Source organism: Flavisolibacter tropicus (genome assembly GCF_001644645.1).
In the GTDB taxonomy this organism is placed as follows: Bacteria; Bacteroidota; Bacteroidia; order Chitinophagales; family Chitinophagaceae; genus Flavisolibacter; species Flavisolibacter tropicus.
The window spans coordinates 2076173-2191515 of sequence record NZ_CP011390.1; the positions used below are offsets into that span (position 1 = coordinate 2076173).

The 115343-nt window shown below is 39.7% G+C and carries 87 protein-coding genes (2 of these 87 running past the window's edge); 41 read left to right on the top strand and 46 right to left on the bottom strand.

Features of this window, described 5'->3' with window-relative positions:
• Together SY85_RS08735 and SY85_RS08740 are read left to right on the top strand one after the other, a co-directional pair.
• Positions 1-936: the 3' portion of a DNA polymerase III subunit gamma/tau gene (locus tag SY85_RS08735; protein ID WP_066403627.1), read on the top strand. Its footprint begins 885 nt before the window's first position; 936 of the gene's 1821 nt are visible here — the last part of the coding sequence; the start codon falls outside the window, past its left edge; its stop codon occupies positions 934-936.
• Positions 937-1247: 311 nt separating this feature from the next.
• Positions 1248-2894: a pyruvate dehydrogenase complex dihydrolipoamide acetyltransferase gene (locus tag SY85_RS08740; RefSeq protein ID WP_066403629.1), complete on the top strand. Its 1647-nt coding sequence runs from the start codon at positions 1248-1250 to the stop codon at positions 2892-2894.
• Positions 2895-2984: 90 nt separating this feature from the next.
• Here SY85_RS08740 and SY85_RS08745 read toward each other — a convergent pair whose 3' ends face one another.
• The 4 genes from SY85_RS08745 to SY85_RS08755 all read right to left on the bottom strand — a co-directional run bounded on the left by SY85_RS08745 (position 2985) and on the right by SY85_RS08755 (position 7495).
• Positions 2985-4556 carry a M1 family metallopeptidase gene (locus tag SY85_RS08745; protein WP_066403631.1) on the bottom strand — a complete coding sequence of 524 codons (1572 nt, stop codon included), beginning with the start codon at positions 4554-4556 and terminating at the stop codon, positions 2985-2987.
• Positions 4557-4615: 59 nt separating this feature from the next.
• The gene (locus SY85_RS25925; RefSeq protein ID WP_226999050.1) at positions 4616-5140 is read right to left on the bottom strand and encodes a MutS-related protein; all 525 of its coding nucleotides are present in this window, start codon (positions 5138-5140) and stop codon (positions 4616-4618) included.
• On the bottom strand, positions 5119-5931 hold the full coding sequence (locus tag SY85_RS25930) for a hypothetical protein (protein ID WP_226999051.1): 813 nt from the start codon (positions 5929-5931) through the stop codon (positions 5119-5121). Before SY85_RS25930 ends, SY85_RS25925 begins: the two co-directional genes overlap by 22 nt.
• A 223-nt stretch (positions 5932-6154) precedes the next feature.
• Positions 6155-7495 carry a dihydroorotase gene (locus tag SY85_RS08755; RefSeq protein WP_066403632.1) on the bottom strand — a complete coding sequence of 447 codons (1341 nt, stop codon included), beginning with the start codon at positions 7493-7495 and terminating at the stop codon, positions 6155-6157.
• A gap of 24 nt (positions 7496-7519) precedes the next feature.
• Between SY85_RS08755 and SY85_RS08760 the strand changes: the two genes are divergently transcribed.
• Positions 7520-9199, top strand: a complete 1680-nt coding sequence (locus SY85_RS08760) for a hypothetical protein (protein ID WP_066403635.1) — start codon at positions 7520-7522, stop codon at positions 9197-9199.
• Positions 9200-9246: 47 nt separating this feature from the next.
• On the top strand, positions 9247-9717 hold the full coding sequence (locus SY85_RS08765) for a hypothetical protein (RefSeq protein ID WP_066403637.1): 471 nt from the start codon (positions 9247-9249) through the stop codon (positions 9715-9717).
• A 33-nt stretch (positions 9718-9750) separates the two neighbouring features.
• On the opposite strand, the gene porT is transcribed toward SY85_RS08765, so the two are convergent.
• From porT to SY85_RS08815, 10 genes are all read right to left on the bottom strand, one after another.
• On the bottom strand, positions 9751-10479 hold the full coding sequence (porT, locus tag SY85_RS08770) for a type IX secretion/gliding motility protein PorT/SprT (RefSeq protein ID WP_226999052.1): 729 nt from the start codon (positions 10477-10479) through the stop codon (positions 9751-9753).
• Positions 10480-10737: 258 nt separating this feature from the next.
• On the bottom strand, positions 10738-11484 hold the full coding sequence (gene ubiE / locus SY85_RS08775; RefSeq protein ID WP_066403639.1) for a bifunctional demethylmenaquinone methyltransferase/2-methoxy-6-polyprenyl-1,4-benzoquinol methylase UbiE: 747 nt from the start codon (positions 11482-11484) through the stop codon (positions 10738-10740).
• An 89-nt stretch (positions 11485-11573) separates the two neighbouring features.
• The gene (locus tag SY85_RS08780) at positions 11574-12230 is read right to left on the bottom strand and encodes a 3-oxoacid CoA-transferase subunit B (RefSeq protein ID WP_066403642.1); all 657 of its coding nucleotides are present in this window, start codon (positions 12228-12230) and stop codon (positions 11574-11576) included.
• Positions 12231-12260: 30 nt separating this feature from the next.
• The gene (locus SY85_RS08785; protein WP_066403644.1) at positions 12261-12962 is read right to left on the bottom strand and encodes a CoA transferase subunit A; all 702 of its coding nucleotides are present in this window, start codon (positions 12960-12962) and stop codon (positions 12261-12263) included.
• 59 nt (positions 12963-13021) lie between these two features.
• On the bottom strand, positions 13022-13363 hold the full coding sequence (locus SY85_RS08790) for a DUF4296 domain-containing protein (protein WP_066403645.1): 342 nt from the start codon (positions 13361-13363) through the stop codon (positions 13022-13024).
• Positions 13360-14274, bottom strand: a complete 915-nt coding sequence (gene porD / locus SY85_RS08795; RefSeq protein ID WP_066403647.1) for a type IX secretion system protein PorD — start codon at positions 14272-14274, stop codon at positions 13360-13362. Before porD ends, SY85_RS08790 begins: the two co-directional genes overlap by 4 nt.
• Entirely contained in the window at positions 14274-15461 is a 1188-nt protein-coding gene (gene coaBC, locus SY85_RS08800; RefSeq protein ID WP_066403649.1) for a bifunctional phosphopantothenoylcysteine decarboxylase/phosphopantothenate--cysteine ligase CoaBC, read from the bottom strand. Before coaBC ends, porD begins: the two co-directional genes overlap by 1 nt.
• Positions 15462-15537: 76 nt before the next feature.
• Positions 15538-15879 (bottom strand): DNA-directed RNA polymerase subunit omega, encoded by a 342-nt coding sequence (locus SY85_RS08805; protein WP_066403651.1) that lies wholly within the window; start codon positions 15877-15879, stop codon positions 15538-15540.
• A complete protein-coding gene (locus SY85_RS08810) occupies positions 15854-16666 on the bottom strand; it encodes an outer membrane protein assembly factor BamD (RefSeq protein ID WP_066403653.1) in 813 nt (270 codons plus the stop codon). The genes SY85_RS08805 and SY85_RS08810 overlap by 26 nt, the downstream gene beginning before the upstream one ends.
• 134 nt (positions 16667-16800) lie before the next feature.
• On the bottom strand, positions 16801-18456 hold the full coding sequence (locus SY85_RS08815) for an OmpA family protein (protein WP_066403654.1): 1656 nt from the start codon (positions 18454-18456) through the stop codon (positions 16801-16803).
• Positions 18457-18566: 110 nt separating this feature from the next.
• Here SY85_RS08815 and SY85_RS08820 point away from each other — a divergent pair, with 110 nt between their 5' ends.
• Together SY85_RS08820 and recJ are read left to right on the top strand one after the other, a co-directional pair.
• Positions 18567-19607 carry a polyprenyl synthetase family protein gene (locus tag SY85_RS08820; protein WP_226999053.1) on the top strand — a complete coding sequence of 347 codons (1041 nt, stop codon included), beginning with the start codon at positions 18567-18569 and terminating at the stop codon, positions 19605-19607.
• Positions 19608-19624: 17 nt separating this feature from the next.
• Complete coding sequence (gene recJ, locus SY85_RS08825) at positions 19625-21331, top strand: single-stranded-DNA-specific exonuclease RecJ (RefSeq protein ID WP_066403659.1); 1707 nt, start codon at positions 19625-19627, stop codon at positions 21329-21331.
• A 128-nt stretch (positions 21332-21459) separates the two neighbouring features.
• Here the strand turns inward: recJ and rplI are convergent, their stop codons facing one another.
• From rplI to rpsF, 3 genes are all read right to left on the bottom strand, one after another.
• Complete coding sequence (gene rplI / locus SY85_RS08830; RefSeq protein ID WP_066403661.1) at positions 21460-21906, bottom strand: 50S ribosomal protein L9; 447 nt, start codon at positions 21904-21906, stop codon at positions 21460-21462.
• 71 nt (positions 21907-21977) lie between these two features.
• Entirely contained in the window at positions 21978-22244 is a 267-nt protein-coding gene (gene rpsR, locus SY85_RS08835) for a 30S ribosomal protein S18 (RefSeq protein WP_066403663.1), read from the bottom strand.
• The gene (gene rpsF / locus SY85_RS08840; RefSeq protein ID WP_066403665.1) at positions 22237-22602 is read right to left on the bottom strand and encodes a 30S ribosomal protein S6; all 366 of its coding nucleotides are present in this window, start codon (positions 22600-22602) and stop codon (positions 22237-22239) included. The genes rpsR and rpsF overlap by 8 nt, the downstream gene beginning before the upstream one ends.
• An 835-nt stretch (positions 22603-23437) precedes the next feature.
• Between rpsF and SY85_RS08845 the strand changes: the two genes are divergently transcribed.
• The 5 genes from SY85_RS08845 (at position 23438) to SY85_RS08865 (ending at position 30171) form a co-directional block, all read left to right on the top strand.
• Positions 23438-24844 (top strand): cadherin-like domain-containing protein, encoded by a 1407-nt coding sequence (locus SY85_RS08845; RefSeq protein WP_066403668.1) that lies wholly within the window; start codon positions 23438-23440, stop codon positions 24842-24844.
• 438 nt (positions 24845-25282) lie between these two features.
• The gene (locus tag SY85_RS08850) at positions 25283-26692 is read left to right on the top strand and encodes an Ig-like domain-containing protein (RefSeq protein ID WP_066403670.1); all 1410 of its coding nucleotides are present in this window, start codon (positions 25283-25285) and stop codon (positions 26690-26692) included.
• A gap of 432 nt (positions 26693-27124) precedes the next feature.
• Positions 27125-28522 (top strand): Ig-like domain-containing protein, encoded by a 1398-nt coding sequence (locus SY85_RS08855; protein ID WP_066403671.1) that lies wholly within the window; start codon positions 27125-27127, stop codon positions 28520-28522.
• A 196-nt stretch (positions 28523-28718) separates the two neighbouring features.
• On the top strand, positions 28719-29123 hold the full coding sequence (locus tag SY85_RS08860) for an RNA recognition motif domain-containing protein (protein WP_066403673.1): 405 nt from the start codon (positions 28719-28721) through the stop codon (positions 29121-29123).
• Positions 29124-29415: 292 nt separating this feature from the next.
• Positions 29416-30171: a rhomboid family intramembrane serine protease gene (locus SY85_RS08865; RefSeq protein ID WP_066403676.1), complete on the top strand. Its 756-nt coding sequence runs from the start codon at positions 29416-29418 to the stop codon at positions 30169-30171.
• Here SY85_RS08865 and SY85_RS08870 read toward each other — a convergent pair.
• Both SY85_RS08870 and SY85_RS08875 read right to left on the bottom strand, forming a co-directional pair.
• Positions 30146-30931, bottom strand: coding sequence for a diacylglycerol/lipid kinase family protein (locus SY85_RS08870; RefSeq protein WP_158512954.1), 786 nt, complete (start codon positions 30929-30931; stop codon positions 30146-30148). The genes SY85_RS08865 and SY85_RS08870 overlap by 26 nt on opposite strands.
• 129 nt (positions 30932-31060) lie before the next feature.
• On the bottom strand, positions 31061-36469 hold the full coding sequence (locus SY85_RS08875; protein ID WP_066403680.1) for an alpha-2-macroglobulin family protein: 5409 nt from the start codon (positions 36467-36469) through the stop codon (positions 31061-31063).
• A gap of 136 nt (positions 36470-36605) precedes the next feature.
• On the opposite strand from SY85_RS08875, the gene pbpC reads away from it, so the two are divergent.
• Entirely contained in the window at positions 36606-38930 is a 2325-nt protein-coding gene (pbpC, locus tag SY85_RS08880) for a penicillin-binding protein 1C (RefSeq protein WP_226999054.1), read from the top strand.
• A 590-nt stretch (positions 38931-39520) separates the two neighbouring features.
• Here pbpC and SY85_RS08885 read toward each other — a convergent pair.
• Positions 39521-40243, bottom strand: a complete 723-nt coding sequence (locus SY85_RS08885; RefSeq protein ID WP_066403682.1) for a head GIN domain-containing protein — start codon at positions 40241-40243, stop codon at positions 39521-39523.
• A gap of 194 nt (positions 40244-40437) precedes the next feature.
• On the opposite strand from SY85_RS08885, the gene guaA reads away from it, so the two are divergent.
• The 7 genes from guaA to SY85_RS08920 all read left to right on the top strand — a co-directional run bounded on the left by guaA (position 40438) and on the right by SY85_RS08920 (position 50408).
• Complete coding sequence (gene guaA, locus SY85_RS08890; RefSeq protein ID WP_066403684.1) at positions 40438-41973, top strand: glutamine-hydrolyzing GMP synthase; 1536 nt, start codon at positions 40438-40440, stop codon at positions 41971-41973.
• Between the two features lie 48 nt (positions 41974-42021).
• A complete protein-coding gene (locus SY85_RS08895; protein WP_066403687.1) occupies positions 42022-43182 on the top strand; it encodes an ABC transporter substrate-binding protein in 1161 nt (386 codons plus the stop codon).
• A 229-nt stretch (positions 43183-43411) separates the two neighbouring features.
• Entirely contained in the window at positions 43412-44431 is a 1020-nt protein-coding gene (locus SY85_RS08900; protein ID WP_066403688.1) for a ligase-associated DNA damage response exonuclease, read from the top strand.
• Positions 44432-44479: 48 nt separating this feature from the next.
• Positions 44480-46156: an ATP-dependent DNA ligase gene (locus SY85_RS08905; RefSeq protein WP_082886342.1), complete on the top strand. Its 1677-nt coding sequence runs from the start codon at positions 44480-44482 to the stop codon at positions 46154-46156.
• Complete coding sequence (locus SY85_RS08910; protein WP_066403690.1) at positions 46153-48741, top strand: ligase-associated DNA damage response DEXH box helicase; 2589 nt, start codon at positions 46153-46155, stop codon at positions 48739-48741. The genes SY85_RS08905 and SY85_RS08910 overlap by 4 nt, the downstream gene beginning before the upstream one ends.
• 97 nt (positions 48742-48838) lie before the next feature.
• A complete protein-coding gene (pdeM, locus tag SY85_RS08915) occupies positions 48839-49486 on the top strand; it encodes a ligase-associated DNA damage response endonuclease PdeM (protein ID WP_066409521.1) in 648 nt (215 codons plus the stop codon).
• Positions 49487-49493: 7 nt separating this feature from the next.
• A complete protein-coding gene (locus tag SY85_RS08920; protein WP_066403694.1) occupies positions 49494-50408 on the top strand; it encodes a histone deacetylase family protein in 915 nt (304 codons plus the stop codon).
• On the opposite strand, the gene SY85_RS08925 is transcribed toward SY85_RS08920, so the two are convergent.
• Both SY85_RS08925 and SY85_RS08930 read right to left on the bottom strand, forming a co-directional pair.
• Entirely contained in the window at positions 50405-52918 is a 2514-nt protein-coding gene (locus SY85_RS08925) for a DUF5916 domain-containing protein (protein WP_082886343.1), read from the bottom strand. The genes SY85_RS08920 and SY85_RS08925 overlap by 4 nt on opposite strands.
• Before the next feature lie 78 nt (positions 52919-52996).
• A complete protein-coding gene (locus SY85_RS08930) occupies positions 52997-53746 on the bottom strand; it encodes an XRE family transcriptional regulator (RefSeq protein ID WP_066403704.1) in 750 nt (249 codons plus the stop codon).
• A 112-nt stretch (positions 53747-53858) separates the two neighbouring features.
• Between SY85_RS08930 and surE the strand changes: the two genes are divergently transcribed.
• The 3 genes from surE (at position 53859) to lpxB (ending at position 56129) form a co-directional block, all read left to right on the top strand.
• Positions 53859-54650, top strand: coding sequence for a 5'/3'-nucleotidase SurE (surE, locus tag SY85_RS08935; protein ID WP_066403707.1), 792 nt, complete (start codon positions 53859-53861; stop codon positions 54648-54650).
• Entirely contained in the window at positions 54613-54927 is a 315-nt protein-coding gene (locus SY85_RS08940) for a hypothetical protein (protein ID WP_066403708.1), read from the top strand. Before surE ends, SY85_RS08940 begins: the two co-directional genes overlap by 38 nt.
• An 86-nt stretch (positions 54928-55013) precedes the next feature.
• Positions 55014-56129 carry a lipid-A-disaccharide synthase gene (gene lpxB / locus SY85_RS08945; protein WP_066403710.1) on the top strand — a complete coding sequence of 372 codons (1116 nt, stop codon included), beginning with the start codon at positions 55014-55016 and terminating at the stop codon, positions 56127-56129.
• Here the strand turns inward: lpxB and SY85_RS26165 are convergent.
• The 3 genes from SY85_RS26165 to SY85_RS08955 all read right to left on the bottom strand — a co-directional run bounded on the left by SY85_RS26165 (position 56119) and on the right by SY85_RS08955 (position 57558).
• Positions 56119-56286: a DUF6728 family protein gene (locus tag SY85_RS26165; protein ID WP_335583201.1), complete on the bottom strand. Its 168-nt coding sequence runs from the start codon at positions 56284-56286 to the stop codon at positions 56119-56121. The genes lpxB and SY85_RS26165 overlap by 11 nt on opposite strands.
• Before the next feature lie 52 nt (positions 56287-56338).
• Positions 56339-56542, bottom strand: coding sequence for a hypothetical protein (locus SY85_RS08950; RefSeq protein ID WP_148661141.1), 204 nt, complete (start codon positions 56540-56542; stop codon positions 56339-56341).
• A 161-nt stretch (positions 56543-56703) separates the two neighbouring features.
• Positions 56704-57558 (bottom strand): FRG domain-containing protein, encoded by an 855-nt coding sequence (locus SY85_RS08955; protein ID WP_066403713.1) that lies wholly within the window; start codon positions 57556-57558, stop codon positions 56704-56706.
• 541 nt (positions 57559-58099) lie between these two features.
• Between SY85_RS08955 and SY85_RS08960 the strand changes: the two genes are divergently transcribed.
• From SY85_RS08960 to SY85_RS08975, 4 genes are all read left to right on the top strand, one after another.
• Positions 58100-59161, top strand: a complete 1062-nt coding sequence (locus tag SY85_RS08960) for a sensor histidine kinase (protein WP_066403715.1) — start codon at positions 58100-58102, stop codon at positions 59159-59161.
• A gap of 163 nt (positions 59162-59324) precedes the next feature.
• A complete protein-coding gene (locus SY85_RS08965) occupies positions 59325-60257 on the top strand; it encodes a sensor histidine kinase (RefSeq protein ID WP_066403718.1) in 933 nt (310 codons plus the stop codon).
• Between the two features lie 11 nt (positions 60258-60268).
• Positions 60269-61048 carry a LytR/AlgR family response regulator transcription factor gene (locus tag SY85_RS08970; protein ID WP_066403720.1) on the top strand — a complete coding sequence of 260 codons (780 nt, stop codon included), beginning with the start codon at positions 60269-60271 and terminating at the stop codon, positions 61046-61048.
• Positions 61049-61437: 389 nt separating this feature from the next.
• Entirely contained in the window at positions 61438-61959 is a 522-nt protein-coding gene (locus tag SY85_RS08975) for a hypothetical protein (RefSeq protein ID WP_066403722.1), read from the top strand.
• 304 nt (positions 61960-62263) lie between these two features.
• On the opposite strand, the gene SY85_RS08980 is transcribed toward SY85_RS08975, so the two are convergent.
• Genes SY85_RS08980 through SY85_RS08995 form a run of 4 tightly spaced genes read right to left on the bottom strand, consistent with a single transcriptional unit; the run spans position 62264 to position 65568 of the window.
• Complete coding sequence (locus tag SY85_RS08980; RefSeq protein ID WP_066403723.1) at positions 62264-62926, bottom strand: outer membrane beta-barrel protein; 663 nt, start codon at positions 62924-62926, stop codon at positions 62264-62266.
• Positions 62927-62936: 10 nt separating this feature from the next.
• On the bottom strand, positions 62937-64037 hold the full coding sequence (locus SY85_RS08985) for a M14 family metallopeptidase (protein ID WP_066403725.1): 1101 nt from the start codon (positions 64035-64037) through the stop codon (positions 62937-62939).
• A 10-nt stretch (positions 64038-64047) separates the two neighbouring features.
• Entirely contained in the window at positions 64048-64230 is a 183-nt protein-coding gene (locus SY85_RS08990) for a hypothetical protein (protein WP_066403727.1), read from the bottom strand.
• Positions 64231-64254: 24 nt separating this feature from the next.
• Positions 64255-65568: an OmpA family protein gene (locus SY85_RS08995; protein WP_066403730.1), complete on the bottom strand. Its 1314-nt coding sequence runs from the start codon at positions 65566-65568 to the stop codon at positions 64255-64257.
• 314 nt (positions 65569-65882) lie between these two features.
• On the opposite strand from SY85_RS08995, the gene SY85_RS09000 reads away from it, so the two are divergent.
• Positions 65883-66221, top strand: coding sequence for a hypothetical protein (locus SY85_RS09000; RefSeq protein WP_066403732.1), 339 nt, complete (start codon positions 65883-65885; stop codon positions 66219-66221).
• A gap of 10 nt (positions 66222-66231) precedes the next feature.
• On the opposite strand, the gene SY85_RS09005 is transcribed toward SY85_RS09000, so the two are convergent.
• From SY85_RS09005 to SY85_RS09025, 5 genes are all read right to left on the bottom strand, one after another.
• Complete coding sequence (locus SY85_RS09005) at positions 66232-66654, bottom strand: response regulator (RefSeq protein WP_071890965.1); 423 nt, start codon at positions 66652-66654, stop codon at positions 66232-66234.
• 431 nt (positions 66655-67085) lie between these two features.
• Positions 67086-68513 (bottom strand): PAS domain-containing sensor histidine kinase, encoded by a 1428-nt coding sequence (locus SY85_RS09010; RefSeq protein WP_066403739.1) that lies wholly within the window; start codon positions 68511-68513, stop codon positions 67086-67088.
• A 209-nt stretch (positions 68514-68722) separates the two neighbouring features.
• Positions 68723-70852 (bottom strand): PAS domain-containing sensor histidine kinase, encoded by a 2130-nt coding sequence (locus tag SY85_RS09015; protein ID WP_066403741.1) that lies wholly within the window; start codon positions 70850-70852, stop codon positions 68723-68725.
• A gap of 247 nt (positions 70853-71099) precedes the next feature.
• Positions 71100-72407 carry a BamA/TamA family outer membrane protein gene (locus SY85_RS09020; protein ID WP_082886345.1) on the bottom strand — a complete coding sequence of 436 codons (1308 nt, stop codon included), beginning with the start codon at positions 72405-72407 and terminating at the stop codon, positions 71100-71102.
• Between the two features lie 669 nt (positions 72408-73076).
• Positions 73077-75665, bottom strand: coding sequence for a mechanosensitive ion channel domain-containing protein (locus tag SY85_RS09025; RefSeq protein ID WP_066403742.1), 2589 nt, complete (start codon positions 75663-75665; stop codon positions 73077-73079).
• Positions 75666-76030: 365 nt separating this feature from the next.
• On the opposite strand from SY85_RS09025, the gene SY85_RS09030 reads away from it, so the two are divergent.
• The 6 genes from SY85_RS09030 (at position 76031) to SY85_RS09055 (ending at position 88171) form a co-directional block, all read left to right on the top strand.
• Positions 76031-76864 (top strand): hypothetical protein, encoded by an 834-nt coding sequence (locus tag SY85_RS09030; protein ID WP_066403743.1) that lies wholly within the window; start codon positions 76031-76033, stop codon positions 76862-76864.
• Between the two features lie 732 nt (positions 76865-77596).
• Positions 77597-78817 (top strand): SIR2 family protein, encoded by a 1221-nt coding sequence (locus SY85_RS09035; RefSeq protein ID WP_066403744.1) that lies wholly within the window; start codon positions 77597-77599, stop codon positions 78815-78817.
• The gene (locus SY85_RS09040; RefSeq protein ID WP_066403749.1) at positions 78817-82170 is read left to right on the top strand and encodes an nSTAND1 domain-containing NTPase; all 3354 of its coding nucleotides are present in this window, start codon (positions 78817-78819) and stop codon (positions 82168-82170) included. Before SY85_RS09035 ends, SY85_RS09040 begins: the two co-directional genes overlap by 1 nt.
• A 7-nt stretch (positions 82171-82177) precedes the next feature.
• The gene (locus SY85_RS09045) at positions 82178-83044 is read left to right on the top strand and encodes a CHAT domain-containing protein (protein ID WP_082886347.1); all 867 of its coding nucleotides are present in this window, start codon (positions 82178-82180) and stop codon (positions 83042-83044) included.
• 74 nt (positions 83045-83118) lie between these two features.
• Positions 83119-87309, top strand: a complete 4191-nt coding sequence (locus tag SY85_RS09050; RefSeq protein ID WP_066403753.1) for a caspase family protein — start codon at positions 83119-83121, stop codon at positions 87307-87309.
• 85 nt (positions 87310-87394) lie between these two features.
• A complete protein-coding gene (locus SY85_RS09055) occupies positions 87395-88171 on the top strand; it encodes a hypothetical protein (protein WP_066403756.1) in 777 nt (258 codons plus the stop codon).
• Between the two features lie 1483 nt (positions 88172-89654).
• Here SY85_RS09055 and SY85_RS09060 read toward each other — a convergent pair.
• The 4 genes from SY85_RS09060 to SY85_RS09075 are packed head-to-tail and all read right to left on the bottom strand — an operon-like array spanning position 89655 to position 95688.
• Positions 89655-92783: an AAA family ATPase gene (locus SY85_RS09060; protein WP_066403757.1), complete on the bottom strand. Its 3129-nt coding sequence runs from the start codon at positions 92781-92783 to the stop codon at positions 89655-89657.
• Positions 92780-93328 (bottom strand): ABC-three component system middle component 1, encoded by a 549-nt coding sequence (locus SY85_RS09065; protein WP_066403758.1) that lies wholly within the window; start codon positions 93326-93328, stop codon positions 92780-92782. The genes SY85_RS09060 and SY85_RS09065 overlap by 4 nt, the downstream gene beginning before the upstream one ends.
• Positions 93303-94616, bottom strand: a complete 1314-nt coding sequence (locus tag SY85_RS09070) for an ABC-three component system protein (RefSeq protein ID WP_066403762.1) — start codon at positions 94614-94616, stop codon at positions 93303-93305. Before SY85_RS09070 ends, SY85_RS09065 begins: the two co-directional genes overlap by 26 nt.
• A complete protein-coding gene (locus SY85_RS09075; protein ID WP_066403764.1) occupies positions 94609-95688 on the bottom strand; it encodes a ComEC/Rec2 family competence protein in 1080 nt (359 codons plus the stop codon). Before SY85_RS09075 ends, SY85_RS09070 begins: the two co-directional genes overlap by 8 nt.
• Before the next feature lie 1083 nt (positions 95689-96771).
• Between SY85_RS09075 and SY85_RS09080 the strand changes: the two genes are divergently transcribed.
• The 8 genes from SY85_RS09080 (at position 96772) to SY85_RS09110 (ending at position 106676) form a co-directional block, all read left to right on the top strand.
• The gene (locus SY85_RS09080) at positions 96772-97821 is read left to right on the top strand and encodes an XRE family transcriptional regulator (protein ID WP_066403766.1); all 1050 of its coding nucleotides are present in this window, start codon (positions 96772-96774) and stop codon (positions 97819-97821) included.
• 505 nt (positions 97822-98326) lie between these two features.
• Positions 98327-98680 carry a YegP family protein gene (locus SY85_RS09085; protein ID WP_066403768.1) on the top strand — a complete coding sequence of 118 codons (354 nt, stop codon included), beginning with the start codon at positions 98327-98329 and terminating at the stop codon, positions 98678-98680.
• A gap of 20 nt (positions 98681-98700) precedes the next feature.
• Positions 98701-98844 carry a multidrug transporter gene (locus SY85_RS25790; protein WP_193408753.1) on the top strand — a complete coding sequence of 48 codons (144 nt, stop codon included), beginning with the start codon at positions 98701-98703 and terminating at the stop codon, positions 98842-98844.
• A gap of 315 nt (positions 98845-99159) precedes the next feature.
• Positions 99160-100329 (top strand): hypothetical protein, encoded by a 1170-nt coding sequence (locus SY85_RS09090; RefSeq protein WP_148661142.1) that lies wholly within the window; start codon positions 99160-99162, stop codon positions 100327-100329.
• Positions 100316-100894, top strand: a complete 579-nt coding sequence (locus SY85_RS09095) for a condensin complex protein MksE (RefSeq protein WP_082886348.1) — start codon at positions 100316-100318, stop codon at positions 100892-100894. Before SY85_RS09090 ends, SY85_RS09095 begins: the two co-directional genes overlap by 14 nt.
• Positions 100863-104558: an ATP-binding protein gene (locus SY85_RS09100; RefSeq protein ID WP_066403775.1), complete on the top strand. Its 3696-nt coding sequence runs from the start codon at positions 100863-100865 to the stop codon at positions 104556-104558. Before SY85_RS09095 ends, SY85_RS09100 begins: the two co-directional genes overlap by 32 nt.
• Positions 104559-105431, top strand: a complete 873-nt coding sequence (locus tag SY85_RS09105) for a DUF7281 domain-containing protein (RefSeq protein WP_066403777.1) — start codon at positions 104559-104561, stop codon at positions 105429-105431.
• A gap of 123 nt (positions 105432-105554) precedes the next feature.
• On the top strand, positions 105555-106676 hold the full coding sequence (locus SY85_RS09110; protein ID WP_066403779.1) for a hypothetical protein: 1122 nt from the start codon (positions 105555-105557) through the stop codon (positions 106674-106676).
• A 69-nt stretch (positions 106677-106745) separates the two neighbouring features.
• Here SY85_RS09110 and SY85_RS25935 read toward each other — a convergent pair whose 3' ends face one another.
• The 8 genes from SY85_RS25935 to SY85_RS09150 form a co-directional block, all read right to left on the bottom strand.
• Entirely contained in the window at positions 106746-106940 is a 195-nt protein-coding gene (locus SY85_RS25935) for a hypothetical protein (protein WP_226999055.1), read from the bottom strand.
• 279 nt (positions 106941-107219) lie between these two features.
• Complete coding sequence (locus SY85_RS09120) at positions 107220-108305, bottom strand: hypothetical protein (RefSeq protein WP_066403783.1); 1086 nt, start codon at positions 108303-108305, stop codon at positions 107220-107222.
• A 337-nt stretch (positions 108306-108642) separates the two neighbouring features.
• Positions 108643-109242 carry a hypothetical protein gene (locus tag SY85_RS09125; RefSeq protein WP_066403784.1) on the bottom strand — a complete coding sequence of 200 codons (600 nt, stop codon included), beginning with the start codon at positions 109240-109242 and terminating at the stop codon, positions 108643-108645.
• Between the two features lie 23 nt (positions 109243-109265).
• Positions 109266-110363 (bottom strand): Pnap_2097 family protein, encoded by a 1098-nt coding sequence (locus SY85_RS09130; RefSeq protein ID WP_066403786.1) that lies wholly within the window; start codon positions 110361-110363, stop codon positions 109266-109268.
• The gene (locus tag SY85_RS09135) at positions 110363-111079 is read right to left on the bottom strand and encodes a dual OB domain-containing protein (RefSeq protein ID WP_066403788.1); all 717 of its coding nucleotides are present in this window, start codon (positions 111077-111079) and stop codon (positions 110363-110365) included. Before SY85_RS09135 ends, SY85_RS09130 begins: the two co-directional genes overlap by 1 nt.
• 4 nt (positions 111080-111083) lie before the next feature.
• Positions 111084-111527: a DUF488 domain-containing protein gene (locus SY85_RS09140; RefSeq protein ID WP_066403789.1), complete on the bottom strand. Its 444-nt coding sequence runs from the start codon at positions 111525-111527 to the stop codon at positions 111084-111086.
• On the bottom strand, positions 111520-112155 hold the full coding sequence (locus tag SY85_RS09145) for a DUF488 domain-containing protein (RefSeq protein WP_066403792.1): 636 nt from the start codon (positions 112153-112155) through the stop codon (positions 111520-111522). Before SY85_RS09145 ends, SY85_RS09140 begins: the two co-directional genes overlap by 8 nt.
• 76 nt (positions 112156-112231) lie before the next feature.
• A protein-coding gene (locus SY85_RS09150) for an AAA domain-containing protein (protein WP_066403794.1) crosses the window boundary here: on the bottom strand, positions 112232-115343 show its final stretch. The gene runs 3818 nt beyond the window's last position; the window shows 3112 of its 6930 coding nt (coding positions 3819-6930); the start codon falls outside the window, past its right edge; its stop codon occupies positions 112232-112234.

The following is a 115343-nucleotide window of genomic DNA, read 5'->3' on the forward strand; positions in this document are numbered from 1 at the left end:
ATTTCAAAAGATGAGCGTGTAGCCGTATTACTGGAAGTAGTAGACAGCTTTAAGAAACGCTATATTGAAACTGCTAAACGAACTGAAGCCGGCTTCCTGGTAAGCGCCTTAAATATCTTAAATGAAGCAGAGATCGGTTTCCGTGCTGCCCGCAATAAGCGCCTGCATGTAGAACTGGCTCTCATTAAATTATGTTATCTAGGCCAGGCGTTACAACTAACAGCAACTGATAGTGGTGTTGAGGCCTCAAAAGTAGCCGGTAAACCCAGAACGCTTGCGTTTAAAAGCATTGCACCAATTGCTGTTAAGCCAGCAACCAGCCAACAAATAACAACTACCCCTCCTCCCACCCCAAAAACAGAAGCTAAGGCGGTTGTAGAATCGGCGCCTAAGTTGGTAATAGAGGAGCCCAAAGCCCCTAAACCAACAGCGCCACCTGCACCTAAACCGGCAGTAGCTACAGCACCACCTCCTCAAAAAGCGAATGGTAAGATCTCTTCGCTAGATGCCATTCGTCAGCAGATCAGCGCTGCTAATGCTAATAAGGTGATAGAAGATAACCCGTTAGAAATTGAAAGTCTGAAGGAAGGATGGGCTAAGTTCATTCAAGTGCTGAAAGACACAAAAAACTCGGCATGGCAAAGTTTTGCATTGGCTGAATTGATCATTAAAGACTTCAAAACCTTTGAGGCCACAGCCAGTAACAATATCAACCAACGTTTCCTGGAATTTGAGCGCGGTAATGCCTGTGAGTTTTTACAGAAAGAACTATGCAATCGTCAGTTGCAGTTCAATATTGTATTGGTAGAAGCCCCAAAGGATGAAGTACCTATGGATCTACCGCTTACAGCCAAAGAACAATACCTGCGCTTGATTGAACAGTTCCCACTCGTGCTTGAGCTAAGAGACCGCCTTCGCCTGGAATTGGACTATTAGTCTTAACCGGGATTTGGGGAGATTAGTGGATTAAGTAGAAAACAAAGATCTTAGAAGCCCTTGCTAGTCAAGGGCTTTTTTATTGTTTATTGCCCAGAAAACTTTTAATCAGGCATCTTGTTATCCCCACAAGCAACCACCACTATCCTCTTTCAACAAATAACTTTCTAACCTGTTTTATGCTATCAGCAAGCATCTCACACTCATCAACAGCCCACAACTTTTCATAAATCTCAAGAGCTCGCAACCTTCTGCACGGTGTTTCCTTCTTTTGCGTTAATTTCACGCCGCATTTATATAAAAATAAGAACATGGCTGAAGTGATATTGATGCCGCGCCTGAGTGATACAATGACCGAAGGCGTCATCGCGGCTTGGCATAAGAAAGTAGGTGATAGTGTAAAGAAAGGTGACCTACTGGCTGAAATTGAGACCGACAAAGCTACCATGGAGCTGGAAAGCTACAAAGATGGTACGCTCTTACATACAGGCGCAGACAAGGGAGGCAAACTGCAGGTTAATGACCTGCTGGCCATCATAGGCAATCCTGGTGAAGACATTTCTCAGTACCTTTCTGGCGGTGGCCAACAGGCTCCTCAGCAGCAAACTGAACAGGCACCAGCTCAACCTCAGGCCAGCCAGCCTGCACCAGCCCCTCAGCCATCAGCAGCTCCTTCTATGGATCTAAGCAAAATGGAAGAGGTAGTGTTGATGCCTCGCTTAAGCGATACCATGACAGAAGGCGTAATTGCTAACTGGCATAAAAAAGTAGGCGATACTGTGAAAAAAGGCGACTTACTAGCCGACATCGAAACCGATAAGGCTACGATGGAGCTGGAAAGCTATAAAGATGGTAAACTGCTTTACCAAGGAGCTAAACCAGGTGAGAAGATAGCCGTAAATGATCTACTTGCCATTATTGGTGATGAAAGTAAGGTAGATGTTCAATCTATTGTAAATGCTGCTAAAGGTGGTGGTCAGCCACAACCACAGGCACAAGCCCCTCAACAAGCTCAAGCTCAGCCTCAAGCGGCCGCTCCTCAGCAGGCTGCTGCAGCGCCTCAACCAGTGGCTTCTGGTGATGGCCGTGTAAAAGCGTCTCCTTTAGCTAAGAAACTAGCACAAGAAAAAGGTATTGATCTGTCTACTGTACAAGGTTCTGGCGACAACGGCCGTATTACAAAAGCAGATATCGACAACTATAAACCACAAGCAGCGGCTCCTACAGCTGCAGCGCCTTCAGCACAACCGGCTCTTCAGCCAATTGTATCTGGACAGGAAGGCTTCTCTGACACTAACGTTTCGCAAATGCGTAAGGTTATTGCTAAGCGCCTTGGTGAAAGCAAGTTTAGTGCTCCACACTTCTACCTGACTATGGAGATCAACATGGATAACGCCATGGAAGCCCGTACACAGATGAATGAAGTAAGTGCAGTGAAGATCTCCTTTAATGATATGGTTGTTAAAGCTTCAGCCATGGCTTTACGCAAACATCCTGCTGTTAATTCTTCCTGGATGGGCGACTTTATCCGTCAATATCAACACATCCACGTTGGAGTAGCAGTTGCTATTGAAGATGGCTTGATCGTACCGGTTGTACGTTTTGCTGATCAAAAATCATTAAGCCAGATTGCAGCTGAAACTAAAGAGCTGGCAGGTAAGGCTAAGAATAAAAAATTACAACCAAACGAATTCACAGGTAACACATTCACCATTTCAAACTTGGGAATGATGGACATTGATGAATTTACAGCTATTATCAACCCACCAGACAGCGCTATTATGGCTGTAGGTCGTATTAAAGAAGTAGTAGTACGCAAAGGTGATGGGTTTGGCGTAAGTAATGTGATGAAAGTAACCTTAAGCTGCGACCACCGTAGTGTAGATGGCGCTGTAGGAGCTTCGTTCTTGCAGACCTTCAAGAAGTACATGGAGAATCCAGTAACGATGCTGGTGTAATAGAACTAGGATTATTTGATTAAATAGATTTATAGGAAATGAAAAGCCTCTGAGTGATCAGAGGCTTTTTTAATGAGTCATGTTTATGAACTATAGTTCAGAGATCTTTCCGTCAAACAGAAGATTGGTATTGGGATCTAAAATAACTTTTGCCGGCATATCTTTTACTGGAACCTGAAAAGATTCGGCGGCTTTAGATATATTGACACGCTGCACTTCTTTACTTCCGTCTTTATATACGATACCAATTTCAAGCGGTAATTGATACAGTACTTTGCTTTGCTGTAATACATTAAGCTCAATAGCCTTATTAGGCTGTTGTCGCCACCTTACATCCAGTTTAGGAACACCTGGTTGATATAACCACTGACGGAAGAAGGTGTCTAGCTTAGCTCCTGTTGTTTCTTCTACCACCCGTTGAAAGTCGCGGGTATCAGCATTACTTCCTTTATACTGATTATAATACGCTTTTATACTCTTTCTGAAACCTTCATCACCAATAGTCCGGCGCAGCATATGCAGCACCCAGCTTCCCTTCTGATAGCTATTAGCATTCAATAGATCCATATAATCCGTAGTTGAATCTACTACAGGATGGTTAAAGGTGCGTACAAACTGGATCACTTGTCTCCTATCATCTTGTAAGCGCTTTTGAAAGCTATCCTCACCATATTTCTGCTCCATGTAAAGACTAGTAAAGTAGGTAGCAAAGCCTTCGCTTAACCACAAATGAGTAAAGCTTTTTTCTGTAGCTGTATTTCCAAACCACTGATGCGCAATTTCGTGAGCCAACAAAGCTTCTGAGCTACGGTTGCCTGTCACGGTGTTCTCGGCATAGAAAATAGTATTGGCGTTTTCCATACCACCAAAGATGGTCTTGGATTGTACATTGGCTAGCTTCTTATATGGGTAGGGAGCTACATATTTCTCCATGTAGCCCAATATATCATCGGCCAAGGCGTAATCATAAGCTCCCTTTGCACTATCCTGCGGATATACCCAAGCCGTAACAGGAACACGGTAACCACTATCTACACGTGTTACAGCAAATCTAGCGGCACCGATCACCATAACCTTGGTAGAAATCGGCGTATCTTCTTTCCAATAGGTTCTTTTGCGATTAGCGTCTATGGCTTTTTCTTCTACCAACAACCCATTGCTAATTACTTTGTATTGAGATGGAGCAGTTACAACAAATTCTACAGAAGCTTTATCAGCAGGGTTGTCGTTACAAGGAATCCAATTATGTGCGCGGTTGGGCCAGTTATCAGCAAAGAAAGTACGATCGCCATATTGGTTACGTGAGATGATCAAGCCATCTTTAGGCTTGCCCATATAATCAATTTCAAAGGTGCGTTCCTCTCCCTTTTTAGCTGGCTTTGTTAGCTGAAACAACAACACATTATCCTTGTGAGAAGAAACCAGTCGCTGCCGCTGCTCTAAAACCTGGTAGGCGGTCATTCCATCTTCATCCTCTTGGGATACCAGATCAAGTCTCACTTCAGAAGCATCGGATAAAAACTTTATGGTAACAAGTGCCTTTCCAACAATACCATCTGACTGATCGTTCAACTCAATCTCAAAACGATAATGTTGCACATCAATTTGTGCCTGTCCAATAAGAGTACATAGAAATAAGAATACGCTGAATCCTGCTTTCATCTGTTTTCATTGAAGCATAAAGATCAAGGAAATCCTTAAATAATCTTGTTAATCTATGGTCATAGTTTTTCCAGCATTTCCACCACTCTTTCCCGCTTTAGTATCACATAACCAATACGGTCATTGCTAATACCTTCCTTTAATTGGTAGCTGAATGCGAGCTGATCATCAGTAACTGTTGTTTCAAAATATTTAAAGGCGATGTTTGGGAATTGTTTCAATTCATCGCCTATCTCATACAAGTGTGTGGAAAGAATAAAAAGTGAGTTTTTTATTTTTATTAGTCCCTTTATTACGGCAAGTGAGCACTTCATCGCATCTTGTACATTAGTGCCCTTAAACAGTTCATCTATCAACACCAACCACTTTCTACCATTATTAATTTTGTCTATTGTGTTTTTGATGCGCTGTACTTCGTTAAAGAAATAGCTTTCTCCTTTTGAAATATTATCGGCCACATTGATGTTGGTAAGCATGCCATCAAAAACCGTTAATTCCATATTACGCGCAGGCACTCCCATGCCTATATGAGCTAAGAATACGGCGGCACCAACCGACTTGATCAGCGTACTCTTCCCAGCCATATTGGCCCCGTAAGAAAAATAAAGTTTTGAGAGGGGTCCATGACCAGGTCATAAGCAACCGGGTGTTGTAACAGTATATGGTAAAATCCTTCTGCTTTTATGAACGGCTGATCCTGTTCTTTAAAAGTGGGAAATTGCAGGTTGTAGGTTTTAATAGCAATGGCCATAGAATACCATGCTTCCAATCGCCCAAAAACATCAATCATTTCCTGAGTCAACAAACGGTACTTTACCCGTAAATAATAGGCGTAATAGATGTTTTCATTAACTGTAAAAGTCTTTGCTGGATCGCGGTAGGCCAAACGCATTAGCGGTTCTTCCTTTAAAGCTCCCAACATCCTATCTAAATAGAAATGAAGATTGGCAGGCAGATCCACTCCATTAAACAAGTTCACCAGTTTGTAAAGCCCTCTATAGAAGTCGGCAAAATGGGAAACAGAGTATTTCACCATGGAGTAATCTGCACTATGAAGCACTTTATAGCTAAAGCTATTAAAGCTATTAGCGTTTTCAGGTACAGGATCCAGGTTATAATCAAAAAACTTTTCCATTACAATGATGGTCCCGTTGGTGATTTCCAACGGCCAGTCATTAATATGCTCCAGGAAAGTTTTTAAAATACTCTGTATACCATGTATACGCTTTAAATCGCTATGGGGTTCCATAAAGAACCGTCGCAACCATTCTTTACCACCAATGGTTTTAGTAAAGTTGAGCTTATTGAAGATGGAATACTCCTCTTCCGGGTGAAAAATGGAAATATCGTTAAAGGTGATTTTGTCTATTTGCATAAAGGAAGCCCCTCCTAGCCTCCCCGAAGGGGAGGTAGTCCACTCACAGCCCAGACAGCAATAAGTGAACTACAATTGTTATTTGATTTAATAAAATCGTTATAGATATATTTAATTATAACAGGGTTACTTTTCCTTCACTTAACCAAGCGACATCATAAAACCTAATTTAAGAAATATTGAAGGCTTCGCCTAAGTTCCCCCTTCAGGGGGACAGGGGGCCCTACCTATTAAATTGTAACCTCTGCCCTTTAATAGATTCATTCCACACCCCATTTCCATAAACCAGGTTGCCATTTACAAAGGTATGTGTCACTTTTGCCGGGAATGTTTGTCCCTCAAATGGGCTCCAGCCGCATTTTGATAAGATATTTTCTTTTGTTACTGTGGTATTATCATTTAGGTCTACAATTACCAGATCGGCATAGTATCCTTCCCGTATGTAGCCTCGTTCAGCTATCTGGAAACATTCGGCCACCGCATGGCTCATTTTTTCTGCAATCTTTTCCAGACTTATGCGACCTTCTTTGTAATGCTTTAGCATCAACAATAGGGAATGTTGCACAAGAGGGATACCTGCATGGGCTTTTTCATACGGCTCGTTCTTTTCTTCCCAGGTGTGAGGTGCATGATCGGTAGCAATAATATCCAGTCGGTCATCAAGCAATGCTTTCCAGAGTGCTTCTTTGTTATGAGCCGCTTTAATAGCTGGGTTACACTTAATCAGGTTACCGTATTGCGGATAGTCATCAGCCGTGAAGTGCAAGTGGTGTACACATACTTCAGCGGTAATCCGCTTTTGGCCAAGGGGCATCATATTGGTAAACAATTGGAGCTCCCGCTCGGTACTAATATGCAAAATATGAAGACGCGTATTATGTTTCATAGCCAACTGCACCGCCTTAAAGGAAGACTCAAAACAGGCTTCCTCGTCGCGTATAATTGGATGGTCAGATGGCTCTAATACAGGCTTTTGTTCTTTGAGACGTCTTAAATTTTCCTTGATTATCGATTCTTCTTCACAGTGGGTGGCAATCAGCACTTCAGCTTCTGAAAAGATGCGTCCCATGGTCAGGTAATTATCTACCAACAAACCTCCGGTAGATGAGCCCATAAAGATTTTAATACCGCATACTTCTTTTTTCTTATCGTTGGTACGTAGTACTTCTTCCAAATTATCATTGGACGTACCCATAAAAAAGGAATAGTTAGCCAATGAGTTTTGCGCGCCAATGGCATATTTCTGTTCTAGCAACTCCTGTGTAAAAACCGGAGGGTTAGTGTTTGGCATTTCCATAAACGAAGTAACCCCGCCAGCTACTGCCGCTTTTGCCTCTGTGTAAATGGTAGCCTTATGCGTTAATCCTGGTTCTCTGAAATGTACCTGGTCATCAATTACACCAGGCAGCAAATATTTCCCTTCGCCATTAATCTCTTCCGCCGCTTCTTTTACTTCAAGGCGTGGTGCCAGTCTTTCAATTCTGCCATTAGCTATTAAAACATCCAGAACTTCTATCTTTCCTTCATTGACTACTTGTATATTGCGGATCAGGTATTTTTGCATATTTTTCAGTTATAATCGCCAGTGATGCAATATAAACAAACCCTGTTAAGGCTACTTCTTTTCGTTTTACCAACATCGGCTTTTTCACAAACAACCTATCTTCCTTTAGGATCCAGAGAAAATATTCTATTAGAACGTTTAGAAATTAAGGCGGGTAAAGATTCCATTTTAAACTTCTCTAAGACAAAGCCTTACAGTCGCCGGCAGTTTATTACTCACCTGGCTGAAATTGACTCTGCACAGGCCCTTTCTCCTGTCGATGCCTATAATACCCGAATGGCCTTAATGAAAAATCTGGAATGGGTGCCGGGTGATCAAACAAAATATGCCAGTAAGAAACCCATCTGGAAAAACTTTTACAAAACACCAGCTACTCTATATGAGGTACATGCACCTAACTTTTTCCTGGCAGTGGATCCTGTATTTCAATACATTGTAGCAAAAGAAAGCGATAACGACCAACATTTATTTTTAAATACCAGAGGTGTTACCCTTCGTGGCCGCATAGCTGACAAGATTGGTTTTGCAGCCTATGTTACTGACAACCAGGAACGTGATCCCTTATATGTACAGGAGTTTGAAAAGGAGCGCCAGGCTGTACCAGGGGTTGGCTTTTATAAACCGTTTAAAGATCCCGGTGGCTTCGATTACTTCGATGCGCGAGGGTATATTACTTTCAACGTGGCCAAAGTAATTGACATCGCCTTTGGATATGATAAAAACTTTATTGGCAATGGCCAGCGCAGCTTGTTTCTCAGCGATTTCTCAAACAGTGCCTTGTTTTTAAAGCTTAATACCCGCATTTGGAAACTGAATTACCAAAACTTGTTCATGGAGTTACAAACCAATGAACGCCAGGGTGCCGATGTTTTAATTCCAAAGAAATACGCAGCCATGCACCATTTAGATTTAGGTGTTACCAAATGGCTGAATGTAGGTCTGTTTGAAGGAGTAATCTTTGGACGGGAGGATCATTTCGAATTTGGTTACCTGAACCCTGTCATCTTCTACCGCTCTATTGAACAGCAAAACAACAGCTTTGATAATGCCGTAGCAGGTCTGGATTTAAAAGCCAATGTGGCCAAACATTTTCAATTTTACAGCCAGTTCCTGCTAGATGAGTTTAATATGGTAGAGGCAAAGAAAGGTGAAGGCTGGTGGGGTAATAAGTGGGGCCTTCAAGTGGGCGGTAAATACATAGATGCCTTTAACATTAAAAACCTGGATTTACAGCTGGAAACCAATATCATTCGTCCATTCACATACTCACATAGAGACTCTATAGCCAATTTTACCCACTACAATCAGCCACTGGCACATCCTTTAGGCGCCAACTTGAAAGAATTGATTGGCATTGTTCGTTATCAACCTGCCCCTAAATGGTTTTTACAAGCAAAAGCCATTTATAACAAACAAGGTAAAGACACGGGCACAACGTCTTTTGGTGGCAATATCTTTTATCCCAATGTGCCTCCATACCGTAAGCAAGACTATGGCTACTTCATTGGTAATGGCATGCCTAGCAATATAGCTTTAGGTTCAATGCTTGTATCATACGAGCTACGCCCCAACTTGTTTCTTGAAGCAAATGGTCTTTATCGGAAACAAACTGCCCCACCCGATACGCATTTATTCGCACGCAGCAGCTTTACTATGTCATTGGGCGTACGCTGGAATATGCATCGTAGGGAGTTTGACTTTTAGATAAACACATCTTTTAAGTATTACTTACCATTCAAATCCAAACAATTATGAAAAGCTTCTTATTTCCGTTTTTACTGCTTTTATGTAGTTTTCAAGACCCGGGATATTCATCTTATTGTAATAACCGTTTTAGCTTCTGTATAGAGTATCCCACTGGTTTTAATAAACAACAAAAGCCAGATAACGACGATGGGATGATCTTTCTATCTGCGGATAAGAAAACAGAAGTAAGAGCTTTTGGAAGTCTTGCTACAGAACCATTTAATGAATTAAGCCAGGAATTGGAAATGGCTATTGACAATAAGAATGTCACCTACAAGACCGTAAAGAAAGACTGGTTTATCATTTCTGGAACAGACAAAAATGGAAATATCTTTTACAGAAAAACGGTGAAAAAGAAGATAAACTATATGGGAACGGGTGAAACAGAAGTATTTCAAACACTTATGATCACTTATCCTACTTCACAAAAAGACGTCTACAGCTCTTTCTGTTCAACAATTGCAAAAAGCCTCTAGCTTCACACTCTTAATAGTAACAGCGTCACTTGTTTATCCTTCTAAATGGATAGAAAACATAATCATACGCGACTGCATCCGGTCCAATACATTGGAGTATTTGAGATTTACATCGCGAGCATGGAGATCTCGTAAACCATGGCTGATCTTGATCTCTGGAGAGAATATAAAACTTTTGAAATAGAAATTAAATCCAACACCCGCTTCCACGCCATAGTCAATCTTCTCAACTTTTACCATATCCTCAGCCATCCGGGCTTTGGCATTTGAAGCTAAGTCATAATCCAATTTACCACCGCCTAACATATATACACGAAAGTTGCCAATACGATCGGAACGGAATTTTACATGCACCGGGAAGGTTACAATCACTGATTCCACTTTCTTTGTGACTTCCTGCCCCAAATCGCGGTCTTTATAGCGCAGCTTATAATAGATACTGCGATCAGTAAACATTAGTTGTGGATTGAAGCGAGCCTCAAATCGATCATTCAAACGTGCTGTTGCCAGCAATCCCAATGCAAACCCGCCAGAGTTTAATGGTTCAGCAACCATCACACTATCTTGATTTAGAAAGTGTTCATGAAGTTCAGTATGGAATCGGGAGCTGCTTCCAGATAGCGTTATACCAAAATAATAAGGCTTAACATCATGCTCTTCTAGATAAATTTCTTGTTGTGCTGATGCCTTAAATGCAAACAAGCCAAACGCAACCACCATCAATAGGGTCCGGGAAAAACGCTGAGATCGCAATAAAAACATAAGCCTCTATAAATCAATAATTAAAACCTAACAATGAAATTGACGTCTATATTGTAGAAACGCCTCCTTGTTATCCTACCATTAACGCCAGAGCGTCAATTTAATTGCCAATGTAAGGCAGATAGGTAACAAAGTTTTCTTATATCCTTTCTTTGGAAAGCTAAAAAACCTTTTCTAGATACGCAAAGAAGACACCAAAAATCAAGAGCTCTTAAAATTTACTTGCATAATTGCGCTCTTTATTACTGGGCTAGATGATTATGCAGGTTTTTTACCCATATAAATACAACAGATTCCCAAACTTAAAGGTGTAAAAGAAGTTTCTGCGAAGCCTAACTCCTTTAATATTGAAACAAAGCGTCCTCTATCAGGAAATGCTTTAGCAGATTCATTGAGGTATTGATAAGCCTTTTTATTCTGCCGAAACAGTTTTGCCATTTGAGGGGCTATAATACCCATGTATAGGTTATATAAATTACGTACGCCGGGTATGCGAGGCTGACTGAACTCTAGCACAATCAATCTAGCGCCAGGTTTCAACACCCGGTAAATTTCACCAAGACCTTTTTCCAGGTTCTGAAAATTACGTACGCCAAAGGCTACCATTACGCCATCGAATGTATTGCCATCAAACCGAATATACTCGCTATCCCCACTTAACAACTCAATTCGATCTACCAAACCTTCCTTTGTAACCTTTTGTCTTCCATAACTCAGCATATTTTCTGAGATATCGATACCGGTTACCTTTTGTACAGGCAGCATTTTGCAAGCACGAATGGCCATATCGCCTGTACCTGTAGCCACATCCAGTAAGTGTTTTGGATTGTCTTTTTTGAATCGTTTGATGGCTTTAATACGCCAACTAACATCAATACCCACACTTAAAAACCGGTTCATAAAGTCGTAGCGGGGTGCTATCTGATCAAACATCTCACTAACCTGTTGCTTCTTTTCACCTGCGCTCTCAAAAGGCTTGATATTGTCGTGTGGAAATTGATTCATGCAGGCGCAAAGTTAACCCCTCACCTCTACGACTTTACACACTATCGGTATTTATTTTTAGCTATGCCCCCTTTACTTAACCTGCAACGCTATAGTACCATTTCAGGTACATCACCTTCAACGATCAGCTTTCCAGCTGTCTTTGCTTTGATTTCTTCAACAGTTACACCCGGCGCTCTTTCTAAGAGCCTAAATCCATTAGGAGTTACATCCAATACAGCTAATTCGCTGACGATCTTTTTCACACAACCAACCCCTGTCAATGGCAATGAACATTGAGGTAGCAATTTTGACTCACCCTTAGGGTTAGTATGCATCATAGCTACTATGATATTTCGAGCCGAAGCCACCAAATCCATAGCGCCGCCCATACCTTTCACCATCTTTCCTGGTATTTTCCAATTGGCAATATCTCCATTTTCACTTACCTCCATAGCGCCCAAAACAGTCAGGTCTACCTTGCCTGCACGTATCATTCCAAAGCTTTCGGCTGAGTCAAAGAAAACACCCCCAGGAAGAATGGTCACTGTTTCCTTACCGGCATTTATCAGATCAGCATCAATCGCATCTTCTGTAGGGTAAGCTCCCATGCCTAGCATTCCATTTTCACTTTGCAACATAATAAACATGTCTTTGGGAATGTAATTGGCTACCAGCGTAGGTATCCCTATTCCTAAGTTTACATACATGCCATCTTTTAACTCTTGTGCAATGCGTTTAGCAATACCATATTTATCTAAAGCCATAACAATTTTAATTTGAGGAGTTTTTAGAGATTATTTAGCAGTCAATTGAACGGTACGCCTTTCTATGCGCTTTTCATATTGCCGCCCCTGAAAAATGCGATGTACATAAATACCAGGCACATGAATTTCATCGGGATCTAATTGTCCGGGCTCTACTAAGTGTTCAACTTCAACTATTGTTATATGACCAGCTTTAGCCATGGACGTAGAGAAGTTGCGTGTTGTTTTACGGAAAACAAGGTTACCATACCGATCGCCCTTCCATGCTTTTACAATGGAGAAATCGGCATGTAGCGCCATTTCCATCAAATACTTTTTACCATTGAACTCACGCACTTCTTTTCCTTCTGCTATTTCAGTACCATAGCCGGCAGGTGTAAAAAAAGCGGGAATGCCCATTCCTGCCATTTGAATTCGTGTAGCTAATGTTCCTTGAGGGATCAGGTCTACTTCTAGTTCTCCGCTTAAAAGTTGGCGTTCGAATTCCGCGTTCTCTCCTACGTAAGAACTCATCATCTTTTTGATCTGACGGGTTTTTAATAATAAACCCAGTCCAAAATCATCAACACCGGCATTATTGGAGATACAGGTAAGGTTTTTTGTGCCTTTTTCTACCAAGGCATTGATACTATTTTCTGGAATACCACATAGGCCAAACCCGCCTAACATGATAGTGGCACCATCATTAATATCGTGTAAGGCATCTAGCGCCTCTGTATAGACTTTATTCATATGCAAACATTGTAGGCATCAAAAATAATGATCCCCTTGCATACTTGTTCAGGTGAGACTTATTGTACAAATGCGCCTGGCCTTGGAACCTTTCGTTGTAATGAATCAAACAATGGCTTTAATAAATCAGGGCGCGTTTCGTAATACTGAAAGCTTTTTTTAAACTGAGAAGCGGTTATACCATTTGTCTGAAGCACCTTTTGATAGAGTTCTACACTTCGTTTATACCGATCCACAGTAGAGTCCTGCGTATGTTCATACGATACCCATTCATCGGCACGTAACATATCCCACATTACAGAGTGCATTTTATCAGTAGATAAAACATCCTTAGGAATCTCTTTCTTATTACTGCAGGCAACAAAAGTGACCAGTAATATACCTAGTAACGTCAATCTCATTTCAACTCTTTGTAAGTGGTAGCATTTGTAACGTCAAGCTTGACAAGCAAGTCTTTTGCCCGGTTTCTGGTATCGTTATTAGCTTTTTTAAACACATTGGCTAACTCAGTACTTTTACCTTGAAAAAACACCTGCATGATCATTGCATTCGGATTATCCTTATTTACAGTGCTAAGAAAGTTTAAAGCATTTAAAATGCCCGACCTGGCAGTCTCTTCATTTTCTACAAGCAAATCCATGCCCCCACGGTAATAGGTATAAATAGCATCATGCACTTGAGAGAACCGATTATCGGTTAAATTTTCAGCTAAACGAAAGCGGTTGCGCATACCATCAAATGGTTTCCATCCAGTAATATCCCTGCTCTCCGGTGCATTATTGACAATTTGCTGCGCTTTTCGAAAGTATAATTCTCCGCCTTTGGGAGAAAATGAATCATGGTCTAAGCCCAGTATGATCTGTACATAGTACACCAGTATCGCAGTCAAATTAGCAGCAAGAGGATCATTACCCTGAATTCGGTTTTCGTTGAATTCAATGGGTTGAAACTCTATATACCGAAACACCATATCATTATCCTGGTAGTTTATCAACGGCGACTCATAACTGGTACCATATACAGGTCGTGCTGCCTGAACGGTCAATGTAGCTTTAAATACGTTTTGGCCTAAGTCCTGATCAATATTTATAAGAAAATTACACTTGATCTTTTCTTGCGGCTGATAGGTCTCTCCCGTCCATTTACGGTTATTTAAAAAAGACGTTAGCGTTTCCTGAAGGGTTTGAAAGATCTTCTTATCGACCTGCGTACTGACACGATTCGATAATACAGAAAGTTTAGCCTGTAACTCTTGCCCTTGTACAAGACCAAGGAAAAATACTCCAGCAATAAGAAGCACTATTTTTTTCATCACATCAATTCAGTTATGGCATCCACAATATCTTTTGCAACCAGTTCCTTTGATTTCAGATCAAAAGTCTTTTTGGTTTGATCTTTAAAGAATAAGGTTACTTTATTGGTAGCATTTTTAAACCCAGCACCTTTATCATTTAATGAATTTAAAACAATGATATCAGCATTCTTTCCTTTCAATTTCTTTTTAGCGTTTTCCTCCTCATTTTCTGTTTCCAAAGCAAATCCAACCAATATCTGTTGATCCCTTTTTTCTTTACCTATAGCACCTAAAATATCTTTTGTTTTCTTTAGTTGAATGATCAGCTCCGCTTCCGTCTTTTTTATTTTTTGGGGCGCTACGGCTACCGGGGTGTAATCGGCTACTGCCGCAGCCATTACCGCTATGTCAAAATCGCTATTAGCCAAGCAGTTTTCATACATCTGTTCTGCTGATGTAGTTTTAATCAGCTTGATACTTTTATTCTTTACCTCACAATATACAGGGCCAGATATAAGCGTCACTTCTGCTCCTCTCTTGGCAAGTTCTTCTGCAATACTGTAACCCATTTTACCAGAAGAGTGATTGCCTATAAAGCGAACAGGATCAATGGCTTCATAAGTAGGCCCTGCTGTTACTAACGCTTTTTTGCCTGTAAGCTGTTGCCCATTTTCAAAAAATTCTGTTAGAAACTGAACAATAGTTTCAGGTTCAGCCATCCTACCATCGCCTATTAAGCCACTGGCCAACTCACCATGCTCTACTGGGATTATCGTTACATTATTAGTTGCAAGAGTTACCAGGTTTTGTCTAGTGGTTGAATGGTGCCACATATCCTCGTCCATGGCTGGAGCGACTATTACCGGGCACGTTGCTGATAAATAAGTGGCCATGAGTAAATTATCACATAAACCGGTAGCCATTTTACTAAGTGTATTACAGCTTAATGGGGCAATAAGCATTACATCGGCCCACCTTCCTAACATTACATGATTGGACCAGGATTCTTCATCAAATAAGACGTCTAAAACCGGGGACTTTGATAAAGTTGACAGGGTAAGCTTTGATACAAACGATTTGGCAGCCTCTGTCACAATGACTTTTACTTCGGCGCCTTCTTTAACCAATTGCCTGACTAATAAGGGGATTTTATAAGCAGCAATACTCCCTGAAACCCCTATTAAAACTTTCTTACCTGCTAACATAGGGAACTAAAATACGAGTTCTAAAAACAAAAGCGATGGGAAGTCCATCGCTTTGAATAATTTAAATAAAAGAAGATTAATGGAATAAATCATCTTCATTTTTACGGAAATACACTTTGTCTTCCATAAACTCCTGGGTAGCTAATAAGGCCGGATTGGGCATACGCTCATAAGCACGAGAAATCTCAATCTGCTCTTTATTCTCATGAATTTCTTCAAGGCTATCAGTATGGCTAGCAAACTCTTCCAGCTTATTGTGCAATTCCTCTTTTAAGGAAATATTGATTTGATTAGCTCTTTTAGCAATGATAGCGATAGACCCATAAACATTGCCTGTTTTTTTACGGAGTTCGTTCAGGTCACGTGTTTCTACATTATTTGTAGTGCTAACACTAAGTTGACGTCTTAGTCGGCTCATTTGCTATACTTTTTAAGTTGTTTTGTGATAAAGATAAATATTGCTGCACTTGTTTTGCAAAAGCACTTTCCGGAAAACGATCCATAAAATCATTACAATCGGTTACTACTTTTTCAAAACGTTCTGCTTGCTTTTCCACCACACTCAGCTCGGCAAACCGAAAAGCTGCGCGGATGGACATAAACTTATATTCGTCAGAATGCTGTGAATCGGGATATGCATCTATTACGGATTCAAAGGCCACGGAAGCAGCTCTGAATTGTCCTAGATCAAAATACAATTGTGCCGCTTTTGCATCCTTGGTTTCCAGCTTCTTACGACAAGTATCAATAATTCCAGTAGCGTCCTTTATCCGGGCAGATCCTGGATGGGTATTGATAAAAGTCTGCATCATCCCCATTGCCTTAATCGTATTGGTTTGATCCAATTCTGCCTTTGGCGACTGCTGATAAAATGTATACGCCCGCATGTAATCCATTTCTTCTGCTCTTGCGCTATTTGGAAAAACTTCTAAATAGGTCTTGAATAGATTTTCCGCGTTCAGGTAATCTTTTTGGTAATAGGCTGTATAAGCATATTTATAATAAATATCCTCAAACTCCTGCTGTCCTTTAAAGTAAGGAATGACATCCTCAAATAGCTGTTGAGCGTAATTATACTTCTTTTTGGCATAGTACTGTTCTGCCATCCGCAATTTATATTGCGGGTCTTTGCTCTTCATCACCTTATTGATATTACTGCAGCTAAAGAGAAAGATGCTAAAAAGTACAATGCTAAAAATCTTCATAACGGCCTGCAAAGGTAATTAGTTTGTACAAATATTCTCTAAATACTCAAAAACACCTTTTTTAAGGCGTTAAGATTTATCTAAAGCAAGAAAAAAGCCCTCCAAAAGGAGGGCTTTTCTATACTTAATGAAGCTTATTTGCTTTTTCTCAAGTTTGGATGTGGAGCAGGTACGCTAGTTTGACCTTGCTCATCTGGATTTGCAGCACGTAAATCTACAGTGTTGCAATCGCCACCTTCTTGACCATAGTTAAAGTAGAAGCGATCAGCAGAGATACCTTCTTTTTCTACCATATAATTGATGATAGAGTTAACGCGATCCCAGCTTCTTTGCTGTTCTGCTTTGCTAGAAGCACAGTAGCCAGTAACTACTACGCGGCACTCAGGATTGTTACGCATGCGAGAAGCTACAGAAGCCAACATGCTTTTGCCGTCATTGCTTAAAGCAACTGAGCTACCAGAGAATGTAACACTTGGTAAAGCACCTAGTGCAGTTGCGCAAGCATTAGAAGTATCTTTTCCGCAACCTTCTGGACATGGACACTTACCTACGCCATCAGCATCAACTGGCTGGCAATATGTTGGAGTAACAACTTCTTTATCACGGCAATCAGGGACACCGTCACCATCTGTATCACGGCTAACACCATGAGAATCAACTGGACAACCAGCAGGAGTTTGCTCTTGGTCAAATTGGTCAGTTACACCATCACCATCGCTATCAGGCAGAACTGGCTTTGGTATACGCATCAAACGAGGATTGCGGATTTCGCTGTAAGCATAATCCAATGGATTGATCCACCACAATGGCTCAACAGATTTAGAACCTAAGTTGAAGTTAAGACCTAGAGATGCAAAGTTGTATGCATCATAGTCGCGAGTTAAAGCTGGATCATCAGCAGGATGCTCTTGCCAACGCACACCATCCATTAAATCATCTTTAGTGAATGTGAAACGATCTTCAAGCGCCAGGTTTACGCGGTTGCTCAACTTAAAGGCAACACCAACGCCCACATGACCTACAGGCTTTAATGTTTGACCCCATAATTTAGCACGACGGTTTCCTTCATTCTCAGCAGGCGTTTCGTAAGAATCATCCATACCATTTTTCAGTTGATCCTTGATATCGCCTCTGTCTTTATAACCACCGGTTGCATTAATACCGTTGAATAAACCAACGTAGTTAGTGCCATTAGAATTCAACGCATTTACATACGTATCATAGATCATGGCGCCAGCACCGATCAACGCATAAAAGTTTAATCCGCTTTTGGATTTGTGGAAACGAATGTTATTTAAGCTAAAGATACCTTCCAAAGAAAGGTCTTGCACAGTAGACTTAAAGTTATAGAATACTTGATCTGTAGGAGCTGTATAGCCATTAGCAGTCCAAGCTATGTTATTTTTGTAACCAGTTGTAGCAGGCACATAGCTTAAGCCCTTGCCTTTAGCATACATATAGTTTAAACGAAGAGAGAATACATAGCCTAAGGCCTTACGGATATGTGCACCTGCACCCCAAGATAATTGCGCAGGAACATCACTACTTACTGTAAATAAGCCACCTTTAACACCAACTTCCCACTGGTTGCGTGGTTTTGCCGGGTAGTTATACGTGCCGTTCATAAACTCCGTATGCTGCGGCATTCTTTTAGATGGAACTACAGATGAATCTGAAACATCATAAGCTCCCACATTCCCCGTTGTAGTTCCACCGGTGGTTTGTGCAAAGCCGTACGATGCTAACAGGCACATAGCGCCTGCTAAGAAAGAGTACTTTTTGCTTGCCATAACTAAAGATTAAAATTTAAATGTCCTAATGTGAGGCAAAAATATGTATTGACTTACAATAATCAAACTTTTATAAAATTTGCAATCAATCGTCTGTCAATCACACGCTTTTGCTTGCCTACGATCTGCAATTCTTATACCATACACTTTATTTGTTGCAGACGTTGTACCTTTCCAGCGAATTACGAATGCAGTTACCCGTTAATTTAATAGAAGAAGAGTTACAGATTTTTGAAGCGAAATTCAAAACTGCTGTCAACAGTAACGTCCCCATGCTGGACCGTATCATGCGCTACATTGTTAAACGTAAGGGCAAGCAATTGCGCCCTATGTTTGTGTTTTTGTCAGCAAAACTCTGCGGCCCTGTAAACGAATCTACCTATCGCGCTGCTTCACTTGTCGAGTTATTACACACAGCTACGCTTGTCCATGATGATGTAGTAGATGATGCAGCTGAACGTAGAGGTTTTTTCTCAGTTTATGCCTTATGGAAGAATAAAATATCTGTTTTAGTTGGGGATTATTTGTTAGCAAAAGGTTTGCTCTTATCATTGGATAACAATGACTTCCGCATTTTACAACTGCTTTCAGAAGCCGTTCGACAAATGAGTGAAGGCGAACTGTTGCAACTGGAAAAATCACGTACACTAAACCTGGATGAAGCTGTGTATTATGAAATTATCCGTAATAAAACAGCATCACTCTTAGCTTCTGCTTGCGCTGCCGGCGCCTTCTCTGCTTCAGGAAAAGAAGAGGATGCCTTACGCTTAAAGAACTTTGGCGAGAAAGTAGGTATAGCCTTCCAGATAAAAGATGACCTGTTTGATTATGCTGGCGACAATATTGGTAAGCCTACTGGTAATGATATAAAAGAAAAAAAGCTAACCCTGCCACTTATATATACACTTAATAATATAGATAAGCCAACCCGTCGTAAAATTATCTATATTGTAAAGCACGAAAACAATAACAGAACTAAAGTAGACTATGTAATTCAAGCTGTTAAGGATATTGGAGGCATTGATTATACTGTTAGGCGAATGCAGGAATACAAGACTGAAGCTTTAAATATTTTACATACTTTCCCTGAATCAGAAATTCGTAATGGCTTTGAACAACTGGTCCACTATGTAACAGACCGTAAATATTAATCTAGTACTGAGAAAGTATGAGTATAGAAAAACGATGGCGGGTACTAAAAGCCAATCCTTCAAAGGCAGCTGCTCTTTTTCAGTCACTGAAAATACATCCCGCTTTATGTAATATATTAATACAGCGTGGGTTAGATACATTTGACTACACTAAAGACTATTTCCGACCTCAACTTAATCACCTTCATAGCCCTTGGTTAATGAAGGATATGGAAAAGGCTGTTGCAAGAGTTTTGCACGCTTTTTCAAACAATGAAAAAATCCTTGTATTCGGCGATTATGATGTAGACGGAACTACTTCGGTAGCTTGCATGTATCGCTTTCTCAGCAAACATTACGAGCACGTAGACTTTTACATACCTCACCGTTACCGCGAGGGCTACGGTGTTAGTAAGGCAGGTATCGACTTTGCATATGAAAATGGTTTTCAACTAATTATTTCTTTAGACTGTGGAATTAAATCAGTAGAGCTCATAGGCTATGCGAAAGAATTAGGTATTGACTTTATCGTTTGCGATCACCATCTACCAGATGACATACTACCTCCAGCAGTAGCTATTCTCAACCCAAAGCAAGCAGATTGCCCCTACCCATTTAAGGAACTCTGTGGTTGCGGAGTAGGTTTTAAACTAATCTGCGCGTTAACAGAGAAATTAGAGTTGGATGAACAAGAAGCATTTGACTATTTGGATCTGGTAGCTACAGCCATTGCAGCCGATATTGTTTCGATGACAGGAGAAAACAGAATACTTGCATACTACGGACTGATAAAGGCTAACAAAAACCCCAACCCTGGTATCAAAGCCTTAAGTATTCTGGGCGGCCTTACACAGGAAATCCTTATCAACAATCTTGTTTTTATAATTGCGCCCCGTGTCAATGCGGCCGGACGAATGGATGATGCACGGAAAGCCGTTCAATTGTTTGTTGCTCAAACAGTTGAAGAAGCATTACAATGGGCAGAAGAACTGCATGCAGATAATAGCAATCGTAGGGAGGCTGATTCTAATATTACAGAAGAAGCCTTGGCTTTGATACAATCAGATGAAAATTTGATCAACAGAAGCAGTACAGTATTATTCCAACCACATTGGCATAAAGGAGTTGTAGGTATTGTGGCATCTCGCCTTATAGACCATTATTACAGGCCCACCATAGTACTAACACAATCAGGCGATTATGTAGCTGGTTCTGCACGTAGCGTTAGTGGCTTCAATGTGTACGAAGCCGTACACCAATGTAAAGATCTGCTTATAGGATATGGTGGTCATTTTTATGCTGCAGGCATGACGCTTCAACCCGATAAAGTAGAAGCATTTTGCCAGCGTTTTGAAGAAGTGGTAAGTGCATCTATACACCCCGATCTATTGATCCCTGAAATAGTTATTGATACGGAGATCAATTTCAATGACATAAACCCTTCCTTTTACAAGATCCTTTGCCAAATGGAACCATTTGGCCCTGATAATCTTAGACCCATCTTTATTACACGAAATGTTTTTGACTCCGGCTATAGTAAGGTGGTAAAAGAGAAACACTTGCGTTTTGTCGTAAAACAAAACGGAGTCACGTTTACCGGCATTGGCTTTGACTTAGCCGACAAGATGGAGTTTCTTGCCTCTAAACAACCGGTAGACATTGTTTACAAACTAGATGAAAATGAATGGAATGGCCAGAAATCCTTACAGCTCCGCGTAATCGATGTTAAGCCTTCAGAAAAATAAATCAAACTAAATGTTGACGTAATAAAAAATACGGGCATAGTATAAGCCCGTATTTTTTTATTTTGACATTTATGCAAAAGAAAAGCCCATACGTAAAGTATGGGCTTTTCAAAAACATAGTAGTATTATTACTCACCAACTACTTCAAAATCAACAGTGGCAGTTTGGCCATTGCCGAAATCGATAGAGGCTTTGTAAGTACCTAACTCTTTTACGTCATCAGTGATAGAAATTTTTCTTCTATCGATATCGTAACCTTTTTGGTCACGGATAGCGCGGCTGATCTGTAAAGGAGTAACGCTACCAAATATTTTACCGCTAGTACCTGTTTTAGCACCAATCTTTACAGGACCTTCCTGCAATTTAGCAACTACGCTATTGATCTGTGCTAACATAGCAGCTTCCTTCTTAGCAGCAACTTTCAGTCTTTCTTCCAATTGCTTACGGTTAGAAGGATTAGCTTCTACGGCGAAACCTTGAGGGATCAAGAAGTTACGGGCATAACCGTTCTTTACTTTCACCAGCTCGTTTCTACCGCCCAGGTTATCTACGTCTTTAATTAAAATAATGTCCATGATTGTTTGTTTTACCAACTCCAGGAGGAACTGTCTCACCTCGCCTGAGGCGAAGGATTAGGTTAAAAATTCTATTTTAAAAGATCTGTTACGTAAGGTAACAAAGCCATTTGGCGAGCTTTCTTTACTGCATCGCTCACTTTACGCTGGTACTTTAAAGAATTACCAGTGATACGGCGAGGCAATAAACGACCTTGCTCGTTAATAAACTTTTTCAGGAACTCAATGTCCTTATAGTCGATATAACGGATACCATATTTTTTAAAGCGGCAAAACTTCTTTGGACGCTTTTCCTGCTTAATGGCAGTAAGGTATTTGATCTCATTTGGTCTAGCCATTGGAAACCTCCTCTACTTTATCGTTAGCAGTTGGTACACCACTTCTTTTACGGCCATTGTACTCGACGGCGTATTTATCGAGTTTAGTAGTCATGTGACGCAATACTGATTCGTCACGCAGAAGCTGGATCTTCAGCTTCTCATTGAAGTCGGATGGCGCGATAAATTCCATAACCCAGTAAAGACCAGTGGTCTTCTTCTGGATAGGATACGCCAGTGATTTCAGTCCCCATGGATTTTCAGCTACGATAGAGCCACCGTTGTCGGTAACCAGCGTAGTGAATTTGCGCTGTGCAGCTTTGAACTCGTCATCGCTCAGCACAGGGGTAAAAATCACCATCAATTCGTAATTGTTCATTACCCTGAATGTTTGGTTAAAAAATTAAAATTTGGAGCGCAAAGGTAAGCCAGAAAAGCCAGATTAAACAAATGAGCTAAAAATTTTATCCTTTTCCATGCCCGCCTGAGGCAGTTTTAACAGTCTTCTCCAGTTTTAATAGCCAAAGGATTAGGTACTTTCCCTTTTAAGTTCATAATCTTCTCTCCCAAAAAAGCGTCAAGGCGTTCAATTCGTCTGACAAGCAGTTGGAAATCAATATTGTTATGAAGTCAGTATGTACATCACAAGTTTGGGGGTTCACCGTTTTAGCAGAGAATTTCTTACTCAGTACGCGGAAGGTGTTCTTCTACTTTTGCTGTGGACTAACTGTCCTCCTCGCAGTATCAAGCTCCAGACAGTGTCAGAACAAGTTCGGTTAAATGCTCCTTTATGCCCACAAATGCCGAAGCAGTCTTGATTTTGGTATAACGATGAGGACAACTAGAGGTAGGAAAGGTGTAGAAAAAGGATAGACTGTATGGTTTTAGCCTACGGCTTTACTTTTTGGAATAACAATTTATCCACAATTCACAACGATATAATTATTTCTGTTTCAACACATTAAAATTAATTACCACAAATAATTATAAATTTATAAGCATAAACCTTTATTATAAGAATATTTACTTATAACATTTCACTACATTTACCTAGCTGATCTGCTACATCTACTTAGTAGATTACTCGGAGGTAGGATATAAAATCAATATCTGACCCTCTAGTAGCCTATCTGTATTTACCACTCCTATCTGAAATTCCTCCTCCATTTTCCTAACGAAGCCTGAATCGATTTTAAAACCTTAAACCGTTCTCTATGAGAGGAATCTTTACCTTCTTATTTCTTACTGCACTTTACTCTGCAGCTCACGCACAAACCACACAAGGCCCTAATACAGCAGGACTTGTTACAGAAACAGATAACGCTAGTGGAAAAATTAGTTGGACAACCCCTACCAATGCGGCTACAGACAATAACCTTGTTGCAAGTGTCACAATTAACCAAAATGGAGCCAATGGCCAGAGTGAATATTTAAGATTTTCGAACTTTGGGTTTAATGTCCCAGTTGGGTATACCGTTTCAGGAGTTGCTGTTACATTAGATAGCAGATTTACAGGCGACAATCGAGTTTCGGGTAATATTCAACTCGTAGATGCGAATGGCACTCCAACCGGCACTATAAAAGCAGTCACACTTAATGCGAACACCTTTAATACTGTTACATATGGAGGCCCATCGGACAATTGGGCCTCAGGATTTCCAGCTACCACAATCAATAATACTAATTTCGGAATTGTTCTTTCAATTATAAAACCCAATAACACTAACTCTACTACCGCTGAAGTAGACTTTGCTTCTATAACTGTATACTATACAAACTCAGCTCCTACTGCTACCAACAACAATTATTTTCCATTAGTTACCACTCAAAGTGTTAACGGAAACGTCTTAACTGACCAAACAGCTGATTCTGATCCTAGCAACGAAACATTAACTGCGTCTATTGATAATAGGAGTGAACTTGATGCTTCTGGTACATTTACTTTTAATAGTAATGGTAGTTTCAACTTCTCACCTTCAGCATCGTTTTTAGGAGGCCCAATTTCATTTACTTACCATGTAACAGATAATGGCACCCCAATTCTTTCATCAAATATTGCTACTGTAACTCTTAACTATCCCGCTAAAGCCCTCCCAGTAGAGTTCATCAGTTTAGAAGCTAACAAGGCCTTTAAGGGTGTTCAACTAACCTGGAAAGTAGGTACAGAAATCAATGTAGTCCACTATGAAGTAGAAAGAAGTACTGATGGCAATAACTATAAAAAGATTGGCACCGTAGCCGCCACTCAAAACAACATTTACAGCTTTACCGACCTGCAACCTGTTAATGGCTTGGCGTACTACCGTGTACGAAATGTAGATTTGGACGGTGCTTTCAAGTATACTACAGTAGTTAAATACAAAAATGAATCATCAGTCTCATTATATAAAGCCTTCCCTACTACTACCAGCACTCAAGTGACCTTGCAGCACCCACAAGTAGCAGGCAAAGCAATCATTACACTTAGCAGCTTGGAGGGTAAGGCCCTAAGGTCCACTATACCTTCACAGGGTTCAGTCTCTACTCAAATTGACCTTTCTGCTTATCCATCCGGCATGTACCTATTACAGTTCTTGGGTGAAAACGGTCGTTCAGAATCATTCAGAGTTTTTAAACAATAACACGAGCGCTAGCAATACCACGAAAAAGCCTGTTAATAACAGGCTTTTTCTTTTTTAGGTGTAATTAAACGAGTACCTCTGCTTCTCTGAAATAGAGATACTATAAATTATCAGTAACAAAGAAGCAAAGGGTGCTTCCGTGTGTTGCTTATTGGTGTAATAGACTGCTTCTAACTTAATCCTTCATAATCACCTATCTACCAAAGCGTTGATAGTTTCCGTTAGTTGCTGTTACATTTGTCTTAGAAAAACCACTACAAACAAGTAGTTATAATTATACAATTGTGTTATATTTATCTCACTAACACCGCTACACTAAATCAAACTTCTTTAGTCCCTACTCTCCTGAATACTTGTAGTATCTAAGCTACCCTATCTGAATTCCTCTTATTTCCAGCTATCGAAACACCACATTTCCTAACCTTTAAAATATTCTCTATGAGAGGGATTTTTACTTTTTTTACTCTTCTTGTACTTACCTCAACTATTTTAGCACAGTCTACTCAGGGTCCAAACCCATCTACCTTACAGAGCACTGCAACTCTCACCGGCTCAACTGCAACATGGAGTACGCCTTCAGGTGCAAGTACTTCGGGGGGCACATTTGCAAGAGTTACGTTAGGACAGGCAGGCAAAAGCAACTATTTAACGTTAACTAATTTTAATTTCAATATTCCTGCATCATCTACAATTAGCGGAATACAAGTAAATATTACTGATCGCTATTCAAGCAACCAAGGGTTTGCAGGTTCGATTAGACTGATCAATCAAACCGGAATAATAACCTCATTCCAGAAAACCTTTGTTGGGAATAGCGTTTCTACTACGTTTACAAGTAGAACATTGGGCGGTTCGGGGGATTTATGGGGTAGTACATTTTCAACTCCATCAGTAGTAAACAATTCAAACTTTGGTATCGCCATTGAGGTAAACAGACCCAATCAAGGCAATCAAACTACTATTTATGATGTAGATTACGCCACCATTACGATTTATTACACAATTCCAACACCAACAGCTACCGACAACAATTATTTTCCAATAACAGCTACCCAAAGTGTAAGTGGGAATGTCTTAACTGACCCCCCTGCAGATTCTGATCCCAACAATGCAACACTAACGGCAAACATAGATAACAGAAGTGAAATGGATGCATCTGGAACATTTACTTTTAACAGCAATGGCAGCTTTAGCTTTACGCCTTCAGCATCTTTTTTAGGAGGTCCGATCTCTTTTACCTACCATGTAACAAATAATAGCAATCCTCCTTTATCATCAAGTATAGCAACAGTAACCCTTAATTACCCAGAAAGAGCCCTTCCAGTAGAATTCATCAGTTTTGACGCACGGCAAACTGACAAAGGCGTACAACTACATTGGGAAGTGGGCACAGAAGTAAATGTGAACCATTATGATGTGGAAAGAAGCACTGATGGGGTTAACTATAAAGTGATTGGTTCTGAAAACGCCACACAAAATAGCAGCTACAACTACACTGACCTGCAGCCTGTAAATGGTGTGGCGTATTACCGAATTAGAAATGTAGATCAGGATGGCTCCTTTAAGTATAGCACCGTAGTGAAATTCAAGAATGGATTATCAACCGCTTTATTCAAAGCCTTCCCTACTACTACTAAAGGGCTGGTTACCTTGCAGCACCCATCTGTAACCGGCAATGCGTGGATCATTATTAGCAACATGGATGGTAAAACCTTACGATCTTTTATACCAGCCAATGGATCCGTTTCAACACCAATTGACCTTTCCAACTATCCGTCCGGTACTTATATGTTGCGGTATCAAGGAGTAAACGGCCATTCAGAAACATTTAGAATCATTAAACAATAACTTTAGAAAAATTAATACTCCAAAAAAAGCCGGCCATTAATGGGCTTTTTTTGGAGTATTTAAGCAAGCTTCCTTACCCACAAGAAGCAGTTACACTTTATACTGCATCAACACCAATGAATAAGAACTTATCGTTTGATTTTTATTAGTATAACGGCCCGTTTCTAACCTAATTACCCCCACAATTACTTCTCTGCCAAAACGTTGATAGTTTCCGTTAGTTACTATTTTATTCAGCCAAAAAAATACAACAGCTAGTAGTAATACTTATACTATTTAGTTATATTTATCTCACTAACACCAATATTCTAAATCAAACTGCCTTAACCATTACCCTCTTGAATACTACTGGTATCTAACCCATCCTATTCGAATTCCTCTATTTCCAGCTATCGAAAAGCCGCACATTTTTTGGCCCTTTAAACTATTATCATGAGAGGAGTTTTTACCTTTTTTATTCTTTTTTTAGGCAGTATTGCATTCAGTCAAAACAGCAAGGTCACAGTCATCCCTAACGCATTAACAACTACAGGTCCCGGTACCGCATTTAACAGCACCAATGTTGCTTTAATTCAATCCAGTAATAATCAATACATTACTGCAACGGATATCCCAGCTGGCGGCAGTACAGTTACGCTAAACTTATCCGGAGCGCTTAACAATGCGGCTAACACTATACCTAACAGTGCTATCATTGCCGGTTTTGAAGTAAACATTCAAGCAGGAACCAATATAGGAGTTGTCAATGCATCCCTTGTTCAATTTACATATGAAGGTACCCCTATAGGTACTAATCAAGCACCTCCAAGTGGGAAACCCTTTAACCCTGGACAAGGAACTCAAATCTTTGGAGGCCCTAACAACCTGTTTGGCTTCCCGCCCCTTTATGGCGAAGATATAAAAGACCCGAATCAAGGTCTTGCTATACAATTTACTAACTCGCAGGGCCCAGCAAAGACTCTTAATATTGACTCCATTTCTATTACCATTTATTACAATCTAGCTCCTATAGTAGTAAATGATCAGTTTGGAACAGCCGTAATAACTAATCCAATTACTGGAAATGTTTTGGCTAACGATAGCGACCCAACAGGCCAGGTATTGACAGCAACTGTGGAAACACAACCTGGAGTAGGAACACTTAACTTACAAGCAAATGGTACATTTACCTTTACACCTCCAGTTGTATTCTTCGGAGGAGAGGTAACGTTTACGTACAGAGCTACCGACAATGGCAACCCGACTAATTTTGGAATAGCTACTGTAACATTAATTTATCCAGAACAAATCCCACCACCACTTCCTGTAGAATTCATCAGCTTTGAGGCAAGTAAAGCCGACAACGGTGTGCAATTAAGCTGGAAGGTGGGCACAGAGATCAATGTAGTTCGATATGAAATTGAAAGAAGCACAGATGGCACCAACTTTAAAAAGATCGGTTCTGTAGATGCCACACAAAAAAGCAGCTATAGCTTCACCGACGTACAGCCTGTAAACGGTTTAGCATACTACCGCGTACGCAATGTAGACCATGATGGCGCCTTCAAGTATACAACAGTAGTGAAATTCAAGAATGACTTATCAGCAGCATTATTCAAAGCCTTTCCTACTACAACCAATGGCCTGGTTACCTTCCAGCACCCAACTGTAGTTGGCAAGACATTGATTACTATTAACAATTTAGAGGGAAGAACCTTGCGAGCCATTACACCTGCAAACGGATCGCTTTCTACACAAATTGACCTTTCAGCTTACCCTTCAGGCACTTATTTTTTACGGTATCAAGGAGGAAACGGTCATTCTGAAGCATTTAGAATCATCAAACAATAGTATTAAAGCAATTAAAATCAGAAAAAACCTGCTTTTTGCAGGTTTTTTCTTAAACTATGAATTTCAAATCTGTTTCCTTATATTCGTTAAAGTTTAGTGTTACGCGCAGTATCACAATGTCATTGAACGTTTCGTAAATGTTCTTTGTTTTTTGTTTGCCCTTGACACTTTTTCGATTTTTAAATTTTTTCACAACATGAACATTTACGTAGGAAATTTAAGTTGGAACCTGAAAGATCAGGATTTAACCGACTTATTCACCCCTTATGGTGAAGTAGCCTCTGCCAAAATTGTCCTTGACAAATTTACACAACGCAGCAAAGGTTTTGGCTTTGTAGAAATGCCAAACGACGACCAGGCACAAGCCGCAATCGCTCAATTAAATGGTAGCGAAATTGATGGCCGTAACCTGGTAGTAAACGAATCTCGCCCTAAAGAAGGCGGTTCTACTGGCGGCGGCGGTGGCTTCAAGAAAAGAAGCTTCGGTGGCGGCGGTGGCGGCTTTAAAAAAGGCGGCAACGGCGGCGGCGGTGGCTACCGTGGTGGTAACGGCGGTGGCGGTTACAACCGTGGCGGCGGTGGATATAGAGATAGCTACTAATCAATATATTTCTCCATTTGATGAAGTCTGGCCTAAAGCCAGACTTTTTTTTGACCACAGATCTAAAGGATTAATTGGATTAGCGGGATCACCTTGAAATTTTATAGGTAGCTGCTTGTGCTTTACGCAAAGGCTTTAACCTATTTGGCTAATAAATATCCCAATCGTTTCTAATTATTCATTACTCATCAATTTTAATCTACTAGAATATTTATCATCCAACAACTGTCCTCTATAAACTCCCTTGGTATAAGATATGCAACAGGAAGTTGTAAGAAAATGAAGATAGTGTATGTTTATCCCTATAGGAGATGATAACAGAGACCGGCAAAGAACGCCTTATATCAACTATCTATTGATCCTTGCCAATATAGGCGTCTTTGTATTTCTGCAAGGATTAGGAACTGATACCCATTTTACGTTTGCCTACTCAACAGTACCTGCAGAAATCCTATCTGGTCATGATGTGATAACAGATTCTAAAATATTATTAGACCCATATACCAGGCAGCGCCTGGAAATGCCAGGACTTCAGCAAACTAATATTCCCGTTTACCTAACACTTATTACCTCTATGTTTATGCATGGTGGCATAGCCCACTTAGCAGGCAATATGCTGTATCTCTGGATCTGTGGAGACAACCTGGAGAATATGATGGGCCACCAGCGTTACTTGTTCTTTTATTTACTCTGTGGTATTGCAGCAGGCTTAAGTCATGTATTTGCATCGGCCTTTCTTGGAACCAGCTTACTCATTCCTAGTCTTGGGGCCTCAGGGGCTATATCTGGCGTTTTAGGGGGATACATGTTACTCTTCCCTACCCGACGTATTTACCTCTGGGTGTTGCTAGGCACCATAGCCGTTCCTGCCTTTTTAGCAGTGGGGCTTTGGTTTGCCTTTCAAATCATTAATGGCCTCGGTGCTTTAGGTGGCGAGGAGACAGGAGGTATAGCTTATGCCGCCCATATTGGCGGGTTTATAACAGGCTTAGTATTGGTTAAGTTCTTTGTGCCGCGACAACCTACACCACAAAAGCGACCTTATTAGGAACTACCTCTATTTCGAACGTATTACTGGCCATATACTCACCATCCAGATGTGCATGCAGCATATGAGGGGATGAAATATTGATTTTTTTGGATGTATTGTATTTTACAAAAGGCAAGTCCAGATGCTCGCCCCGTTCTATAACTGGCAGATATTTCACGCGACGTAGAGGCGAGATGCACCCAACAATAGTAACATCTAATAAACCATCATCTAGCAAGGCTTTAGGAGCTACATGAAAGGCACCTCCGTATCTTTTACCATTGGCTATAGAAAGCATCATGCACTCCTGAGAGATGATAGCAGAATCCATGACTGTTACACATGATTTTTCTGAATAACTAACGATATTTTTCAGAATAGATAACAAATAAGAGGCTTTCCCAGCCAATTTACTTTTACCAATTAAGTCATGAACAATAGCGCCATCAAAGCCAATACCTACGCCGTTTATAAACCATTGGCCATTACAAATACCAGCATCTACTCTTTTGACTTGGCCATTTAATACCTTTTCAATTTGCGCCTCCACTTCAATCTGCCCATATAAAACCCAGTGAAAGTCATTACCACTGCCTCCTGGAAATATTACCAGCGGCAATTCATTGTTGGTATATTGATTCAGGAAATAATTCAAGGTTCCATCACCACCCACTATCCATACCTCTGTAAAGCCAGTTAAGGTAACCGGCCATTCAGAATCAAACACCGTAAAGGAAAGTTCTTTTTGTTTAAGTATGGCAACTATAAGCTCTGCCATAGGCTGAACTTTACTTGCAGAAACGGGAGAAGGATTACATAATAAGGCAATTTTTTTCATGGATACGTGGATAAAAAAACGAGGCATTGCTGCCTCGTTAAAAATAGTACTTATTTATTGATCCATTTCTTATGGATTCACCACCTTAATCATTCCTGCTCCATGATAAGAATGCATCTCACCGTTATACATAGCATCGGCACTGGCAGGCCCCTGCTTGAAATAACCCAATGAAACAGCCCGTACGGCATAATAATATACTTGCTTTTGAGCTGTAGCATCTACAAAAAAGTGAATACGATCATCGCGTACATCCAACGCAGTAGGCTCTGATGCATTTTTAATCCAATCCATACCCGGCAATTCTTTCGTGCGCGGGTTTTCAATTTCAAAACCTGCAGGCAGTAAGTCAGTGATCACCACATTCTCAATTGAGTTACTATAGGCTTTTTCCAATGTCACAGCCACTATTACCAAATCATTTTGGCGAAATGTATTTCCAGTAATTGGCTTACCGAAACGATCAAAATAGGCACGACGCACCTTCAGGTAATTATCTTCTTCTTTATAGGCACCACTGGTGCTAATACCCTCTACCTGCCAAGAGTAATACAATCGACCAGTGCCTTTTGACACAATCTCCAATTCATTGCCTTTAAGCGCATTTTTATCACCCCTCCAGTCGTTACCATTGATGTTGGCAATAGTTTTACCACCTACCTTAATTTCAGCTGTTATAGTTGACTTAGCCGCACTATGTGCAATCTTACCTAGTGCTAAGAAAGAAAATGCTCGTTCCTGTGTATTTAGATAACGTTCATTCTTTAACCGATCACTTACATGCTTAGCCATCACAGGGATCTGCGCATTTCCGGGATCCACATCCACCAATGCATTTAGAGCAATGGCTTCATCTCGTGTTTCGCTGTAAAAACTACCACCTGTTTGCTGCACAGAGTATTCACCACTAAAGGAAGCCGGCAAGAAAGAAGTAAATGCACGCTTGTCGCCACCAATGGCATAAGCTGCAGACAGCAAATAACGGCCATCTAATGCCAACAATTGCGGATTGGCCTTATAATAGTTCATCGCGGATACCTGAGTGCGATTAGCCATTGCCAGTACATACAAACTATACGATACTTCTTTAGGAGCGATCTTACGATTCTGATTGCGGTTATAATAGTACTGGATGGTCTCCTTTGTTTTCAGGCGATTAGACAAATAACCCAGCATTGTTTCCAATAAACTAGCATCTACATCGTATCCTGCCTTTTTCGCTTCCAACAGGAAGTGGGCCGCATAAGTAGTAGTCCACCAATCTTCTTTACCCTCGCCATCCCACAACGTAACCGCACCATTATACAGCTGCCGCATTTTGATCTTGCGAATAGCTTCCATAATATTGGTAACGGCATTCTGCTTGTTATTGCCTTTCATGTTTAGCATATCGGCCATATCACCATAATACAACTGCGGGAAAGCCGCAGATACCGTTTGCTCCGTACAGCCATAGGGATATTGTACCAGGTAGCGTAGCTGATCCGCAATTTCTACTACCGGAGAACGACTAACTACAATTTCATAATCGGTACTTGCAGGCATGAAATCATTTTGTGCCAATGTAATTCGCTGTGTAGTTCCCCCCACTATTGATCCACTACCTGTTTGCTTTTGCAATGTAGAAGGTGGACGTACTGCAATCTCCGTTTCTTCCCTAAACTGCTCTCCCAGAGCCTTTACAACAACATTTACCTTACCGATATTAATGGCTTGATCTGCCACAATCTGGAAAGTAGCCTTGGCTTCTGCATTAGGCTGCATATAAATGTTTTGTGCGGTACTACTAATCACTTTCATAGGTCCACTTACATTAATTGACACCTGTCCTGTGGCGGGCTTAGTGGAGGTATTGCTTAATGTAACTGGTACAATAGCTGTATCGCCTGGACTTAAAAACCGTGGCAGTGAGCTGCTGATCACAATAGGATCTGCCACTGTCATAGTAGCTTCTGCTGCTCCAAATTGTTCTTCTTTTGATGCTACTGCCATTAAGCGTACTTGTCCATTGAATTGTGGTAAAGCAATATCAAACGTAGCGTTACCACTTCCATCTGTTTTACGCACGCCACTCCAATACGACAATATCTTAACCCGCTTAGCTGGCATAGGGTTAACCCGTTTGTCCATATCCATACCACCATCACCACCGGTGCTACTCAAGCGGGCACGTAATTCCGGGAATAGCAACGGATACATATCATAGGGCATTACTTCTAATGCTCGCTTCTGATAATAATACTCATAAGGATTGGGTGTTTGAAAGTCTGTTACCTGCAATACACCATTATCAACAGCAGCCAAGGTAACAAAGCTGTTGGGTGCTGCCTTTACAGTAACCCGCTGACTTTTCTGTGAACGTGAGGACTGCGGCGCACTTATCTGTACAGCAATCTTGCGGCTGCGTTCTTCTACTTTTACATTCTGAAAACCATGTGCAACTGTCAATGGAATATCCGAAACCTCATGCGGCTTGAACAGGGTGGCTGTTATGTAAACATTAGGCACATGTGTGCCATCCAGCTTTACATCCATACTTGCCGTACGCTTAACCACATCAATGTATTGATGTGAGATCACACCATCTCTTTCCAATGTCACCAGCATACGACCGCTAAAGGGTGTTTTGAATAATACTTTTGCCACATCACCGCTATTATAGCTTTCCTTATCCAACTCTATATCCACATTCCCCTCATTGTTTACTTCAAAAGAGGCATTGTCTGCACCCCATGAACCATAACTGTAAAAGCTTTTGCTTACATAGGCATTGGCACCAGGCCTAGAAATGCGTATCTCATAATCACCAGGAGAACGAGGCACAAAGTTGTAGGCAGTTCCATTCCCAACTTCCATTTCCCGTTCGGCCATCACTTTATCCTGGCGTTGCGACTCGTATCGGAAGTAGCTACCATTTTTCACCAGCACTGTTTTATACTCGTGTTTGATCACTTGAATCCTGGCAGAGGCTGAAGCAACAGCTCCATCCCTATTTACAGACAAGAGATTAAACCGCACAGGCTGATTCAATGAATAATAGTAGAAGCCATCGTCTTTAATACCATGAAACACTTCCTGTGTATAGATATCTGCACTAGCGCGTCGACTTACAGGCCGACCTGTTTCATCAAACACTGTTGTATAAAAATTGGCTTGTAACAACCCAACATTAGAATACATCTCCGGCACCTCATAGGTCTCTATAGCATTACCGGCAGCATCTGTCTGTCCTTGCTTTACTACTTTATCAAAAAAGCTTTCGCTATTAGCCAGTGCAAACTCATAATCAGGAAAGTTCTTAGCATAAAAAGCTTTTTGCTTTACCTGGATCTCTGTTTCATAATTACGGTTAGCAGCAGGCGGCCCAAAGAAGTTAACCGCATTTACCTGCAGTGTAGCGCCGTCACCTGGACGCAAAGCTGTTTTATTCAACTTAGCAGAAACCTTGATGCGATCAGGCACAAACTCTTCGATCATGAAGTTCTTAGACGCCAACAATACGTCTGTAGCACTATATACTTCCAACAAATAACTACCGGTAATAGCAGCAGGAGAAATATCAATATTTCCATCCGTTATACCTCCGGCATTTACTGTTTTGCGAAAGGTCTTCAGCTCCTTGCCATTAGGCAGTAAGAATTTCATTTTTATGGGAATCTCGCCAGGACTTTTCCATTTGCGATCGCGTACTAGCACGGCAAAGTTTACTTTCTCACCTGGCCGATAGATATCACGCTCTGCATAAACAAAAGCATCAAGGCCTGTAGCATTATTGCGCTTACCACCTACATCAAAACGCGAGAGATTTACTTTAGTATTATTGAAAGGCAAATAGGTGAAGTCGTCTGCAGTTTTAGCAATTATCATTGCCGGCTTAAAGCCTGCTATCTCTTTTCGAGGCAAGGGCACTTCCGCTACGCCATCTGCATTGGTAGCAGCAGTACCTAAGAGTTGGTTATTACTACCGTAGATATTAATGGTTACACCGTTAACAGCGCCTGCCGTTTTAATAGAGTTGGCAAATACTAACATCTTTTCCTGGCCCTGCTTGGCAATCAATCCAATATCTGACAAGGAAATAAAACGACTGTCCTGCACCCAATAATCCTTGACTGAACGCAGCATTACATGATAAACACCTTTCAAATCGGGGAGTCGGTCTTCAAACTGCGAAATATTAAGAATGCGCCCATTTCCTGACTTTGGCAGCGTACGCGTATCAAGCTCTTTACTAAATACTACATCGCCTGCTATAGCATCTGAATAGTTATCGTAATAGCCTTCCTCTTCATAACTGGCATAGGAAGGTTCTGCATCTTCTTTAGGCCTATAGCCATAGCGCTGTGCCATTAACAGGTTGTTCTCATAGATCTTGGAAATGATCAACTTTACCTTAGGTGTATTGGTAATGCGCACTTCTATATTTCCGCCACCCTTTTTAGAAAGATATACCCCCTTGCTATTGGTAAATTTCACCTCTGACTCCAACTCTCCAAAGGCCACATTGCCGCTGTATTCTTCTTTCAACACACCGCCAATACGGCCTCGCAATCCTTTGGCAATGGTAAGCGCATAGGTATTTTCAGCATCAAACTTATCACTGCGTAGCAACACCCCATTATCAGTATACTCCACCCGGTAGGCCACCGCCGGCTCAAACTTGATCAAGGAAGTCAAGTTTTCTCCTACCAGCTGCTGACTTGTGCTAATGCGTACAATACCTTCCGTGCCATCGTGCTCCGATTGCACATCATTAATGTTTAAAACATAAGGCGATGGTATGGATAACAATGTTTGAATGGGCTCACTTGTGGCATCTTGTCCCCCATCGGGCTTTATGCCTTTGTCAATGAATACCTTCGCTTCATAGTCCTTATCCTCTCCCTTAAAACCATTCAACCTTAGAAGGAGTTCATTCGTTGCAGATGCCGACTGAAACGCACTTTCAATCGTAGTGCCTTCCACCTCTACCTTCAATTTATCTTTTACATCTTCTGGCTTTACAGGATAATTAAAGGCTAGCATTAATTGCGGCACAGCTACCCGGCTAGCTTCATCCTGCAGCACCCAGGTAACCTGGGCATCATTGAGCTGTAATGGTGCGGTATAAAAACTTACTTTATTAGCATCGCGTACTTTATCATACTTGCTATAGCGCAATACATCATCATGAATGGTAGCTTTATAAGTAGTAGCCGGCTTCAATGGCTTTGATGGTGAAAACACCAATTGGTCAGGCCCTTCCCAACGGAAACGTCCTGGTATTTTAGGTTCAAAAGAAATGTACTCGGTAGAGTCCCAGTTGTTCAGCAGCGAATCGGCTATCAGGGATTTATTGAATCGAAAGACTAAGTTGCCCAACTGAGGCACTTCGCCTTTGGCATTAGTATAATCCAGTGCTATATAGTTACGGTTACAGGAGGCAATGATAATGGCAACCACACAACAGATGAATGCCATTAATGGTTTGATACGCATATAGGGATTTTGAATGTCAGTATTGGGAGATTGTTAAATTAAATGATCTTATTCCTAATCTTGTAAAGAAGTAAGAAATTCGATAAGAACTAACGCTACGGAGGATGACTCAATGAGTCCATATAATTTAAAGCGATTGCGAGAGAAAATTACAAAGCAAAAACTGATTTTGTTTGTTAAAAGAAGTTTAATTGTAACCGTTATTGGTTTCCTTGTATTCCTCTTGCTCAATTGGATATTCCCCTTGCCCGACAAGATTGATTATTCTACTATTGTCACCGACGATAAAGGCGAGCTCATCAATGCGTTCCTCACCAAGGACGATAAGTGGCGCATGAAAACAGAACTGAATGAGATATCTCCCCTATTAAAAAAAACAATCATACAAAAGGAAGATCAATACTTCTACTACCACCCTGGTATTAATATCATGGCCATAAGTCGCGCAGCCTTTAATAACCTGGTAAAAGGCCAGCGTACTTCTGGTGCATCTACCATCACTATGCAAGTGGCGCGAGCATTGGAACAACGACCACGCACCATTGGCGCCAAGCTTATTGAAACCTACCGGGCTTTTCAATTGGAGTGGAAATACAGCAAGGATGAAATATTACAACTTTATCTAAACCTTGTGCCCTATGGTAGTAATATAGAAGGTGTAAAATCGGCCTCTTTACTTTATTTCAAAAAGAACCCTGATCACTTATCATTAGCAGAAATTACGGCACTATCTATCATCCCTAACCGACCTTCTTCGCTAGTTATTGGAAAGAATAATGATCTTATCATAAAAGAACGTAATAAATGGCTGCACCGTTTTGCTGCATCGGATGTATTTACACAAAAGGAAATTGAAGACGCACTGGCTGAACCTTTGCAGGCTACGCGTAACGTGGTACCACACTTTGCCCCACACCTTTCTTATAAACTCAATCAACAAAGTAGCGACCATACCATACACACTACCATCAACCTTAATAAACAGCTTAAGATAGAAAAGCTAACAGAAGACTATATACGAACACTACGGCTTAACAATATTCGCAATGCAGCTGTGATAGTAGTAGATAACAAAACCCACAATGTTATTTCATATGTAGGGTCAGCAGGTTTCTTTGATACAACAGATGGAGGACAAGTAAATGGTGCTGCGGCTATTCGTCAACCCGGTAGTACACTCAAGCCATTACTTTATGGACTATGTATGGATGAAGGCTTTATAACGCCTAAATCCGTTTTGAATGATGTACCCATAAATTACAATGGCTATGCGCCGGAGAACTATGATCAAAAGTTCAATGGCTTTGTTACGACAGAATATGCTTTGGAACAATCACTGAATATTCCTGCAGTAAAAAGCCTGAAACAGCTAGGTAAAGAAAAACTGATTAGCAAACTAATAGCTGCTGATTTTACCCAAGTAGCCAAAGACCAAAACAAACTGGGACTTTCATTGATATTAGGTGGCTGTGGTACTTCTCTGGAACAATTAACCGGCTTGTTTGCCTCCTTTGCCAACAACGGCACTTACGCCCCCATTTCTTTTATACAAAACACAAAGCCTGTAAAAAAGGTCCAGCTCTTATCGCCAAGTGCTAATTACCTCATCACGGGCATTCTCTCCAAGATCAACCGCCCCGATTTTCCCTTAAACTGGCAAGCCACAGAGCATATGCCCAAGATAGCATGGAAGACCGGCACCTCTTACGGCCGCAAAGACGCCTGGAGTATTGGTTTCAACAAACAATACACGGTGGGTGTTTGGGTGGGCAATTTCTCAGGCGCTGGGGCACCCGAGCTGAGTGGCGCGAATACGGCAACTCCGCTTCTCTTTAAAATTTTCAACACCATAGATTACGCCAATAACGGAGACTGGTTTACGCCACCTGCGGCGTTGGATATACGGCAGGTATGTACTGAAACAGGATTACCACCCGGACCTAATTGCACCAACCTGATCCTCGATCATTTTATTCCTCTTATCAGCACTACGGCTACTTGTCAGCACGTACAAGAAATTAAAGTTGCACCTGACGAATCGATCTCCTATTGTACCACCTGTGCACCACAAGAAGGCTATATCAAAAAATTGTATCGAGTGGTAGCGCCTGAGATGCAAGATTATTTTCACCAAAATAACATTGCCTTTAAAGCCATTCCGCCTCACAATCCGGCTTGCGAAAAAGTATTCAAAGGTGAAGGCCCCATTATTACATCACCTACAAATGGCAGTGAATATTATATCAACCAAAATGATCCTGAGCCTTTACAGCTAACCGCCAATACAGCCAATGATGTCAACAAAGTGTATTGGTATATTAATGACGAGTTTTATAAAGCTGCAGCAGCTGGCGACAAACCCTTCTTTGTACCCACGGAAGGCCCTGTAAAGATCTCTTGCACCGACGACAAGGGCCGCACCCGGAATATTTTAATAAGAGTAAAGTATGTAAAGTTGTAGGACCGCAGATTTAAGGGATTAATTGGATTGGCAGGATTTCAGTCCACTTGTGTAACCGTTTGCTGTATTATATAAAGCGTTACAATGTACTGGTAAGAGATGGTCGGCCTACCCTTTGCTTAGGAATTGCAAGGCCCATCGTCTCCCTTTCTTCGGAACCGCTTCGAGATTGCTTCGAGATTTGTTCGAAGAGTCCCGAAGCGTTCCCGAACAAGCCTCGAAGCGGTTCCGAAGAAAGATGCGAAAACAGGTAGAGAAAAGGTACACCTTAGTTAAGAGTCTACTACTGGCAATACGGCCGATAGTGGGTGGCAGGTTGCAACCATTCACTTTTATCTAAACCTTTCAGTATTTGCCAGTAGTGGGTTAGCTAAATTGGAAACTGTTAGAAAACCCTTCAATTTGTCAAGGTTTTCAAAACACCTAAGGCTTTAAAATGAAATTTGGGTGCCTATAGTTATAGAATTACCGATACCAGGCTTTTCTTTCCATTGCCAAAAGCCATATGTAAATAAACCTTTTTATAAAAAGAAACGCCCTACCGATTGATAGAGCGTTGTTTGAAAAGACTTATTTTTTTCTGAAAAGACTTAATCTACTTTATGAATTTTACCAGATCCAACAATGCTTTGTTTGATAGCAGGATTGCCTTTATAGTTAACATTGCCTGAGCCAGCCACACTTACATCCAGCTGCTTGCTGGCAAATACGTCTGCGTCGCCACTGCCAGCAATATCAAGATCGCTATTTTCAGATAAAAGATCGAAAGCTTTTAGTTTTCCACTGCCACTAATATCGCCATTGAATGTTCGAGTATTACCTCTTAATAGTGCAGATCCACTACCGCTAATTTCCGTCTTTACAGTAGGCGCATCTACGTCCAGATTAGCATCACCGCTACCAGAAATATCAATACCCAATTGGGAGGCATTGGTGATCTTAGTTTGAGAAATCAATTTACCGCTACCAGACACGGCCAACTGTGTATAATTAGGAGCTGTTATATAAACCTTTACAGAACCGCTAGAATGGATGTTGTAATTGTCTTTAAAATGGACTTCCAGCTCATCACCCTCCTTTTCTGTTACTATGTACTCCATTAAGTTCTCATCGGCCTCTACTTTAACATCAAAAGTGTTGCCCTGGGATACATATACATTGAAACCACCTTGCAGGTCTACAGCATTAAAGTCTGTAATTGTACGTTGCTGTGTAATAACATTTCCGTTTCCAGAAACCCGTTTACCGCCTATAAATGTGCAAGCCCCAAAAGCCAGAACAAAAGCAACAAAAGCCAAGCTAATATCTCTCATAAGTATGTGTTTACCGTTTTAGACGCCGGCAATAATGCCGAGGTTACAAATGTTATAAACATTTTCAAAAAAAACCAAACTAGCTCCTGCAAGCACAACTAATAATACAATTCATCATTAATTAACATGGCTGAAAGGCCTGAAAAACGGGTTTAAAGTCAGCTTTCTGCTTGATTTCTTACCTTCACACCCGCATGACTGAAAAGATTATAATCCTCGATTTCGGCTCTCAGTATACGCAGCTGATTGCTCGTGCTGTTAGAGAAGCCAATGTTTATTGTGAAATCATACCTTTTTCTAAAAAGGTTTCGTTTGACGACAGTATAAAGGGAGTGATCCTTTCAGGTTCCCCTTTTTCAGTAAATGACGCCAATGCGCCGCAGGTTGATGTGAAGGCATTGACCAACGAAAGGCCCGTATTAGGCATCTGCTACGGTGCCCAGTTAACAGCCCAGCAGTATGGTGGCAGTGTAGAGCGTAGTAATAAGCGGGAATATGGTCGTGCCTACCTGCATTTGGAAAAGGACGACGCCTTGTTGCACAACATTACCCCGGCATCTCAGGTATGGATGAGCCATGGTGATTCCATTAAAAACCTTCCTGACAATTTTGAACTGCTGGCTACTACCGACAGTATTCCTGTAGCGGCTTTTCGTCAAAAAGAAGGAGAGACACAACCATTGTATGGTCTGCAATTTCACCCGGAAGTATATCACTCTATAGAGGGTAAAAAGATCCTGCAGAACTTCTTAATAAACATTTGTGGCTGTAGCCAAGACTGGACACCAGCGCACTTCATTACTGATACTGTTGAAGCACTGAAGCAGCAAATTGGCGATCAAAAAGTGATCATGGCGCTGAGTGGTGGTGTGGATTCTACCGTAGCAGCCGTTTTGATCAACAAAGCCATTGGTGATCGCCTGCATGGCATTTTTGTAGATAATGGCGTATTACGTAAGGATGAATTTGAATCGGTTTTGGAAACTTATAAAACCCTTGGATTAAACGTAAAAGGTATCAATGCCAAACAACGTTTTTATGACGCGTTAGCTGGCAAAACCGATCCGGAAGAAAAGCGTAAAACTATTGGAGGCCTATTCATTGATGTATTCCAGGATGCTGCGAATGAAGATAAAGACGCTACGTTCTTAGGACAAGGTACTATTTACCCGGATGTAATTGAAAGCGTATCGGTACACGGCCCTTCTGTAACCATCAAATCGCACCATAACGTAGGAGGCCTACCCGAAAAAATGCACCTGAAGCTGGTAGAGCCATTGCGTTCTTTGTTTAAAGACGAGGTGCGTCGTGTAGGTCGCGAATTGGGTATTCCGGATGATCTGATCAACCGCCATCCTTTCCCTGGACCCGGCTTAGCTATTCGTATTTTAGGAGAGATCACCCCTGACCGCGTAGCATTATTACAAGCCGCTGATGACGTATATGTTAAAGCATTAAAGAAGCACAACCTATATGCAACGGTATGGCAGGCAGGAGCAATCTTATTACCAATACGTAGTGTAGGGGTTATGGGTGACGAACGTACCTACGAATACACTATAGCCTTACGGGCAGTAACCAGTGTAGATGGTATGACAGCCGATTGGGCGCATTTGCCTTACGACTTCCTGGCTACAGTATCTAATGAGATCATAAACAATGTAAGAGGTATTAACCGCGTTGTATATGATATCAGCAGTAAGCCGCCGGCAACTATTGAATGGGAATAAGGACCGCTGACGAGAAGGATTATTTAAGGATTAACACAGATTATCATAATGAGAAACCGCTTTATTTTAATTGTACTCTCTTTTCTTGTTGCCTTTAGTGGAAACGCTCAAGCACAACGGCAAAAGATTGCACTATTTGCACCCTTGTATTTGGACTCAGCATTTGATGTTAGTGGTAACTACCGCTTTTCATCATCATTTCCCAAGTTCTTAAACCCAGGCATAGAGTTTTATCAAGGCGCTCAGGCAGCTTTTGACTCTCTAGCCAAAGTAGGTGCTCCTTTAGAAGTATATGTGTATGATTCAAGGTCCCGCAACCGCTCGTTGACACAACAAGTTAATAGCCCTGAATTGGAGAATGTAGACCTGATCATCGGTCATTCAAACACCAGCGAGGTGCGCATATTAGCAGATGCAGCCGCAAAGAAAAAGATCCCCTTTATCTCTGCAACCTTGCCCAACGACGCCGGTATTATAAATAATCCCTATTATTTAGTACTGAACTCCACCTTGCGCACTCACACCGAGAATATTTACCAGTATTTACAGAAATACCATTCTCGTGACCGTATAGTGGTATTAAGAAAGCCAGGTACGCAAGAAGATCAGCTAAAGGAATACTTTCAGGATATAGCAAAGACGACATCCTCTACTCCTTTGAAATTACAGTTTGTAGACATTGGTAGTGAATGGGATTACGCACGACTGACCAAAGCACTTGACAGTACCCGAAGAACGGTATGTATAGCGGGCTCTCTAGATGAAAACTTTGGACTGGCATTAGCTGAGAGCCTTGCAGATGTCAATAGCACTTACCCGGTAACCTTGATTGGCATGCCTACTTGGGATGGCTTGAACTTAAGCCGTTCTGAATACAAAGGACTGGAAATTATTTATACAACGCCTTTTTTCTATGGACGACCCACAGCGCTTAGCACAAAGATCAGCAACGATTTTATAGCGCGTGTTGATGGTCGACCAACAGATATGTATTACCGTGGGTATGAAACGGCGTTACGATTTGCATTGTTACTGTTGGATACCAAAAGAGATATGGCCTCTAACCTTACCCGTAAGGGAAACTATATTTTTACTCAATTTGACATACAGCCTGTATTCTTGAATAAGCAGAATATGACGCTGGATTATTTTGAGAATAAGAAGTTATATTTCGTGAAGGTTTTTAATGGCAACAAGACGGTGCAGTAGGGCAGCCCCCTGTCCCCCGAAGGGGAACTTAGGTCTAATATATCCTTATTACACAAATATCAGTGGTGATAAATCAAAACAAGAAAGCCTCCCAAAGGGAGGCTTTCTTGTTTATACATTTTTTTAAAAAACTGGTCCAATAAATATAATAACCTGACCTAAGTTCCCCCGTCGGGGAACAGGGGGTTCTGGCATCGTTTATGGTTCGCTTATTTAGTAAATTATAGCAATGCCCTTAATTGAATTCTCTGATTGTGGTCTGTATTGCCGTGCTGGTGACTTTTATATTGATCCCTGGCGCCCGGTGGAGCGTGCTGTTATAACGCATGCACACAGCGACCATGCCCACTGGGGCAGCAAGAGCTATCTCTGTCACAACGATACAAAGCCGTTGTTAAGACTCCGCCTTGGACCCGGCAATTACCAATCAACAGGCTGGAATCAAACAGTATATATGAATGGCGTGCGTGTATCATTACACCCGGCAGGACATATTATTGGATCGTCACAAATACGGGTGGAGCACAATGGCGAAGTATGGGTGATCAGCGGTGATTATAAATTAGAGAATGATGGATTGAGCGGACAGTTTGAACCCGTAAAATGTCAACACTTTATTTCTGAGTGTACGTTTGGACTCCCCATTTATCACTGGAAGAAACAGGAAGATATATTCAGCAATATTCTACAATGGGTTTTGCGAAACAAGGAAGCAGGAAAATCTTCTATTCTGTTTGCTTATAGTTTAGGCAAGGCACAACGCTTATTGCCAGCATTATCAGCAGTAACCGATCGCATACTTGTACACGGTGCCGTATATAATGTACATATGGCATTGGTGAATGCAGGTATTAAACTTCCTGAAGTGCACCGGGTTTCCGCTGACACGCCAAAAGAGTGGTTGAAGAATAGTGTTGTAATTGCCCCCTCAAGTGCTGAAGGATCATCCTGGCTGAAGAAGTTTGGTCCGCTAAGCATTGGCATATGCAGTGGCTGGATGCAGGTGCGCGGCAACATGCGTCGCCGTAACGCAGATGCTGGTTTTGCTTTAAGTGATCATGCCGACTGGGAAGGATTGATTACCGCTATAAAAGCTACGCAAGCGGAGCAAGTTTACGTTACGCATGGTTTTACCGCCGCCTTTGGGCGATATCTCAATGAGGTTGGCATCAACGCTAAAGAAGTGAGAACAGAATTTGGTAATGATGAAGAAGATGCCCATCCTAGCCTCCCTGAAGGGGAGGAATAGCAAGCACAGGTATTTAGTAATAATGGCGCAACTAATAAAGAACAGAAGATGAGAGAAGAAAATTCAGCATTAACACTTTCACACTCTTCTTCAGAAAAAGAAAGAAGTGGCATTGGCCAGTTTGCAGAGTTGGTGATGAAAATAGGAACAACTACTAAAACCAATGATAAACTGGATGCTCTGGTTGACTATTTCTCAATAGCTGACGAAAAAGATAAAGTCTGGACTATTGCTATCTTTTCCGGCAGGCGCCCTAAACGAGCCGTTAATTCTACGCAATTGGCCACTTATTGTGTGGAAGTAGCACAAATACCTTTTTGGATGTTTGATGAGTGCTGGCATACCGTGGGTGACTTAGGAGAAACCATAGCCCTCTTACTGCCTGACAACGAAGCTGAGATCAAGGAAAAGCGTCAAGATGAACGACCTCTTTACTATTACATAGAAGAATTGAAGCGGTTGGAAAAAGAAGATGAGGCAATACGAAAAGCATTTATAAAAGAATCCTGGGCTGAGATGACCAGTAGTGAACGCTTTGTATTCAATAAACTTATTACAGGAAACTTCCGCATTGGTGTATCGCAAAAACTAATGGTCAATGCATTGGCAAAGACCGTTGAAGCAGAACCTTCCGTTATTGCGCATCGTATCAGTGGCAACTGGGATCCGTCTACAATTACGTATGATGAATTGCTAGGGGAAGAAGCACATACTAGCGATGTATCAAAACCTTATCCATTCTATCTAGCTTATGCACTGGAAGAAGATCCGCATACATTGGGAGATCCTAACGACTGGCAAGTAGAATGGAAATGGGATGGTATACGTGGCGAGATCATTAAACGCCAGGGAGAACTGTTTGTATGGAGCAGAGGTGAAGAGTTAATGACAGAAAAGTTTCCTGAATATCATTCTTTGCAAGAAGTACTACCCAATGGCATTGCTTTAGATGGAGAGATCATTCCTAGTATTGATCAAAAGCCACTCCCCTTCGCCATATTGCAAACACGCATTGGCCGTAAGAATATAACCAAGAAGCAATTGCAGGAAGCGCCAATTGCCTTCTTTGCTTACGACTTATTGGAATATGAGGGAGAAGACTGGCGCACGCGGCCATTAGAAGAGCGACGCGCCAAGCTAGAAGAATTGATCATTGGCTTTAACCATCCCGCACTAATCCTTTCGCCTGTTGTCAGTTTTGATACTTGGGATGAATTGGCAGCCTTACGCAATACATCCCGTGAAATGGGTGCTGAAGGCTTTATGCTAAAAAAGAAATCATCAACCTACCAGGTAGGACGTAAGCGTGGAGATTGGTGGAAGTGGAAAGTAGATCCATTAACGATTGATGCCGTGATGGTGTATGCGCAGAAGGGTTCAGGAAGAAGAAGCAATTTATACACTGATTATACGTTTGCTGTACGTGATGGCGATAAACTGGTAACGTTTACAAAGGCTTACTCTGGCCTCACCGATAAAGAGTTTGCACAGGTTGATGCATTTGTAAAACGAAACTCTATTGAAAAGTTTGGTCCTGTACGTACAGTAAAGCCTGAACTGGTCTTTGAGTTGGCCTTTGAGGGAATAGCCGCATCCAGCCGTCATAAGTCGGGAGTGGCCTTACGATTTCCACGCATCTTGCGCTGGCGCCACGACAAGAAACCTGAAGAAATTAATACCTTGTATGATCTGAAACAGATATTGGAGATCTACGGACAAAAATGAAATTACACGACACAAAAGGATATCACGTAATAAAGGACTGGTTGGCACAAAAAGACTTTCGTCCGTTTGCTTTCCAGGAAGAAGCGTGGGCATATATAAATGAAGGGAGAAGTGGATTGGTAAATGCGCCTACCGGAACCGGTAAAACCTTCTCTGTATTCTTAGGAGCGCTAATTCAATTTATCAATCAACACCCTGATAATTACAAAGCAAAAGCAAAGAACGGCCTACAGTTACTTTGGATCACACCCCTACGTGCTTTAGCAAAAGATATAGGCCGGGCCATGGAAGATGTGATAGCCGAATTAGGCATGAGTTGGCAAGTGGGAATTCGTAATGGCGATACCAGTGTTAGTGATCGGCAAAAACAAAAAAGACAAATGCCGGAAGCTCTCATTATTACACCCGAAAGCCTGCATCTCTTATTAGCACAGAAAGGGTATCCAGAAGTACTGAAAGATCTGAAGATCATAGCCGCAGATGAATGGCATGAATTAATGGGTAGCAAGCGTGGTGTGCAGGTAGAGTTGGCGTTGAGTCGTATTTGTGGATTAGTCAGTCAACAGTTGAGAGATGTCAGTTTAGAGATGACGGATGGAGAGGTAAAAGGGAAAAGAAAAAGGCAAGAAAAAGTAGCTGCCAACTATCAACTACCAACTACCAACTTCTCTATATGGGGCATCAGTGCAACCATAGGAAACCTGAACCAAGCAATGGATGTTTTGCTACATCCTCTTCAATTGGTAAACCCAACGGCTAAAGGCATTATTGTACGCGCTAATATTCATAAGCAAATAGAGATTGAATCAATCCTACCGGATGAAATTGAAAAGTATCCCTGGGCAGGTCACTTAGGAATTAAGTTAGCGAAGAAAGTATTACCGATTATTGAAAACAGCCGTACCACACTCATTTTTATCAATACCCGTGGAATGAGTGAGCTCTGGTACCAGACCTTACTCAATATAGCACCTGAGTTAGCAGGTCTTATTGCACTGCATCATGGTTCTATAGAAATGGAATTGCGCACCTGGGTTGAAGAAGCGCTGCATGAAGGCAAGTTGAAAGCGGTTGTTTGTACTGCATCTCTAGATCTTGGTGTAGACTTTCGCCCAGTGGAAACCGTAATTCAAGTAGGCTCTCCCAAAGGAGTAGCTCGCTTTTTACAACGTGCCGGACGTAGTGGTCACCAACCAGATGCTGTTAGTCGTATTTACTTCTTGCCTACGCACTCACTGGAACTCATTGAAGCAGCGGCCCTAAAAGCTGCGGTTGCAGAAACTACGATTGAAAGTCGCGAGCCATTATTGCTTTGTTATGATGTGCTGATACAGTATTTGTGCACACTGGCCATTTCTGAAGGCTTTGTTTCAGATGCATTATTCCAAGAAGTTAAAGCTACAAATTGCTTCCAAGAGCTTACCGAAGATGAATGGCAAGAGATGTTGCACTTTATTACCGTGGGAGGCAATGCCTTGCAGCAGTATGATGAATACAAAAAAGCAGAAGTAGAAAATGGTGTTTACCGCATTACCAGTCGCCGCATTGCCATGCGCCACCGTATGCATATTGGAACGATCGTAAGTGATGCTATGATCAAGGTAAAGTTCATGACAGGTGGCTATATTGGTGTGATAGAAGAATACTTTATCTCCCGCCTAGAGCCTGGCGACACATTTACGTTAGCAGGTAGAAATCTAGAGCTGATCATGATCAAGGACATGACTGTACTAGTAAAGAAATCCAATGCTAAGAAATCGGTTGTTCCAAGCTGGCTGGGCGGACGCCTCCCTCTTTCTCAAAGCCTGGGAAAGATCTTAAGAGAAAAATTGAACGAGGCAGGTGCGCAAATCCTAGAAGGCGTGTTATCTGACGATGTGGAGCTACAGGCCTTGATGGTATTATTTGAAGTACAAGAACGTCTTTCTCATATTCCTCGCTCTAACGAATTGCTTATTGAACAGATAGAAACAGCAGACGGCTTTCATCTTTTTGTATATCCATTTGAAGGACGATTGGTTCATGAGGCCATGGCAGCCCTACTTGCCTATCGCATTTCTAAACTGACGCCAATTACGTTTTCGATTGCCATGAATGATTACGGCTTTGAGCTGTTGAGTGATCAGCCTATACCTGTTGATGACAGTAATGTATATCAATTGTTCTCACTAGACAATTTATTAGATGACATTCAACGCAGCGTAAACTCCACAGAAATGGCGAAACGAAAATTTAGAGATATTGCTGTAATTGGTGGTCTTATTTTTCAAGGCTATCCGGGCGAATACAAAAAGCAGCGACACTTACAGGCTTCAGCGGGTTTATTATTTAATGTATTTAACGAGTACGAACCTGGCAATGTTTTAATACGCCAGGCTTACCAAGAGGTGTTTGATCAACAAATGGAAGAAATGCGCCTGCGCGATATGCTGGAGCGCATACAGCAGTCCAAGATCATTCTTACATTTCCTCAAAGACTGACGCCGTTCTGCTTCCCTATTAAAGTTGATAGCATGCGGGAGAACCTGACATCAGAGAAACTGGAAGACCGCGTACGTCGCATGCAGCAGCAGTTGGAGAAATGATAAATAGGCTCAGCACGCTCCCGACCTATAAAGGGGCGCGTGAATGGGATTTATTAACAAATCATGCTTTAGTGCGGGCGTAAATTTGCAGCCGTACATGCAGCCACCTCTTTTGCATAAAATCAATGGCCATCACTTTTGGCTTTCCTCTGAGAAAATACTTTTCTGGGAAGAAGAAAAAGCATTAGTCTTATCTGATTTACATTTAGGCAAGAGCGGGCATTTTCGCAAAGCGGGCATACCTATTCCACAAGGAGTGATGAAGGAAGATATGCAGCGACTGATGCATCTCATTCAATATTTCCATCCCACACAACTGATTGTTGTAGGTGATTTTTTTCATAGCACCAATAACTTAGAGCTTGATTTATTCAAGCGTTGGCGAAATGACATTTCTGATGTAACCATTAAGTTGATAAGAGGCAATCATGATATATTACAAGACCAATGGTATAGTGATGCAGGTGTGGATGTTATTGAAAAAGATCTTTACTTACACAACTTCTGTTTTACACACGATAACAATGACATACACCCTGAGAACTATACGTTTACAGGACATTTACATCCTGGAGTAGTTATTAATGGACTAGGGAAACAATCTCTACGTTTTCCCTGTTTTTACTTTACTTCAACCTATTGCATATTACCCGCTTTTGGTAAGTTTACTGGGTTAGCCAGCATTCAACCTTCTCGAAAAGATGACGTGTATGCTATTGTAGAAAAATCATTGATAAAACTCTAACGTACTAATGGCATTATTGCATATAGCTTACCACCCTATTTACGCTCATCCTTTACCAGAAGGTCACCGCTTTCCTATGCTTAAGTACGAGTTAATACCCGGGCAATTATTATATGAAGGCACTATATCGCAAAACAATCTATTTGCTCCAATCCCTTGTGATGATACGATTATTCGATGGACACATACAGAAGAATATATAAACAAATTAAAGCACCAAACACTTTCTACTTCAGAACAACGACGCATTGGCTTTCCTCAATCTCCACAGCTTACGGAGCGGGAATGGGTGATTACTCAAGGCACTATAGATTGTTGTTATTTTGCTATAGATGCGGGTGTAGCCATGAATGTAGCAGGTGGCACACATCATGCTTTTGCTGATAAAGGAGAAGGATTCTGCTTGTTGAACGACTTTGCTGTAACCGCTAATTTTTTATTGAAAAAGAACTTAGCCAAGAAGATTGTTATTATTGACCTTGATGTACACCAGGGCAATGGAACAGCCAAACTATTTGAAAACAACCAGAATGTATTTACGCTAAGCATTCACGGACGTCACAACTATCCTTTTCACAAAGAAAAGAGCGATTGGGATATTGCACTGGAAGATGGAACTGACACTAAAACTTACATGGATATTTTACATCATGCTTTACCCAAAGTATTAAATGAACAAAAGCCTGATTTTGCACTTTACTTATCAGGTGTAGACATTTTAGAGACCGATAAGTTTGGCAAATTAAAGGTCACAACCGCAGGATGCCAGCAAAGGGATGCCTTTGTTTTTGAGCAATTGAAACAGCGAGGTATTCCCTGTGTTGTAGCTATGGGCGGAGGCTACTCACCAGATGTAAAAGTGATTGTAGAAGCCCATTGCAACACCTTTCGTACAGCAAAGGACATTTATCACCTTCATTAATGCTTGCGGCGTAATTGATTATAGTCCAGGAAATAAATGAACCGTAACGTCACCTCGTTACCATGTGATACATTAAAGGACTGGTTGAAATTTTTAAAGTAATTGTTGTACCGTTGGCCATCTATATCTTCTCCACCCAACCAGTTTTTCCAACCAGCAATAATGCGGCTACCTAAGCGAAAGTCCCAAGTAAAGAAAGCATCTAGGTTATAGAGGTTAAAGTTTTGATCTTGCCCATTAATGAACGCACGGGGTATTTGTTGCCCTTTAGCATCCACATTGTAAAAGCTCAAATAGTTTACCTTGCTCCAATAATGACGAGAGCGTACAGAAAGGTTCATGCGTGAGGTAAAATTGTATGTACCAGTAAACACAGTTGTAACATCTTTATAATCGCGATAACCTACGATTGGAGCGCCATTGCTTTCACGTAAAAAAGCATAGCCAATTTGAAGATTGTCGTGTTGTCTATCAACATCTGCACTTAACGTAAACTTATCGCTAAAACGATACCGTAAACCAACTTGTGTTTTAAAATAAGGCTTGTATACAGAAGCTCCTTCTGCAAAAACAAATTCATAATTTACAAACCATCGCTTACGGCTATCTGTACTTCCGCTGGCAACCGTATAAAATGCCCAAGGTTTTTTCAGGCGATAGCCATTTGTTTGCAGCTCAAACAGTGATGTTTCTCCTTCTGGTTGTAAAACAGCAGATGCACTTAAATCCCAAAAATTCTTGAACAGCCAAAAGCCTCTAGCTGAAATTTCCGCATAGGAAAACAAATTAGGTTTATAATAGGCTATACGGTTGTAGTTTAAACTGTAGCTATAATTGAGTAAGTGGCGTTTGGGAGCAAACTCACTATACGAAACTGATGCTTGTGCAACTACTTCATTGGGCGCCTGTAAATAGCCCAAGTCATTCGGATCATATTTATCCGATTCTACACCTACAGAAGCGCTGTAGCGGAACTTGCCTCCTACTTTAGCTGCACGCAGCGTACCAGAAAAACCATCGTAAGGATTCAGATATCGGCGGCCATTTATAGTAGTCGTATCCGTGTTTAAGAAATAGGCACTACTGTAGGGTGTATAACCAAATATCTTACTATAACGCAGTGTACCTGTTAGTGCATGCCTATTATTTTTAGTGTATAGTGCCCAATCAAAGGCAGATACGTTAGCATCGCGTGCAGCGCCATTGCGTATTACGTTGGTATTAGTAAATGTAACAGAAGATCGGCCTTTCAACGCTTGATCCAGGACAACGATGTTATAATTGGAAAGCGGCTCTGTTTGGATGGATGTATCACTGTTTGACGCCAACTCATGGACCCGCGCATGCATAGGTGCTGCTACTGCGTTAAATACACCAACACCCAACTTCTTTTCTGTACGGCCGGATAGTTTAACCGCATTGTACAACTGAGTTAATGTTGGATTTTTTTTGATTGCATATGCCTCAGGATCACCATAATAGCTTTCTATCTTGCTGTAGCCAGAAGGACGTGCACCAATGCGCCTTGAATAGAATAAACCGGACTTATTAAACAGTTCAGTACCCTCTGTAAAGAAGGGACGATTTTCCTGGAAGCGTTGCTCAAAAGGTGTCAGATTATTTATAACATTATCAGAAACTACTTGTCCGAAATCCGGAATCAATGTAGCATCCAGTGTAAAACTTTCATTGATGCCCCATTTCACATCTGCGCCTCCGCTACGCAGCCATTCTGCATTTTTCTTAGAACCTGATTCATTAAAGCGAACGCCGCTGGATACATATGGTGAAAAGCTTAAACGTAAAGGAGGTTGTATTTCTTTTAGATCAACCAATTTCCCAAACTGATTTACAAAGCCATTCACTTTTGGATCAACCGCATTCCAAAACGCTGTTTCATTATTACGGCGCGAAAAGCGCAAGAACTGTACGCCCCATGTTTGCACCTCTTTTTTAGCAAAGCGCAATGAGATATAAGGAATACGCATTTCTACAAACCAGCCTTTATCGCCTATGGTGGTTTTACTCTCCCATACAGCATCCCAGGATTTATCACCAAAGTTGCCAAAGCTACCTGTGCTACTGGGCGTTACTTTAGCATCTGTTTGCACATTAGCACTAGTAACCAAAAACTGAAACCCATTTTGGTGGTCGTTATAGGTATCAAAAAAGACGGAGAAATAATCTACATCTTGTTGTTGCTCACCATCGCGGGAGGTCAGCTGTTTACGAATTAAAGCCGGGTTATCTTGTAAAAAAGCACCAACGTAAATAGCATCATTATCATATAGTAGGCGTACTTCAGTTTGATTAGTAAGCGGTGCATTATATGTAGGATAATTCTGCACAAAATGTGAAGCCACAGGTGCACTATTCCAAGCCTCGTCATCTAGCCGGCCATCTATTTTAGGGGCAGCAGCTATTTTCAGGGCGGATGTATTTTTTGTTTGCGCAAATCCATATGACACAGATATAAGCAATATGGTTAGCGTAAGCAGTCTTAAAGTCATTCAAGCAGTATTGGAAGCATTAAATATAAAAAAAACGGCTTCTGAAACCAGAAGCCGTTGCCAATTTATTTTTGAAACTTAGTTCATTTTTTTCTTTAAAACGCTTACTTGTTGCTGTAAGTTGGTTACAAGGTTCGCCAATTGGCCAACATCCCAACGCTGTTGTGTATTAGCCTTGGTCAGGATCATTTGCGCTTGCCATACTTCCAAAATATCTTCTGAATTAACTGAGTAAGGCTGGTAGGCCGGATTATCACTTACCAACATATATTTAGCTTTTGAGCGATTATTCCGCATCATCCGCTTATAAACAATTCCCTCTGTTTTTGAAACAACTATATAAGTATTGTTATTCTTTACATCATCCAGGTTTTCTACGCGCTCCCCTACAATCACAGATCCGCTGGGTGTTGGCATCATGGAGTCGCCTACAATTTCAAATGCCCGATAATCACCACCACCAAGCATGGGAAGAGTGAATGTGTTCAATTCGTCAACAAACTCTGGGTCGGCAAAACCTGCCAGATAACCGGCCGCTGCCTTTACTGGCACGAACGGAATATCGGCACGCCCAGCTGCCAGCTTCTGTGATCGGCGTTTTGAGATATAACTGCCTTTACTTTCGCTAATATCTTTACGAAGTAATTCATCCAATGTAAGTTTGAACATATCTGCAACAGCTTCTAAGACATCCATACGAGGGTCGGCACGTTCTTCTTCATATGCTCCCAACAATGAACGTTTAATGCGCAGTTTGTTAGCAAATTCTTCTTGTGTCCAGCCGCGCAACTTCCGCAGATACTTCATGTTTTTATTGGCAATTGACATAGCGCTAATTTATTTAGCCGCAAAATACTAATTTATTTAGATATACAACACATCTTTTATAAGGCATAAAAAATGCAGTTATATTGCAAACAGATTGATAAACGATTTGAGTATGGCAGAAAAGAAAGAGCCCGTAATATTAGTAACCAACGATGACGGAATAACCGCACCTGGCATTCGTAATTTAGTTGAAGCCGTTAGAGATTTAGGGAAAGTAGTAGTGGTGGCTCCAGACAAACCGCAATCGGGTATGGGACATGCCATTACTATTGGACTGCCACTACGATTACATAAGGTAAACTTTTTTGAAGGTATAGAAGCTTATCAGTGTACAGGCACTCCAGTGGACTGTGTGAAGCTGGCTGTAGATAAAATCTTACATCAAAAGCCAGATATCTGCATAAGCGGTATAAACCATGGCGCCAACCATAGTATTAATGTTATTTATTCTGGTACAATGTCCGCTGCGGTAGAAGCAGCCATTGAAAGCATTCCATCGATCGGGTTTTCATTGTTGGACTATAGCCTGGAAGCTGACTTTTCTGCGGCACGAAAATATGCTCGCCTGATTGTAGAACAAATGCTGCAAACAAATGTTGATAAGCATACTGTTTTGAATGTCAACTTCCCTATTGGTAAGCCTGAAGAAATTAAAGGTGTGAAGATCTGCCGACAGGCTTATGCTAAATATGAAGAAGACTTTTTAGAAAGAGAGGATCCTCATGGCCGCAAGTATTATTGGCTTACCGGCGAGTTTGTTAACTTCGACGAAGGAACCGATACCGATGTATGGGCACTAGCTAATAATTATGTAAGCCTGGTACCTGTACAATTTGATCTTACCCACTATAAACTAAAAGAGAAACTTGAAAAAGACTGGAACTTTCTTTCTGGCAAAGGATAAGCTACCACTAGGCATCATTCTGGCCCTACTGGTACCATTTGCTGTTTTTCTATTTATTTATTTTTTACGCTTTTCCTATTACGACTTTACCGAGTTTTTAGGAGTGGTGAAAACAGAAAGCCGCCTACTTACCTTTTTAGCCGCGTGGTGCTTAGTAGCTAACATTGGCTTATTTACCATTTACATAAACAGTGGCAAATACCAAACTGCCAAAGGTGTATTTGGCATCACTGTATTTTATGGTATCGTTTTCCTTTTACTTAAAATGATCCTTTAATACCAACATTGATACTACCAGATTTGATCTAATTTGTTTAGGGCAATGGTAACTTTATAGAGAACATTCAACTATCGACCAGCAGTATGAAATACTATATTATAGCCGGTGAAGCATCGGGCGATTTGCATGGCAGCAACTTAATCAAAGAGCTTCGAAAACTGGATAAGGCGGCTAATATTCGTGCCTGGGGTGGTGATCTGATGCAACTAGCAGGTGGTGCTGTAGTAAAACACTACCGCGACCTTGCCTTTATGGGATTTATAGAGGTAGTTAAAAACCTTCCTACCATTATGCAGAACCTGAAGTTCTGCAAACAAGATGTACTGGCCTTTAGGCCCGATGTACTGATATTAATTGACTATCCTGGGTTCAACCTGCGCATTGCCAAATGGGCTAAGGAACAAGGCTTTAAAGTAATTTATTACATTTCGCCGCAAGTATGGGCCTGGAAAGAAAGCCGCGTAAAACTGATCCGGAATGTAGTAGATAAGATGCTGGTGATCTTGCCCTTTGAACGTGAGTTCTATGAAACCAAGTGGGACTATAAAGTGGAATATGTAGGGCATCCGTTAGTACAAGTGGTTAATGAGTACCGGGACGCACACAAAAATGAGCTTTCGTATACTAAACCGGTAATTGCTATTTTACCAGGAAGTCGTAAACAAGAGCTTGCAGCCAAACTACCCATCATGCTGGAAGCCACGAAATCCTTTCCTGAATATCAATTTGTAGTAGCAAAGGCAACTTCCCTGGACGACAGTTATTACCAGCCGTTTTTAGCCAATTATCCAGAAGTAAAGAGTGTAAAAAACAAAACCTACGCGCTATTGTCAATAGCTACGGCTGCTCTAGTAACTTCAGGCACAGCTACGCTGGAGACAGCCTTGTTTGGAGTACCGCAGGTTGTTTGCTACAAATCCTCTTCTATTTCTTATGAAATTGCAAAAAGGCTAATTACCATTAAATACATTTCTCTGGTAAACCTCATAATGAACAAGCCGGTAGTTACAGAACTGATACAACATGAGCTTACTGCTAACAACATTACCAAGGAACTAAATGCCTTATTACACAATAAGGACCGACAGCAACAAATTCAGCAAGATTACAAAAGCCTGATGTCACTATTACAACAGGGTGGCAATGCCTCTGAAAAAGCAGCACAACTCGTTGTCGACTTTATGCATGCTAATGCTTGAGAAAAAGCTTAAAGGCTAAGATTATCAACGCTAAAATAAAAAGAAAAATACTGATACGGTTAATACCGTGCATGTATTTGATCCACTGTGTTTTAGGCCGATTTGGATCGGGCTTGCTTAAATAGAGATACTCCGAAATTTGTTTCCAAACACCCATAAAAAAACCGTATTCTAAAGATACGGTTTGCGAAAATATTGTTCAATAGTATTTAAGGAGCAGGGGTACGACGTAAGTACACGCCTTTCTTTGCAGCACGACCTCTAACATTAAAACAATCAGGGGAAGGGATAGCAGCCGCCTGTGATTTAGAAGATCTTCTCTTCTGCTGCATTTCACCAGCTTTAAACCAACCGCCTGCAGGATGTGCAACAATTTCAAACTGTATTAATAACTTTTCAAAAAATGTTTTCATGGTAAGCATATTGTAGGTTATTGGACTTAAATTCATCCTTCAAGTTAAAAACAACTGCTTATTTCCTGCATTGCTTTCACGATTTCTTTACATAGGAAAACCCTTAGCAATTACAAGTATTGATGCTTGTCAATCCTCAAAAACCTATGATTTTATGCTAATTAAGGGATCAATCCCAAATGGCTTTTTTCCATTTTTTGAAGCTGCTCCGTTAACATTTCTTCACTGGATCGCATACTATTATAGCGCATACGCAATGACGCCGCATAACCATCCAGATCGGGAAACAAACTAGCCCGGTTCAAATTCATTTTAAGTAAATCGCGTAGCACCTCTTTTTGCAAAACGGTAGGCAACTCTAATTTAACTACAGCTTTTTCCATATCGTCTTTTAAGAACTCCAGCTGTTTCATAAACGGTTCATACGAATTGCCTGTACTTACAAAAATGGATTGTTGTAATGAATACCGCCGGTTCATTCGAAAAGGCTCAACCGGGAAAATCAAGCTCCTATTGTTTTGGAAAAAAATCTTTTCAAAAAGGATATCATTAATGCGATTTCCACTTTGCTCCAGCTCTACCGCAAATTGGCTCTGCAAAATCTCCAAAGCCCGCAAACGAATAAAGTTGGTATTAAACGCCCAAATGGACAGGTACCGGTCGATGTGCGGCAAACTAAGCTCAAAAGCAAAATAAGCAGCGATAAACGGCGATCTGCTAAAATCTAATAACCGGGTAGGCGCCCCATGATGTTGCATCAAGGCCAGCCATTCAATCAGGTGTTCTGGGGTTTGGTCTTTTTGTAAGTAATTTCTAGCACCGCGTTGAAATTCAGCCAGGAAGTCGGCCTCAATACCCTTATAAAGCTTGATAAAATCGGTCCGTTCAATAGCATTTTCCAAATGCCAATCTGCATTGGCTTGTCCACGATATGCCCAATTATCAGATAAGCCATCAACTGTTTGCTTAAAATCCGCCCATGTATTCAGCCTTAAGATTGTATAGCGTTTTGCCATACCTAGTTTCAATAAAAATTTACGCCAATTCACTTCAAAACCGGCAACTCCATTAAAAAGAAAATCAATTTATACCCTACAGTAGCCTAGAGAAACATAATATAACTATCCGCCCCTCAACCTGCAATATCTCGTATATAACCCGTATATAACCCGTATATATCTCGTATATATCTCGCCTCTATATAGAGGCGAGTTATATACAGGATAAATAGAAGTTAGATGGAAGAAATAGGGAGTAAACTGTACAATTAGGCGGGTTTAACCGCTACTCATCACTAGAAATAGAGGATCTACATATAACTATCAACTATGGATGACGTGTATTCACCCTCCATATTGACAGTTCATACGATAATTTAAAAGCAGGCTTAAGGCAAAAAGGATTGTTTATTAATTAGTTATACATATAAATATCATAGATGCTATATCATACTGCCCAATTAATTACTTATTTTTCACAATTCATCATACGATTTAAACAATCCATCAGACCTTTCTGACATTTTAGCGGCAAAAGAGCGTAATTTGAACTACTTATATGCATGCATTAAAGATCCAGATACCTAAGTATACCAGTAAGGATGGGATCATATTGCTATGCAGTATGCTTCCTTATTCCATACTTATCAACAGCCTTATTTTTAAGGAACGCTATTTTAATAGCCTCTGGTCTTTTACATCGGCAACCTTCTTAACCTTCATTATTATGGCGGGGGTATTTTTAGGATGCGGTTCGGTGGCTGTTTTTCTTCGCCAGCGCTTTTCTGATGAGAAGTTTTTAAACCTACGTCTATTCCTTACCATCACCATATTCATACTCACCTCTGCGGTAGTATTATCTCTTACCCTTAGGGCTTACGAGCTTTTCGGCTTTCTGGACTATAGTTTTACCGAGAAGGATTTCATCCAAAGCTTTGTTTGGCTAGCGGTATTGAATGTATTTCTCACCTTTTTAAATGAAGGGGTTTCCCGCTTTGAAAAATACAAAGCCACTTTAAAAGAAACAGAACAGTTAAAGAAGGAGTATCGGAAAAGCCAGTTGATGGGTTTAAAAAGCCAGGTAAATCCTCACTTTCTCTTTAACAGCCTCAATACCTTATCCAGCCTTATTTACGAAGATGAAGAAAAAGCTGAGCAGTTTTTAGATGAGCTAAGTAAGGTATACCGTTACCTGCTACGCAATGACGAGGACCAATTGGTATCGTTAGAAACAGAGCTGGCCTTTACCCACTCCTATCATTTTTTATTAAAAGCACGGTATGGCGATGGTTTCCATTTGGCTGTGGATGTACCTGAGTCAAAGAAAAAGCTGCTACTCCCACCTTTGACCTTACAAATGATCTTGGAGAACATTTTCAATTGTAACCGAATCAATAAGTCTACACCGCTTTTAATAAACATTAGCTATGTAGACAATCATTTGGAGATAAGAAATAGCATACAGCCAAAGCTAGGAAAGTATGACAGTGACCTGGGACTAGAAAGCTTAGCCAACCGGTTTTGGCTCCTATTCCAGAAATCTGTGAACATAAACACATTTGATAACACCCGGGTAATTTCATTGCCTTTGATATTAGACAAAGGAGTAACAGCACTATGAAGACAAGGCGAAAACCCAGCAAATCGGAATGGATCTGTTTATTAAGCGCTTTGCCCATTTTTGCGTTTGCGGTTAACTATGCCCTGTTTGGAGAAGGAAGCTGGAAAGATTCGCACGTGCTACTGTACTCCTACCCTGTAATCATTTTTATAACCATAGGGTTTTGGTTTTAGATATCATTATCATTCAACAATTACGCAAGCAATTGGCTGAAGTAAACCAAACAGGACTTCGTGTTGGTTTATTGTTCGCTGTACAGGCTGCTATAGCTTTTGTTACGCTGCTACTGTTTTTTTACGGGTACGATGCTATACATTTTTTAGGCTACCATTTCGATAGTGATCAATTCAGAACCACTACGTTCCTGGTAATAGCACTTTCCTTTATTGTTACCATTATTTCAGAATCAGAGTTTACACTGCAGCAATGGAAAAACAGTCTTGCCGAAAAAGAACAACTACAGCAATTAAGCCTGCAACAAGAGTTTGATTCATTAAAAAGCCAGGTAAATCCGCACTTTTTATTCAACTGCTTCAATACCCTATCCTCGCTTATTTCGGAAGATAAGGAAGCAGCTGAAACATTCTTAAATGAGCTAAGCAAGGTATACCGGTACCTATTGCGCAACAACAGAACCAGCATGACAACACTGGAAAATGAATTGCGTTTTATACAATCCTATTTCCAGTTACTGAAAACCCGCCATGGCGAGGAGGCACTGCAACTGCACATAGAGGTTGATAAGCGTTATGAGCAGTATGTGCTGCCCTCATCCAGCCTTCAACTATTAGTAGAAAATGCGGTCAAGCACAATATTGTCTCTAGAAGCAGCCCTTTAATTATTGATATATTTACGGCCGCTGGTAATATACTAGTAGTCAATAACAACTTGCAAACAAAGCAGTCTAAACCGATATCTACTAAGATTGGACTTGAAAATATCAGAACAAAATATGATCTTATCAACCAGTCGGGTTTCCAGGTTTTAGTGGATACAAAAAACTTTTCTGTTATTTTACCACTTATTTGGATCCCAATGATGGAGAATCATGTGCTGACTGTAAATGATAACAATTTTGGACCTAATTCCTTCTAAAACGCTCTTATATGAAAATTTTAATCGTAGAAGATGAAGAACTAGCAGTGAAAAAGCTAACCAAGACTATTAATTCTGTAGATGAGACCGCCGAGATCGTTGGAATTGCAGATAGTATCAGAAGCACAATTGATTGGTTAGAAAATCATCCCACGCCGGATCTTATCTTAATGGACATTGAACTAGCCGATGGCCAAAGCTTTGAAGTATTTAATCTGACCAAGGTAAAAAGCCCTGTAATCTTCACTACTTCTTACGACGAGTATGCATTGCAAGCATTTAAAGTAAACAGCATTGACTATTTATTAAAACCCGTACAGAAAGAAGACCTGGAAGCTGCATTGAATAAATACAAACAGCTTAAAAATATTTACAAGGAAGAAGACAAAAAGTCGGACCTGAGTATTGATCACCTGATCAAAGAACTACAGCAAAAACTGCAGCCTAAGGAGTACAGAAAGCGCTTCCTGGTAAAGCATGCACAAAAGCTGGTTTCTATAGACATTGATGAAATTGCCTACTTCTACAGCGATGGCAGGTTGAACTTCTTCAAAACAATAGACAATAAGAAGTTTGTAGTAGACTATACCATGGATGAATTAGAGGAGATGCTGGATCCGCAACGTTATTTCCGCATTAGCCGTTCGTTCTACATATCCATTGACAGTGTAGATCAAATACACGACTATTTTGGCAACCGCTTGCTATTACACTTAAAACCTGCAGTAGATAAAGAAGCCTTAGTGAGCCGTGAGAAAGTAACGGAGTTTAAAAAATGGATGGGTAAATAAGAACAGTTTATTTTCAATAAAGAAGGCGCTTAAATTTTAAGCGCCTTCTTCTATTAAACCCAAGCTAATTTATAAGGCTACTAAGCGGAGAGAGTGCATTTTCAAGACTTCAAAAACAGTAGCCTTTTAGTTAAAAATAATCGTATTGCAGGGAGACAACTGCACCCTCTATTCAGCTCATCCGACCTAACCTATCACCTGCAGATCATATAGCCGTTTTTTACAATCCATTACCTTCTTTAGCCTTTTCATTCCTGAATACCTACCCTAGGGATCATCTATTTAGCAAATTTGGTAAACAAAAGCAGGTTGTGCTAACGACAGCGTATTAAGCGCGTCAGCACAAAGCACATTTAATAAAACCTTGTTTTGTTAATAAACTAGCTATCATGAAAAATAAACCAAATCCCTTTTCCATAACGAGCCATATTATCGAAGAGCGACTTCAAAACATCGACAACGAGCTTAAGGTGCTAGACAGAAGTGCAGAGAAAAGCTTTTTGACGGTGTACAATCAAATTAAATACGCCATAAGAGCCATTGACAAGCAACATGCAAAAACAATGTCTGTAGTAATGTCGGCATTGGCAGAATATGAGCCAGGTGTAGTGCAGGCATTTGCGGACCACACGATTGTACATCAAATGCTTGGACAGAAGTTGCTTGAAAAAACAGAGGCTCTTTTATTACACAGTTCAGAGAAAGCTACTGCAACAGCAGCATTGATACATCAATTCAACAAGTACAGTACTGTTATACATGAAAATATAAATAGAGAAGAAGTAACGCTACGTCCATTGCTTTTACGTTATTATGATGAGCAAGAAATGGCACTTATGCAAGTGCAAATTGAGCAGGTGCTTTCTTCAAAAAATCTGCAGACATTAGTTCCTGAACCTATGGTGGCATAAAATACATAGTACACACCACAGCGCCCTGGGAATCACAGTGACACAGAGAACATTGAGGAGCACAAAAGATGGGTAGCTACAAAGACGTAAAATGGAGGGGGAAGAGATAAAAGAAAGGAAGAGAACCAAGAATTGGAGGGATACTAAATTAAATTAACTGGACATTAAAAATGTCCTTATAAACTAACAAAAACTTTCTGCGTATATAGCATCAAGTAGTAATACACGAAATTGTACATTCACAGAAAGCTTTTTTTATTAAAAACACTAAGGCCCCGCTTATGATTGCGGGGCCTTAGTGTTTTTAAAATCGGTAACCAACAAAGAGTTGGAAGAGGCCGTTTTTGAAATCAGTTGTTTGCGGGTTAAAGGGCAAAGGATTATAAGGAGTGGTAGATGTTGACTCATAGCGCTTATAAAGCTTACCTAAGCCCAAATTATAGCGACCACCAACAATAATACCTTTAAAGGGATACACTTCCAGTCCGCCTACAAAGCCGTAATCAAAGCGGTTCATTAAGCCGGTTAATGTAGTATCCTTTTGGGCACTCTCGCCACGCGACTTTAATAAGTAACCTACCTGACCACCAGCTTGCAGCTGTACTACTTTACCAATATTAAACGTGGTAAGATGCGGCATATATACATAGTCATTCAATACATCTGTGTTCTTGCCACCATCATCGAAGCTATAGCCCTGGCGCGAGAATACAATTTCCGTTCTGTATCCCATACCTGTTTTCTTCTTTGTTGGCGATAAAAAGATGGCTGCCATAAAACCTGTTTGGTTACCGGGTTTAAAACCATCTTCACTACCGGTTAAATAGGACCAGTTATAACCAACCTTTAGTCCTAGTTGTGTTTTAGGTTTGGCGCCTTTTACTAATTGTTCACTAATAGTAGTCTGTGCATTTGTGGCAAGACCGAACCAAGCCACCATGGCTGTTAGATAAAGTGCTTTCTTCATAAGTAATTGTTTATTCTTCGTGAATGTTTTGTAAGAAGATATTTATAATAGAAGCCGTATAACGACTAATTTCTTGCTTGCACCACAATTGCTGTTGCTCGTCTTTGTAATCTTCAGGACGCTTACATCCCGGAAATTCCATTGTGATTAAACGGATAGCATTTCTACCATCGTTACTATCAGCAACAGCAGTAGTAGCCCAAGATCCTAATGAGACGCCATACCCTCTCTTATTGGGCAATTGGGATCCTTCAAAATTTCTTTTCTGAAAAGTCCCTTCAGGTACGGCACGATGATCACTATGATACATAGCTGTAGGCTTTACCACTAATTGATTACCTAAAACACAACCGCCTTGGTTTTCAATAAAGTCTGCCATTGCTACAGCCAGACTACTATCTGTTTCAAAACCTAATGATTGCCCGTTTGCATCAGTTCTTGGATCTGCAAAAATTCCTGCATTTCTAGGATCTCTAATGGCATGTATATTTAATATCCGATCAGGCTTAAACGATTGGATTACCTGGAGTAAGATTTGATTTTCTTTCTCGATGATACGGCCGGCATAATCGAAAGGATTATTGGCATCAAATGATTGACCTAATGGGGGCATTTGGCGATTAGGATCTGGCATTTGCTCATTGCTATAGCGCCCAATGTTATTTGCAGAACCAATCAGGGAAGGATTCTGCATAGCGGCGGCAGCATTGTCTGGGAAAAGCACAGGCAATACTAATACGTTGTAGTAGTTTGAAGTATCCTCCTCCAGTTGCGCAATCAGCATTTTAGCAATAGCAATAGAAGAAAGTTCGGAACCGTGCATACCTCCAATAACCAAGGCCCTTTTATCCGATTTACCAGGAAAATAAAATGTTTCAATTGGCCTCCCTTGCTTGGTGGTTTCTAACACAACTCTACTTGGACGCTCAGCTGCACCTAGTCGATAAGCAGGAGCTGCAATAGCATCCACTGAGATGACTGCAGGTCCCGGAAAAGTCTGTCGTGGATTAATGAGGCTTCTGTTGGCAATTGATACAAAAGGATTTGGTTGTCCAAAGCTGCTCAGCATAGCAAAACAGCCAAACAGGAATGCAGTTAGTTGGTATTGCACGATTTAATATTTAGTCGAAAACAAATAGCGGCTGCACATATACATCCTGAATTGCCTTGTTAGCAACTTTCGGTTGTACTTTTTTGATGCAGCGACATGGCTTTTTCTGACAATTGCCCCTGCTTGCCTGAACAACAATTGTTGTCATTAGCAGCAAGCAGGTTAGCATCAGTAAGGCTGTTATTTGTTTCATAGAGCTACGGTTCCTGCAGGTGATTTAGAGTTTAATAAACTCGACCCTTCTATTTTGCATTTTCCCTTCAGGCGTTTTATTATCAGCCACCGGCTGCGTCTCGCCTTTGCCTGCTGACTCGATACGTGATGCATCAATAGAAAACTCTTTTACCAAAGCATTTTTAACAGCCTCTGCGCGTTTTTTTGACAATTCCATATTTGCCGCATCATCGCCATCACTACTGGTATGGCCTACCACCTTTACGCGAACGCTTGCATTTTCCTTTAAGAGCGTAGCCATTTCCTTTATCACTCCATACGATTCAGGTTTCAACACAGCACTTTGAAAGTCAAACAAAATACCTGTAGTACTAAACTTCCCTTCCTCTAAAAACTTATGACGCGTATCTGGTTTACCAGTAGCCACTTTGATATTGCCAATATAATAGCCCAGCTCATTGTCTTTATAGTTAGAACTTTCCAACTCAAAGAAAAGCTGATTGAAAACGTATTGTGTAGGTAGCGCCATTGGCAGATCGTACAACTTAAAATTGTTTACCCAACAACGCAAGCGCGTACCTTGAACTTGCATAGCAACGTGGGACACCTTCTTGGCATAGTTGCCCAAATCATCAACTGACTTCAGTTCAGATGCAAAGAATTGTCCTCTATTCAAATGAGAATACAACCGTGCCCTAAAATTTTCAGCATATCCTTTTTTACCCTTAGGCCCTATCAACAGATCTATCTTTGCTAATTGATATAAATTAGGCTGTGTCAAAAACTTATTATCATTTGAGGCATCTGTATGGCTTGCTAAAAAACCAAAATTTACTGTAGGCAATCCATAACCGTTAGGTTCTACATCATAAATAAGATCAAACTCAACAGTAAAGTTGCGGCTGAACGTGTCTTTATTAGCTGTTAAGTATTTAGAACCGCCAACCAACCGCAACCACTTGCCTGTTGCATTGCTTAAAGTAATTACCTCGCCTCTATTATTCGTATTCCAGCCTACAGGCAATTCGCCAACTTCGTCTTGTGCAAAATCTTCAGCATAAACAACTTTATCGCCTGGTACAAAGTCAAACTTTGTATAACTAACAACAGAAGCAGTTTCTGTTGTTTCATCTCCGGGTGTAGTTGTTTTACTAGTAGCGGTTTCATTGGATTTGGAAGTATTGCCCTTCCCTTTACCCTCCACTTCATCCAAGGTGTTATCCATGGCATTGTCTACTTTATTATCAATACGTTGTTTAACCTTATTCTTCGCCTTGTTCATTAAGTTGCCCAGTTGTGCTTGCATAGCAAATGGCAACGAGAACAGCGCAATCAGGATAAGCAGTCTTTGTAGCATAGATTAGTATTAAAGGTGAACGAAAGTAAAACCACCATTCAGCGCGTGCAAGCAAATACGGATGAATTGCTTAAAAAGAAACTTCAAGTGGAAATAATTTGTAATCTGAGAACTATGCTTGTGCATAGTCTAAAGCTTTACAGATAGGTATATATGGATATATATTTTAAAGAAAACTTGAATCATTCATTTTACTTAGAACCATTCAACCGACATATAAGCTGTATGAAACAGTTTTACCAACAGTTCACCCAAATCTATAAGTGGTAACACTTGCAACCTTCTATCTTGCAACCCTTATCCAACCCTGTTCTATGAACAACACAGAAACTGTAGTGGATCCTCTTGGAAACGAAGTGCTATTACCTAAACATTTTGCAGACCTCAGTATTCTTGGAAATGAAGCACCCGAAGTGTATGATATGCCATCTAAGGTAATTGAAGCCCCAGCCTTAATGATGAAATTTGAAGGCGGTTCTGAAGAAAATTATTACTACCGATCAATTGGCTGGGAAAATGCTTTATTAATTGGAACAAAAAAAATAGGCGATAGATGGATTGTACATTCCATGCAGAACAACCCATCTAGTGAGCAGTTATGCGACATCTGTAGATCAAATAATGTTCAGCTTATAGAATACAAATTGAGCTAATTCGTTGACTTCAATACACAACAGTATTTCCTTCTGCCAAGAAGCGTAGGGCTTTAACCTGCCTGCATAAATCTTTATAATCCAAGGCTTTTTCGAAACAGTCTTTAGCTCCTGTAGCAATGAGTGTTTCTTTTAAAATGGGGCGCATCCCTTTGGAATACAGCACTACAGGTATTTCTTTCAGCGCCTCCTGTTGTTTAAGTTTTACAAGTAATTCCCCACCATTAATTATGAGCATATTAAAGTCTAAAACAAAAAGCGTAGGAAGCTCATTTTCGTCTGTAATAGCGTTGATTTGATTTAAGAAAAATTCACTACTAGAAAACATTCGCACGTGGTCGGCAAAGTTTACATCGATAAATGCCTGCTGCATCATAAAGCGGTCATCGGCATCATCTTCCACCAAAAAGATGTATGGTGTTTTCGTCTTCAAACTTTTTCTGATTAAGGGTCTAATTGATAAGCTAATATAAGCACAGGAAAAGCAACTGTTTGAAGATTTTCAATTAATGTTTACAGGAGAGTTTGGCTCACGGTTGACAGAGGACAGTCCACAGAAAGAAAGTCAATAGCCATTAGTCAATGAGTCTTTGGGGAAGGTTTAGTAGATAGTTACTGTAATAGTAATGGAATACAATTGAAGTGTATCCTAGCACCGAATGGACGTCAGTGTAGATAAAAGAAAAAGCGGAACCTTGGATCCCGCTTTCCCGTTTGAATGAGTTATTACAAATTATTATAAGTAACTATCACTCAAGCTGACTTTTAATCTTTTGACAACTAAAAATCTACTTCAAAAGTAATATCTCATTTTACAAATAGCCATGACCGCTATCAGTACTTTTACTGTTTGTAATCAGCTTTCTACGATTGACTACTTACTTCTTTTTCTCCATTAGAAATTAAGGGTATCACCAGGTTAAGTGTACACCCCTTTTCTGGTGCACTTACAATTTTTATTTCACCATTTAACCCTTTAGCACGGCTGATCATATTTTCAATTCCAACACCACGCTGCGGCCTCATGGAGTCAAATCCACGGCCATTATCATGCACGGTTACTTTTAGATGATGATTTTCCATGGTAACCTTTACATGCACAGTTGTTGCGTCAGCATGTTTGATAATATTGGTAAGCTGTTCTTGCAAAATGCGATATACGGCTACATGAATATCTTCAGGCACATCTAATTCCTCAACATCGTTTTCATAATATATAGTCAGACGTTTAGTAGCGTTTATAGCATCTATCAATTCCCCGATTGAATCTTTTAATCGAATATCTCCCAACGAGGGTGCCGATAAACGCTTGGACAAAGCGCGTATCTCATTAATAGAATTCTGCAATAGCTGTGCAGACCTGAGCAGTAATTCATCTCTATTCCCCATTTCAGTCAAACATAATTCGGTATAGAGCTTTACGGTAGTTAACACCTGATTTACATTATCATGCAACTCCCTGCCAACAAGCGCCCGTTCATCTTCAGCGGCCTTGATCACAGCAGCAGTAATAAGTTGTTGCTGCTGTTCTTTTTCGTCCTCGAGTTGTTCTTGTAATTTTTTCTTACCCGTGATATCACGAAAATAGACTGAAAGCCCGCTACCAGAAATATACGTATTTACTTCCAACCACCGCTTAAGCCGCTCAGAGTAAAGTTCTAAATTAACAGGTCGCGCTTTGGCCTTTACATCAATATAATGTTGCTTGTAATATTGTTGTGCAGATTCAGGCATTATTTCCCACAGTAACTTTCCTAAAGCCTCCTTTCTTGAAATTTGTGTAATAGATTCAGCCGCCTTATTCCAATACGTTACCCGGGCGTTATCATCTAATCCTACAAACCCGTCAGTTATCCGATCTAAAAGCTCCTCTAAATTTTCCTTTGCCTGCTTTATTTCCGACTGGTAATCCTTGGCGATTTGCTCCAATCTTTTTTGTGCAGTAATATCCCTTCCAGTGCAATACATCAATTGATCATTTGCAACCCATCCTCCTTCCCACGACATTGTTGCTATACTGCCATCCTTTCGACGATAACGATTTTCAAATGTATGTGGATCTAAACCTGTTCGCTCCTTACTAAAAAGAGCACTTACTGCATCCATATCTTCCTCCATCATTAATTGATAACATTTCTTTCCAATCAACTCTTCTGGACGATAACCCCAGAGTTTAAAGCAGGCTTGATTAATGTAGATAAAATGACCATCTCCATCTACGATGCATACAACTTCATTTATAGAATCATGAAGTTTAAGCAAAAGAGCCAGAGAAGGTAACCTGTTTAACATACAGGATATTTTTGATTGATTAGGTCAACAATAAGACCAATGTTTAATTGGCACAAATCATTTTTACATATTTGTGCACAGTATTTTTGTATTACATTACAGACGTTGACTTACTACATAAAATATCGCTGTTTTTTATGGCAAGAATGCTTAGTATCGACTCTGCAGCAGTATCACTTCCTCCTACAACTTAACTACTAATAACTACCTTATGCGTGTAATGGAATTTGAACTAAAAGAACACAACCCAGCCCAACAGCACTGTTAACAACGAGCCTGCCTTTCAAGCTCTCCGCACGCGTTGTCATATTGGCGATACCAATGCCTGTACGTTTTTTATTTACATCAAATCCCTTACCATCATCAGTAACCTTTACCGAAAGGTATTCATCAACTATTTTAAGGGAAATAGCTACATTTTTTGCCTCAGCATGTTTTAGAACATTTGTCAACTGTTCTTGAATAATACGATAAAGAGCCAGATGCACCTCTTCATTCACTTCTAAATTCTCAATTTGAGAGACATCTAATGTGATGTGAATTTTATTGGTAGCAGTTACAGTCTCCACCAGTTCCTGCAACGAATCTTTTAAACGAATATTACCCAATGAGGGAGCAGAAAGGCGTTTGGACAAACTACGAATCTCATCAATCGAATCTTGCAATAATGACATTGACTTGTTCAATAATTCATCCTGATTACCAATACCACTCAAGCAAAGCTCCTGGTAAAGCTTTACAGTTGTAAGAACCTGATTAACATTATCGTGCAATTCTCTTCCTACAAGCGCTCGTTCTTTTTCTTGGGCCGCTATAGCAGCAGCTGTAATACTTTGCTGGCGCATTTGTTTTTCTTCATCCAACACTTGCTCCATTCGTTTACGATCTGTAACATCTCGCTGGATCATAAAGAAATGTTCTATTTGGCCTTTATTATCCAGCAAAGGTTGACTAGACATTTCTACCCAATACTTCTTTTTCCACTTTGTATAGTTTACAATCTCTGCGGTAAAGGCCTTTCCACTTTTAAATTGCTTCATTATAAAATGTACTGTTTCAGTATCAGACTCAGGCCCTAATAACAGCTCGTTTGCTTTTTGTCCGAAAGCCTCAGCAAATGTGTAACCTGTAATACTTGTGAATGCATTATTCACCCATGTAATCTTCCCTGCCCTGTCTATAAGAATAACTATATTATCAGTCTCCTGCGCTACTAGGGAAAGCTTTCTCAAATTCATTTCCGTTTTCTTTCTATCATCGATATCCTTGAAAAAAATGGAAATACCATTGTCTGTTGGATAGATACTTACTTCCAGCCATCTTCCGTGCTCTGGATCCACATGCTCACAATGCAATGGCTCTTGTTTCTTCAAAACGACCTCATAAAGCGGACGATACAACTCTTGCGACTCTTGTGAATACCATTCGACGATTCTTCTTCCTAGTACTTTTTCACGCGGCCACCCCATTATCTCCTCAGCTTTACTATTAAAATATTGCACATGCAGTTCAGGGTCCAAGGATATAAATCCTGTATCCATGTGTTCTAATACATTTACTAGTTGCTTGTTTTGTCGCTCAATTGTTTGTTCATAGTTCTTTCGCAGCTCCTCCTCTTGTACTTTTTTGCTTACATCTCTGAAGAAAACGGAAAGGCCGGTAACTGAAGGATAGGCATCAACAGAAAACCATTTATCAAATGGAGGGAAGTAAGCTTCAAAGTGTACAGCCACGTTTTCATCTATGGCCTTATGATATTGGTAATAGTATGGCGTATTCACCATTTCAGGAAAGCATTCCCAATAATTGCGGTAGAAATAATCTTCCCGGTTTATATGGAGCAGCGCTTCCAACTGAGAGTTTCCATATATAAAGCGCCATTCCCGGTCTAACGCAAAAAAACCGTCCTTGACACGCTCCAACATTTCAAACATTTCAAGATTGCGTAGCCGCAATTCTTCTTCGTACTTATCCTTTAAGTCCCTTAAATGTTGTTGTTCCGTAATATCCCTTAGTGCTACAAATGCTAGTTGGTCATTACTATTCCAACGCCCTGACCATGACAGCGGAATAATCGTTCCATCTTTTTTATAAACCTGATTGACAATCTCTTTAACAGAAAAGCCTGAAGCTAACTGGCAGATATATTGTTTTGTTTTTTCGCGATCTTCTAACGCCACCAAATCCAACACAGATGTCCCTACCAATTCTTCACTGTTATAACCTAATAATTCAATTGAAGAATTGCTAACATTACGGATATGCCCCTCTTTATCCAAAGAGAGAACAAATACCGAAAGGGTATCAATAAACTTCTGAAGCTGGCTGGGTGTCAACATAACTGTTGAAGCAATTTCCAAAAGTTATGCCCCTTTGTTAAACAACAATAAAATAGTGTGAATATGAAATCATTACGCTCTGCAATGGAGAAATTAGAAGAGCCGAGTGAAAGAGCAGTTCACCTTTATTTTCAATCAATCTTTGGAAACATTTTTAACAAAATATATCTACTTGAGAGACGAGCTATTTACCTAATAGAACTCAAATATTTACCATTTACAGTATATTGAAAGTACCTGCTCATTTCTAAAAAGTCTCCAAAGCTGCCAAATAAAAACCAAATGATCCAGGCGACAAACCTGCCTCTACAGACAGTCGTGTACGTGATGCTTTGTCAAGCATGACACGCAAACCACCACCATATCCTGCTCTCCACTTATCCAACAGTTGAACATTGTTGGCTCTATCGCTAGTAGTAGTAGCGTTAAAAAATACAACACCTCCTAAAATTCCTGTATTAGGAGAAATAGGGAACCGATATTCCGACTCGCCATACAACATATCTTCACCACGAAAACGGCCATAGCGATACCCTCTTCCGGTGCGCTGTTGCTGATCATAACCTAATGCAGGCAAAGCCAGATAAGGTGCATTTCCGCTAGGCGTAAACTTACCATACAGCCAGAATCCCAGTATATGTCTGTACCGAGGTGCATCCAACGCAAAAAAGCCACGATACTCCGTTAAAAGCATGGTACTATTATGAGTACTACCCATACTCTCTAAGTTGATCCTGTAATTAATATTGGCATATAGCCCCTTATAAGCATTCACTTGATTATCCCGGCTATCATACAAAAAATTGAGACTAAAGCCAGACACCGTATATTCTTTTGGGTTAAAGTCATGCCGAAGACTATATTGGTAGTGCTGCGATGTTGCAGTATCTCCCTTTTCCAATACATCATCCTGAATATTATAATAACGATCGTATTGAAAACCTATACCAGCGAAAAAATTAGAGATCAACCGCCAGGAACCAACTTCATAAAACCGCAACTGATGATACTTTAGCGGTTGCTCCATACTATCAGTAGAAGTAGGCGTGCCATTTATATCTATACTTGAAGTATTAGGTCCTACTGTACCGAGACCAAAAGTTGATTCACTATTTACCAGAAACCGCCAATCGCCATTTAAAACTAATTTTTCATTGAGCATAAACACATTGGACTTCATATTCACATTCACTAGCTTATTAGTTGAATATGAAACATTACTGCTAATTAGAGAAACGTGTTCATCTGTTTTTTTTGTTTTAAAGGTATAGGTCAATCCGCCACCTATCATAAACCCAGCTGTAGGGTTTGAGGAAATATAAGGAATGACTAGTAAGAAATTACCCTTTGCAGGTTTGGCAGGTTTTGATTTGCGCCTGGCCAACCAGTCCTTTAAATCCTGTTGATGAAACCCTGCGGTATCATGTTTAGTTGTATCTGTTTGGCAATAGGAGATAAAAGGAAGTAGCAAAGTAGATAAAAAAAAGAGTAACAAGCAGTATAGATAAAATACATTTTCACTTGTTGCTCTTCTATAATTATTGGCGTCTTGCATTTATTATTCAATGCCTCTTTGAATACTATTATCGCTTCATAGAGTTACAGATATTGCTCTACAGCTACTATTTTCAAACTACATTGCCTTTACAATCGGTTGCTAGTTCACTTTCACATTCAAAACCTTATTATACTCTTTACAACAAGTCATGAGATGATAAAAACTAATGAAACTCAAGCTCCAAATTGTCCATTTACATTAATTAAGGAAAGTAGTAAAACAAGAAAGTATGCCGCTACAAGTTTTGACAATTTCAGCATCAATGCAATTAAGTAAAAGCGTGGTTTGCCAGAGTTTATAAATATTGTCAAGCAAGGCTCTAACCTGAAAGGCCAATGTAGAACCCGCTTGTTTTTCGCCACAAAAAATAGCAGATGTGCTAACTATACATTACTTATATCCTAATAAGGAATTAGTCAGTAGTATCCCAATAAAAAAAAGCCCCCATGCTGCAGACCTTAAAAAAGAATTTTATTATTTGTAGAGAATACAGAACTGAAGCTGAACTAATTATTAGGAATGCTGAGAAAATTAGTATCAATTAAAGATGCTTAATACTAATGGCTGAGCTCTAATCCAGTTCTATGCACCTCGGACACCAAGATAATATTCATTAGGGCCATCATAATGCTAAGGGCTGTGTTGACCCAACAATGCCTTACTGGTTTATGCGCTTCCGTTTTTATTGTGAATCTCTCCTTTTGAAAAAGGAACGGCAGGCAATTCCGGCGGGTAATTGGGAATCTTAATGGAATGCTCCTTGAACGCCAAATCTATTGCCAACATAATATCCGTTTTTATTTCATCCACATCTGTTATGTCTTTTACCCAAAAAGATAACTGCATATCAATGGATCCATGGTTGAATTGTGTGATAATTACACTGGGCGGTGGGTCCTGAAGGATTCTTTCATCCTTTTCAGGTAACCCTTTTAATATTTTGATTGCTTGCTCAAGGTTGGTACCATATGGAACACCCACATCTATATCAACGGTTCTGGAGGGGTTATCGTGAGTCCAATTGACAAAATGCTGGTCTAACAATTCCCCGTTAGGTATCACCATATTGGACCCTCCAGGTGTGGTGATAATACAACTCCGGAATCCTATTGATTTTACTGTTCCTGTTTGTCCGCCTACCTCTACGATGTCGCCAACACTAACTGGCTTTTCAAATGAAATAATGAGACCGCTTACTAAGTTGTTGACCAGGTTTTGTAGACCGAAGCCAACACCAACGCTTAATGCACTTAAGATGACGGTAAGCCTGTCCATTGGTATACCAAGAGCAGCAAAAGCTGCTAGGAGGCCGATAGTTATAATGGAAATGCGTATGATCAGTAACCAGTTGGCAATTCCACCTTTTCGGCCGGCACTGCCTTGCACAATTTGTTGGTTTGAGCCAAGAAATGAAATCAACCTAGAAACCAGTCCTGAAATATAGAGGATCAGGAAAAACTCGAGTATATCCCCGATAGTAAAAGAAATCGCATTATCACCAAACGTCCTTTTTTGAATGATAAAATTTATTACCGGCTCAGAAATAAATTTGTAGGCATAGAAATTTCGGGAAAATAAAATAAACCATCCTGCAAAAAGGAGTACCTTAAAGACAACCGGTGCATTATTTCCCGAAAATTCTAAATTGGCATTAAATAATCTCCTATCAGATTTGCTATATATCCGCGTGGACAGGGTAAGAGTCTGACCAATAAATCGCAATGTCCAGAAAAATAATACAGCAAGTACCACACTAAAAAAGCCTGCTGTCAAAAAGGTTTTAGAAAGATTGTAACGACCATAGACATTGGTAAGAATTGATGCAACTTGCATAATCACCAAAAAGCCAATTAAATAACTGAAAAATTTCGCCGTCAGCTCAGTTCTATTTCTGCCTTTTATTATTATAGCGGCGGACAGTATGCCAGCAATTGACAGTCCCACCATCCCCCACCTTTCAGGTCTTGATGCCTGTAAAATAAGATTATCAAAACAGGCAAAAAGAAAAAGAATAAACAATATCAGCCAGGCAGCCCACCAATACCTTGCAGCCACGTTTTTGAGTATAACACTCAGCGATACCGCGGAGAGCACCCATATCAGCCCAGCAAAAATGAAAGGCGGGTCGATGAAGACAAACTGGAACACATTCAACACAATAAATAAGGCCGACAAAAACGGGTATTTCAAAACTGCTTGGTCAGGGTTGTTTTTATCCAGCAGATCCAGGTTTAGCATATTTCGCCTCAAATTCAACAACAAAGCCGTGAACACAATAATAAGTAACAATAACAGGAAGATCTTTCCGGCTTCATTACTCACATAAAAAACAAATGACAGCGCTGTTTTGCGCCAGGAAAAACGAATGATCTCATTAAAGGAACGAGCATACCTAGCCGTGTCCCACAAGTTTGTCGATTCCTGGTTAAACCTTGAAGAGGAAAGCGATTTTTGAAAGATCTCAACCTGCTCTATGCTGGAGCTTAGTTTGTTCGCCAATAGGTTTATCGGGGGCTGCAATTCCGCCACATTAATCAATATTTTTTTTAGTGCACTGTCAATCGGTTTGATCTCTTGTGAAACTACGGTCAGTCTTTCTACGTAACGCTTCAAATCTGTGGTATCAGAAGGAAACCGGTACAATATATCATCGTTGTAAAGGGAATCGATTCTGTTTCTGAAATCAACTAAGTTCTTATAGTACTTATCTAATAATGATTTTCTTGCCGTTATCCGGATTAGCAACTCTCTCAATATCTTATAAGTTGTTTCCAGGTTGTAATGCGTTTGCAGGGCACTTGTATTGGTGAAAACACCTTCACCTGTAACTTCATACCAATGCGCAATCTGGTTTACTTCTTTAGTCAGCCCAGATGTATCAAGGCCATTCTCAATATAATTCTGTACTTCCAGGGTTAAGATTTTTATCAATTCTATAGTTCTATCCTGCTTTGTAGCTATTGTATCCTGCCGGTATTCAAGGAGGTTTTTTCTTCGGGCACTATCTCCAAATCGTTTAATGTTGTCATAGAGTTTATTGGTTGTCGAGTCGAAACTGAGTTTTGTAGAGTCATAGACCGACATTTGCTGTGCTGAATCGTTTTGCGAAAAGCTGGTTTGCCCTATCAATAAAATGAAAATTGTTAATACCTGGTATTTTTTATGAAGGGAGGGCTTCCGCATGCTGCTTTTATTATTTTTAGAAAGCTGCATTTCAACCGGCGATCTTAGATAAACCAAATTGTATTGTGACATACACTCCATTTTGGTTTGGTATTTATTCAACTAGAAGACACCGCACAGAATAGTAATCGGAAAAGAACATTGAGGCCTTGGCGGCTTTACCGGAAGTTCGGGATTCGTCAGTTTTGGGCAGACAGTGAAGTTAAGTTGAATTTCAATTGTCTGCCAAGTACCATGGCCGGTATTGCACGCAAACCTCTTGTCAACGCTATCTCATTTCACGGTTGACGTTACAATTCCCTTATTGGCTATTACAAACAAAAAAGGCCCGCATTACTGCGAACCTTTAAAGCGTGGAGGTGACCGGACAAAAGTCGAACCACTTCCTAGAAGATCTTAAAAGTTTAGCATCCATTATTAACCTTAATAAATAGTGTATGCTAAGCAAGGTTTCCAGCTATAAACTATTGATTCCCATTGAATTACTAGAGTATACAGCCAAACATCAGCTGTATAAGCCTTGCCTGCTGTACATCTATTTAAAGTGCCACTCCTCCGGAAAAGTAAAATCTACTGATCCCATTTTCCAGCTATTAAGAACCCTTCCTGGTTTTGAGGACAAAAGAACCTTAACCAAACACCTTAGAACATTATTAAGGCTAAATTGGATTGGTTTTAACCCTACAACCAACATTTATTTCATCCGCAGCTTTGAAACTATTAGAAAGTCTTATGGCTTTACCAGCCGTAAAAGTGTAGTCTTCCATTATAATCATATAACCGATTTCAGACCATTTATCAGTGGTGCTTTGATTTGCGCTAAAATTTATGGAGTCAAGTTCGCTTACGAGATCGCTCGCCTTCGCAGGCTTAACACCGCACCTAATAAGAAGGATGGTGCCAAGCAATGTTATTCCTACGACCGAAAAGCGCCCGAGTATTATGGACTCTCCAATAAAGGCATCGCCCAATTGCTTTACTGTAGTCCAACAATAGCCTGTGAGCAAAAAAACGCTGCTGAAGAGGCTGACTTTCTTCTCACCCGCGGAAAGTACAAAGTAGTACTAGAGCTGGATCGCCCTGACCAAGCTATTAGGAGCCAATTAGAAGAGCGCTACCCCAACTTGAAGGGAAGACTACGCTTTTCTCGCTTAGGAGACAAAATTCAACTGCGCCAACAACTACACGATGAGATTATCCCGCAGCTGAAACTGAAAAAAAGAAGAAAAATCTCAAAAGAATTTTTTACCTCACACAAAACCCCAAGCTAAAAAATGAGCACCGCGACTTTTTATAAAATCAAGAGGATATTGAAGCAGTTTTTCACTAAAGTAGCTTACTACCCTATATCCTTCCTATTAAGTATCGGATTTTTGTATATGGCTTTTTTACTGTCTGCCCTTTACAATATGGTTAACTGTTTTCAAAATAGCAATGCTCTTTCAATTTAGGCGCTAGCCACTATAAACGGTTAGTAGAAAACAAACCTATCGGGTTTGCTCCCGGACCTAGCCTATCAGTGTTTTAACTGTCAACTCTGAACTGTTGGGTCCGGGAATTATTGAAATTTTGCATTTTGGCGAGATGCATATTTCGGTTTATTAATTCACTGCTTTTCTTATTACGACTTTCTTGAATTTTTCATTTACCAGAAATTTATAATTTGTTATATAAGTAAAGCTCTGCATTAATTGCTTAATTATCATTTATGAGAGTTAGCTATTGCACTTAAACGCTATAAATAATATCTTCATGCTAAACTAACTGGCTAGCATTCTGAAAGAAAAAAATTCAATATGATTCTTTCTATAGTTATCCCAAATTACACATATTAATTGCAGCCTGTCTTAGCAATCTACCTTTTGAAAAACTGATAGCCAATATTCGGCTTACAATCCTACCTAACATGGAGTCTTCATGTCTGAAAACCTGATCGTAAAAGCAGCCCATGCTGATAAAGAGGCTGTATTGATTTACTATTTTGTATAACCAAAACTGATTGAATGCCCAACGGAGCAGAACTTGTTAAACCATTAAATACTGAGGAACCATCATCTACCTTAATCCCAAGTGAGGATATTGACAATTTTGAAACTCTAAAAACTTTTGTAGAAAATGGTTCCTGCGTGTTACTATTAGGACCTTTATTTGGAATAGATGCAGACGGAAATAAGATACACAGTAAGTTAAAGGATCTCTTAACATCTGACCGCTACAAGTTTAGCCTAGATAGCGAATTTGATAACCTCTACATACTTAGAAAATCGGATGGTCTGAATAATGCCCGCATCAAGTCTGTTATTACCAACTTCTACAAAAACATCGCACGTAATGAAATCTATGACAAGTTGCTTGACATAGGCTTTAGTGGCATTATCTCCTTTACCTCTGACTTGCTTTTAAGTAAAGCCAATGCAACTAAAAATGCGTATGACTTCTATGCCTTTAATGGAAGACAACTTGTGGTGGCAGAAGATGAATCCCAAGGTATTTCTGAAAAGCCAGTCATTTTTAATGTGTTTGGCGACATGAATGATCTGAATGCATTAATAGTCGATTATGATTCTTTATACGAATTCTTGATGAGCATTATTAAAGCTGAAACGCAAATTCCGTTGCAGCTTAGAGAGACATTAAAGCAAGCCTCTTCTTTCCTGCTTTTAGGCTTTGATTTGAGCAAGTGGTATATACCTATCATCATCAGAAAGTTGAATCAGTTTATCTTAGCCAATCAACGTAAGACTCCAATTGATGGTTTTGTATGTTTAGACGATTCCACCGCTCCTCCACGGGAAGGATTTGAAGAAAGCCTGAGCAAGTACCCATTATTTTTTTCAGAATTCAAGATTTTGGGAAGCATTGAGTTGATTTCCCACCTACATCAGTTTATTTCTATTAAACGCGAGAAAGAGAGTCTAAACACGGGGCAAGCCAGCGCTATAATCCTAAATGGAACGCACATCCAAATTTTCAAAGAATGGGCAGAAGCCAGTATTCACACCGATAAAGAAAGTGCGCTTAAAGACTTTTTCCAGCTATACAAACAAATAAATTATACCGGGCTTTATAAAAAAGACTTTAAGGGCCAAAGTATGGAATACTACCAAGTGCGGTCGTTGAAGCTCCAAGGAAAAATTACAAGAGAAAGTTATGAAGTCAGGCTAACAGAGATCATAGATGCCCTTCATGATATTATAACACAGTTTACAGGACCAATTGAATAATGACAAACGAAACTGCTAATAAAAGAAGATATCCAGGCCCTCGGCCATTTATGTACGAAGACAGAGATGTCTATTTTGGGCGAGAGGAAGAAATAAAGTTTCTTTCTACTCTGATCATGAATAACAGGACTACGATTATCCATGGAAAGTCAGGTTATGGAAAGTCTTCTTTAATAAATGCAGGCGCCATTCCATGTATACTGGAAAAATACAACTGTGAGATTATTCGAATTCGATTTTATAATTATGAAAAAAATACATCTTTATCTCCCAAAGAAACTCTTCTGAAAGTATTGCAGCTTCACCAGGCATCAGAAGAAGATTACTTGCAGGAATTACTACCTCCTTCCCAAGAATCAGCCTGGCGTTATTTAAAAAACCTGCAGAACTTCAGCGCTAAACCAGCACAGGCCGATACCTTGTTTAAAACACCTTTGCCGGCTATTGCTACTAACCCCACATACATTTTGCTTTTTGATCAATTTGAAGAATTGTTTACTTACCCAAAAGAGATGGTACAGGAGCTGGGTGAGGAGCTTTTCAATATATATACAAACCGCATCCCCCAGGGCGCTCAGGAAGCTATTCAAAATTTCATAGAAGATATAGGAGTCGAGGAGATATCTACGTCAACATCAACTCTTGAAGCACACAAAACTGAATTTGCCCTTCTGAATCAATCTATCCCAGTTAAGCTCGTTTTTTCCATACGGTCAGATAGATTCAACCGGTTAACCTATTTGAATAGCTACCTGCCAGACTTTTTGAATAATACCCATAAAGTGAAACGCCTGAATCAACAGCAGGTAAAATCAGCTATAGTAAAGCCTGGTGCGCTCATAAATGGCTTTGCCACACCCAAAATCAACTACGAGGACGGGTTACTTGATAAGATCATTGCTTTCTTGGAGAAAACAAATGAAGACCTAAAAGTTATTGAAGTCTTTGAGATGCAAATCATTTGCAGTAAACTGGAAGAAATCGTTTTAAAGCATATAGGGAATAATAAAGGAATAAATGAGATTTTACTCACGGAGCAGCTAATCATTGAAAGTGAAAACGTTCAAAGTACCGACCTCCTTTTTGAGGGGCTCATTAAAAGCTATTATAAAGACTGCATTGAAAGTATTAATGATGAAGCCGAGCAACTAGCAGCCCGCTACCTGATTGAGAATAAGTTGGTAGATTCTTTTACAAAAAACCGAGTATCACTAGACTTTTCACTTATCCATCAGATTGGCATCAGCCCTAAAACTTTAGTGCATTTGATGGATAGTAAGATCATCAGGGCTGAGCTAAACTCCGTAGGTGGAAAAAGCTACGAGCTCTCTCACGATTCACTTATTAACTCAATTATAATGGCTGGCAAAGACCTAGGTGACTTAAAAACTAAACTGTCAAAATTTGCTCAGCATGAATTAAACCGCTATAAACAATCTGAGACAAAAAAACAGGTGTCGGAACATCTCTTTCAACTAGCGGCCGGGAACAAATTAGAAGATCTGAAGCTGGAAAACGAATCTCTTTACCAGGCCGTTAGGGACAACCAACTGCTAACCAGCATCAATGTTGGTACCGGTACAGAAACTTCTGATAAGCGGCTCATTCTGAAAGAAGCTTTCCGGGGCACAATTAGGAAGATGGCGCAAGAAGCACAGCGACAAAGCATAAAAGGATTAACTAAGCGAAATATCACTACCATACTTATTTCTAGCTTCATCATCTTGTCGCTTGCGGTAATAACCTATCAGAGCAAAAAAAATTACGGCCTATTATATGTGGGTTATGCAGTAGACTCAATACAAAATAAAGATGATGCGTTAGCTCTTACTGATTATATCTATAGAAGGAGATGGTATTCTGAAAGTGAAAAAGAGAAAATCAGAATAAAGCTTAAGAAGTTGTTTACTACACCTGAGGTGCAAAGCAAGTTGAGCTACTTTAACGACACTTTGGCTACAACCAATCTGAAATATGAAGAGTTTGCTATTTCTTCCTCCGGAAACTTTATTATTTATAAGAATGACAATACAAACTTAGACTCAATGCAGGTCAATTACAAAGTGGTTGGAACGAAAAGTCGCCTGGATACCACTTTTAGCCGAGTAGGCTATTCTTACTTTTTAAACAACACTGATAGACTCGCACTGGCAATAACATCGCCCAATTACAAATGGATTAATATAACTCCCTCTCGTAGAGAGGATACCTTAATCATATATGACTGCAAACAAAAAAACTTAGTCAAGATATTACCACTTGGAACTGGCCGGTATTTATACCCAGCAGAATTTATAAATAGTCATCTGTACAATGAGTTTGACTCATACAGGGTGCGGTATACTTATGCAGGCAATTTACTTGTTCCGTTTTTAGAAAGGAATGCTAAAAATGAGTTTATAAGGAAGGTAGCGATCATATCACCAAATAGCGAAACTGTCATACTGCATTCTGATATGTCAATAAGTATGTCAAAAGATGGGAAACTGCTGATGGTTGGCGAATTTATTAATAAACCTCAGCGTGCCATTTATATCTATAATGAAAACGGGAAAGGACCCCGAAATGATAACAAATGCGGATATGACAGTATACAAAATATCTCTTATGCGGACTTTTCTATTAACCGGTCTATATTTTATATTCGAAATCAAGAAGGCACAGCCTTCCTGCGGAGATATAACGGTGATTTAAAGAAAGCTGCACCTGATATACCGTTTATAATAAGTAGCAATATTGAAATCGCTTATAACAGAGCCGGTAGAAACATAAGCTCAGATGTTACTTGGGATGAGAAGTATGCGTTTACACCGACTTATAGCAAAGATTCTATTTACATCACTAATTTAAAAAATCCATCGAAAAGCTTGTTGGTCCTAGGTCACTTGGTTGCTTTTAACCTAGAACGAAATCTTCTCATTACATACAACAGCTCTTTATCTAATACACTGACAGACAATATCCCCGATACTATTTATAGACGAAATGCCAATGGAAACACTATCAACTACTTTGTTGAAAATAAAGGCTTTAAAAGCTTTGAATATAACAGCAAGAAAGATGCTATCCTAGCGCTAACCAACGACAATCGACTCTTATTACTGGATCAAAACATGATCTTAAAGGCAGCCTTTAAGCTGACGGCCAACGACTTGTTTGGCTTTAGCCACGATGGAAGTAGTATTTTTTACTTCTTAGATAATTACTTGTGTGTTTTTAGAAACAACGATACCCTCATTGACCTTTTCAACTTTGACAACGCTTATAAATGGTATAAGAACGAACTGCTAAGACATTCTGAAAACAAAGTGTCAATCGGAGACCTCAAAGACAAATACGAACTGGATTTTTAAAATATTTATGATGAACCCATTAATCAGCATCCTCGATATTTTTTACGGTCGTTCACTAGATGAAAATCTGCGGGACCTTATTGCTGTAACCAACAATAATAATTACCGGCTTAAACTGATGCAGTACAACTCGCTAGTCAATAATTTTTTTAAACGCACAATTACTAAAGAGGCTTTCGATGTTGGTATGGCAAATGAGTGGGAAGCATTGACTTCCTTCCTAGAAAGAGAAAGCCCAGAAATTTTAACAAGGCTATTAAAAAAGTTAAACGTTAAGCCTGGAAGTAGTCAAAAAACCATCTTATTTCTGGCATCTTCACCGACAAATGTTGCCCCACTGCAAACTGGCTATGAGTATGATAAGATCAAAGCAGCTATTGCTTCCGGACAGAACAGGGAGCAACTGGAATTACTACCACCAGTTTTAGCCGTTACGGTTGAAGCTTTCCTACGAGGAAAGTTTTTACATAAGCCATCAATCATTCATTTCTCAGGCCATGCTACAGGAAACAGCCTTCTATTTTCAACAGACACCAATCAACATAAGGAGGTTACTGAAGATGTAATCAAGGAGTTGTTCAAAGGTATAAATACTTATGTGCAAGGTGTTATACTGAATGCGTGTTATTCAGCTAGCCAGGCGAAAGCCATTGCGGAGCAAGGTGTTTATGTGATAGGCATGAATGCGCCCATAACAGACCCCGCAGCCATAATTCTTTCCGAAAAGTTCTACAAGGCATTAAGCGATGGACAAAATTTTGAGCAGGCATTTGATCAAGCCCGAGTCCTGCTTTTATCGGAAAACAAGCTGCAATCCCATGTTCCGGAACTGTGGAAAGATGGCATAAGGCTTTATCCTTCAGCAGCAGCCTGATACCTGTTGCCGCTACGCTATGAAGCTGATCCCTCCGACCCGTCCTATTCATTCTTAACCTAAACCATACTAACATGCGTTTTAATTCTTTGCCAGCTGTAGAAGATTCCGTTCGCCGCACAGGAAACAATGGGGAATACACATTACGCAAGATCAGCCTTCCGGTGCCGGGGGAAGCACTCCAGCTAGAAGGTCTGTTTTGTGCACCCAAAAACAGATCTGGTTATTATTATGATGTGGTCCATCCCAAAGACCAGATCGTGTTACACTTTACTGCCGGTCAGATACGTTCTGACCTTGGCGCATTAACAGGCCATCAACGCCACGTATCAGTTCCCTTTATTATTGCCCGTGATGGAACTATTTACCAATTATTCTCTTCTAAGTTCTGGTCGGGGCATATAGGAAAAGGCTTAGGGAATGAAGGTACAGGGAATGCGCAGGACAAGCGAACTATCGGTATTGAACTTTCTAACTATGGCTTTCTAACAGAAAGAGAGGGAAAACTAGAGACCTATTACTCCAGGCAGCGGAACAATGATGGCACCATAGGGCTCCCTGACATCTACTGTTCGCTCACTGAAATTGGTGCTTATCAAAAACTACAAGAAGCGTTTCGCAATCAACGCTATTATGCCACGTATACAGAAGCCCAGTACCAGAGCCTGATCATTTTGCTCCGTTATCTAACGGCCACCTATAATATTCCACGACAGTTCCTTGAGGAGCCAAAACGTTACACAACAACACCCGATGTATTAAGCTTCAAGGGAATTGTATCGCATATCAACTACCGCAAAGATGGCAAATGGGATATAGGGCCTGCGTTTGAATGGAAAAAAGTGATACAAGGTGTTCAGACAACACAATTTCAGCCCGAACTAACCCGTGCTGCCCTAAGCGATGAAAGTGCAGCTCTTACTCCAACCATTACAATAGAAGCGGAGCTGGATGCCTTACTGCCGGCGCCGATGCCTGCTACCCAAGAAAATGCTCCTTACCAGGAACTGGAACGAACACTTTCAGAAGAAGCCATGGGAGCAGCTCCCCGAAAGAAAAACTTGTATGCCCTGCTGGTAGGCATTGACCAATACAGGGGGGATATAATTTTAGAAGAGGCGGTAACTTTTCCTGCCTTACGCGGCTGTAAAAACGATGTTGAAAAAGTCAAAACCTATTTACAAAACGACACCTCCTATAATCTTCATGTAGAAGTGCTTACGGACGCCGCGGCCTCCAAAGAACAAGTTGTACAATATTTTAAAAGGCACCTGGGCAAGGCGAAACAGGAAGATGTGGCCCTGTTCTATTATTCGGGTCATGGCACGCGGGAAAAAGCCAACCGCTTGTGGCGCTCAGAATCTGATGGAACGCTGGAGTGCCTGGCCTGTTATTTTGATGAAGCCACCCAGGATAAATTTCTGCTGGCTGACAAAGAGCTGCGCCATCTTATCCACGAAGTATACCAGAACAAACCGCATATTGTAACCATTTTCGACTGCTGTCACTCCGGAGATATCACCCGCAATGGCGCTATCAATGCCGCTGCATTTTCCAGTGCGCTTGAAAGGCGAGTGCCGTATACTTTCCGGGAGCGGAGATGGGATGATTTCATTTTCAGCGAGGACATTACTGCAGCGCAAATGCAGCAGCTGGAAGCTTCAAAGAGTACTCCGGAAGGCCACCATGTTCAACTTTCTGCCTGTGAATCAAATGAATCGGCCATGGAGGTTGGTGGCGAAGGCGTATTCACTAAAGCCTTATTGAAGGTGTTGGACGCTACAAATGGGCAAGTAACCTATCAATCACTCCGTAGCCGGGTGCGACAATACCTACGTAGCAATTTTGAACAAAAGCCACGCATCTATGCGGTAGGCACCGGCGATGAATTACTGTATACCACATTCCTGAATAAGGCAATAGAAGGCAAGACCACATTTGGTGAAGTTACCTTTAATGAACGGGAAGGCTGGCTACTTAACTTGGGCAGTGTACATGGCATAGGAAAGAAGAATAAAAATATACAGCTCCTGGATCCAGACACGCATGCCCCCCTTTGTAAAGCCACTGTTGATCTGGTAAAAACTGACTACGCAGAGTTAACGCCGGAAATAGACTTGGATGTTGATAAAGTGTACCTGGCGTATGTGGAAGGTCTATTGTCGCAACAGGTGAAGGTGCACCTGGAAAACGTGGATGGGCCTGTAGCAGATCAACTGCTGCTAACTGATGCCATTATGGAGAAAGCCAAAGGATTTATACTGCTGGAGAGCCAAGAAAGCCAGGCAAGTTATACCGTCAGGGCCCGTAATGGCAGTTATTATATCACTAAGCCAGAAGATGTGTACCGGCCATTGACTCAGCCAATTTACATCAGCACTCCATCTGCCATTGATACCATTGCAAACCAACTCATTCACCTGTCGCAATGGGAGTACATACGAAACCTGACCAATCAGGTGGCCAGTAGCCAGCTTAAGTCAGATGCACTCAGTGTGGAATTGTATCAAATAAAAGATGATAAGCCTGTAAAGCTAGATATCAGTCAAAAAGAAGTGACCATGGACTATGGTTTCGAAGAGGAGTACTGGCAAACTCATTTAAGTATTCGCCTTATTAACAACCTGGATGTTCCCCTGTACTGCAGTGTAGCTTATCTCACTGTGTGGTTTGGTTCCATGCTCGGCCTGCTGAACCCCAAAGTGTACATGCTGGCGGCGAAGAGCAGTGTGGATATTCCTTTGACTGGAGGAGCGCTTACCAATCGCCTACAGGAGCAAGTGCGCCTTTATAGCTGGAAGGAACAAACGGAGTTCCTTAAGTTTATTTACAGTACGGAAGAAATAGACCTGCAGCTGCTGGAGCTGGAAGAATTACCGGCGCCCCCGCTTCCACGCGAGTACACACGTGGAGAAGAGGTAGCAAGAGGTGGTTTTGTACTGGATGGCACCAACAAGCAGGTGAAACGCGGATGGACAAGCGAGCTGGTAACCTTACGCTTCAACAACCCGGTCTACAACAAATTGCCTATAGCAGACATTACGGCCATGCTGAATGATCCGGCCCTGGCTGATTTTGCCTTGGGCTTGTATTTTGATGCCTCGGTGGGCGATACGCTTCAGCCCGTATACACGCTTAAGCCTGTATTCCAACAGGAAGCTGAGGAAAAAGGTTTCATACAAGATAAAATCCTTGATCTGGCCAATTGGTGGGCACGTAACCGTCGTAACCGGCACTACGCAGAAATGCGACGCCAGTTCCCTGAAAAAGTGCGTATTGTTTCTGAAGGGGACTCTTGGTTTCAGCATCCATTGGTAGTAGATGTTATTGATCATATATCACGGTTGTATCCTGTATATTGTGTAGCTGCAGCCGGAGACACCTTACGCAATTATATGAGCGCCCGGTGGAAACGTGGTGAGTACTTTTTACAGGCACTTGAAAGAGAGCAACCTGCCTTCTTCCTGTTGAGTGGCGGCGGTAATGATATTCTAGGTTCTCAATTCAGATCCTACCTGGTAGATCATCCCGATCAAAACGAACCGGCAGGAAAGAACCCGCGACGGTTTTTAAAAGACAGCCTGTTTGCGGAGCTGAACAGCCTGATGGAAATTTACCGCACCATGTTCAATCACATTAAAACGCATTATCCGAAACTGTATGTTTTAGTTCACGGCTATGACTATCCGATAAAATTAAATGATAGCAATAAAGGCTGGCTAGGACGATACATGATTGAAAAAGGTATCAGCCGCCCAGAAGATCGGAAAGCCATTATCCGGTTGATCATGGACACTTTCAATGAACAGTTGAAAGCAACAACAGCAACATTTGATGAGAATGTATTTTACATAGATGTACGCAATATTGTTCAGTATAACGAGGCGGATGGAGTAGACCAATGGTATGACGAAATACATCCTAACAATGAAGGTTTTCAGCTGGTGGCTATGAAAATCATTGTAAAGATTGATACCATTATCAAAGAACAGTATTTAAAAGCGGCAGCGTCAAGCGTTTCAGAAGTTTTGCGTGATGGGAGTCCACGGCTTTGGAATGTGAAAGAAGACCGTTCTAACGCGTATAAGGGCACGATTAAAGAAATCACAGAAACGCCCATCGCAGACAGTGATGTTTCGTCAGACCCTTACCGCTCTATCAAGCCCGCTGTTAATGATTGGGAATCGTACATGGCACCTAATCCAATTGAATCGCCAGCCGTGCTGTCTGCCGGTGCCCACCCAGTAGAAGGAGAATCCAAATGAAAACGTAGAGGATACTAAAGTCTGAAAAAATGGCTAAGCCAAATTAACCAATCTTTTCAAGTTTTCAACCATTAAAACTCTAATTATGGAAGTTATCAGCCCCGTTCAACAAGACCCGATTGCTTATGTTTCTGACCTTGAAATAGGACTACCTAAGGCAGCGCCAGGCCTTGCCAGAGGAGAAGGAGAGCCTGAAGGAATAAAATTAATAGAGGGTGTAGAGCAGGCCTTCATTGCCGATAAAAGCCTTATTTCTTTTATCACCAATGTACCTGCACAGAACCGTGAGGACATATTGCAATCAACATTGCTAGCGCAGCTTGCTGCCAACAAGAAATATCCTAAGGAAGACGATATCCTACATTGGTATCAAATGTTTGCAGAAGTCTTATCAAATATTGGCTGGCTAGTAGAAGGCAAAGATATTTCCACCTTTGAAAGCTCAGGCCAGGTCTTTGAGGTACAAGATGCCATCATTAAAATTCTTACAGCAGCTTTTGGTGGTAATTACCTGTCCGTTATCACAAAAACCTTAGAAGCTGTAAAAGCTTTAAGCGATGAAGACCGGCGCATTTTAGCGTTTGAAAAAAATACGCATACTCTTAAAAAAGGTTGCTTCCAGATAGGATTGGCTGTTGTGGAAAAAGATGCCGTCTTTCTACACTTGGGCACCTTCTTGTTGACCTCTGATCATAAGATCAAACAGATTTTGTTTTTCCGTGCCACCAAAGACAAGACCAAACTCGAATACATTTCCAAGCGTGCTACTTTCAGCCCAGTAGCCTACAGCCAAATTCGGAATACTGTGGCCGAAAAAATCAAGGAACATATGACGGCCTATGTTTCTGAAATTTCCATTTAATATTTTCATTTGTTGCAAGCATTCATTCAATTTAGATTAAGCAAAATGTTTGAATGCTTGCTTCCTGTTTGTAAGTGGAAAAGTTTTCAAAGGCAAATGATTAAAGTTTTCCCAACTCCTTCAACTATAAAAAAACTAGTCGTATAGCCATTTATTATCTCGGACCAGACATAAAGACAATTAAATTTTTTAATTATCTATAATTTCGTTTGTTATATTTATTACAAACTGATGGTTTGTCGCAGAATTCTGAATCTAGTTATTAACGTAGATAAAGTAAAGTGCGCTGAAATGTAGTTTAATAAACTATCGAATACGTTATATTGGTATTAAAATAGCATGCAGCCTCCCCTAAAAATTTCTGCACTTTAAAATTGGGCAATTTAGAAGAATACAGATTTAAAAACTGGATAAAACATATTTGACAAACCACTTAAAAAGATAGAACAAGTGACCAACCTATAAAGTTAATTCTGCTAATTGCTTTGTTGTGACAAAATGTGTTCAATAAAAAACAACAGAAACCCAGTAGAAAGAGAAAAGCTAAATTTAACTCACTGAGCTTAGGATTATAAAAAACAGATTAATCGCTATGCTACTACCCTATATCTTTCTTATTAAGCATTATTATTAAAGTATCGGATTTTGTATATGAGCTTTGTAATTTCACAAACAGCAACGCTACATATTATTCATTGCTATAGGGATCGGATCGTTATGTAAACTATCATTAATAAAAGAAAATACAATTAGTACTGTGATAAAGGCGTAAGCCACACTTGCGCAAATCGATTTTAAACAGTGAGTTGACGATCAGTAAAGCTAAATGCAATCTAGTGGCTTCTCTTGAAGAGGTGTAGCGTTTCTCTGTTCAACAAAGCTTTGCCGGCTGCGCCCCAGTATTATTACAATCGAGGTAGACTCGAGCAAATAGCGGCCCCTACAGCAACTTGGGGCTTTACCTGTTATCCAAAAGAGAAGTAAAGAGGCCTGGATATTTATATAGCTACTAGGGACAATTTTAAGAGAAAAGGACCTCATTCCTTCCAAGCAAAGGTGATCTTCACCTTAATCATCAATCTAGAAAAAGCCTAAAGGAAATTTGAGCTGAAATGCATAGAAAAGTCATTCAATTGGGCAAAAAAGCACTGGTGCATGTATTATTGATGAATTATATACAAAACTAGTATAGAAATTTTTATCAGCTTTTTATATAACTGAGTTTGAAATTGAACCTAGGCTTCCCTATTATTTTGAAGTTTGATTTCAGTTCTATGTATTTTTTGTAAAGGAAGCCCTTAGAAGAATGAGTATCCTTAAAGGCTTCATAAGAACAAGATTTAAAACTAAATCAATTAAAAAGATAAGTTTTTGATACCAAAATTACATTTTGAAGCATTTTCTAAGTTAAAAACATCAATCCCTCCCCTCTTCATAATATGTTTGACAACTCAAATCTTCTACCATCACGCTTGGTGGACACCTATGATTTGACTATCCCAAACGTTTCTAACTCGATGTATTTAGCTCTATATATTGTTGATGGAATTTTCTTTTGCAGCAATATGTGGAAGTTTTCGTCATGGGTAGACAAGATAATTTGCTTGTTCAAATTATTCACAATACTGCGAAACAAGTCAATAGTCGAAAGAATATTGATACTATCCATTGATTGGATAGGGTCATCAATAAATATGCAATCTATTGGGTTACCATCATCGTCGGTTGCATTCAATGCTTTTGCTAAGAATATGCTCAAACTCAAGATATTCATTTGAGCAGTGCTGAAATATAAGTTAGGTATAACGAAGGTTTTGCCGTCGTCGTTTACAAAAACATTCATTTTTGGTTTATCTCCAGTAAAATCACATTTGAATTTTATCTGTCGATATTCGGGGTGGGGGTCAATTTTCTGGTAAAGCTTATTTATCAAATCTTCATAGAAGAATGATTGGATCTGAGTATCAATAAACGCCGCTAGTTTCTCCTTTTCGTTTAGCAATTCTTTACCTACTGTATTCCGGTAGAAGTTGATCTCAGAATTCAATTCATCTCTTTTAGCCATGTTCCTATTGTAAGTTAGGAAAGGAAGAACATTCTTTTTATATTCTTCAGCCCGTTTTAAGAGATTAATCTTTATAATCAAATTATCAAGCAGAGCAGTTTCTAATGCCTTTCTAGTGCTCAAATTTTCAGCAATAATTTCACCTTCAATGCCAAACTTCCGATTAGGAAAGATCTCATCAATTAGAGAAATATAAGAACGTTGGTCAGCCTCCAACTGTTTTAATTGGGCTAAATACGTTACCAACTCATTTTCTACAGAAGATAAATTTTGAGCATCAACATGTTTTACATTCTCATCCAGTTCTGCTTGTAACATTGATAAGGTATTCTGAAGAGAACTGAGTTGCTTCCTAGTCTGCTCCTCAACCAGTCCAATATAAGTAGAGTCAATTGAAGTGAGATTATGATCGGTTATATACTGATTAACTTTTAAATATGTAATTGTAGACTTTGATTTCAAGATTTCGCTCTCTGCCGATGCAAGTTTTTGATTTAATTCATTTATTGTCTTTATCCATTGGTCAATATTGGCTGAGCACTCACTTTCTTCAGCTTCTAAAATCTCAAATTGTTGCGACAAAATGTCTAATTCATTCGTGATCTGGGTTGAGTATTGAAGTAATGTCTTTCCACCGAGCTGGGACAGAGTGGCATTAAGCGCTGCTTGTTTAACGTTTAAGTTTTTGCTCTCTAACTCAAGATTGATTTGAATCTGCGCATTATCCCTTGTTAATACTTGAAGCTTTTCACGAGCAAGAGCTAGTTTCTCACTATTTGAAGAGATTATTTGTTCCCGCAATAAGCTTATTTCATTGAGGATTTGCTGTAACTCTTTTTCTTTTTCACTTTTAGTTGAAAATAAAATCTGTAAGCGGTCAGAAAGTAAAGGGTTATTTAATATTGATTTCGAAAGTGACTCGTGACTTTCAAACGATGAACTACAAAGTGGACAATGGTCGGACTTTTGTCTGTCCACAAGCTCAGTGCCTAATATAATAATTCTTCTGATATCATCTTGAAGTTTAAGCTGCATGCTACTTTCAGCCTCAAGTGTATCAAGCTCTTTTCGTATTTGGATAACGTTTTGCTGCAGAGCATGGATCAGATTAACTTTTGGTAAGAGCTCAAAATCGCTTAATGTTATTTCACTGAACTCATACTTCTTTATGGCGGCAATCTCATTTTCAAGTTGTCGAATATTAGCTTCCTGACTGTTCGTGTCTTGAGCAGCTCTATTGAAATCAACTCTCAGTTCATTGATTTTTGCCTCTAATTGCTCTACCTCTGTGGTTGAATTAGTTACTAAATGAGCTAAGCCTGGATAGGCTGCATGCCGCTTAAACAAATCGTTTTGTCTTCGTAGACTGTCATTTTTCCGCTTTCGAAGTGCCTCTTGTCGTGTCTGCTCCTGATTAAGTTTATTTTGCGCGTCTATAAGGTCTGCGCGAGTGGACTTTTGGAAAGATTCATTGTCCCTAATAATTTGGAGGAGATCAAAATATTCAGGAAGTATAGATACAATTGATTGAAGTTCTTTTTGAATAGCAAGTTGCGACTTTATCTTGGTATCACAATTGACAATTAGGTTTTTGCTAGTATTTATCGTATTAAAAGTTGCCTTGATACTATTTAACTTATCTATTTCCGTGGACAGTTTTAAGGCTGAGTTCCTCGATTCATTGTATTCATTAACCTTAAGCTTAAGCTGCTTTACTTTCTCTATTGTTGATTTCGAGATAGTTGCTTCGGCTTCAAGAGCAAGGATCTTGTCCGCAATTGTATTAGAAAAAGCAAGTAGCTCGCTATCATTGCTATTCCCAGCTAGCCTATTAACAGATACATTCAATCCATTAAGTTCATCAACGACGGCATTTACTTTTTCTAAGATTGAATCATCCATATCCAATGGAAGTTCAAGTTGAATTTTATTAAGTTCGTCTTCGAGGCGATTTAATTTTTCGGTGTTAATTTTAATTAAATAAAGGATGTTGCTATAGGCATTATCAAGTTCCTTGTCGCCGAATAGAGCCATGAACTTATTATAGCGCCCCTCTGGCTGGTCTTCTTTTAAGAAAGCATCTATACTTTCTTGTGAAAGAATGACGTCTCTAAAAAAATGATTCTCAGTAATTTTTTCATCAAATCCATAATCACTACTATCAATCCGTATTGGGCTTGGAATTTTACGTTCTTTGATTGCATCTGGATTTGCTAAGTGAATTCTAACGAAACCAGGAAGGCTGTCAGGACTATTTTTATTACGAATAAACCGCAATGGACTTTTACTTTCGTCTAGCTCGAATTTCAGTTGCTTTTCATCTTGAGCATAGGCACGATTCAAAGCATCTCTTCTAACGAAACGATAGATGTTATTTGTGTAGCACCATTCAACAGCATCATAGAAAGAAGTCTTTCCAAAACCGTTCGGTGCATATATCGATATAAAGTCTGCGGTTGACTTATCATTCAAAGTGAAGTCAAACGTGCAATCTGTAACTTTTGAGTATGCTCGGAATGCCTGTATCTCAACCTTTTTAATCTTCATTTGCCCAATTTTGTAGAGATTGCTTGTAATAATACATCTGCCTCTGCTCTTCTTCCATTGCCCCTTTTAAGACTAGTTTTGCTAAGAAGGTTCCATATTGGTGAACTGGAAGTGTAGTCACCCTTAATTTTACCTCTTTGTACTGTCCGAAGTGGCAAATCTTTGTTTGTAATATGATCTATTACCAAATCCTCAATTGTAAGGTCATTCACTTCCTTATTAAACTGGTCAATAACAATTTTTCGACTTGAGAAGCGGTCATTTTCAATTTTGTATTTCAGGTGTTGGTCTACCTTTATTGTTGAGATATACATTATGTAAATGTTCCATTTCTCAAAGTCGTTGCTGAGGTAAGGTTGATAATATGCCGCAATTGAACCGGAAATCTTATCCCAATAATTCGAGAGTAGCTCATTACTTGAAACCTGAACTATGAATAAGCTGATAAGCCCCCTATAATCAATTGATTTGAACTTTATGAACAAATCTTTATACTCGTCCTTTAGTATGGCTATAATGTCAGGGGTGTTGTTGGAGTAAACCATTGAATTCCGTCTGTAATGTTTTAAAAAGTTCGTCTTCTGTCAGTGTTGAAAAATTTTTGTAATCTGTCTCCTTTCCGATTATGCATATAGCCTGAAAAGCATGCAGATGGTACAATTTATAGGCTTTCAATGGATGACCGATGCCGTCATCAATTTTCAATTCTCCTGATTGCACCCTGTTATCGCGTACTAAATCAGTAACCATACCTTCAGGAATAAACGGTTTTATAGGTTTTCTATTCGTACTAACTATCACCTTACCGCCCTTTTTTAACCCTTTGTAATCAGACCTCATAATACTTGGCATTTCTTGAGCCCAGTCCCCATCTGTTCCAGAGAAAATCAAACGATAGCTATTAAATATTTCTTCTAAATTAATATCTGTAATTTTCTTATCCATCATTATTCTCATTACAATGAGAAACTCAAGCCATGCAATCCATATGCCTTTCTCGGAAAGACAATAAAGAGCCTGATTATGTACGACAAGACGTTCTTTAAAGGCATTTTTAATCAGTAGAGGGGTTAAAGGGCTTTGGATTATCTCTTCTCCAATGGCACGAAGATAATCTCTAGTAAAAGCTACATTTTGTTCTATAAAACACCCTTCTAATTTCATGACCTGCGTTTTCAAGAATGAAAAGCTATATAAATAGTGCGGTAATAATTCTTTAAGGTGAACACTATTGTCCGAAATAATCTCTTCAAAGAATTTGATCGGCATAAATTCTACTCTGCTCAATTGCTCATTTTTGGCGGCCATTCGGGATTGAATGCCTATCAAAAAGATTCGCTCACCCTCAATAAAAAAAATTCCACCACCTGATTGCCCTACAATTTCGTCATAGTTTGCATTCCCACCTACGACTGCTTCAATATATCCATGCTCGCCAGTTTGGACAACCTCAATGTCGTTTAAACGAAGTTGGTAGGTTTTGTCACTGCGCACTTCTGGGTATCCGGCTAGTTTCAATGTTTTGCTGAAACTAACAGGATCGTTAATTATCAAGAGCTGCAGACCCTTTTCTGCAAATTTGACCTTAATAATCGCTGCATCTTTATTTGGGTCTTTATGAATAAATGGCTGCTCTATAACTTCAAGAGCCACCTCAACTAAATGTCCGTGGTCATCTAAATAATGAGCAGCCACCTGCACAGTTTGATTCGAAATAAGATTATGCTTACACGTAAGAACGTATAGATAGTCGGTTGTTGCGCCATTGAAAAGGCAACCGCTACCGTTATTCACCATAACAGTGAAGTGGGCCAAGGTATCGTTATTAATCACAATTAAAATTTAGTTCTGAAACTTCACCAACTAAAAACTGGTTTGAATCACAGTCTGACTTTGTGAAAATCTTTGCTGTTAACTCAGGGTAATTAAAGAGAATTTTTGGGTTGTTACAGCAACCAATTATTCTAGCCAAGCATTGCTTGTCAGGTAAGTTGTGAATTTGTCCATTTGAACTGATGATAAAGACAGAGCTATCTAAGATCTTTAGAAGCTCCTTAGAAGTGTTAAACTTGCTACCGTGATGGCTGACTTTTACAAACTCAGCGGTGAGCCTTTTAGTTGAATCGAAACCGAAATGTCTAAGACCTTCTATAATAACACTTGGGTGGGCATCTGCAAGGAACAAGAAATTTTTTGTTCCATACGTTAGAATAAATGCAATTGAGCTGCCATTATGAACGGAATCATCTTCTAAGAATTGATCGTCTTTAATGTGATCTGCAATTGATTTGGAGTAGTCATTGCTTTTAGATGTATTAAGGGATTGATCCTCGGACTTCCATTTATTTAACAACAACTGAACTCTATCTTTCGAGGGTGAAAGAATTCTGAATGTTAAACCAAAAACAGTATGTTCCTGCTCTTGTAAAATTAGCCGCCTTTCCCAGAGCTGGTTTGTAGTAGCGTACGTTTCAAACGTTGCGCCTTGCCTGATACTTGTATTATTGTTATCTCTAATATTTAATACAATGTCAAAATCATCTTGTTGCTTTTGATGAATATACTCACTTATCAAACGACCACTATTAAACCAAATTTTACCTATCAATTTGGAAAAAGAAGGGTCCTGTTCAAACCATTTCAGCAACCCCCCAATATGATCGTCGTCAACGTGAGTTAAAATCAACAAATCAATCTTATGGTTGCAATCTACTTCATTGAGCTTTTTTAAATTCTCAATTTCATGTCCTAAATCCCCAAATACGGCTTTACCTTTTTTATCTTTGGACTGATAGGTTGAGCCAATTCCTCCATCAATCAAAATATTTCTAGGTTTGCTTTCTTCGTCTATCAAAGTGATCCATATGGCATCTCCATTAGATGCTTTCAAAAACTTAACTTTCATAAGTACATAGCAGTCTTTTGGTAAAAATTGAGCAAATCTTTAATATGAGGTCTGTAAAACACAGCCTGCATTTTGTCAATTTGTCTGATAGCAAATTTAAAAAAAGTTTATATACTCTAGATATGAGTGGCGAGACCCGTCAAATGTATCGCTTAACTTTTACAGGTTTTTGTCTGGATTTCGATTGAACTCAATTGCTCTTTTGTATCTTTTCAATTATCTGCTGGTGTTAGTATTCCAATCCGGGATTTTACAATATAGGGCTACAAACACGTTTCCTGACTAAATACTGAGGCTTTTGTCAAATGTTAGTAATATAGACACACCTATCCTTTAATTCGTTTTCACTTCAATCTCTGGCTGCACATCGGGGTTATTCAGTATAAGGAAGCCAAGCAATTTTGTGTTAACCTCCCTTTCAATAAACCTACTTCGATTTACAAGTAATTAGGGAGGATGCCCGTTACCGTTTATCGCACAGTGGTTCGAAGACCTTTCTTTGGCAAGACAAGGAGCCATTTCGCTATGTCTTCTTAGATTCAACTTTATTTAGTTTCATGAAATATTCCTGATGACATTGATGCTTCATTTGTCTGAACGCGGAGTACCGTACCTTTTGAATATAATACCTTCAGTTAGTTTGCATTATCAGTCTGACTGGTGTTTGCGCTATGCGTCTACTAACTTAAACTTAGATTGAAAAAAGAACTATTCCAAAACCCTTTCATTTTTTGCTACTCTAATTAAGACTAAGCCTTTGCCCCAAATATTACACCGGCGTTATATTATTTAGAAATAATAAATATGAATACTATTATTTAGATACCAAAGAGTTATAAAAAATGCAGGTTTTTAATTGAACGTTTTATATATCATTTATTGCAGTCAAAAGCATATCTACTCCCTTATAATTACTCTGGCAATCTGACAACTATATATCCATGTAGTATTATTTGCGAATAATATGATTACCGAATAATAAATATTAACATCGTAAACTTAAACTGTGCATAAATATCCAACTAGTTTACTTGCATGTGCTACCGCAGAGGTATATCTTTGGATTCACAAATTAGATAAATTATGACCGTAGGACTTTCTGAAAGAATAAAAGCAGCCAGACTGAGGGCCGGTTTATCTATGGAGGATTTGGCCAAATTGCTCAACCTTTCCAAACAGAGCGTCTACAAATTTGAAAAAGACCAGCTTACACCGAATCCTGAGGTATTACACAATATAGCCTTATACTTAAATATTCCGATTAACGAGTTGTTTTCAAAAGAAAAACGGCTCGAGCAGGTATCGTTTCGCTCCGGAGTGGAAGAAGCCATGATTAAGCTTTCTAGTATTGAAGATGAAGTTATAGAAGAAATGGAGCTTACGACAGAGTTGGAAGCACTAACTAAGGATACAATTGTTTTTGACAATCCGCTTAAGCATTGGCAGATTAAGGATCTTTCCGATGTAGAAAGAGCGGCTGCAGAAGTCCGATTGCAATGGCAATTAGGCTTTGCTCCTATTTCAAACATTGTAGGGGTTTTGGAGAACAAAGGCATTTGCGTGGTAGAAAAGAACAGCCAGTACGACTATGAAGGTTTTTCCGCTTTTTACCAGGGCAAACCCATTATTGTTTTAAACACCAAAACTCAGGAGATTACTCGTAAGCGCTTTACGGCCCTTCATGAATTGGGTCACATCCTTTTGGGCTCTATTGTCGTTGAATCATTGAAAGACAATATTGAGCAAATCTGTGACACTTTCGCAGGTGCCCTTCTTTTACCGGAACAGGTATTGAAGCAATTTTGGAAAGGCCGTACCAAGTTTTTGATGCAGGACTTTATTTCCCTTAAAGAAACCTTTGGCATTTCCATACAGGCTATCTGGCGAAGAGCCGTGCATTTGAAGCTGCTTTCCTGGGAAAGTTTGCATAAATGGAAAGAGGCTTATCAAGCTCAACCTAATTATGGAAATTACATGGGCAGCGAAAGTCCGAGGCGCCTTGAGTTACTTATGCTAAAATGCCTGGCCAACGGTAAAATAACATATGATCAAGGAATTGAAAAAGTAAAAGGGCTGAAGAATAACTTAGATAAAACGCTATTAGTAAACTTAAAATATAGCTTATCGATATAAAAATAAATACCAGATAGAAAGCCTACCCGGTATTGTATTTTCAAGAAGAGAATTCAGGCTTACTCCCTGACTCACTACTTAGAATTCGCACCTCAAAAGTAAGACCTCTTCTTGAATTTACAATACCTCCCCTAGCCATCAGGCTTCCTATCTGGAATTGTTAACAATAAAATAGAGTCAAGTAAACAAGAAAGCACACCATCCGGTACTCGGATTGGACATGCCCTTGGTATGTCTAAGAGAGTAACTAATCGAAGGAGGCTTTAGAGAAACTACAGCCTCCAGGAAATCTATTTTAATCATTCAACAATTCGTTTTTATGAAAACAAATAAAGTAACCCTATGCAGTAAGGGGACATGCATGACTGTGTACGGCAAAGAAGCCGAACTACTCTCTGGCATAGCCCTATTTACCCTGGTTTGCATAGCTCTTAGAGCAGTAATAAAATTAATCGATTAATCTGGAAGACAGCTCTATTGCCGTCTTCTAACTAAATTTTAAAAAGTGAATAATCCCAAGTTTCAAATATTTAAAAGCAATACGAATAATCAGTACTACTATAACCTAAAAGCCGCAAATGGTGAAAAGGTCTTAAGTAGCGAAGGCTATACCACAAAACAAGCTTGTATCAATGGCATTGCATCAGTAAAGGTCAATGCCCCTTACGACAGCCGCTATGAACGCAAGAATGGCTACTCCAATTACACTTTTAATTTGAAAAGTGCTAATGGTGAGATCATCGGCCGCAGCGAAAATTATACGAGTGAATCTGGTAGAGAAAATGGTATTGCAGTTGTAAAACGTGATGCACCTCTAGCACCGGTTGAAGATCTATCACTCACGGGTACATATTCTTAATTTATTAAAACATCCTTTTTATGTCCAAAGGAAAATCATCAAGGAGTAGTTATCGTAGCGCAGTAACTGGCCGCTATGTAAAACCGTCCTATGCCAAATCACATCCAAATACGACGGTTAAGGAAACAAACAAGCCTAACTCTTCTACTAAAAAGAAAAGTTAGTCAAATCTACAAGACCGCATAAGCGGTCTTGTTTACTTTTCCTATGATTAAAAATGAATAATAGTATTCCAAACTCGCTCAGGCAATGATTGATTATCCTGAAAGTTTGGAGATGGTAAATAGTACTATTCTTCATTTTTTAAACATTACCAATATGACAGATTTGACTAAGTACTTTCTTTAGCTTATGTTAGCAAGTCTACTCAACTTTTAAACCTATAAATATTTTGCGTCCAACTACAAAAGAAGGACACCCCTATGTCCATTAGACTTTCTATAAAAGAATTACTAAAACTACTGCACCAAAACAGTGACTTGATCGACCTTCTTTTCGGAAAAAAGGAATCCATCCTGACTTCCGAAATCCTGGCTCGGGAAGAGGTTACATTGGACAAGATGGAGTATTTGATCAATTCGGGAATCATTCATGAAAACAACGGATACGTTAGCTTGGACGAGCGGCTCTCTACTTTCTTTTTAGACTTTTTGGAAATAGGAGAAATTTCAATTGGCTTTATTGATGACAACGTACAAGCTCTTAATGAGAATTTAAATTATTACCGCCAAGAGCAAAATCCCAAGTATGTCAAAAAGATAAAAAACACGCTACAAAAGATTATTTCGATTACTCATCGAGAAATCATAAAGCTCCAAAAAGCCATTGATGATACGTACCGCAATGAAGCGAACTACAGCATCAAAATGCAGCGGCTTGAAAGTTTTAAAATCAAAAGAGACACTATTATTGATCTTATAGAAGAAACTGAAAAGATCTATCAAGAATCCAAAGGTCTTTTGGTAAGCATAGTTGACGCAGAATTATCTTCCCTGCTCCATTCCTTGCGATTTAGTTTAAAATCTGACAAGGATTACCTAATCGAAATCCAAAATAAAATCCTTGAATACATCAACCGCGTCCGGGAACAGCAAGTGCTCTTTCAAAAGTGCCAATACTTAAAGGAGTTAAAAAACCGAGGCGAGCTCCACCACCAGACCAACTTCAAAGCTGTATTAGAAAGAGAAAACCTTCTTTTATTTGAAAAAAGACAGGTGCTGAAGCCAAGAATATCCCTTGAGTATCTCCGGACAGACGAGGGTTCTAAGGTTTTAGCCAAAGTCGCTGAGCGGCTAAAATTGCAGCAGGCAAAGCCAATCCAGGATTCCCTACATAAAACCATTGATCTTGAGGAAGCTGCTCCAGAAAAGGCACTTAAAATCAATATCAACAGCTTGGTAAAGAAATTTGCTGAGAGCAATAGCAACCTATTTGAGTTCCTTGTCCGCTTTCCTTACCCCGAAGCGCTTGGAACCATCACACTAGAAGACAAGCTCCGGCTATTTATTGAAATTGTCATGGATTACGATGACGCTTTGGTTATTAACCATGACTTTGACCATTATGAATTTATCAATGTAAACGGGCAAAAACAAAAGATTGGTTTTGCATTGGTTTATGCCAAACAAGATGTTTATGAACCTGCATAAAGAGTACACCACCGAAATCTTTCAGCTTCTAAGTAAAGGCAACTTTATATCATCAAATGCCTCAAAAGACCACGCAGGTAAACTCTACCGCTACATCAGTGAGGAAGACCACTTTGAACGGCTAAAAGCCTACTTCGCACTGATCAACCTTAGCTTGGAATGCGGTAATGGCTATTATTATTTTAGCCAGATCAGCGAAAAAGAGACACTAAGGGAAGAAAAGATCCTAAAATTTGAACGCTATATAGACATACTCGACCTTTTCACCTCCCTGGAGAACCCTCCATTTGTAGGGACCAGATACACAATCACCGAAATAGCACAGGAATGCCTGGGTAATCCCATGCAAAAAGAAAAGCTCGAAGAAATCCGAATTGGCGGCAACAAAGCCAATATAACGGACAAGCTGCGGGAGATTTTGGATTTCTTGACCGCTGATACCTTTTTGGAATTGGAAGACGAAGAAACAGAGACTTATAAGGTTTTGGATTCCTTTAATTATTTACTTGAAATTATTAAGCAGATCGAAATTTATGGAGAGCAAGCACTTTCGGCAACTGAATAAAATCGTATTCATTAACGTAGGCAATTGCCCCTACTCTGAAATCGAGTTGTCAGGCAATACTTGTTTTATCGGGATCAACGGCGAAGGAAAGTCCACCACGCAAAGAGCCATTTTATTCTTTTATAACGCCGATACTCAAAAACTGGGCATTCCACGCAACCTTCCCTTTAAACCTTTTGAAGAATATTACTTTCCCAGTTACAACTCTTATATTATTTATGAGGTAAAGACAGAAACGGGAGAATTTTTCCATATTATTACCAGTCGTCAGAACCGCATCGTCTTTTATTTTGTAGAGGGGCCCTACAACAAAGAACACTTTATTCAAGACCGAATGGCTTTGGGACTCAACGAGGTTCTGGCTTCCATCCGAAATGTTCTGCCTTCCATTTACGTGAGCAAACGGGTTGATACGTTTCAGGAATACAGGGAAATCATCTACGGTGCCACCAAAAGCAAGGACTTTAAGGACTTTTACCTGATTCATGGTAACAGCAAGTATGACAATGTACCGCGGGCTATTACAGACATCTTTTTGAGTTCCTCTGCGACCATTGAAGCCGACTTTATCAAAAACTTTATTGCAAATGCTGTCAGCGAAACTGGCACCGATATATCGCTGGATCAGATAAAACGGCAGATACGTCAGTTTAAAGATAAATTGGAAGACGTTGAAAATTTCAAAAGACCCGAAAACCAGCACTTAGCTCAACTCATCGATAAAACGTTCGATCAGCTCGAACAGTATAAATTTTCCCAACAGGATACAGCTGTACAGTTGGGTAGCGCTATAAAGTATGCGCAAAACCAAATTGATGTTTTAGATTTTGAATTGGGAAAAATTAATGACCACATCTTTCAAGCCGACCAAAATTTTAAAGAAAAAGAATATAATCACCAGCAAACTAAAGATCAACAAAACATTCTTCTAGGGGGCATTGAGAGCAATATAAATAAAGCTGAAAGTCTGGAACGTACCTATCACCAGAGCAATGCCCCTACCCTGCTTTCGCTGTATCAGCAGAAAGATTCCACCAAAGCCGAATGGAATGCCAGAACAATCGAGTACACGACTTTAACTACAGCTTTTCAGGACACCGAACAGCGATTTGCATTATTGTACCAGGGTGTGGACAACGAGCGCGCTAGTTTTGAAATTGAATTAAGCAAAAAGGGGCTTGAGATAGATCGCCTTTTTACTGGTAAGCAGGAAGAGATTAAACATGTTTATGCCCAACAACTAGATGTCTTAAATCAGCAGCAAACCCAAGAAATCACAGAACTAACTTATGACGCCGCCGCCAAAAAAGAAGCCCTGTTCAAACTAGAGCTTGAAGTTTCCCTTATCAAAGGAACTGTTCCTTTTCAAAAGGAACTCTCAGAGATAGAGCGCCAATTACTAAACATAAACCAAGAACTCTATGAAGCAAAACTAGCGCTGGAGCAAAATCCTAAAGACATTAAGAGCCTAATCGAAAAAGCTGGATTGGTTGAGGAGAAGTATAAGTCAGAGCTAAAGAATTATCAGGAGCGCAAGCAACAAGCTATTGCTGAAAAAAAAGAACAATTGGAAAGCCTACGTAAAAAGCTTTCCCTTCAGCATAATGCCTTTTATGGGTTTTTAGAAACCAATTACCCCGATTGGAAAGAAACAATTGGCAAGGTTTGCAGTGAAGATCTCTTGTTCCGTACTGATTTGGAGCCTAGTCTTTCCTCGCTACAGGTTAGTCTATACGGTATACAATTAAACCTAAGTGGCGTAGAAGTCCAGGCAAAATCCATTCAGGAATACGAAACAAGTCAAAGAGCCATTGAGCAGGAAATAAAAGAGTTAGAAAACGCTGTTATTGAATACAGAAAGGAAGCAGGGGAAAAACAAGAAGCGGAATTAGCACCTCTTCGAAAAAAGATTCAAGAGTTGAATGAGCAAAGTGGCCATTTAAACTACAAGGTACAAAGCCTGCAAACCACCCTGGAAGAAAAGCAACTATCCCATTCTGATTGGATCTCCAAATCACAAGGGGAAAAGGATCGGCTTACTATGCAGAATAATGACAAGCAGAAGTCGATTCGGCAAGATCTTCAAGCAATCACTAATAAAATAACATCGCTCCAAAACATCCTTAAAACGGAAATACAAAGCCTACAAAGCGAAAGGTGGGAGAAAGAAAAAGCTATACGTGAGCAGCACAACCGTTCCTTGGAAATACTTCAAGAAGAAAAAGAAAGTAAGCTTACTGATCTCGCCCAAAGACAACTGGAAATTGACCAGCAAAAGGCCTCAGCGCTTCAAAACGAAGGCATCGATTCTAAAAGGATTACTCAGGTTCGGGAAGAAGTCAGGAAGTTAAAAGCTATATTGGATCAATTAGAGCAAAATGAGGAACTGGTTATTAAGTATAAAAATGATAAAGAGGAGTATATCGACAAAATAGAGGTATTTAAAAAAGAGCGGCAGCAGCTATTGAAAAAACAAGAAGAACATACGCAGGAATGGGAAAAGGTCAAAAAGGATCATGCAGGCATTAGGTTAGGACTTGAAAGCCAACAAAGACAAGTTGAGGCCAGTAAGAAGGAACATGTAGAAGGGCTTCGTTACTATGAAAAACAGTTTGCCAGCTCCAGCCATTTAGCGGAAGTTTATAAAAACAAAATCACCCAGGCGCCGGAAGCTTTTGTAGAAGTCTCAATTATTGATTTATGCTTAAAATTACAAAGCCTACAACAGAAGTTCATTAACGATTCTCAAATCCTTCGCGAAAGCATCAGTAAGCTGGCTGGTTCCTTTAGAGCAGACAACCATTTCAACTTTAAGGTAAATAACACTACGGAATTCGACTATCAAGCCTTTGCTACCAATTTAAAATCTTTTGTGGTGGAGGACCGACTTAGAACCTCAATCGATGAGCTGGGCCGACAACACTGGATGATCCTGGACTCCATAGGCACTAAGGTTAATGATCTAATGCGGCAACTGGACAAGGTTAAAAAGACAATCCTAAACATTGACTCAGAACTGGAAAGTAGTAACTTTTCCGAAGGCCGGCTTATTCAGTTTATTAAAATCCGGTACAAAGAAGGCAAAAGCCTGGTGTTAAAACAATTGCAAGCCATTGCAGAGATAAAAAACGCTCATCAGTTTGGCATAGGAGAACTCAACTTGTTTAACAGCAACACCAAGCAAAACAACGAATTGCACAAAAAATCTGTGGACGCCTTGGCTAAGCTCTTTAAGATTTTAGAAGAGGAAGGCAAAGAAAAGATTCAGCTCCAGGACACTTTTGAACTCCAGTTCAACATCAAGGAAAAGAAAAACGAGACCGGCTGGGTGGAAAGACTACCTAAAATAGGATCCGATGGAACGGATATTTTAGTTAAATCCATCATTTATATTATCCTGCTCAACTTATTCATCAAAGAATCTACTCAAAAAACCGCACAGCACTTTAAGGTGCATTGCTTGATTGATGAAGTGGGCAAGATTGCAACCAATTATATGAAAGAGCTCTTAAAGTTTGTGGCGCCCAAAAACATTTTGCTGATCAACGGTTTGCCCAACGAAAGCAAGCTGGAGATGCACTATAACACCACGTACAAGCTAAGGAATGGCAAAAACGATACGATGCAGATTATCAAACTATTGACCAATACTATAGAAGTATAAATGAAACTTTCCATCACCACAGCACAGAATCTTTTAAATCTAGTAAAAGAGCAAGAAGAACTTAATCTAAGTGTCTTTAAAGGCAGCGGCAAAACACTGGCTGAAGAGTTGATAAAGGAAGGTATTCTATCATCAAGGAGAGTGGGAACAGCCATGTATAAAGTGAGGTGTAATTATCCGGACCGTCTCTCATCCTATTTAAAAAGCCAATATCAAATTGCGTCCCTTCCCTCCTATATTGAATTTCTTACAAATGAAGAATCAACCAGAGCGGACGCCGTGGAAGCAACGGGGAATTCAAAGTTTAAAAAAGGCAAGCTTTTCCAAGGCTTTTTGGTAAATGCGTTAGAACCCATTGAGATAATCATCAGCGGTGAGAAGGTGATTATTCAACCGGGGGGATCCCATTTTACCTTCATCCACGACTTTAGTAATATCGTTCTTGATAAGGCAATTACCATTGTGGGAGTAGAAGGCTTTGAGAGCTTTAAGCAAATTTCAAAGCAAAAAGCTCTTTTTGCTGGGACAAAGGCGCTATTCCTATGGCGCTATCAAAATAGTAATTCCATCACTGATTGGCTTAAGCTTATTCCAAATAAATACCTGCATTATGGCGATTTTGATCTTAAAGGCATCCACATTTATATCACAGAGTTTAAAAACAAAATAGGTACACAGAGGTGTGGTTTTCTAATACCGGATAGAATTGAGGAGTTCATCTCACACCACGGAAGTCGCGAATTGTACCAGAAACAAATTAACCACTTGAAAGATTTCGATTTCAATGCCCATCGAGAGGTCGATGGTTTGGCAAACTTTATAAAGGCACAAAAGAAAGGGTTAGAGCAGGAATTTTTTATTCGTTCAAGATGAAGACAGAAAGCCAATCCTCTAATTAGGAGCACATCTGTTCTTTCCATCAAATTGCACGATTTCGTGGCATCTTATAATAAATGTAGAACCATAGAATCGTACTTTCCCTTTAAAACCTGAAACATGGAAGCTACCAGGCAAGACACTTTCACCCGTAACCAGCTTTATGAGTTGGTGTGGTCACAATCCCTACTTTCCCTTTCTAGAAAGTATGCGATTTCGGATGTTGGATTGCGTAAGCTTTGTATTCGGATGAATATCCCGTTACCAAAAGCTGGCCATTGGGAAAAGCTCAAACATGGAAAGCCAGTTGACAAAATCAAACTGCCTACTACTTATTCAGGAGCAAGTGAGGTGCGGCTTTCTCTACGAAATGAAGATGACGTAGATAACATTTCTAAAAAGGAGTCTGTGCATGCATTGGTGAAGCAACTTCAAGCCAACTCTGAATTAAAATTTGTCGTTCCCGACAGACTAACCTCTCCCGATCCACTCATTGCGTCTGCTAAAGTAAGCTTGAGTCGGAAAGAAGCAAGCTATGGTCCTTATCAAGGCGTTATCTCCACGTCAAGAGGCGAACTTACTATTCGTGTTTCACCTCAAAATATAAGTCGGGCACTTCGCATTTTAGATACACTGATCAAAGCGTTACGCAGTAGGGGGCATACAATTGAAGTAGACACCGAAAAAACATATGTAATCATAAATACACTAAAAATTGAGGTTAGTATAAAGGAGAAACTTAAACGGGTGATAATCGACAATCCTAAATGGTCCTGGCAATCTTCTGAATTATGCCCTACCGGTATTTTGTCCTTTCGGATTGAAGGTGGATCTGAATGGAAAGATGGCAAAGAGCCCTTAGAAGCGCAACTGCCTAGAATTATAGCCCGCCTTGAAATGGAAGCCATTCGTCGTAAAGAGCGCCAGGAACAGCTGGAAAAATTCTGGCAAGAACAGCGCGAAAAAAGGCGCCTAGCCGAAGAGTTTGCCGCGCGAAAAGAAAAAGAGCTAATAGATTTTAAAATTATGCTTCAAAAAGCTGAGCGCTGGCACAAGGCCGTTACTCTACGCAACTATATTGAGGCAGTAGAACAAAAAGCCGTTCAGAGTGTCGGTCCTTCAGAAGAAATCACGCAATGGCTTGCTTGGGCACGAAAAAAGGCGGATTGGTACGACCCTTTTATAGAAGCCGACGATGAATTACTTCATGATATTGATAGAGTTTCCCTAATGCACAGGTAATAACTATGCTTAAGCACTTTACTAATGAACCTTTGGATATAATTATCCTATAAATATTTACACATACTTTCATCCATTCTTATACTCCTTTTCATACACCTTCACCTTAATATTGCTACATCCGCCAGGATTCTTTTTTACTTCTATCTGCGTACCAATCCGTTCTTTCAGAGCCTCTACGTGCGAAATAATACCGATCGTTTTGCCGCCAGCCTGCAACTTTTCCAAAGCAGAAATTGCAGTGTCAAGCGTTTCTGAATCCAAGGTGCCGAAACTTTCGTCAATGAAAAGGGATTCAATTCTCGTTTTTCTTCCAGCAAGGTCAGACAATCTCAAAGCAAATGCAGGATCACCAAAAAGCTTTCGCCACCCGAAAGTGTTGATACTGGGCGCACAGCACCGGAATGGAGCAGAATTGAAACGGTTAGAAGTTTATGTAGGGGCAGGCATGACTCATTAAACAGGGCCTCCAAATCCCTCCACCTCAAACAATTTACTATTCTTTAAATACTAAATAAAGCTTTGATACTACTTTAAAAATTTTCACTCTTCCGCTATTTTATCTACAAGAAGATGTTTAATCTTTTTATAACTATCAATTGCATTCCTTTCGTAATTATTTTTCTTCTTTTTATCCTTTAAAACTTTGCGTAAGCGATTAGTAACCTGAAGATAATAGTTATTTAGCCGATAACTTTCTTGGATATTTGTCCAGTGGTCTTTGCTAACTACTCTGCTATCTACAGACCGTTGCCGCAAAACAAACTCAGTTATCAACGAATAATTATATTCTGCTTTGTTCTTCAGGAAGGCTTCCACTCTTTCTTTAAAGCTAGTGGCGCGCCTTTTCAGGGCATCATCAGCTTCTATGGTGGAAGGCTTGTCATTAATATCATAAATGTCAAATAGGACAGGCAGTATAGCTTCTCTATCAATAGATGTTATATACATTTTATAATAATGGCGAATAAAGCTGTACATGGAGTGTGCAAAACTCAGCCCATGAGGGGAGTTGAAGTTAGTCAGCCGTTGAATCGACAGTACATAAATCTGATGTTCGTCTATACGTTGACATATTGAAAAGTATAGACAAAGATTTTTGTCCAGATCATACCCATTACACATGGTAATGCTTATAAAATAATCTGAGAACTGCTTGTCCAAAAAGATATCAAAGTCAGAAGCAGAAACATTTAGCTCTTTTTCAAACCTTGGAAAGTCAAATAAGTCTATAAGTTGGCTCTTCCCATAAATTAAACGTTCTTGGCGAAGCTGATACTCCAATACTTTATGTAAGCTTGGACCAACCAGCATCGCATGAAATTCATTTTCAGCGACGTTAACAGCAGCAAAAAAGAGGGTTGGCCTTGTATCGGTTAAGACTCCTATGGCCTCACAGCCTTTAATGTAAACCTCAGCATTAGTAAAAAGCTTATGATGTTGGCGCTTTACTCCTAAAAACTTCTCTTTCTCGAATGATCTAACATCTTTTCCAATGCAGTAATAACGATCAATCACCTGCCCTTCATACTGAAAAGTTGTCCGCTTTACTTTAAAAAAGCATCTATCATAGTGTTCTTGGGTGCAAATAGTGAAATAGCCACCCAATAGTGTTTTTTGTTCACTCATAAATAAACCTCTTTGACATCTATTTAGCTATTTGATTTGTAATCGATTTTTATGCACATGTCTTTTTAATTTCTCAGTGCACGTGTGTCTTTTAATTCTATGTACTACTGTATTTGAGTTTTAGCATTAAAGCGCTACCCACTGTCATATCTCTCAATATTTCTATAGTAATTCTATATCATTATTGGGTTAAGTAGAAGGGTTAGAACAAAATTCACCAACAAGTGTAGTTTGGAAATAGCTTTAAATAGATTGAAAAGCATATTTTTTGTTCTATCGGTTGTTGATATAGTTATCGCACAAATAATAAAAACACTAAAAACATGTAAAAACCTTGCTAGCCAAGAGTTAAAACAGGACTATTAATGGTTCTGAGCTGTCTTAAAGGAGTTCTTCCCATCCCATTTATCAGATCAAATTCATTATAGATATTAGCAGTTGGCTTTCCGTATAATGCAAAGTAAAAATCATATGTTTTCATATAAGCATCATTGAGCGAGTAAGCATATATTGGTTCAAAGCCTGAAAGCTGATCGCCACGAACTGCATCAACCACGCAATTACACCCATAAACCACTGCAGAAGCCGTTGTATTCTCTTTCTTAAACATGTAAAGTTCTTCCAGCAGTCTAAGTGTGAAAGTGCACTGGACTTTATATTTTGTTTGTCCTTTTGCACGTCCTGCCTTAATAGTAAATTCTAAGGTATCTCCCCTTTCTGCTATCTTCTTAAAACTGTAATACTTCTTTTCTTGAATCTCCTTATATAATTGCTCAGCATCTCTAGGAGGAGTAGGCTTGTTATAAGGGTCTACCGATAGTAATTTATATTCCTCAATAAAAAGCCCAAATTCGGCTTCCTCAGATATTAGAATACGCTTATTTGTATCGCGATCATAAAGTTTACCATAGCGATAAACAACGTTAAATGATTTCATTAGTACAGATTAATATTTATTATTTATGCTCCCGTCTTTTCTTTAACAGCTATCACTTTGGCTAAAGCCTTATTGTCGCTCTTACGACTTAATGAACAAACATACTTGACGAGCTTTTCTTCTATCACTAAATTGTTCAACGTAAATGATATTGTATCATTACAATTGCAATTTGCGAAATAAAAGATATCCCTATAGACTGTATGATAATCATCGCAAAAATTAATACTATTGTTTTCTTGTTTGAAATAATTTAAAATGCATTTATCTGCAATTGCTACATAAGAGGCAAAATATAATAGGCCAACCCCATTAATGTCATAAAAAGGGTTTAGGTCATATTCGCAAGAAAATATTGATCTTTCACTCAGATCAAACGTTCCAAAAGCACAAGCATACTCTTCCAGTAAGCTCTTTTTAAGAAGCCGATAATCATCTAGGAAAGGAGGTGTGTGTGATATCTCAGGAATATGGTTAACGCATTGCACAGGTTTTGTTTTAACCATTTCATTATTGCCTCCATTCTCTCTAATCGAGAAAATAGTCATTAATGTGGCATCTATATTATTACTGTTGCTATCTCCTAAGATTTTACTTAAATAAGTCTCGTTGCCAAATCGATTTATCTCTCCCTTGAAGTTTATTATATTGTTTTCATTGAATTTTTTCAGGGAAGACAAACTGTAATTAATTCTTACGAAGGTTGCGTATAAGCGATTCCCTAGATCATCTTTAAATTGAGAAGAGCTTTGCACTAAACCTTTTGAAAGTAAAAGCCAGTGCACATCTCCTAAATACTTCATTAACCAGTTCTCAGACAAAGCACTATTTGCCATCTGCGGCATCCTTACTTCAACAATATCCGTCAGCTCTATGTCTTTACTTGCCGCTGATGTTATTTCATCACTTTTGCTATTATGAAAATAATGTATTGCTTCAGATAAAGATTGGAATTGATACCATACAGGATCTGTAATTACATGATTAAAGTGCTTTTCTAAGGCTACTCTAATCACAACAATATCAAGGCTGTCAATGTTTGTCTCATTGATTGGCAAATAAAGATCAGCCTCCGTAACAGATGGTAGCCCTTTTTGTATTATGTATAGATATTCCTTCATCAGAATGGCAGATCATCAGCAATATCATCAATTATTGCCCGAACATTTGCATGTAACCTATGAACATTTGCGTGCTCATAGATTATTCCTGCAACAAGCTTAGACGACCATTCTTCATGTGGCGCGGCAAGGGATAAAGTAACATACACTCTCTGCCTTCCTAATAAAATATCATTATTCAATCCATAGTTGTGACGAAAATATGGATCAGTGATTGGGAGGTTATATAAAGTGCCATTATAACGGAAAGAAAGTTTTACTTGTGGATATTGGCGTCCTTCAAAATTCCTTTCGTTTGTCTCGAATTCATTTAATAATACTAACATCAAAGAGTAGTTAAAATCACTTACTTGATGCTCTGGCACAGCAGCTCCGCGATTGCCGAAAACTAAATGGTATCGATTATTATCTGTAAGTACATCTAGATTAGTAATTGGGAATTGACCAACTACTCTAATGCTGTTTGTTTGAAAAAGCACATTCTCAGATTGGTGTCCATGACCATTTGCATGAATGGGCTGAAACTCAATAATATCTAAAAGATTAATGTGTGAGACTAATATAGTTGGAACCTCTTCATGTTCTGTATTGCAAACCGGCCTTATCCATTTTGGACGACCGTTTTGGAAGATTGGGTTATTGTTTTGGTCTAATTCAATGCCGCCAACGCAGCGGCCACCAACTCTAAAAGAGTTAGCTAAGCAAACGATCTTCATGTATTTATTTGATTAAGTGAATAATTTCTATATCACTCTTCACATGCTTTAAATACTCAGCTAACAATCTTCTATGACACTTTTCAGGAGTGTGTTCACTACACAATAAGCAGTGTTCATGCAGCTTCTCTATGTTCGTTTTCTGAGCAACGCGCCTTATATCAAGTAGGTTTAAATACCCAACTTCATACTCTTCCCAAGACATTTTTTTATCCCGGTATTTGGTTAGCAACTCTTTTGTTGGTGCAAAGTCTATATTATGTTCATAGGACATATTCCCAATTTCCCTTGCAAAGAATCTTAAATCACTTCCTTTTGCGAAACCAGCTAATTGGGAAACATTGTTTATGCGTGTATCAATTATTTTTTTAACACCTGCAGTTTTTAGCAGGTTAAAAAACTTCTCTGCAGGCTTTTCTGTAAATCCAATAGTGTAAAGCTTAATCATGATTTTCCTGTTGCGGTTGTTTTGAATAGGGCGAAAAGCCGATCTCTTTATTCTTTAATCGATACGCTTCTTTTAATTGATCTGCAACAGAAACATTAGGATTGAAGATATCTGGCTTAGGCAGCTTTTTATCATACTTTTTTAAAAGTATACTTTCAAGATCGGTATGACTTTTTAGGCTTTTGTCTTTCAAGATATGTTTTACGTCAAAACCATCCCTTACTAACGCCAAGGAAACCATTGAAAACCTATGGCAGTCTAATGGTTCGCTTTCTGAACACATCATGGCAATTACAAATCCTTTTTCAACACCTTGCCAAAGTCTTTCAACTCCATTTTTAAAAGACCATGATTTTCTCACTTTTTCAAAGTCAACTTGCCCATCATCATCTAATAGATCTGGATCAGTAAACCTAGCACCAAATTCCTCTGAAAAGTGCAAATAAGTTACTCCATGATTCTTCAAATAATTTTTTAGAGGCTCTTGGTTATACTGTGGATTATATGAACTAGCTGCCACACTTCGAACATCTATTAAACAGGTAACTCCATATTCTTGAATCAATGAAACAAAATAATCCAACTGGTGGGTTGAATGTCCTACAGTATATATTATTGGCTTATTCATTTGCTATCAGGCTTACAAAATAATTCTTTTTCAGTAAAAGCAAAATATCCTCACGAACTATATATCCATACATCCATCAATCATTAAACTTTCTTAGCTGAATGTCAATTGCTCCTTCATTAGCTTTTATAAAGTATTTCATTTCAATTTGCCCAAATACGTTCACGTTATCATGCCCAGTTATGTAACTATTCTTCTCAATAAAATCTTTTTGTCCGAAAATATGCTTTTCGAACTCTGAACACTTTCTAATAAGTGGGTTTTCAAAGTGCTTGTGATAGCTAGAGCATATAGACTGAATAAAATGATTCCCCTTGATTGTTTCGAAAGGATGCAAAATGACCAAATAATCTCTAGCTCTACTTATTGCAACATTGTATATATACTCTTTAGATAAAAGGCACTTAGGATGCCCTGTATAGTGATAATTATTTGGATTTGAAATAAAGAACACAATATCGCATTCATCCCCTTGGAAACCATGGACTGTATCAGCATATACTTTTAGTTTATCTGACAAGCCGTATGATGTAACTAACTTGTTTAGCAATACAGCTTGCGCTTTATAAGGAGCAATCAGCCCAACTGACCAATTTTCTTTTTCGTCTAACAGTGAGTCAAGGTACTTTAGTAACTCTGCGACAAAGATGGCACTATAGGTATGATATGAGCTATATAAAAGCTTACTTATTTTAAATATAGAATTATCAGCATTTAAAGGGACATCTATAAACGTTACGTTCTTATTAATCAATTTTGCGAAATTGGATGGAAGGGTTTTAGCTTTATTATTCTTATTCTCCCGATCATGCTTTAATTGTTCCCCATATGATAATGAACTAAAGAGCTGACCAATTTGCTTAACACTTCTATATTGCGTTTCCAGGTTTGTGATTCTATCTACACTTCGAAGGTTCTGCTCAGAGCTTTTAAAGCTGCTTATACCCATCATAGTATAAACGTTCTCGTCTTGTAAATCCAATTCTTCTAAATCTTTATCATTTACATCTACAACCGGTGGAATTTGTTTAGGATCACCTGCCACAATGAACTTAGCATTAGGGTTAAAATTGTGAATAGAAAGGATTGCAAAAACCAGGTATGGTAAATTAATCATTGATGACTCGTCAAAAATCACATAATCCCAATGATCTTTCAACTCGAAAAGTCTATAACTCTCATCATTTTCATCGTCCATTACTTCAAAGTATGGGATTCGATGTATAGTAGAAGCAATAATATGGGCATAATCCAACTGCTTCATATCTATTGAGTCGCTATAAACGCCATCTTCCAGAACTTCTAATTCAGGATCTGTCGGCTTACCAACCCTAATAATAGATATAGATTTACCAGCCTTTTCTAAACTGTCTAATTTACCCCTTACAATGTCTCTATCATTATCAGATGGTAATAATAACTTCTTGCATAAAACGTCTGCAGCCTTATTTGTTGGTGTTAGTAATAGATATTTTGCGTTATACTTTTCGCTTACACCATCTATTATAGAACAACAAAGTGATGTAGTCTTGCCTGTTCCAGGAGGGCCATATATAAAATGTAAGCCGGGTAATACATCTTTGATTTCCTCCCAAACATTTAAATAATATCTATTGCTAAATGCACTATATAATCTTTGCAATAAATCTATAACAGGAGAGAAACTAATCTTAACCTGGATCACATCTTTGAAAAGACCTATTGTTGATTGAGATAAAGGCTCTCTACAATAGATTAAAAGATCTTGACCTTTTTTTGATACCCCTTCTACAAAAACATTTTCGTTTTGGCGGTTTTTTATGATCAGTGTAATTCGAAAATCTTCAAAATCTTCAATGTTTACAGGAATTAGAGAGCTTGCACCACATAGCAGAAAGTATTTGTTTGAAATTTCGCCATTGATAGCATAACGCTTAATCTCTTGAAATGATATTGTTTTTTGTCTTGTATTATCCTGCTTGGTTTCAAATGTTAACAAGAACTTCAAATATGAATCAAACCAAGCATAAGAATAATCATCATTTGACTTTATATCTTCAATAAGCTCCTTTCTTTCTTGTTTTAGATTCTCTTCTTGAAAAGCAGACTTCAGGGCTTCCAAATGTGCTGTATTGACTTCACCTTTGCCAGCAGCATTTAAAGTATTATAGAAACTTGCTAACATTATGTTCCTTCTATGTATCAAGTTTTCTACAGCCTCCGAAAGATGTTCATAGTCATCTTCTAACTGATCTCTTAAGTCTTCTAATGAAATGCTTTGTAAATAATGAATTGTTGTAACCTTTTCACCTTCTTCAACATAAAAAGAGCCTTCATCAACCCTTCCAACCATAATCATAATATCATCTTCTGTGGATATTGAAACATCATAAAAAAGTTCTCTCTCTTTAAGAAGTTCAATATCATTTTCTTCTTTCCATTGATGATAAAATGGCTCGTCATGTTCTTCGCTAGTTTCATTTATAATGAATGTTCTATCAAACTCTAGCTCAGTACTACTATTTACCACTGCTTCATCCACAGAAGAAGACATGCGGAGTACACTATAACTTTGGTAAACTTTATTTAATTTATTTTCACCATACAGCGTTAACCTGGCGTGTAAGTCCTCATTTATTGTGTATATATCCTCTATGCTTGAATCTAATATTCTAAAGGTATCAGTTGTGTCATATACAATTACAGGAAATTCCCCCAAGTCAGAACAAGCCAAGTCATTGACGACTTTTTGAATTAATTCCAAACGATCTTTATCCCTGTCCGATTGATAAACGATGTACTTCCCGGCTAATGGTATAAAAGCACCTGCGGCACCATTTAAAGAATTCAGTAGCAGCTTATTACTAAAGGCCTCAACCTTAACTGTATCAGGCAGATCACTGATTTCACCTAATAAGTATCTTCTCAGCTTTTGAAGAGGGCTGTCATTAACATGAATACCAAGTGCAATAAAAAAATCATCCTTCCTTTTTACCTTATTATGCCACAATATGAACTCCTCGGGCAAGCATTCACTTTCCAAACAGATTCCGTTTAGCACATACTCATTTGGAGATAACCCCAGATAATCTTCCCAATCCTGATTTCTTTTATACTCTTTCGCTTGCTGAGACAGATTGATCCAACCTTTATATAGATAATTTAGCTTATCGCTTATTTCGGCTTCATTATCTAAAATTTCAGGATTA

What these genes read in the sequence shown, in the direction of transcription:
- SY85_RS08815 (WP_066403654.1), bottom strand. Translation starts at nt 18,456, where the DNA reads ATGGCAAGCAAAAAGTACTCTTTCTTAGCAGGCGCTATGTGCCTGTTA.
- SY85_RS09010 (WP_066403739.1), bottom strand. Translation starts at nt 68,513, where the DNA reads ATGTTAAACAGGTTACCTTCTCTGGCTCTTTTGCTTAAACTTCATGAT.
- SY85_RS09055 (WP_066403756.1), top strand. Translation starts at nt 87,395, where the DNA reads ATGGAAGTTATCAGCCCCGTTCAACAAGACCCGATTGCTTATGTTTCT.
- SY85_RS09135 (WP_066403788.1), bottom strand. Translation starts at nt 111,079, where the DNA reads ATGAAGATCGTTTGCTTAGCTAACTCTTTTAGAGTTGGTGGCCGCTGC.
- SY85_RS08995 (WP_066403730.1), bottom strand. Translation starts at nt 65,568, where the DNA reads ATGCTACAAAGACTGCTTATCCTGATTGCGCTGTTCTCGTTGCCATTT.
- recJ (WP_066403659.1), top strand. Translation starts at nt 19,625, where the DNA reads ATGAGTATAGAAAAACGATGGCGGGTACTAAAAGCCAATCCTTCAAAG.
- SY85_RS09025 (WP_066403742.1), bottom strand. Translation starts at nt 75,665, where the DNA reads ATGTCACAATACAATTTGGTTTATCTAAGATCGCCGGTTGAAATGCAG.
- SY85_RS09130 (WP_066403786.1), bottom strand. Translation starts at nt 110,363, where the DNA reads ATGAAGGAATATCTATACATAATACAAAAAGGGCTACCATCTGTTACG.
- SY85_RS09125 (WP_066403784.1), bottom strand. Translation starts at nt 109,242, where the DNA reads ATGAAATCATTTAACGTTGTTTATCGCTATGGTAAACTTTATGATCGC.
- SY85_RS08875 (WP_066403680.1), bottom strand. Translation starts at nt 36,469, where the DNA reads ATGCGTATCAAACCATTAATGGCATTCATCTGTTGTGTGGTTGCCATT.
- SY85_RS25930 (WP_226999051.1), bottom strand. Translation starts at nt 5,931, where the DNA reads ATGCAAATAGACAAAATCACCTTTAACGATATTTCCATTTTTCACCCG.
- SY85_RS09015 (WP_066403741.1), bottom strand. Translation starts at nt 70,852, where the DNA reads ATGTTGACACCCAGCCAGCTTCAGAAGTTTATTGATACCCTTTCGGTA.
- SY85_RS09020 (WP_082886345.1), bottom strand. Translation starts at nt 72,407, where the DNA reads ATGCAAGACGCCAATAATTATAGAAGAGCAACAAGTGAAAATGTATTT.
- SY85_RS09000 (WP_066403732.1), top strand. Translation starts at nt 65,883, where the DNA reads ATGAACAACACAGAAACTGTAGTGGATCCTCTTGGAAACGAAGTGCTA.
- porT (WP_226999052.1), bottom strand. Translation starts at nt 10,479, where the DNA reads ATGTTTTTATTGCGATCTCAGCGTTTTTCCCGGACCCTATTGATGGTG.
- SY85_RS08865 (WP_066403676.1), top strand. Translation starts at nt 29,416, where the DNA reads ATGTTTATCCCTATAGGAGATGATAACAGAGACCGGCAAAGAACGCCT.
- surE (WP_066403707.1), top strand. Translation starts at nt 53,859, where the DNA reads ATGGCAGAAAAGAAAGAGCCCGTAATATTAGTAACCAACGATGACGGA.
- SY85_RS09075 (WP_066403764.1), bottom strand. Translation starts at nt 95,688, where the DNA reads ATGAAAGTTAAGTTTTTGAAAGCATCTAATGGAGATGCCATATGGATC.
- lpxB (WP_066403710.1), top strand. Translation starts at nt 55,014, where the DNA reads ATGAAATACTATATTATAGCCGGTGAAGCATCGGGCGATTTGCATGGC.
- rpsR (WP_066403663.1), bottom strand. Translation starts at nt 22,244, where the DNA reads ATGGCTAGACCAAATGAGATCAAATACCTTACTGCCATTAAGCAGGAA.
- SY85_RS08810 (WP_066403653.1), bottom strand. Translation starts at nt 16,666, where the DNA reads ATGAAGATTTTTAGCATTGTACTTTTTAGCATCTTTCTCTTTAGCTGC.
- SY85_RS08785 (WP_066403644.1), bottom strand. Translation starts at nt 12,962, where the DNA reads ATGAATAAAGTCTATACAGAGGCGCTAGATGCCTTACACGATATTAAT.
- SY85_RS09100 (WP_066403775.1), top strand. Translation starts at nt 100,863, where the DNA reads ATGGAGAGCAAGCACTTTCGGCAACTGAATAAAATCGTATTCATTAAC.
- SY85_RS09030 (WP_066403743.1), top strand. Translation starts at nt 76,031, where the DNA reads ATGCTAAGCAAGGTTTCCAGCTATAAACTATTGATTCCCATTGAATTA.
- SY85_RS08970 (WP_066403720.1), top strand. Translation starts at nt 60,269, where the DNA reads ATGAAAATTTTAATCGTAGAAGATGAAGAACTAGCAGTGAAAAAGCTA.
- SY85_RS09095 (WP_082886348.1), top strand. Translation starts at nt 100,316, where the DNA reads ATGAACCTGCATAAAGAGTACACCACCGAAATCTTTCAGCTTCTAAGT.
- SY85_RS08740 (WP_066403629.1), top strand. Translation starts at nt 1,248, where the DNA reads ATGGCTGAAGTGATATTGATGCCGCGCCTGAGTGATACAATGACCGAA.
- SY85_RS09110 (WP_066403779.1), top strand. Translation starts at nt 105,555, where the DNA reads ATGGAAGCTACCAGGCAAGACACTTTCACCCGTAACCAGCTTTATGAG.
- SY85_RS25925 (WP_226999050.1), bottom strand. Translation starts at nt 5,140, where the DNA reads ATGGCTGGGAAGAGTACGCTGATCAAGTCGGTTGGTGCCGCCGTATTC.
- SY85_RS08950 (WP_148661141.1), bottom strand. Translation starts at nt 56,542, where the DNA reads ATGAAAACATTTTTTGAAAAGTTATTAATACAGTTTGAAATTGTTGCA.
- SY85_RS08855 (WP_066403671.1), top strand. Translation starts at nt 27,125, where the DNA reads ATGAGAGGAGTTTTTACCTTTTTTATTCTTTTTTTAGGCAGTATTGCA.
- SY85_RS08925 (WP_082886343.1), bottom strand. Translation starts at nt 52,918, where the DNA reads ATGACTTTAAGACTGCTTACGCTAACCATATTGCTTATATCTGTGTCA.
- SY85_RS09065 (WP_066403758.1), bottom strand. Translation starts at nt 93,328, where the DNA reads ATGGTTTACTCCAACAACACCCCTGACATTATAGCCATACTAAAGGAC.
- SY85_RS09060 (WP_066403757.1), bottom strand. Translation starts at nt 92,783, where the DNA reads ATGAAGATTAAAAAGGTTGAGATACAGGCATTCCGAGCATACTCAAAA.
- SY85_RS08760 (WP_066403635.1), top strand. Translation starts at nt 7,520, where the DNA reads ATGCAATATAAACAAACCCTGTTAAGGCTACTTCTTTTCGTTTTACCA.
- ubiE (WP_066403639.1), bottom strand. Translation starts at nt 11,484, where the DNA reads ATGAATCAATTTCCACACGACAATATCAAGCCTTTTGAGAGCGCAGGT.
- SY85_RS09035 (WP_066403744.1), top strand. Translation starts at nt 77,597, where the DNA reads ATGCCCAACGGAGCAGAACTTGTTAAACCATTAAATACTGAGGAACCA.
- SY85_RS09145 (WP_066403792.1), bottom strand. Translation starts at nt 112,155, where the DNA reads ATGAATAAGCCAATAATATATACTGTAGGACATTCAACCCACCAGTTG.
- SY85_RS08845 (WP_066403668.1), top strand. Translation starts at nt 23,438, where the DNA reads ATGAGAGGAATCTTTACCTTCTTATTTCTTACTGCACTTTACTCTGCA.
- SY85_RS08975 (WP_066403722.1), top strand. Translation starts at nt 61,438, where the DNA reads ATGAAAAATAAACCAAATCCCTTTTCCATAACGAGCCATATTATCGAA.
- SY85_RS09105 (WP_066403777.1), top strand. Translation starts at nt 104,559, where the DNA reads ATGAAACTTTCCATCACCACAGCACAGAATCTTTTAAATCTAGTAAAA.
- SY85_RS08920 (WP_066403694.1), top strand. Translation starts at nt 49,494, where the DNA reads ATGGCATTATTGCATATAGCTTACCACCCTATTTACGCTCATCCTTTA.
- SY85_RS09050 (WP_066403753.1), top strand. Translation starts at nt 83,119, where the DNA reads ATGCGTTTTAATTCTTTGCCAGCTGTAGAAGATTCCGTTCGCCGCACA.
- rplI (WP_066403661.1), bottom strand. Translation starts at nt 21,906, where the DNA reads ATGGACATTATTTTAATTAAAGACGTAGATAACCTGGGCGGTAGAAAC.
- SY85_RS25790 (WP_193408753.1), top strand. Translation starts at nt 98,701, where the DNA reads ATGTCCAAAGGAAAATCATCAAGGAGTAGTTATCGTAGCGCAGTAACT.
- SY85_RS09040 (WP_066403749.1), top strand. Translation starts at nt 78,817, where the DNA reads ATGACAAACGAAACTGCTAATAAAAGAAGATATCCAGGCCCTCGGCCA.
- SY85_RS09140 (WP_066403789.1), bottom strand. Translation starts at nt 111,527, where the DNA reads ATGATTAAGCTTTACACTATTGGATTTACAGAAAAGCCTGCAGAGAAG.
- SY85_RS09120 (WP_066403783.1), bottom strand. Translation starts at nt 108,305, where the DNA reads ATGAGTGAACAAAAAACACTATTGGGTGGCTATTTCACTATTTGCACC.
- SY85_RS08960 (WP_066403715.1), top strand. Translation starts at nt 58,100, where the DNA reads ATGCATGCATTAAAGATCCAGATACCTAAGTATACCAGTAAGGATGGG.
- SY85_RS08870 (WP_158512954.1), bottom strand. Translation starts at nt 30,931, where the DNA reads ATGGCAGAGCTTATAGTTGCCATACTTAAACAAAAAGAACTTTCCTTT.
- SY85_RS09080 (WP_066403766.1), top strand. Translation starts at nt 96,772, where the DNA reads ATGACCGTAGGACTTTCTGAAAGAATAAAAGCAGCCAGACTGAGGGCC.
- SY85_RS08765 (WP_066403637.1), top strand. Translation starts at nt 9,247, where the DNA reads ATGAAAAGCTTCTTATTTCCGTTTTTACTGCTTTTATGTAGTTTTCAA.
- SY85_RS08895 (WP_066403687.1), top strand. Translation starts at nt 42,022, where the DNA reads ATGAGAAACCGCTTTATTTTAATTGTACTCTCTTTTCTTGTTGCCTTT.
- SY85_RS08900 (WP_066403688.1), top strand. Translation starts at nt 43,412, where the DNA reads ATGCCCTTAATTGAATTCTCTGATTGTGGTCTGTATTGCCGTGCTGGT.
- SY85_RS08745 (WP_066403631.1), bottom strand. Translation starts at nt 4,556, where the DNA reads ATGAAAGCAGGATTCAGCGTATTCTTATTTCTATGTACTCTTATTGGA.
- SY85_RS08805 (WP_066403651.1), bottom strand. Translation starts at nt 15,879, where the DNA reads ATGAGCCGACTAAGACGTCAACTTAGTGTTAGCACTACAAATAATGTA.
- SY85_RS09045 (WP_082886347.1), top strand. Translation starts at nt 82,178, where the DNA reads ATGATGAACCCATTAATCAGCATCCTCGATATTTTTTACGGTCGTTCA.
- SY85_RS08885 (WP_066403682.1), bottom strand. Translation starts at nt 40,243, where the DNA reads ATGAGAGATATTAGCTTGGCTTTTGTTGCTTTTGTTCTGGCTTTTGGG.
- coaBC (WP_066403649.1), bottom strand. Translation starts at nt 15,461, where the DNA reads ATGTTAGCAGGTAAGAAAGTTTTAATAGGGGTTTCAGGGAGTATTGCT.
- SY85_RS08790 (WP_066403645.1), bottom strand. Translation starts at nt 13,363, where the DNA reads ATGAGATTGACGTTACTAGGTATATTACTGGTCACTTTTGTTGCCTGC.
- SY85_RS08955 (WP_066403713.1), bottom strand. Translation starts at nt 57,558, where the DNA reads ATGGCAAAACGCTATACAATCTTAAGGCTGAATACATGGGCGGATTTT.
- SY85_RS08910 (WP_066403690.1), top strand. Translation starts at nt 46,153, where the DNA reads ATGAAATTACACGACACAAAAGGATATCACGTAATAAAGGACTGGTTG.
- pdeM (WP_066409521.1), top strand. Translation starts at nt 48,839, where the DNA reads ATGCAGCCACCTCTTTTGCATAAAATCAATGGCCATCACTTTTGGCTT.
- SY85_RS08905 (WP_082886342.1), top strand. Translation starts at nt 44,480, where the DNA reads ATGAGAGAAGAAAATTCAGCATTAACACTTTCACACTCTTCTTCAGAA.
- SY85_RS08980 (WP_066403723.1), bottom strand. Translation starts at nt 62,926, where the DNA reads ATGAAGAAAGCACTTTATCTAACAGCCATGGTGGCTTGGTTCGGTCTT.
- SY85_RS08755 (WP_066403632.1), bottom strand. Translation starts at nt 7,495, where the DNA reads ATGCAAAAATACCTGATCCGCAATATACAAGTAGTCAATGAAGGAAAG.
- SY85_RS08850 (WP_066403670.1), top strand. Translation starts at nt 25,283, where the DNA reads ATGAGAGGGATTTTTACTTTTTTTACTCTTCTTGTACTTACCTCAACT.
- SY85_RS08780 (WP_066403642.1), bottom strand. Translation starts at nt 12,230, where the DNA reads ATGGCTTTAGATAAATATGGTATTGCTAAACGCATTGCACAAGAGTTA.
- SY85_RS08860 (WP_066403673.1), top strand. Translation starts at nt 28,719, where the DNA reads ATGAACATTTACGTAGGAAATTTAAGTTGGAACCTGAAAGATCAGGAT.
- guaA (WP_066403684.1), top strand. Translation starts at nt 40,438, where the DNA reads ATGACTGAAAAGATTATAATCCTCGATTTCGGCTCTCAGTATACGCAG.
- porD (WP_066403647.1), bottom strand. Translation starts at nt 14,274, where the DNA reads ATGAAAAAAATAGTGCTTCTTATTGCTGGAGTATTTTTCCTTGGTCTT.
- SY85_RS26165 (WP_335583201.1), bottom strand. Translation starts at nt 56,286, where the DNA reads ATGGGTGTTTGGAAACAAATTTCGGAGTATCTCTATTTAAGCAAGCCC.
- SY85_RS08990 (WP_066403727.1), bottom strand. Translation starts at nt 64,230, where the DNA reads ATGAAACAAATAACAGCCTTACTGATGCTAACCTGCTTGCTGCTAATG.
- SY85_RS08930 (WP_066403704.1), bottom strand. Translation starts at nt 53,746, where the DNA reads ATGTCAATTGCCAATAAAAACATGAAGTATCTGCGGAAGTTGCGCGGC.
- rpsF (WP_066403665.1), bottom strand. Translation starts at nt 22,602, where the DNA reads ATGAACAATTACGAATTGATGGTGATTTTTACCCCTGTGCTGAGCGAT.